Source organism: Eubacterium sp. AM46-8 (genome assembly GCF_003466705.1).
Lineage (GTDB): Bacteria > Bacillota > Clostridia > Lachnospirales > Lachnospiraceae > Lachnospira.
In genome coordinates, this window is the sequence record NZ_QSEU01000016.1 from 1 (window position 1) to 80,834 (window position 80,834).

Consider the following 80,834-nt stretch of genomic DNA (forward strand, 5'->3'; position numbering starts at 1 on the left):
CAAACTTTAAAAGATAATAAAACAAACTTTAAAAGATAATAAAATATGGTTTTCATTTTATAAAACTTTGAATGATGAAACAGAATTTAGTATTGATTATAAGATGAAAAAAGTCGTAGATAGAACAGGATATAGCAAACAGCATATAGAATTTCTTATTAATTATCTTACGGAAATGTATGATGTGTTTTCACTAACATACGCATATGAAGATTATATGTGGGATGAATATGCATCAAATGGGAATGGTGTATGTATAGAATATAATATTGGTAATTATGATTTTTTGTATCCAGTTGAATATTGCGATAAAGATACAATTGATTTCACAGAGATGGTTATTAATTCTTTAAAAAATGGTGGTGCTGAATTATCTATAATTCCATGGGTTATTAAAAATCAGTATAATAAGACATCGAATCTAGACTCCACAAAAGAAAAGGAAATAAGAATGTTATATTGTCCATATGATTTAGCTGAATTTAATAATGGCATACTTGAATATGATATAAAAGAGCGAATGAGATATAAGGGAATAGCAAAATTGTATACAGATTTTAATATGGCTATTTCGCAAATAATGATTGGAAGCAAATGTAGTGAAAAGATTAAAAGAGAGTTGATCTGCTATTGTGAAACCAATAAAATAAAGATTGAATATGTTTAAATAAATTATTAATGGAGGAAAAATATGAAACCTATATCTATTTCTGAAAGAATGATGTTTAATACAGTTCGTTTAGTTGCAAGTGATAGATCTTCAGGGACAGGCTATTTTTATAATTTTGTAATTGATAATAAAATTGTTCCAGTTATTATTACAAATAAGCATGTTGTTAATTATAATTCAAATGAAACTATGACATTTTATTTGCATTTGCGTAATGGTGAAAATGAAAGTAATGAGAGTTATCAAGTAACATTGACATCAAATTGGATATTTCATTCAAAAAAAGATTTGTGTTTTTGCTTTGTTAATCCGGTGTTTGAGTTTGTAAAAAAACAAACAGGTAAGGACGTATTTTATATTGCCATAGATGAAACTATACTACCATCTCAAAAAATGCTGGAAGAATTATCAGCTTTAGAAGAATTAGTTATGGTGGGGTATCCGATTGGACTGTGGGATAAAAACAATAATTTTCCTATATTTAGAAAAGGGTATACTGCATCTCATCCGGCAATAGATTTTAATGAGTCGGGTATTGGATTAGTAGATATGGCTTGTTTCCCAGGGTCATCGGGTTCTCCTATATATATATTAAATGAAGGTGGATATAAAGACAAAGTAGGAAATCTTAACTGGGGACAAAGTAGAATTATTTTCATTGGAACTTTATTCTCAGGACCAATATATGATGCTACAGGGAAATTGGTAGTAACAGATATACCAACATCAAATCAAGTTGTGGAATCACATACTGGCATTATGGTGAATTTAGGGTATTATATAAAATCTAGTGAAATATTAGAATTTAAGAATATTATTAAAGAGATACTTGAACAAGGAGAACAAATTTCTTAGTAGTAAGCATACCTCGTTTTACTACCAACTTTACTACTAACAGTTCGCAATAACTTGCTCCATCTTGCTCTATTTTGCCAGGAGTTCAGCAAAAATACACATTTTACAAATCCCTAGAATCCCTTGCAAAACGGGGCATTCCGGGACAAATCAAGGAGAAACAAAACTATGATAAAAGTACTTTTCATCTGCCACGGCAATATCTGCCGAAGCACTATGGCAGAAAGCGTTATGACATATTTAGTTGAAAAAGAGGGACTTGCTGATAGGTTCTATATTAATTCTGCGGCGACAAGCCGCGAGGAGATTGGTAATGGGGTGCATCATGCACTGTTGCCAAGTTGAAGAAAGAAGGGATTCCGGTAATTCCTCACAGGGCAGTGCAGATGACTCTGAATGATTATGAGGAATATGATTACCTTATTGGAATGGATACTGAGAATATCCGCAATATGCAGAGGATATCGGGCGGAGATCCGGATGAGAAGATATATAAGCTGCTTACTTTTGCGGGAAGTGGGCTTGATGTGGCAGACCCATGGTATACGGGAGATTTTGAGGCAACTTACAGGGATGTTCTGGCAGGATGCAAAGGGCTGCTTGAGTGCCTTAAGGAAGAATTATAGCCCACTACCTACCTACCACGGCAGAATATACATATTCCTCTGGTAAGAACCGAATACAGTGGCAGTTGCCTTAAGTTCTGCGCCGAGACGGCGGAAAGATGAATTGCTGGCGATGTTGTCAGGGTGGGCTACGGCGATGATTGTGTCAATGCCGCGGTTGCGGGCAATTGTGCAGAGGCGCTTGTTAAGCTCACACATGAGGTTGTGACCGCGGAAGTCCGGGTGAACCATGCATCGTCCGACTTCAGCTACATTTGTAGAACGAATGTCGAGACCCAGCTTTTCAGCTTCTTCAGCAAATTCATGTTCATTAAAGAAAAGGGCGCTGGCGGCAACAAGTTCGTTATTGTCATTGAATGCACCTAAGAAGCATGTCCAGTCAGCATCAAAGAAATGCGAGCGTTCAATGTCATCAATAGGAATCCACCATTCCTGAACAGGAAGAGCGTTTTCTATAGTAAATATAAGCTGTTCGAGAGCAGCTTTATCATTTTTATCTAATACACGGATATTCATAGCAATCTCCTATACACTTAAATTCAGAAATAACTTTAATATTACTTTAATATAGAATTTAATATAAATAAGTTATAATCATAATCCACCACATTATAATATGTATGTATCTTAAAATCAAAATATTTTTAAATTCGCGGGCAGAATATTAAGCAGGCACAAATTAATGCCGATATACATTTACAGGATGTATTGCTTCTTGATTATTTATAAAAATATATATTTAGATAGATTTTTTTTATTTAGGGCTTTTAAATTTCCTTTTTTATGTATATAATGGTGATTAGCCATGGGTACACATGGCTTCTATTGACTTTTGATTTTATGTTTTATCTGAATATATCGGACATGCAGAAGGTCCGCATTGTTTTATAAGAAAGGGGAATTATCATGTTATCAACAGATATTGGTATAGATTTAGGTACTGCAAGTATCCTCGTATATATTAAAGGCAAAGGCGTTGTTCTTAAAGAGCCTTCAGTTGTTGCATTTGACAGGGATACTAATAAGATTAAGGCTATCGGCGAGGAAGCAAGACTGATGCTTGGTAGAACACCAGGCAACATCGTTGCTGTAAGACCTCTTCGTCAGGGCGTTATCTCTGATTACACTGTAACTGAGAAGATGCTTAAGTACTTTATCCAGAAGGCTATCGGCAAGAGAATGCTTAAGAAGCCTAGAATCAGTGTATGCGTACCTTCAGGTGTTACTGAGGTTGAGAAGAAGGCGGTTGAGGATGCTACTCTTCAGGCAGGCGCAAGAGAGGTTGCTATTATTGAAGAGCCTATCGCAGCAGCTATCGGTGCAGGTATTGATATTTCAAGACCATGCGGTAATATGATTGTTGATATCGGTGGTGGTACAACTGATATCGCTGTTATCTCTTTAGGAGGAACTGTTGTAAGTACTTCTATTAAGATTGCCGGAGATGATTTTGATGAAGCTATCGTAAGATACATGAGAAAGAAGCATAATCTTCTTATCGGTGAGAGAACCGCAGAAGATATTAAGATTAAGGTTGGTTCTGCTTATCCTAAGGCAGAAGTTACAACTATGAATGTACGAGGAAGAAACCTTGTAACAGGTCTTCCTAAGACTGTAGAGGTAAGCTCAGAGGAGACAGAGGAAGCTTTAAGAGAGGCAACTTCACAGATTGTTGAAGCTGTTCACAGCGTTCTTGAGAAGACTCCACCAGAACTTGCATCTGATATTGCAGACAGAGGAATTGTCCTTACAGGAGGCGGAAGTCTTCTTTCAGGACTTGAGGATTTAATTGAAGCCAAGACAGGAATTAATACTATGACAGCCGAAGATCCAATGACATGTGTTGCTATTGGTACAGGTAAGTTTATTGAGTTCCTTGCAGGCTACAGAGACGAAGTTAAGTAATTTTCTTGAATAATAATAATATTTAACATAAAGGAGATAACAGATTGGATTACGAGTCTGTGAAATATGTAGAGGGCTTTGTGGAGAATATTATCTTCAGGAATGAAGACAATGGATATACGGTTTTTAATATTGTATATGATGATGAAGAAATCACCTGTGTTGGAGTGTTAAGCTATATCAACACAGGTGAATTTATTACTGCACAAGGCGAATTTGTTAAGCATGCAGTTTACTACATGCAATTTAAAGTCACATCTTATGAGTTCAGGGCGCCGGATGATGCTGCATCCGTAAGACGTTATCTAAGCTCCGGGGCAATCAAGGGTATCGGCGAGAAGATGGCTGAACGAATAGTTAAGACATTTGGCGATGATACATTCAGGATTATGGAAGAAGAACCGGAGCGTCTGGCTGAGATTAAAGGGATAAGCATGTCTAAAGCTATGGATATAGCGAACCAGCTTATTGACAAGAAAGACATCAGAAAAGCAATGATGTTTCTTCAGCGTTATGGAATCCAGATGAATCTTGCCAACAAAATATTTAAGCGTTATGGAAACGATATATATAATATTCTTGAACAGAATCCGTACAGGCTTGCTGATGACATAGAGGGGGTCGGTTTTAGGACGGCTGATGAGATTGCTTCGCGTGCCGGAATCAAGATTGATTCTGAATTCAGGATTAAGAGCGGAATATTTTATGTGCTTAACCAGGCGACAATGCAGGGACACACATATCTTCCGTATGATAAGCTTGTGCGTCAGGTCAACGAACTGCTTTTGATTGATGTCCAGGACTATGACAAATACCTTATGGACCTGACAATGGATAAGAAGATAGTTGTCAAGGTTAAGGACAATGTAAAATGTGTCTATGCCCGCATGTATTACAACATGGAAGCAAATGTTGCAGCTATGCTTAATAATCTTGATGTCCAGATTGAGGAAGACCAGAAATTCATAGATGACAGGATTGCAAGGATTGAGGATAAAGAAGGAATAACTCTTGATGATATCCAGAAAGAGGCTGTTGCGAAAGCAGTAAGAAACGGGCTTGTTATTGTTACCGGCGGTCCGGGAACCGGTAAGACTACAACTATTAATACAATAATCAAATATTTTGAGCTGGAAGGTCTGGAAATCAGGCTGGCAGCTCCTACGGGACGTGCAGCCAAGAGAATGACTGAGGCGTGCGGTTATGAAGCACAGACTATCCACAGAATGTTAGAGATAAGCGGCGGCGTGCCGGATGGTGACAGAAAGTCGGCAGCAGGTCTGTCTATGTTCTTTGAAAGAAATGAAGATAATCCGCTTGAGGCTGATGTTATTATTGTTGATGAGATGTCGATGGTAGACATTAGTATTATGAATTCACTTCTTAAAGCTGTTTCGATTGGAACGAAACTGATTCTTGTAGGTGACGTGGATCAGCTTCCAAGTGTCGGCCCGGGAAATGTGCTGAAAGATATTATAGAATCCGGATGTTTTCCGGTTGTTAAGCTTGAAAGGATATTCAGACAGGCTGCACAGAGCGAGATTATTATTAACGCCCATAAGATTAACAGGGGTGAGGAGGTAGTACTTAACAAGTACAGCAAGGATTTTCTCTTTGTTCACAGAAACGGTGCTGACAATATTATAAATGCGATGAAAACGCTTATTAAGGACAAGCTTCCGGATTATGTCGGGGCTGATGTGTATGATCTTCAGATTCTTACACCATCAAGAAAATCAAATGTCGGGGTTGAACGTCTTAATAAGATTATGCAGGATTTTCTTAATCCGGCTGATGCTGTCAAGCAGGAAAGACAGGTGGGGGATGTTACTTTCCGTGAAGGTGATAAGGTCATGCAGATTAAGAATGATTATCAGCTTGCATGGGAAAAACGCAGCAGATATGGTATTCCAACAGAACAGGGAACAGGGGCATTTAACGGGGATACCGGAGTTATAGAGAGAATAAGCACATTTGACGAGAATGTAACTGTGAAATTCGAAGATGGCAGATTCGTTACTTATGAATTCTCACAGCTTGATGAACTTGAACTTGCGTATGCGATTACAGTTCACAAATCACAGGGAAGTGAGTACCCGGCGGTTATTATTCCGATGTCGCAGGGACCAAGAATGCTGATGAACAGGAATATTCTGTATACAGCAGTTACAAGAGCAAGGAAATGTGTATGTCTCGTTGGAGAAGAGGAAATATTCAGGCTTATGGCTGGCAATGTATCAGAGTCAAAGCGATATTCTTCACTCACAGACAGGATTGAAGAAATCAGACATATTGAAGATTTCGGACAATGATAATTGATATGTTTATATGTGATAATGATGACAATAATGGGGGATTATGAATTATAAGAAGGTATTAAGAGAGGTGGTTAATGCAGTACTTCCGCCGGCGTGTCCTGTATGTGGCAGACCGGCGCCATTTGCAGCTGGCAGGCGGGTTGATATATGTCCTGAATGTATGCAGAAGGTGAGTTATGTAGATGAACCTTTCTGTTTAAAATGCGGAAAGCCAGTGCAGAGTGATGAAGCAGAATACTGCAATGACTGCAGCAGGCATGTACATGTGTATGACCAGGCATGCTCGGTATATGAGTATTCTAAGGATGTCAAGAATTCAATATACAGATTCAAATATCATAATAAGCAGGAATACGCTGGTGTATATGCAAAGCAGATGGCAGACAGATGTGGCATGATGATACGCAGATGGTCACCAGATGTGATAATACCTGTTCCAATCCACATTTCAAGATTGAAAATGCGTGGATATAATCAGGCGGGACTGATTGCTGAGGCACTTGGCAGGATAATCGGAATCCCCATTGATGATGAGGCTTTAGTCAGAGTAATTAAGACAGCTCCGATGAAGGAACTTAGCAATCGGGAGCGTGTTAAAAATCTTCAAAATGCTTTTCAAGCAGATGAGAAAGTTGTAAGATATAAAAAGGTATTGATTGTTGATGATATATATACTACGGGAGCAACATTTGACGCATGTGCTGCTGTATTAAAGCAGGCAGGTGTGCGTGAAGTGTATGGAATAAGTCTTTGCGTGGGTGATGGCTTTTAGGTTTGTAATACATTTTAAAGATCGGAGAAAATCATGACAGAGAAGAACGCATTTTATAATATGTTAAAAAGCAACGCACAGAACCGTCCAGATGCGGTAGCTATAGTTTATGATACGATGAAAGTAACTTATGCAAAATTTTTTGAGGATGTTACCAAGAAAGCTCTGCATTTTCAGAAATATGACGGAAAGAGAATTGCAATATTCGGACCTGCATCATACAGATGGATTGTCAATATGTTTGGAGTGATAGTTGCAGGAAGAGACCTTGTACTTATTGATTTCTTTCTGCCTCATGATTCGCGTGTAGACCTTCTGAAGAAGACAGAAGTAAGCTATACGCTGACATCAACTAACCAGTATATTCTGTCAGATGAGAATGCTATTATTATATCCAGTGCTGAGAAGGATAATGTCGATGGACTTGTGTATGATGAGAATACACAGGAAGGTGATATTATTATGTTTACAGCAACTGCTGACGAGTGTGATAAGCCGGTTGTGTTGTCCGTAGAGAATGTTCTTAGTGCAGCAAAGGCTATAAGCAGCAGAGTTGAATGTACGCCTGAAGATATAGTGCTTGCACAGATTCCTTTGCATAATGAATTTGGATTAATATATAGCCTGATATGGCCTATCTTTAATGGTGCAATGGTGTGTATCGGACGAGGATTAAGACATATAGATGCAGATACATATTATTATAATCCTACTATTCTTGTGGGAACACCTTCTATGATTGATTATCTGCGTGCAGTAAGCGGATTTAACAATGAACTGAACACCATTATAATAGGAGAGGCGAGCTGCCCATTCAGACTTTTTGAGAGCTTGCGAGGCAGCAATCTCAAGGTATACAGCATATATGGCATGACAGAGACATCTGGGTACATTGGAATTAATGAGCTTTCTGATGGTTCATATACTCTTTTTGATGCAAATGCTGTTTCAATCGCAGAGGATGGTGAAATCCTTGTAGGTGGTCCATGCGTAATGAAGGAATATTATAATGATTCAGAGGCTACAGCAGCAGTATTAAAGGATGGAGTGTACCACACAGGTGATTATGGAAGAATAAACAGTGCAGGAAGACTTGTTCTAATACGCCGCAATGATGATATTATCCTTTTGCCGACTGGTGAGAAGATAAGCCGTGTAAGAACTAATGAACAGATTACGGCAATTAACGGAGTTGCAGAAGGATTTATAACATTTTACAATAACAGACTTACAGCAGTTATTGTGCCAATTGATAAGAGCGCGACGGAAGATATATTCAAACGCCGCATTGACAAGTACAATGAGAAGAAGGGATACCGTTGGGAAATCCAGAAGATTGTATTAAGAAAAGAAGCTTTGCCAAGAAAGGCAGACGGTGTGGTTGATGAGGAAGCTGTGCGTGCATTTTTAGATGATTAATACGGTTCGCATTTTTGTCACTATATTTGCGTCACTATATTTTCTTTAAAAAAGTTGTTGACGAGTACGATTATGCTGTGCTATATTAGAACGGCTATGGAAGCGGTCTTTTTTGCGTGCCTGAATTTCAACAACCCAACATTGATTAGGCGGGCAAAGAAACCAATTGGTGTTTTAACACCTACAAAAATAATAATTGGAGGTGGAAGTTGTGCGAGTAAAGATAACATTGGCATGTACTGAGTGTAAACAGCGCAATTACAACATGACTAAGGAAAAGAAAGCTCATCCAGACAGAATGGAAACAAAGAAGTATTGTAAGTTCTGTAAATCACACACATTACACAAGGAAACAAAGTAATTAGTACAGTGAGGAGTATTTCATGGGTGATACTGTAAAAGCTAAGAAGCAGAAAAAGAACTGGTTCAAAGGTTTAAAAGCTGAATTTTCAAAAATCATTTGGCCAGACCGTCAGTCGCTTACTAAGGAAACTGTAGCTGTATTGGCTGTATCCGTATTATTAGGTGTAATCATTGCAGTTGTGGATTTAATTGTCCGCTTTGGAATTGAGTTCATTGTAAAATAAGGAATAGGTGATTGTATGGATGACGCAAAATGGTATGTAGTTCACACTTACTCAGGTTATGAGAATAAGGTGAAGGCTAACATTGAGAAGACAGTTGAAAACAGAAATCTTCACGATCAGATTCTTGAAGTTATCGTTCCACTTGAAACAGTAGTGGAGATTAAAGATGGTTCAAAGAAAGCTGCTCAGAAGAAAATGTTTCCTGGATACGTTCTTGTAAAGATGGTAATGAACGACGATAGTTGGTATGTTGTCAGAAATACAAGAGGTGTTACAGGATTTGTTGGTCCTGGATCAAAGCCAGTACCACTTACACCAACAGAAATCAGAAATCTCGGCATAAGCCTTGAGGAAGAACAGGAAGTTAAGCCTGTTATCCAGTTTAATGGCAAGGTCGGTGATAAGGTTATGATCCTCTCAGGTGCATGGGAAGATACAGTTGGTGAGATTACCAATATTAATGAAGGCAAGCAGTGCCTTACAATTAATGTTGAGATGTTCGGTCGTGAGACACCGGTCGAAATTGATTTCACAGATGTGAAGTTATTGTAAGAAGCAGTCCCGATCCTGGGACGTGGGAGACCAAAATGAATTAGCTTCGCTAATTCATTTGCAAGAATCACCTAAAGGTGATTCTTGGGAGATGGATAGCGGGTAACATTATTATGGTCGCCAATTACCACATTTATTTTTAGGAGGTGCCAAAATGGCAAAGAAAGTAACAGGATATATTAAATTACAGATTCCTGCCGGCAAGGCTACACCAGCTCCACCAGTTGGTCCAGCACTTGGTCAGCACGGTGTTAACATCGTAGAATTCACAAAGCAGTTCAATGCTAAGACAGCAGATCAGGGAGATCTTATCATACCTGTAGTTATTACAGTTTATGCTGATAGAAGCTTCAGCTTTATTACAAAGACTCCACCTGCAGCAGTACTTCTTAAGAAGGCTTGCAACATTAAGTCAGGATCAGGCGTACCTAACAAGACTAAGGTTGCTACTATTAAGAGAGCAGAAGTTCAGAAGATCGCTGAGCTTAAGATGCCAGATCTTAACGCTGCATCTATCGAAGCAGCTACTTCTATGATCGAAGGAACAGCTAAGAGTATGGGTATCGTTGTAGAAGACTAATCTACATTTGATTCATGATTATTGTGGGAGGAAAGATAGAATCCTTCCGATATTACCACTAGGAGGTTTATAATGAAAAGAGGAAAGAAATACGTTGAGGCAGCCAAGAATATTGACCGCCAGACATTATATGAAGCAGCAGACGCTATCTCATTAGTAAAGAAGAACGCTACTGCTAAATTCGACGAGACAATCGAAGCACATATCAGAACAGGTTGTGATGGACGTCACGCTGAGCAGCAGATCAGAGGAGCTGTTGTTCTTCCACACGGAACAGGTAAGACTGTACGTGTATTAGTATTTGCTAAGGGTGCTAAGGCTGATGAGGCTCTTGCAGCTGGAGCAGATTTCGTTGGTGGCGAGGAACTTATTCCTAAGATCCAGAACGATAACTGGTTCGAGTTCGACGTTGTTGTTGCAACTCCAGATATGATGGGTGTTGTTGGTCGTCTTGGTCGTGTACTTGGTCCTAAGGGATTAATGCCAAACCCTAAGGCTGGTACAGTTACTATGGATGTAACAAAAGCTGTTAATGATATCAAGGCTGGTAAGATCGAGTACAGACTTGACAAGACTAATATCATTCACGTGCCAATTGGTAAGGCTTCATTTACAGAGGAGCAGTTATCAGACAACTTCCAGGCTATTATGGATGCAATCGTTAAGGCTAAGCCATCTTCACTTAAGGGAGCTTATCTTAGAAGTGTAGTTCTTACTTCTACTATGGGACCTGGTGTTAAGTTAAGCACAGCCAAGTATGTGGGTTAATCAGATTTTTGATTAAAAACGGTTGACATTAATATATTTTGATAGTATACTATCAGATTGTGAGCAGCATTTTGCTGTTAACATAATATTTTGCCGTAGACAGCAGGTCCGGATTCAGTATTACTGATGATGGTTAAAGGTAACACGCCTACCGAGGATTTAAGGATTTGATTAATGATTCCCTCTCTGTCTTTGGCAGAGAGGGTTTTTGTTTGTAGGGAAACTATAGACGAATAATCTTCACTTAGGCAAAATCGCTTCTATTATGAAGCAAGAATCTAACAGGAGGTAATTATTCATGGCTATTTTAAAGAATGTAGGCCTTAAGACATCTACTATCGATGAGATCACAGCTAATTTTGATGGCGCCCAGGGCGTTGTTGTAGTTAACTACAGCGGTCTTACAGTAGAACAGGATACACAGCTTCGTAAGCAGTTAAGAGAAGCTGGCGTAGTTTACAAGGTTTATAAGAACACTTTAGTAAAGAGAGTTGTTGCTGGAACAGAGTTCGAGTCAATTGCTGATACTCTTGAAGGAACTAACGCTATTGCATTCAGCAAGACTGATGCTACAGCACCTGCAAGAATCTTAGCTAATTTCGCTAAGACAGCTAATGCTCTTGAGTTAAAGTGTGGCGTTGTTGAAGGAACATTCTACGATGAGGCAGGTATCGCTACAATCGCTACTATCCCTTCAAGAGAGGAGCTTCTTTCAAAGTTACTTGGAAGTATACAGTCACCTATTACAAACTTTGCTCGTGTTATTAAGCAGATTGCTGAGAAGAACGAGGAAGTTGCTTAATCAGTTTAACACTGAATTAACTATGAAAGCAGCATAGATGCTCTTTCAATTTTAGAATAATATTAAAAAGGAGATTATAATAATGACAACACAGGAAATCATTGAAGTTATTAAAGGTTTATCAGTATTAGAGCTTAACGATTTAGTTAAGGCTTGTGAAGAAGAATTCGGCGTATCTGCAGCAGCAGGCGTTGTAGTTGCAGCAGCAGGTGCTGGCGCAGCAGCAGCTGAGGAGAAGACAGAATTTGACGTTGAGCTTACAGAAGCTGGCGATCAGAAGGTTAAGGTTATCAAGGTTGTTCGTGAAATCACAGGTCTTGGCTTAAAGGAAGCTAAGGATGTTGTTGATGGAGCTCCTAAGGTTGTTAAGGAGCAGGCTTCTAAGGAAGAGGCTGAGGAAATCAAGAAGAAGCTTGAAGAAGTTGGAGCTAAGGTTACTCTTAAGTAATTTACTTGATTGTTCTAATGAATATAATAGAAAAGACAGTGGGCTTTCAAAGCTCCTGTCTTTTCTTTTTTCTAAAGTATTAAAATACATTTCTTTATTATATTCTGCCAGATATGGCAGCTATATTATTATCTATATCTTATTCTGAATATTCATGATTTTTTTAGAAAATCCCTTGACATATATATAATATTGATGTACTATGGACAATGCACTATTGTGGTAACTTGTGCTCATTCTCTGCACATTTACCGATAATGTAATATATTAATGTGAAGAAAACTAAGGGGTGAAACGTCAATGGAGAAAAACAGATTACGCCCAATAACGTCGGGCAAGGCAATGCGTATGAGTTTCTCAAGACAGAAAGAGGTTCTTGAGATGCCTAACCTTATTGAGGTGCAGAAGGATTCTTACCAGTGGTTTTTGAATGAAGGCTTGAAAGAGGTCTTTGATGACATATCTCCAATTGCAGACTATAACGGAAGATTGAGTCTGGAATTTGTAGATTTTGCGTTATGTGAAGACGAAGTTAAGTATTCAATTGAAGAGTGTAAAGAAAGAGATGCTACATATGCAGCTCCTCTTAAGGTTACAGTAAGACTTCATAACAAAGAGACAGAAAGCATCAGCGAACATGAAATTTTCATGGGCGACCTGCCTTTAATGACTAAGACAGGTACATTTGTAATTAATGGTGCTGAACGAGTTATTGTCAGCCAGTTGGTACGTTCACCTGGTATTTATTATGATATACAGAAGGATAAATATGGTAAGATTTTCTTATACAGCTGTCAGGTAATTCCTAACAGAGGTGCCTGGTTAGAGTACGAAACAGATGCTAACGATGTATTCTATGTTAAGGTTGACCGTAATAAGAAGGTGCCTATTACAGTTCTTATCAGAGCTTTAGGATTTGGTACTAATGCCGAGATTCTTGATATATTTGGTGAGGAGCCTAAGCTTCTTGCAACTATGGAGAAGGATACTTCTACTAATTATCAGGAAGGTATTCTTGAACTTTATAAGAAGTTAAGACCAGGTGAACCATTATCTGTTGAAAGTGCAGAAGCACTTATTTCAGGTATGTTCTTTGACCCTAGAAGATATGACCTGGCTCATGTTGGAAGATATAAGTTTAATAAGAAGCTTTCTTTCAAGAGCAGACTTACAGGACAGGTTCTTGCTGAGGATGTTGTTGATGAGAATGGAACTGTTATTGCAACAGCAGGTGAGAAGCTTACAAGAGAGTCAGCACAGGCTATTCAGGATGCAGCTGTTCCTTCAGTATTTATTACTGTAGAAGTTAAGGCTGCTGATGGTACAGTATCTGACAGAGTTGTTAAGATTCTTTCTAACCGTGCGGTTGATATTACTAAATGGGTTGATATCAGCGAGGAAGAAGCTAAGGAACTTGGTGTAACAGAGTATGTATACTATCCTGTTCTTGCCCAGATTCTTGCTGAGAATGAATCTTTAGAAGATATTAAGGAAGCTATTACTAAGAATATTGCTGACCTTATTCCTAAGCATATTACAGTAGAAGATATTCTTGCTTCTATCAATTATAATATGCACCTTGAATATGGCGTTGGTACTAAGGATGATATTGATCACCTTGGAAACAGACGTATCAGAGCTGTAGGAGAACTTCTTCAGAACCAGTTCAGAATTGGTATCTCAAGAATGGAAAGAGTTGTTCGTGAGAGAATGTCTACACAGGATCTTAGCGGAATATCTCCACAGTCACTTATTAATATTAAGCCTGTAACAGCTGCTATTAAGGAATTCTTCGGAAGTTCACAGTTGTCACAGTTCATGGATCAGAATAATCCTCTTAGTGAGATTACTCATAAGAGACGTCTTTCAGCACTTGGTCCTGGTGGCCTTTCAAGAGATCGTGCAGGTTTCGAGGTTCGAGATGTACACTATACTCATTATGGTAGAATGTGTCCTATCGAGACTCCTGAAGGACCTAACATTGGTCTTATTAACTCTCTTGCATCTTATGCAAGAATTAATGAATATGGATTCGTTGAAGCTCCTTATCGTATTGTAGATAAGTCTGATCCTAAGAATCCAAGAGTTACTGATGAAGTTCGTTACTTCACAGCTGATGAGGAAGATGATTTCCATGTAGCTCAGGCTAATGCTGAGATTGATGAGAATGGTTATTTCGTAAGAAATACTGTATCTGGACGTTACAGAGAAGAGACTTCTCAGTTTGATAAGAGCCAGATTGATCTTATGGACGTATCTCCTAAGATGGTATTCTCAGTTGCTACATCAATGATTCCATTCCTTCAGAACGATGACTGTACCCGTGCCCTCATGGGATCTAACATGCAGCGTCAGGCCGTACCTCTTCTTATGACAGAAGCTCCTGTTATCGGAACTGGTATTGAGAATAAGACTGCAGTTGACTCAGGCGTGTGTGTAGTTGCAGAAGCCGATGGTGTTGTTCTTTCTTCTGAATCTAACAAGATTGTTATCAGAGAGAAAGATGGTAAGGCACGCGAATATAAGCTTACTAAGTTCTCAAGAAGTAACCAGAGTAACTGCTATAACCAGAGACCTATTGTATTCAAGGGAGATGAGGTTAAGGCAGGAGATGTTATTGCTGATGGTCCATCTACATCTAATGGTGAGATTGCCCTTGGTAAGAACCCACTTATTGGTTTCATGACTTGGGAAGGTTATAACTACGAGGATGCTGTACTTCTTAGTGAGCGTCTCGTTAGAGATGATGTTTATACATCTATTCATATTGAAGAATATGAGACAGAAGCAAGAGATACTAAGTTAGGACCTGAAGAGATTACAAGAGATCTTCCATCAACAGGTTCTGAGGCAGTTAAGGATCTTGATGAGAATGGTATCATCCGTGTTGGTGCTGAAGTAAGAGCTGGTGATATCCTTGTTGGTAAGGTTACTCCTAAGGGAGAGACAGAGCTTACTGCTGAAGAGAGACTTCTTAGAGCTATCTTTGGTGAGAAGGCAAGAGAAGTAAGAGATACTTCACTTAAGGTTCCTCATGGTGCATACGGTATCGTTGTTGCTGTTAAGACATTTACAAGACAGAACGGAGATGAACTCTCACCAGGAGTTAACAAGTCTGTTCGTATATATATTGCACAGAAGAGAAAGATCGGCGTTGGTGATAAGATGGCTGGTCGTCATGGTAACAAGGGTGTCGTATCAAGAGTACTTCCTGTTGAAGATATGCCATTCCTTCCTAATGGTCGTCCGCTTGATATCGTACTTAACCCATTGGGCGTTCCTTCACGAATGAACATTGGACAGGTCCTTGAGATTCATTTAAGTCTTGCTGCCAAGGTACTTGGATTTAACATTGCAACACCAGTATTTGATGGTGCAGATGAGAACGATATTATGGATACTCTTGATATGGCAAATGCATATGCTAACCATCCATTTGATGATGAAGAGCTTGCGGCCCAGAAGGCTGAGGCTGAAAAGAATGGAGAAGAATATCCAGAGGATATGGTTACATTTACAGCAGAATATAAGGATGTCCTTAATAAAGAGGTGTTTGATTACCTTTCAGAACATAGAGATCACAGAGCTGAGTGGAAGGGTGTTCCAATCGGTCGTGATGGTAAGGTAAGACTTAGAGATGGTAGAACTGGTGAGTATTTCGACAGTCCTGTAACTATCGGATTCATGCATTACTTAAAGCTTCATCACCTTGTTGATGATAAGATTCATGCTCGTTCAACTGGTCCATACTCACTTGTAACACAGCAGCCACTTGGTGGTAAAGCACAGTTCGGTGGACAGAGATTTGGAGAGATGGAAGTTTGGGCACTTGAGGCTTATGGTGCTGCTTATACTCTTCAGGAAATCCTTACTGTTAAGTCTGATGATGTTGTAGGACGAGTTAAGACTTACGAAGCTATTATTAAGGGTGAGAATATTCCTGAACCAGGAGTTCCAGAATCATTCAAGGTTCTTCTTAAGGAACTTCAGTCACTCGCACTTGATGTAAGAGTTCTTGATCAGGACAACAATGAAGTCAGACTTCTTGAGAGTTCTGAGTATGAAGTTACTGATTTCAAGAAGGTTCTTGATGAAGGTAACGGATATAGAAGAAACAGCAGAGAGGAAGAGGCAGAGTACAAGGCTGGCGGAATGTCAACAGTTACTCTCAATGAAGATGGAACAGAAGATGCTGTAGATTCAGATGATGAAGCTGATTTTGATATGGCCGATGATTTTGATGATGATTACGGCGATGGCAATTCAGATGAATATTAATTAGAAGGGAGCACTATAATGGCAGAAGAAATTAAATCAAATAAGTCAATGAAATTTGATAAAATTCAGATCAAGCTTGCTTCTCCTGAGAATATTTTGGAGTGGTCTCATGGTGAGGTTACCAAACCTGAAACAATTAACTATAGAACACTTAAGCCAGAAAAGGATGGACTTTTCTGCGAAAGAATATTTGGTCCTAGCAAGGACTGGGAGTGCCACTGCGGTAAGTACAAGAAGATCAAAGACAAGGGTATTGTCTGCGACAAATGTGGTGTTGAGGTTACTAAGGCCAGCGTAAGAAGAGACCGTATGGGTCATATTCACCTTGCTGCACCTGTATCACATATCTGGTACTTCAAGGGTATTCCTAGCCGTATGGATCTCATTCTTGATATTGGTCCTAAGAACCTTGAAAAGGTATTATATTTTGCTTCATATATCGTAATTGATCCAGGTGAAACAGATATTCCTTTCAAGAAGATTCTTTCAGAGACTGAATACAGAGAACTCTGCGAGCAGTACGGAAGCAAGGCTTTCCGTGTTGGTATGGGAGCTGAGGCAATCCTTGAGCTCCTCCAGATGGTTAACCTTGAAGAAGAAGAAGTAAGACTTAAGGAAGAGCTTGCTAACACTACTTCTCAGAAGGCTGCCAGACTTATAAAGAGAATTGAAGTTGTTGAAGCATTTAAGAATGCAGGAACTAAGCCTGAGTGGATGATTCTTACAGAAATCCCTGTAATCCCACCAGATTTAAGACCTATGGTCCAGCTTGATGGTGGACGTTTTGCAACTTCAGATCTTAATGATCTTTACAGAAGAATTATTAACAGAAATAACAGACTTGCAAGACTTCTTGAGCTTGGCGCTCCTGAAATCATTGTCCGTAACGAGAAGAGAATGCTTCAGGAAGCTGTTGATGCTCTTATTGATAATGGACGTAGAAATGGCCGTCCTGTAACAGGCCCTGGTAACAGAGCTCTTAAGTCTTTATCAGATTTATTAAAGGGTAAGCAGGGACGTTTCAGACAGAACCTTCTTGGTAAGCGAGTTGACTACTCAGGACGTTCAGTTATCGTAGTAGGACCAGAACTTAAGATTTACCAGTGTGGTCTTCCTAAAGAGATGGCTATTGAGTTATTCAAGCCATTCGTTATGAGAGAGCTTGTAAGACGTAATCTTGCAGATAATATTAAGAAAGCTAAGAAGAGCGTAGAACATCTTGAGCCAGAAGTATGGGATGTACTTGAAGATGTTATCAAAGAGCATCCAGTTATGCTTAACCGTGCTCCTACACTTCACAGACTTGGTATTCAGGCTTTCGAGCCAATCCTTGTAGAAGGTAAGGCTATTAAGCTTCATCCACTTGTTTGTACAGCGTTCAATGCCGATTTCGATGGTGACCAGATGGCTGTCCATCTCCCACTTTCTGTTGAGGCTCAGGCTGAGTGTAGATTTATGCTTCTTTCACCTAACAACCTTCTTAAGCCATCTGATGGTGGTCCTGTTGCCGTTCCTTCACAGGATATGGTACTTGGTATTTACTACCTTACACAGGAAAGACCAGGTGCAAAGGGAGAGGGCAAGATTTTCAAGAGTATCAATGAAGCAGTTCTTGCTTATGAGAATGGTATAATTACATTACATGCTAAGATTATGGTTCATGTAACTAAGAATATTAACGGAGAAGAGCTTTCAGGTAATATTGAGTCTACACTTGGAAGACTTATATTTAATGAGATTCTTCCTCAGGATTTAGGATATGTTGACAGAAGCAAGGAAGAGAATTTATTACTTCCAGAAGTTGATTTCCATGTAGGAAAGAAACAGCTTAAGGATATCTTACAGCATGTTATCAATACTCATGGTACTACAACAACTGCAGAAGTTCTTGATGATATCAAGGCTATGGGTTATAAGTACTCTACCAGAGCTGCCATGACTGTTTCTATTTCTGAGATGACAGTGCCACCAGTTAAGAAGCAGCTTCTTGCTGAGGCAGAAAAGAAAGTTGAACAGATTACTGTTAAATATAACAGAGGTCAGGCTACTGACGAGGAAAGACATAAGAATGTTATCCGCGTATGGCAGGAAACTGATGATAAGATTAAGGACGCCCTTCTTCAGGGTCTTGATAAATATAACAACATCTTCATGATGGCTGACTCAGGTGCCCGTGGTTCTAACCAGCAGATTAAGCAGTTAGCAGGTATGCGTGGTTTGATGGCCGATACATCAGGTAACACTATCGAACTTCCTATCAAGTCTAACTTCCGTGAAGGTCTTGACGTTCTGGAATACTTTATTTCAGCTCACGGTGCCCGTAAAGGACTTTCAGATACAGCCCTTCGTACAGCCGATTCAGGATACCTTACAAGAAGACTTGTTGATGTTTCTCAGGATCTTATTATCAGAGAGACAGATTGTAGCGCAGGTAAGCAGATACCTGGTATGTATGTTTACTCATTTGTTAATAACAGAGCTACTAACTCAAGTGATGCCAAGGAAGATATTCTTGAACCATTACAGGAGCGTATTACAGGAAGATACTTAGCTGAGGATATTGTTGATCCAGCTACTGGTGAGGTTATTGTTGAAGCTAACCACCTTGTAACTCCTAAGAGAGCAGAAGCTATTATTAAGACCGGTGTTGATAAGGTTAAGATCAGAACAATTCTTACTTGCCGTTCACATATTGGTGTATGTGCTAAATGTTATGGAACTAACATGGCTACTGGTCAGACAGTACAGGTTGGTGAAGCTGTTGGTATTATTGCAGCCCAGTCAATCGGTGAGCCTGGTACACAGCTTACTATGAGAACTTTCCATACTGGTGGTGTTGCCGGTGATAACATTACTCAGGGTCTTCCTAGAGTAGAAGAGCTTTTCGAGGCAAGAAAGCCTAAGATGCTGGCTGTACTTGCTGAGTTTGGCGGAACTGTAAGCATTGTTAAGACTGAGAAGAAGACTGAAATTGTTATAACTGACGATGAAGGTAATTCAAAGGCTTATCCATTATCTAAGGATACAAGAGAAAAGGTTGTTGAAGGACAGGTTGTTGCTAAGGGTGAAGAAATCACAGAGGGTTCTGAGAATCCACATGATATCGTAAGAATTCTTGGTGTAAGAGCTGTTCAGGATTATCTCCTTCGTGAAGTTCAGAAGGTTTACCGTATCCAGGGTGTTGATATCAATGATAAGCATATTGAGCTTATCGTTCGTCAGATGCTTAAGAAGATAGTTGTTGATGAAGCTGGAGATTCTAAGTTCCTTCCAGGATCACAGGTTGACACAATTGAATTCCAGGAAGTTAATGAGAAGCTTGAAGAGGAAGGAAAGAAGCTTGCTACAGGCACTCCAATCATTCTTGGTATTACTAAGGCTTCACTTGCTTCTACATCATTTATGTCAGCTGCCTCATTCCAGGAGACAACAAAGGTCCTTACAGATGCAGCTATTAATGGAAAGATTGATCCACTTATCGGACTTAAAGAGAACGTTATTATTGGTAAGCTTATCCCTGCTGGTACAGGTATGAAGCGTTATCAGGATATCAAGATTAGTTCTACAGATAACTACATTGAAGAAGATGAAGATGAGTCTGGTGAAGACGAGCTTGTTTTCACACAGGAAGATTAATTCTTTATAGAAACTTATGGCGTGTCAGATTGATAAAATCTGGCACGCTTTTGTCTTTTTTTGAAAAAATGCTTGACACTGAATTTGCAAATATATATACTAATAAAGCGTGCGAATAGGCAAGTACTATTTTTGCGCTGTTTTGGTGACAAAACATTTTCTTAGTTGATACTAAGATGCAACCATTCATTATTCTAATTTCGGGAGGTGAAAACGGAATGCCAACATTTAACCAGTTAGTAAAACAGGGAAGAAAGACTGCAGTAAAGAAGTCTACAGCACCAGCTCTTCAGAAGGGTTACAACTCACTTCAGAAGAAGGCAACAGATATCTCTTCTCCACAGAAGAGAGGTGTTTGTACAGCTGTTAAGACTGCTACACCTAAGAAGCCTAACTCAGCTCTTAGAAAGATCGCCAGAGTACGTCTTTCTAATGGTATCGAGGTAACATCTTACATCCCAGGTGAGGGACACAATCTTCAGGAACACAGTGTTGTTCTTATAAGAGGTGGAAGAGTAAAGGATTTACCAGGTACAAGATACCACATCATCAGAGGAACACTTGATACAGCAGGTGTTGCAAAGAGAAGACAGGCTCGTTCTAAGTACGGTGCTAAGAGACCTAAGGACGCTAAGTAATTAAGCCTGAATTAAGACACGCATTTATATGAATGCATGCAAGTTTTACAATTTGCAAGAGTCGGATTCGTAAGAATCTGATTTTTACGAACAAATTAAATTTTGAATTGTGCCGGAATTAGATTAATCAAGAGGTTGCAGGTTAATATATACGGCGCGAACACATTTTTTATTTGTGAGTACCTATGATTTAATAAATTTATTAAGGAGGGAAGAACCGTGCCACGTAAAGGACATACACAGAAAAGAGATGTATTAGCAGATCCTATTTACAACAATAAGGTAGTTACTAAGCTTATCAACAACATTATGCTTGATGGTAAGAGAGGAGTAGCTCAGAAGATTGTTTACGGTGCTTTTGATAGAGTTGCAGCTAAGACTGAGAGACCAGCTATCGAAGTATTTGAAGAAGCTATGAATAATATTATGCCAGTTCTTGAAGTTAAGGCTAGACGTATCGGTGGAGCTACTTACCAGGTACCTATCGAAGTTAAGCCAGACAGAAGACAGGCTTTAGCTCTTCGTTGGATGACTACATTCTCTAGAGCAAGAGGCGAGAAGACTATGGAAGAAAGACTCGCTAACGAAATTCTTGATGCAGCTAACAACACAGGTGCATCAGTAAAGAGAAAAGAAGATATGCACAAGATGGCAGAAGCAAACAAGGCTTTTGCTCATTACAGATTCTAATTATAATTATAGGAGGTTTTATCCATGGCTGGAAGAGAATATCCATTGGAGAGAACCAGAAATATCGGAATTATGGCTCATATTGATGCTGGTAAGACAACATTAACAGAGCGTATCCTTTATTATACTGGTGTTAATCACAAGATTGGTGATACTCATGAAGGTACTGCTACTATGGACTGGATGGCCCAGGAGCAGGAGAGAGGTATCACAATCACTTCAGCTGCTACAACATGTCACTGGACACCTGAGAAAGAGGGTAAGCCAGATAAGACACAGCCAGAATACCGTATTAACATTATCGATACTCCAGGACACGTTGACTTCACAGTAGAGGTTGAGCGTTCACTTAGAGTACTTGATGGTGCCGTAGGTGTATTCGATGCACAGAACGGTGTTGAGCCACAGTCAGAGAATGTATGGCGTCAGGCTGATAAGTACAATGTACCTCGTATGGCTTTCATGAACAAGATGGATAAGATGGGTGCTGATTTCTTCGGATCATGCAACCAGCTTATTACAAAGCTTGGAAAGAATCCTGTACTTGTACAGATTCCTATCGGTAAGGAAGATGACTTCAAGGGAATTATCGACTTATTCGAGATGAAGGCTTATGTCTTCAACGGAGATAAGGGTGATGATATCGTTGTTGGCGATATTCCTGCTGATTTAGCTGATCAGGCTCAGGAATACCATGACAAGCTTGTTGAGCAGTGTGCTGAACTTGATGAAGACCTTATGGAGAAGTTCTTTAACGATGAGGAAATTTCAGTTCCAGAGTTAAAGGCTGCTTTAAGAAAGGGTACTATTGAAGGTACAGCTATTCCTTGTCTTTGCGGTACAGCTTATAAGAACAAGGGCGTTCAGAAGCTTCTTGATGCTGTTATCGAGTACATGCCAGCTCCTACAGATATCCCAGATATCACAGGTGTTGACGAAGACGGTAACGAAGTAACAAGAAAGTCATCTGATGAAGAGCCATTTGCAGCTCTTGCATTCAAGATTATGACGGATCCATTCGTTGGTAAGTTAGCATTCTTCAGAGTTTACTCAGGTACATTAAACGGTGGTTCATATGTACTTAACTCTAATAAGAATAAGAAAGAAAGAGTTGGCCGTATCCTTCAGATGCACGCTAACCAGAGAAAAGAAATTGATAAGGTTTACTCAGGAGATATCGCTGCTGCAGTAGGTCTTAAGGTTACAGTAACAGGTGATACTATCTGTGATGAGGCACATCCAGTTATCTTAGAGTCTATGGAATTCCCAGAGCCAGTTATCGAGCTTGCTATCGAGCCAAAGACTAAGAATGACCAGGGTAAGATGGGTGAAGCTTTAGCAAAGCTTGCTGAAGAAGATCCTACATTCCGTGCTCATACAGATCAGGAAACAGGTCAGACAATCATCGCTGGTATGGGTGAGCTTCACCTTGATATCATCGTTGACAGACTTCTTCGTGAGTTCAAGGTAGAGGCTAACGTTGGTGCACCTCAGGTTGCTTACAGAGAGTGCTTTACTAAGGCAGTTGATGTTGATAGTAAGTATGCTAAGCAGTCAGGTGGACGTGGTCAGTATGGTCACTGTAAAGTACGTTTCTCACCACTTGAAGCTAACGTTGATAAGTTTGATGTTGAGACAAAGAACACAGTATTAATTAACGAACCTCCAGTACTCTTCTGTGAGTCTTCAGTAGTTGGTGGTGCTATTCCTAAGGAATATATCCCTTCAGTTGCTGACGGTATCAGAGAAGCTGCTAATTCAGGTATCTTAGCTGGATTCCCAGTTCTCGGACTTAGAGCAGATATTTACGATGGTTCATACCATGAAGTCGATTCTTCAGAAATGGCATTCCACATTGCTGGTTCTATGGCATTCAAGGATGCTATGGCTAAGGCAGCACCTGCCCTTCTTGAGCCTATCATGAAGGTTGAGGTTACTATGCCAGAAGAATACATGGGTGATGTAATCGGTGATATCAACTCACGTAGAGGACGTATTGAGGGTATGGAAGATATCTCAGGTGGTAAGATGATTAAAGCATTCGTTCCACTTGCTGAGATGTTCGGATATGCTACTGACCTTCGTTCTAAGACACAGGGTCGTGGTAACTACTCTATGTTCTTCGATAAGTATGAGCAGGCTCCAAAGTCTGTTCAGGATAAGGTTATTTCTGATAGAAATAAGTAATAACTATAAAAATATAGTTGAAATATTTCACTAAATGAAATATAATAAATATCAGCTATGACAAAGCCCGAGGGGGATACCCCTCAGGGCAATCTAAATATTTTTAGGAGGATTTTAAACAATGGCAAAGGCTAAATTTGAGAGAACAAAACCACATTGTAACATTGGTACAATCGGACACGTAGATCACGGTAAGACTACATTAACAGCTGCTATCACAAAGACTCTTCATGAGAGACTTGGTACAGGTGAGGCTGTTGCATTCGAGAATATTGATAAGGCACCAGAGGAAAGAGAAAGAGGTATCACTATCTCTACAGCTCACGTTGAGTATGAGACAGAGAAGAGACACTATGCACACGTTGACTGTCCAGGACATGCTGATTATGTAAAGAACATGATCACAGGTGCTGCTCAGATGGATGCAGGTATCCTTGTTGTTGCTGCTACTGATGGTGTTATGGCTCAGACAAGAGAGCATATCCTTCTTGCTCGTCAGGTTGGTGTTCCTTACATCGTTGTATTCATGAACAAGTGTGATATGGTTGATGATCCAGAACTTCTTGAATTAGTAGATATGGAAATCAGAGAACTTCTTAACGAGTACGGATTCCCAGGAGATGATACTCCAATCATCCAGGGTTCAGCTCTTAAGGCTCTTGAAGATCCTAACAGCGAATGGGGAGATAAGATCCTTGAGCTTATGCATACTATTGATGAGTATGTTCCAGATCCAGAAAGAGATACAGATAAGCCATTCCTTATGCCTGTAGAGGACGTATTCTCTATCACAGGACGTGGTACTGTTGCTACTGGTAGAGTAGAGAGAGGTGTTCTCCACGTTAATGAGGAAGTTGAAATCGTTGGTATCCATGAAGATATCCGTAAGGTAGTTGTAACTGGTATCGAGATGTTCAGAAAGCTTCTTGATGAGGCTCAGCCAGGTGATAACATTGGTGCACTTCTTAGAGGTGTTCAGAGAGACGAGATCCAGAGAGGACAGGTTCTCTGCAAGCCAGGTTCAATCACACCACACCACAAGTTTACAGCTCAGGTTTACGTATTAACAAAGGACGAGGGTGGACGTCATACTCCATTCTTCAACAACTACAGACCACAGTTCTACTTCAGAACAACTGATGTAACTGGTGTTTGTGAGCTTCCAGCTGGTACAGAAATGTGCATGCCTGGTGATAACGTAGAGATGACAGTTGAACTTATCCATAACGTAGCTATGGAGCAGGGTCTTCGTTTCGCTATCCGTGAGGGTGGTAGAACAGTTGGTTCTGGTGCTGTTGCATCTATCATCGAGTAATTGTTATTAATACAGTTCTTTCAAGGGTTTCCGGGTTTCTCGGGGACCCTTTTTTGCGCTCGCTAAGTAATGAACCAGAGTATGATAAAAAGAGGAGTACAACATGTTATATATAATGCGACATGGAAAAACGGACTGGAATGCATGTCATAAATTACAGGGAAGAACAGATATACCACTTAATGATGAAGGCAGAATGATGGCGGCAGAGGCTGGGAAAAAGTATGCAGATATACATTTTGACATATGTTATTCATCTCCTTTAGTAAGAGCAAAAGAGACAGCCGAGATTTTTCTCAAAGGAAGGGGAGTACCTGTATATACAGATGACAGGCTTGTTGAGATGGGATTTGGAATATATGAGGGAATAGAGAATTCATTTGCTATAGATGACTGTCCGATTAATACTCTTTTTAAGAAACCGGAGGATTATGTGACGGTTGAAGGCGGGGAAAGTTTTGAACAGCTTTTCGCAAGAACAGGAGAGTTTATAGACAATGTGGTTATGCCACAGGTTAATAGTGGCAAAGATATACTGATTGTTGGTCATGGTGCGATGAACTGCAGTATTATAGCAAAATTCAGAGGAACACCACTGGGTAAATTCTGGGATGGTATGACTGATAATTGTCAGGTAGTAAAGCTTATATAATATTATAAAACACAATTTTACGATTTATTCAGACCAAATTATGCTAGGTTTCGTATATAAGTATAGAAGTTAATAAATGAGACTTTGACTTACAACGGAAGGTTAGGATGGTGATTGGGATGAGTAGGAGAGATAGCAGGAGAAAATACAAAAAAAGAGGAAAAAGGAAGAATCAAATATTCCTTGTAATGATGACTATACTGGCATGTACGGTAGCAATTGTATTAACAGTCAAGATGAATAATAAGAATGTCAGCAAAGGTGTAGCAGTAGGTGCAGAATATACAGCAATTAAGAGCGATGGTAATGTGACGGAGGAACAGCTTTCTGTAAGTGAAGAGACTGTAAATGATTTACCAGATGTATACAGAATAGAATGCTATGAATCGCTTAATCAGAATCCAGAGCTGCCAACAGGATGCGAGATTACATCGTTAACATCCGTACTAAATTATTACGGCTGTAATGTTGATAAAACAACTATGTCAGATGAATATCTTAAGAAAGGCAATGGCAGCTTCTACGAAATGTTTCTTGGTAATCCAAGGGATAACACAAGTTATGGATGCATGTCACAGCCAATTGTTAATGCAGCTAATAAATATTTCAAAGTTAATAATATGTCAGCAGTTGCAAAGAATATCAGCGGAACAGATTTTAAAGAGATTCTAGGTATGGTTGCTCAGGGTGACCCGATAGTAATATGGAATACAATAGATATGAGACAGCCATATGAATCTAAGACATTTGTATTTAATGGGAAAGAATATACATGGATGTCTCCAGAACATTGTGTTGTAATTACAGGATATGATTTTAATAAGAATATTGTTTATATAATGGATCCTATGGAAGGTAATATAACAAGGAATCTTGAGACATTTCAATCCAGATATGAAGCGATGCACAGCCAGGCTGTCTATATTATAGAATAATTAAGGGAGGGCAATATTGTCCTCCCTTTAGTCATGTTATTAGTTTGATTTAATATTATGCCTTGCATTAAGCTTCTTGGCACAATGTATGAATGCAGGGAATAAAAATGCGTCAGCAGCAATCCATGCGATTGGTGAGGCGAGGCATGCACCCATGAATCCAATATTTGGAATAAGTATGATGGCTGCAAACGCACGGCCAATCATCTCTAAGATACCAGCTGATATTGCAATACGGAGAAGCCCATACCCTGTATGCAGAATCGGACTACGTTAACACCTGTAAGCGGAATGTAGAAGCATGCAGATGCAAGAATGAACTGTCTTGTAAGAGCAATAATTGTTGTCTCAGATGCATTAACGAATAATAATGCAATATAATCTGTAGTGAAATACAGTGCAATAAGTGAAAGAACACTGTATACTGAACCAATTATCATAGCAGAGCGTACGCCCTGACCAAGTCTTTTGATTTTGGCAGCTCCAACATTCTGTCCGGCATAGGTTGCCATGGTAGAGCCGAGTGCATCAAATGGACAACAGGTAAAGTTGAACATCTTAGAACCGGCAGTCATTGCAGCTACATATGTTGAACCAAGTGTATTGACAGCAGCCTGAAGGATTGTACTTCCGATGGCTGTTATTGAATACTGGAGTCCCATTGGAACACCGTTCATGCACAGGTTAGTGATAAATCTTCTATCAAGTACCCTTTCTGATTTGTCACCTTTTAAGATGTCATATTTCTTATACATATATATAAGGCAGGTAAGTCCTGAAATTAACTGTGATGTTACGGTCGCCCAGCCGGCTCCGGCAACACCCATCTTACATACAAGAATAAGAAAGAAATCAAGTACTACATTTATTATTGAAGAAAGCACCAGGAAAACTACAGGTGTCTTACTGTCGCCGAGCGAGCGGATAACACCGGATACCATGTTGTATAGGAACACTGTTGGGATTCCTATGAATATAACTACTATGTAATTGTAGGCATGGTCAATAATATCTATCGGCGTATTCATGATAATAAGTATCCTGCGGCAGAATATTACGGATGCAAGTGTAAGCACTATGGCAAACACAATACTGCAGATATATCCGTTAAATACATATTTTCTAAGGTCAGCAGGCTTCTTTGCACCAAAGCATTGGGCAACCGGAATCACGAATCCGTTACAGACTCCCATACAGAAACCGATTATCATGAAGTTGATAGAACCTGTTGCTCCAACTCCGGCAAGAGCTTCAACACCGAGAGTTTTACCAACGATTATTGTGTCAACAAGGTTGTAGAACTGCTGAAACAGCATTCCGAACAGCATTGGAACTGCAAATCCAAGAATATGCTTGGAAGGCGAACCATTTGTCATGTCTTTTACCATAGGATTTCCTCACTTTCGTATATTTATAAAGCCAAATGATTATACTATATTTTTACAAACTGTCAAACTCATTTTGCACGAATTTGAATTAATTTAACGAATTATTGTCTTAATATGAAATGTCTGTTAAAATGCATAGGTAATATTTATGCGGAGGCAGATATGAAGAAAACTTTTGATGTTAAGAGACTTACAACGCTGGCATTACTTACAACAATTGCACTGACAATATTTGTTGTGGAATCAGCGATACCTACGCTTGTTCCAATACCGGGAGTTAAGTTAGGGCTTGCCAATATAGTCACACTTTTTGTATTAAAAAGGTATAAATTCAGTGATGCAGCTATTGTGCTGGCTATGAGAATTATACTGGCTACAATATTTACAGGGCAGGCAGTATCATTTATATATAGTGTAAGTGGTGGATTTTTATGTCTTATTGTGATGGCAGCTGTTAATAAATTGCTTAGGGGACAGTATATATTCCTTACAGGTATACTTGGCGCGGTGTCGCACAATGCAGGCCAGATTCTTGCTGCATTTTTCATACTCAGATTGTCAGGTATATTTGCGTACATGCCGTTCCTTGTGATAAGCGGTGTTATAACAGGTCTGTTTACGGGCCTTGTGTGCTTCTTTGCAGACAGATATATTCCTAAAAAATATACTATGTAGCAGATGGAGGAGATTGTGAAAAAAAGAGTTATTGCAGTGGTGGCTGTGATTGTCCTGCTTGTCGGGGCAAGTGTGGCTTCTATTATATATATGAAATCAGGAAAGAATGACGGTAGAAAGACTGCTTATATATACAGAGATAACGAATTGTTAAGAACTGTTTCGTTAGATGATGTTAAGAATCCGTACACGTTCAGGATTGAATACGGGGATGGAGAGTATAATGATATTCTTGTCGAGAATGGAAAGATTAAGATTGCTGATGCAAGCTGTCCGGATAAGCTGTGTGTGAACATGGGCTATATATCTGAGCCTTTAATGCCAATCACATGTCTGCCTAATCATCTTGTTATTAGAATTGTGAATGACGGCGAAGAATCGCCGTCACTCGATGGTGTTGTGTATTAATTATTTCATCCAGCGGCCAGAAGCTCCACATGGAAGAACAAGTCCGTTGCTTGAAACAGGAAGACCTACTTCCTGTGAATCACAGTGTCCGCCAAAGCTCTTAAGTTCTGTGCTTAACATATAAGTAAGAACGGCTGGCTGAAGACCTGTAGTGTATGAATTAATAAGGAAAAATAATGGTTTATCAGAAAGAAGCTGTGCACAAAGCTTAACAAGCGGGTGTATGGCTTCTTCTATTTTCCAAATTTCTCCTTTAGGACCACGACCATATGAAGGTGGATCCATGATGATTGCGTCGTAATGGTTACCTCTTCTTATCTCTCTTTCTACAAACTTTACACAGTCATCAACTATCCATCGGATAGGCTTGTCGATAAGTCCTGAAGATTGTGCATTTTCTTTAGCCCATGCGACTATACCCTTAGAAGCATCTACATGCGTAACATTAGCACCTGCGGCTGCACATGCAAGTGTTGCTCCACCAGTATAAGCAAACAGGTTAAGAACCTTTACAGGTTCACTGCCACGCTTTTTCCTGGCATCAGAGATTATCTTTCCAAACCAGTCCCAGTTAGCAGCCTGCTCAGGGAATATTCCTGTGTGCTTGAAGCTGAATGGCTTTAAGTTGAATGTCAGCTCCTGTTCAAATGAAGGACTGTTGTAGTGAATCTGCCACTGCTGTGGAAGGTCAAAGAACTCCCATTCTCCGCCGCCCTTAGAACTTCTGTGGTAATGACCGTTCATATTCTTCCAGCCACGCTCTTTCTTAGGGGTGTCCCATATTACCTGTGGGTCCGGGCGTACAAGAATATACTTACCCCAGCGTTCAAGTTTTTCGCCCTTAGAGGTATCTATTACTTCATAATCTTTCCAGTTGTCAGCTATAAACATAATTAAGTATCCTTTTCTATATAAAAATGTGTTGCAGTTTGGTACCGCATTTGTTATTAAATAATTATATACGAAAATATTAATAACTGCAATCGTGCAAAAATGTTTTGAACAGGCTTATTTTATGTTAATATATTCTATCGAAATCTGATTAAGGGGCGATGCATATTGAAAAATGTTAGTTTAAAGAATATACAGAAGGATATTATTTCAGGAATAATTGTTGCACTTGTGTCAATTCCTATATCAATGGGATATGCACAGATTGCGGGACTGCCTGCGGTGTATGGTCTGTACTGCTCTATTCTGCCAGTGCTTATATATGGACTTGTGACATCTTCGCCGCAGTTCGTGTTCGGAGTGGATGCAACTCCGGCGGCACTTGTTGGTGGAACACTTGCAACGCTCGGGATAGTGTCAGGCTCTGAGGAGGCGAAGGCAGTAGTTCCGGCGATAACTTTAGTTGCAGCATTGTGGCTGCTGCTTTTCTTTTTTATTAAAGCAGGCCGTATTGTCAATTACATATCAACACCTGTAATGGGTGGATTTATAAGCGGTATTGGTGTGACAATAATTCTTATGCAGGCAGCAAAGCTGTTTGGTGGTAATGCGGGAACAGGAGAGGCAATAAGCTTCTTATACATATAGCTGGTGAGATGAAGTCGTTCAATCTGTTGTCGGCAGTGCTTGGAGTCGGAACAGTTGTGATTATTCTTGTTGCGAAGAAGTTCATTCCAAAGTTTCCGATGTCAGTACTTCTTATGGTACTTGGTGCACTTGCAACTGCAATTTTTCATATTGACAGATTCGGTGTTAAGCTTCTTCCACATGTTGATAAGGGGCTGCCGGGATTCTCACTTCCTGATATGTCGGTTGTGTTTAAGAATCCGTCAGATATAATACTTCTTGGACTTTCAGTGGCAGGTGTTGTCATGGCGCAGACATTGCTTGCAACTAATAATTATGCCAACAAATATGGCTATAAAGTAAGCAATAACAGAGAAATTCTGTCTTATGCTGCTGCAAATGCGGCTTCTGCTGTAATTGGCGGATGTCCTTTGAATGGAAGTGTGTCAAGAACAGGAATTGCAGATCAGTTTGGTTGTAAATCACAGATTATGTCAATAACAGCTTCTCTGACAATGCTTCTTATAGTGCTTTTTGGTACGCCGGTGCTTGAGTATCTTCCTGTACCAATACTTACAGGAATTGTTGTTGCTGCATTGATTGGAATTACTGAATTCAGGCTTGCAGTTAAATTATGGAAAACAGACCATAAGGAGTTTGCAATATTTGTAGGAGCATTTTTAGGCGTTCTGTTATTCGGAACGATATACGGAGTTGTAATCGGTGTAATTCTTTCATTCATTGCTGTTATTGTCAAAGCGGTTGAACCGCCAAGAGCATTTCTCGGAGTTATACCGGGACAGGATGGGTTCTACAGCCTTAACAGATACCGTAATGTAAAGAGGATAAAAGGTGCGGTTATATACAGATTTAATGGTGCACTTTTCTTTGCAAATATTAATACATTTGTTGATGATATAGAAAAGAATCTTGATGATAATACTAAAATGGTAATTGTAGACGCCGGAGGTGTGGGTTCTATTGATGTGACGGCAGTTGACAGGCTTATGTCTTTATATAAGACACTTGAAAAGAAAGGCATCAGGTTCTATATTACAGAGCATGAACACACGCTTAATGACCAGTTAAGGGAACTTGGCGCAGGCATGCTTGTTGAAAAAGGTGTTGTAAGAAGAACTATTCCGCTTGCCTTAAGAGATGCAGGGTTTGACAGACCTTATCCTGTTGAGGAGGGGGAAGGAGAGCAGGCTGTTTCTGGTGAGGTACATGAGGACAACGAAAGGCTTGCTGAGATCGAGTGGGCTTTTGGTGCAGATGCAGACGAATGGCTTGAGAAGATGGCAACAGAGATGGCTGATGAGATTGGCAGTGTCAAGAAAGATGAGAAGAATGTTATTGTTGATGCTGAAAAGCATGCAGCATGGGGAAGAATCGGACTCTTTGATGAGAATGAGCTGCTTGAGCGACTTGAGATGCATTTGTTTGATGATAAAAAATATTCGAATCTTGATATTGATGATATTGAGAAAAGAATTGATGAACGCCGTGTGGTTGTCGAGAAGAAGCTGGCACAGATTAATCCTGACGCAATCCAGATGCTTAAAGAACACAGAAAGGAAATGCTTGACAGAGTAAAACTTCACAATCCGTATGCATATGAGCATATGATGGAGCAGAAGAGGAAGCATTATGAACATCTGAAGAAGAAAGACCCGGAGCTTGCACAGAAGCTTAAGAATTTCTATAATCTTTCAGATGATGACCAATAATTTATATAACGGAGATAATAGTGAATATATTAAATATTGAAAAGGTCAGCAAGACCTACGGAGAAAAGGAACTTTTTAATAATATAAGTCTGGGAATTAACAGTGGTGATAAGATTGGGCTTATAGGTGTGAATGGAACGGGTAAGTCTACTCTTTTAAAGATTATTGCGGGTGTTGAAGAACCAGATGAGGGACAGGTTGTAAAGGGCAAGGGAATTGAGCTTGCGTATCTTGCGCAGACACCTCTGTATTATGATAATGAAAATGTACTGGAATATGTTATGCGTGGAAAGCATGCAGACAGCCAGCCGAAAGCAAAAGAGATTCTTAACAAGCTTGGAATAACAAATCACGCTGCAATGATGAATATTTTATCAGGCGGTCAGAAAAAGAGAGCAGCACTTGCAAGAACTTTAGTTGAGCCGGCAAGGCTTCTTATTCTTGACGAACCTACGAACCATCTTGATAATGACATGGTGCTCTGGCTGGAGCAGTTTATTAAGAGTTTTAGGGTGAACTTATCATGGTTACTCATGACAGGTATTTCCTTGATAATGTAACTAACAGGATTGTTGAGCTTGATAAAGCTTCCCTGTACAGCTACGATACGAATTATTCAGGCTTTCTTGAGCTGAAGACCCAGCGTGAGGAGATGGAGAGGGCGACTGAAGCCAAGAGGCAGAATATATTAAGGAAAGAACTCGCGTGGATAAGAAGGGGATGTCAGGCTCGTTCTACCAAGCAGCAGGCCCGGATTGACAGATTTGAGGATATGAAGGAAGCTTCAAAGCAGGCGAGAGCCAGATTTGACAAGCAGCTTATGGATATGAATTCAGTCAGCAGCAGACTTGGAAGAAAGACTGTTGAACTTCACAACATTTGTAAAAGCTTTGGAGAGAGGACAATAATAGATGATTTTACCTACATTTTTCTAAGAGATGACAGAATCGGTATTGTTGGTGATAACGGATGCGGCAAGTCTACGCTTATGAAGATTATAGCAGGACAGCTTGAACCGGACAGCGGTAGTGTTGAGGTTGGAGAGACTGTAAGAATTGGATATTTCATGCAGGAGAATGAACCACTTGACGACAGTCTTACTGTGCTTGAGTTCGTAAGAAGCATAGGTGAATATGTTACGACGGCAGATGGAAAGGCAACAGCGTCACAGATGTGTGAGAAGTTTTTGTTTACACCGAAGCAGCAGTGGACACCGATAAGCAAGCTGTCAGGTGGTGAGAAGAGAAGACTTTATCTGTTAAGTGTTCTTATGAGTGCGCCAAATGTGCTTATTCTCGATGAGCCTACCAATGATCTTGACATTGAAACTCTTGAGATTCTTGAGGAGTATCTTGATGGATTTGCAGGTATTGTAATTACAGTTTCACATGACAGATATTTTCTTGACAGAGTCGTTGACAGGATATTTGCATTTGAGGCAGGAGGCCACCTTACACAGTATGAAGGTGGTTATACGGACTACAGGGATAAATGTGTTTCTTCTATATATAATGTGGCATCAAATGGAACAGCTGATGCGCCCAAATCAAAGGCAGCAGGGCAAGTGAAGAAAGCATATAACAGTCATGAGGATAAGATTAAGTTCACATACATGGAACAGAAGGAATATGAGACTATAGATGATGATATAGAGAAGCTTGAAACTAAAGTTTCAGAACTTGATAACGAGATTGCAAAGAATGCAACTTCTTATTCTAAGCTTGCAGAACTTACTAAGGAAAAGGAAGATGTGGAAAGGCAGCTTGAAGAAAAGATGGAGCGATGGGAATATCTTAATGATCTTGCAGAAAAAATAGAGAAACAGAAACAGCAGTAAATATTAACAAAACAAGTGAAGTTAGAACAGATTATTTGGTTGAGTAAATCATATATTCATGGTATGATGATATATGATTTACTATATTAATCATATGAGGGAGGAGAAATTATGTTTTGCCCAAATTGCGGAACAAAGAATGAAGATGAGGCACTATTCTGTGGGAACTGTGGGACACGTCTAGTGATAGATGTGCCTCAGGAGACACCGGTGCAGGAAAGTGTGGAAGAAGAGCCAGAGGTAACACCGGTACAGGAGAATGTGCCAGCAGAGCCGGAGGAAACACCGGTACAGGGGAGTGTGCCAGTTCAGCCACAGCAGGTTTTTGGTCAGCAGCCTGTACAGCAGGCACAGTTTACAGGCCAGGTTTCTGGTCAGCAGCCTGCCAATAAAAAGCCTGCCAGATTTCCTAAGGGTATAATTGCAATTGTAGCTGCGGGAGTTGCTGTGATAGCTGCCATAATTATATTTGTATGTGTGGGAAAGAATGTGACAGACTATAAGAAAACTGCCAAGCAGTATGTTAAGGCGGTTGCAGAGTGTGAATGGAATGATGCGTATAGTCTTATTAATCTGCCTGATGGAGAGTTCCTGACTAAAGAAGCATTTATTAATGTTCATGCAGATGCGACTGGTGAGAAAGTTGAAAAGATGGCAGCAGATGACATTGTCTCAACATATAGCAAGATGCCTGGTAACAAGGCTGTTAAGGTCGGATATATAACAGATTCTGGAATGCAGTATAATGATGTGTATCTTACAGTAGCCAATAAGCACTATATGCTTTTTTTTAAGAAGTATAAAGTCAGTGCTGAGAATCTTGTGGTAAAGGATGTTACAATAAAGGTTCCAAAGGGACTTACGTTATATATTAATGATGTTATTGTCGGTGATGGATATAAGTCTGATGCATCTAAGAATGGAAACAGCTCTTCTGATGAATACGTTATACCATATCTTTTTAATGGAAAGAATAATATTAAGGTAACTGGAGAATTTATAGAGGACTATACAACACAGCTTTATGCAGCATATGATGAAGATACATTTACAGTTGGAGCATACAATGCAAAATATGTTAATTCGAAGCTTGAAGAACTTAAGACACAGGCAAGAACAGATGTGGATACAATTATTAACGCTGTACAGGCAAAGAAAGATTATTCAGCTATAACCGACAGGGTGTGCAAAGAAGAAAAGAAGAACATAGAGTCAGTTTATAAGAATATTTACGACAGCTACAATGACAAATACAAAACTGTATCTGATTTGAAGATTTCCAAATTCACAGCTTCTATCGCGGATACATCTTTCAGAGTGGATTCAGATGACGGATGCCCAATGATTAAAGTTTCAATTAAACTAGGATATACATACAAGATACAGTATTCAGGAAGCGATAAGGCTAACGAAAAGAATAATAGTAATAATTCTGCTTACATATATTATAAATATGAAGATGGTAAGTGGAACATTAATTCTATGTATCTTGGATTTGGATTTTATTAAAATAATGTTTCGACCGTACAATTGTACCGGTCGAATTTGTTTTATATTGTACTAAAAAAAATACAATATTTTCTGTTGATTTTGTATAGGGATTAGTGTATATTAATACTTGCTGTGACATTGATAGCTGTGAAGCGTGAGGTTGCTGCTTTAATAAAGCAGGTTTTCCGTGGAGCGAATGTCAATGCTGGAGATAATCTCCGGCGAAGAAACTGGCGACAAGTCACTGTACCAAAATCATCTGCAATCCGCAGAAATGACGCGCGTGGGTCGAATTATGAATGAGACTATATGATACGCGTGGGAGTGTGTACAGTCACCGCTTGTCGTACTTAAACAATAAAGTGCGAAGGAGGCGACTTTTTTTATGGCAAATCAGGTAATCAGAATTACTCTGAAGGCTTACGATCATCAGTTGATTGATCAGTCAGCTAAGAAAATCATCGAAACTGCTAAGAAGACAGGAGCACAGGTGAGTGGTCCGGTACCTCTTCCAACAAAGAAGGAAGTTGTTACTATTCTTAGAGCTGTTCATAAGTACAAGGATTCAAGAGAGCAGTTCGAGCAGAGAACTCATAAGAGACTTATCGATGTATTATCACCATCTCAGAAGACTGTAGATGCATTATCTAAGTTAGAGATGCCAGCTGGTGTATTCATCAACCTTAAGGTAATGAACTAATCATTATCTGGAATTTTTCATTATTAAAGCAATAATCCTAAGGGTTTAATATAGAAGTAACAAGCAGTGGTGCGGGTTCCACTTATATTAGCTGTTCTAGGATGACAGGATGCGCTGTGTATCACACATCATCTTGTCCGCTGTAGATTAAACAGGAGGAAAATCAATGAAGAAGGCAATTTTAGCTACAAAAGTCGGAATGACTCAAATCTTCAACGAAGACGGTGTTTTAACACCTGTAACTGTTCTTCAGGCTGGTCCTTGTGTTGTTACACAAGTTAAGACAGTAGAAAACGACGGTTACGATGCAGTTCAGGTTGGTTTTGCTGACATTAGAGAAAAGTTAGTAAACAAGCCTGTTAAAGGACATTTTGATAAGGCAGAGGTTCCTTATAAGAGATTCTTAAGAGAGTTCAAGTTTGAGAACGCTTCAGAGTATTCTGTAAAGGACGAAATCAAGGCTGATATCTTCGCTGCAGGCGATAAGGTTGATGCAACTGCTATTTCAAAGGGTAAAGGTTTCCAGGGCGCAATCAAGAGATTAGGCCAGTCAAGAGGACCTATGGCTCATGGTTCTAAGTTCCACAGACATCAGGGTTCAAACGGATCAGCAACAACACCTGGTAGAGTATTCAAGGGAAAAGGAATGCCTGGACATATGGGTTCTAAGAGAATCACAATCCAGAATCTTGAAGTAGTAAGAGTTGATGTTGAAAACAACGTAATCTTAGTTAAGGGTGCAGTACCTGGACCTAAGAAATCATTAGTAACACTGAAAGAAACAGTAAAAGCTGCTAAGTAGTTTTTGCTAAGGAAGGAGGACCACACAGATGGCAAACGTATCTGTTTACAATATTGAAGGCAAAGAAGTTGGTTCAATCGAATTAAATGATGCTGTATTTGGTGTTGAAGTTAACGAACATCTCGTACACATGGCAGTAGTTAACCAGCTTGCAAATAATCGTCAGGGAACACAGAGCGCAAAGACACGTTCAGAAGTTTCTGGTGGCGGAAGAAAACCTTGGAGACAGAAAGGAACTGGTCATGCAAGACAGGGTTCTACAAGATCTCCACAGTGGACAGGCGGTGGTGTTGTATTTGCACCAAAGCCAAGAGATTATTCATTCAAGATGAATAAGAAGGAAAAGAGAATTGCTCTTCTTTCTGCATTATCATCAAAGGTTGCTGACAACAAGATCGTAGTTCTTGATGCATTTAACCTTGACGAAGTTAAGACAAAGAAGTTCGCAGAAGTTATGAGCAACTTAAAGGTTGATAAGGCTTTAGTAGTTATTGAAGGTGAGAACAAGAACGTAGTTCTTTCAGGAAGAAACATTCCTACAGTTAAGGTTTCAGCTACTAACGAAATCAACACATACGATGTATTAAAGTATGAAACATTAGTAGTTACTAAGGCTGCTGTTGAAAAATTAGAGGAGGTGTATGCATAATGGCAAACGTACAGTATTATGATGTAATCCTCAAGCCTGTAATCACAGAAAAGTCTATGGCTGATATGGCAGATAAGAAGTATACATTCTTAGTTCATACAGATGCTAACAAGACAATGATTAAGGATGCTGTTGAGAAGATGTTCGAAGGAACTAAGGTTGCTTCAGTTAACACAATGAATCTTGATGGCAAGAAGAAGAGAAGAGGCAGAACAGCTGGTACAACTTCTAAGACTAAGAAGGCAATTGTACAGTTAACAGCTGACAGCAAGGAAATCGAAATCTTTGAAGGCCTTTAATTAGTAGCTTTAAAGTGTAGAAAACAATATTACACAGACTCGAAAGGAGAGAAATAATGGGAATTAAGACATATAACCCATATACACCTTCCAGAAGAAATATGACTGGATCTGATTTCTCAGAGATTACAAAGAGTACTCCAGAGAAGTCATTACTTGCTAAGAAGAGCAAGAATGCTGGTCGTAACAACCAGGGTAAGATTACTGTAAGACACCACGGTGGTGGAAACAGACAGAAATATAGAATAATTGATTTCAAGAGAAACAAGGAAGGCGTTCCAGCACAGGTTATCGGAATTGAGTACGATCCAAACAGAACAGCTAACATCGCTCTTATCTGCTACGCAGATGGCGAGAAGGCATATATCCTTGCTCCTCAGGGATTAACAGATGGCATGACAGTACAGAATGGTGCTGGTGCAGAAGTAAGAGTAGGTAACTGCTTACCACTTTCAGAGATTCCAGTTGGTACTCAGGTACACAACATTGAATTATATCCAGGTAAGGGTGGACAGCTTGTTCGTTCTGCTGGAAACTCAGCTCAGCTTATGGCTAAGGAAGGCAAGTATGCAACACTTAGATTACCATCAGGCGAGATGAGAATGGTTCCAATTATCTGCCGCGCAACAATCGGTGTTGTAGGTAATGGAGATCACAACCTTATTAATCTTGGTAAGGCTGGACGTAAGAGACATATGGGTATCAGACCTACAGTTCGTGGTTCTGTTATGAACCCTAATGACCATCCACATGGTGGTGGTGAAGGTAGAGCACCAGTTGGTCGTCCAAGCCCAATGACACCTTGGGGCAAGCCAGCTATGGGTCTTAAGACTCGTAAGGCTAAGAAGGCTTCAAACAAGCTTATCGTAAGAAGAAGAAACGGAAAGGCTATTAAGTAATTAGCCTACAATCGTAACTATTATTATTCACGAAGATTATAAGGAGGTTTCAACCTATGGCTCGATCACTTAAAAAGGGAGCATTTGCAGACGAGAGCTTACTTAAGAAAGTTGATGCTTTAAATGCTGCAAACGACAAACAGGTTATTAAGACTTGGTCTCGTCGTTCAACAATTTATCCTCAGTTTGTAGGTCATACAATCGCTGTTCATGATGGTAGAAAGCATGTGCCTGTATATGTTACAGAGGATATGGTTGGTCATAAGCTCGGTGAGTTCGTTGCAACAAGAACTTACAGAGGACACGGCAAAGACGAAAAGAAGAGTAGATAATTTGAATTTTTGAAAGGAGGTTTAATCCATGGCTAACGGACATAGATCCCAGATTAAACGTGAAAGAAACGCTGTTAAGGATACAAGACCAAGCGCAAAGTTATCTTACGCTAGAGTATCTGTTCAGAAGGCTTGTTTCGTATTAGATGCTATCAGAGGCAAGAGCTTGATGAAGCACTTGCAATTGTTATGTACAATCCAAGATATGCATCATCTATTATAGAGAAGTTATTAAAGTCAGCAGCAGCTAATGCTGAGAACAATAACGGTATGGACCCAAGTAAGTTATATGTAGAAGAATGCTACGCTAACAAGGGACCAACAATGAAGAGAGTACATCCAAGAGCACAGGGTAGAGCTTACAGAATCGAAAAGAGAATGAGCCATATCACTGTTGTTTTAAATGAAAGATAATTATTTTCTAAGAGATAGAAAGGAGTCTTTATGGGACAGAAAGTTAATCCTCATGGTTTAAGAGTTGGCGTAATCAAAGACTGGGATGCAAAGTGGTATGCAGAAGACGATTTCGCTGATAACCTTGTAGAAGATTATAACATTAGAAAATTCCTCAAGAATAAGTTATATGCTGCAGGAATTTCAAAGATTGAAACAGAGAGAGCTTCAGACAGATTAAAGATCGTTATTCATACAGCTAAGCCTGGTATCGTAATCGGTAAGGGCGGTGCTGAAATCGAGAGCTTAAAGAAGCAGGTAGAGAAGTTAACATCTGCTAAGAAGTTAAGCATTGATATCAAGGAAGTTAAGAGACCAGATAAGGATGCTCAGCTTGTTGCAGAGAACATCGCTCAGCAGTTAGAGAATCGTATCTCTTTCAGAAGAGCTATGAAGTCTTGCATGGGCAGAACAATGAAGCAGGGAGCTAAGGGTATCAAGACATCTTGTTCAGGACGTCTCGGTGGAGCTGATATGGCTCGTACAGAGTTCTATAGCGAGGGTACAATTCCTCTTCAGACACTTCGTGCAGATATCGACTATGGATTTGCAGAAGCAGATACAACTTATGGCAAGGTTGGTGTTAAGGTTTGGATCTACGAAGGTGAGGTTCTTCCTACAAAGAATAATGCCAACGCTAACGTAGAAAAGGAAGGGAGCGATAAGTAATGTTACTACCTAAGAGAGTTAAACATCGTAGACAGTTCCGTGGTTCTATGGCTGGTAAGGCTACAAGAGGCAATAAGATCACTAATGGTGAATTCGGTATTGTTGCAACAGAACCTTGTTGGATCAAATCAAATCAGATAGAAGCTGCCCGTGTCGCTATGACAAGATATATTAAGCGTGGTGGTAAAGTATTTATAAAGATTTTCCCAGATAAGCCGGTAACAGGTAAGCCTATCGGTGTTCGTATGGGTAAAGGTAAAGGTAACTTGGAGTGCTGGGTAGCAGTAGTTAAACCTGGACGTGTAATGTTCGAGATTTCAGGCGTTGCTGAAGAAACAGCAAGAGAAGCTTTACGTCTCGCAACACATAAGCTTCCTTGCAAGTGCAAGATTGTTTCACGTGCAGACTTAGAAGGCGGTGATAACAGTGAAAATTAATAAGTATGTAGAAGATTTAAAGGCAAAATCAGCTGCAGAGTTAAATGAAGAATTAGTAGCTGCTAAGAAGGAACTTTTCAATTTAAGATTCCAGAACGCAACAAATCAGCTGGACAACACAAGCAGAATTAAGGAAGTTCGTAAGAACATCGCTAGAATCCAGACTGTAATTGCACAGAAGAATGCTTAATTAAGGCATGTAGACTTAGATATCCTAAGAAAGGAGAATAACTGTGGAAGAGAGAAATTTGAGAAAAACTCGTACAGGTAAGGTTATAAGCAATAAGATGGATAAGACAATCGTTGTTGCAGTACAGGACAACGTTAAGCATCCACTTTACAATAAGATCGTTAAAAGAACTTACAAGTTAAAGGCACACGATGAGAACAATGAATGTTTAATCGGAGATGTTGTTAAGGTAATGGAGACTAGACCTTTATCTAAGGATAAGAGATGGAGATTAGTTGAGATTATCAGTAGAGCAAAATAATAAGAATTTATTTGTGATATTACTGAAAGGAGTAGTATTATGGTACAACAGGAAACCAGACTTAAGGTTGCTGATAATACTGGTGCTAAGGAAATTCTTTGTATCAGAGTTATGGGCGGATCTACAAGAAGATATGCAAATATCGGTGATGTAATTGTCGCTACTGTTAAAGAAGCAACACCAGGCGGCGTTGTTAAAAAGGGTGACGTTGTTAAGGCCGTTGTCGTACGTTCAGTAAAGGGCGCACGTCGTAAGGACGGTTCATATATTAAATTTGATGAGAATGCTGCTGTTATAATTAAAGATGATCAGACTCCTAAGGGAACTCGTATCTTTGGTCCAGTAGCCAGAGAGTTAAGAGATAAGAAGTTCATGAAAATCGTATCTCTTGCTCCAGAAGTATTATAGGAGGTACCACAATGTCAGCTGTTAGAATTAAAAAAGGCGATACTGTTAAGGTTATCGCAGGAAAAGACAAGGGCAAAGAGGGCAAGGTATTGTCTGTAAATGCTAAGAATCATACAGCATTAGTTGAGGGTGTTAACATGGTTACAAAGCATGCTAAGCCAAGCGCAGCTAATCAGCAGGGTGGAATTCTCCACCAGGAAGCACCAATCGATATCTCAAATATCGCTTACTCATTAAAGGGTAAGGAAACAAAGATTGGTTATGACTTCAAGGACGGTAAGAAAGTTCGTGTTGCTAAGGCAACTGGCGAAGTTATCGATTAATAAAGGAAGGAGGCAATAATTTTGAGTAGACTTAGAGAATTATACGATAATGAAATTACTAAGAAAATGACTGAGAAATTCGGTTACAAGAACCCAATGATGGTTCCAAAGATTGATAAGATCGTAATTAACATGGGCGTTGGCGAAGCTAAGGAAAATTCAAAGCTTCTTGACACAGCTGTTAAGGAAATGGAAACAATTGCTGGTCAGAAGGCAGTTCTTACAAGAGCTAAGAATTCAATTGCTAACTTCAAGTTAAGAGAGGGTCAGGCAATTGGTTGTAAGGTTACATTAAGAGGAGAGAAGATGTATGAGTTCCTTGACAGATTAGTAAACCTTGCATTACCACGTGTACGTGACTTCCGTGGCGTTAGCGCTGATTCATTCGATGGAAGAGGTAACTATGCTTTAGGTATCAAAGAGCAGATTATCTTCCCAGAAATCGAATATGACAAGATTGATAAGGTTAGAGGTATGGATGTAATCATTACAACTACAGCTAAGACTGATGAGGAAGCTCGTGAGTTATTAAGATTATTCAACATGCCATTTAAGAAATAATTAAGGAGGGAAATTCAATGGCTAAGACTTCTATGAAGGTTAAGCAGCAGAGAGCACCTAAGTTCTCTACAAGAGCGTATACACGTTGTACAATATGTGGTCGTCCACATTCTGTTTTAAGAAAATACGGAATCTGCAGAATTTGCTTCCGTGAATTAGCTTACAAGGGACAGATTCCTGGAGTTAAGAAAGCATCTTGGTAAAATCAATTAACGTAGTCCTGGTAACAGGAAACCAGTTAAAATAAGGAGGAAAATTTCAATGACAGATCCAATTGCAGATATGCTTACAAGAATTCGTAATGCAAATACAGCAAAGCACGACACAGTTGATGTTCCATCATCTAAGATGAAGCTTGCAATCGCTAAGATTCTTTTAGACGAGGGTTATATTAAGTCTTATGAGCTCGTTGAGAATGGTAAGTTCAACGATATCCGTATTACATTAAAGTACGGTGCTTCTAAGAATGAGAAGATCATTTCAGGTCTCAGAGAATCTCTAAGCCAGGTCTTAGAGTATATGCAAACAAGGAAGAACTTCCAAAGGTTCTCGGTGGTCTTGGTGTAGCTATTATATCTACAAACAAGGGCGTTATCACTGACAAGGAAGCTAGAAAGCTCGGCGTTGGTGGAGAAGTTCTTTGCTTCGTTTGGTAATTATTGAACACTTACACACAGGGAAACGGGAATCCTATCCCATCGTAGTTCAGCGTATATGAATGTTTCCCTCATTATAATTAGGAGGTGCACGGCATGTCACGTATAGGAAGAATGCCTATCGCTATCCCAGCAGGAGTTACTGTTGAGATTGCAGAAAATAATAAAGTGACTGTAAAGGGTCCAAAGGGAACTCTTGAGAGAGTTTTACCAGCAGAGATGGACATTAAGCAGGAAGGTTCTGAAATCGTTGTTTCAAGACCAAATGACTTAAAGAAGATGAAGTCATTACATGGACTTACAAGAACACTTATTCATAACATGATTATTGGTGTTACAGAAGGCTATGAGAAGAAGCTTGAAGTTAACGGTGTTGGTTATAGAGCACAGAAGCAGGGTAAGAAGTTAGTTCTTTCATTAGGCTACTCTCATCCAGTTGAGATGGAAGATCCAGAAGGAATTGAAACAGTTCTTGATGGAACAAACATCATCATTGTTAAAGGTATCAGTAAAGAAGCAGTTGGCCAGTACGCAGCTGAAATCAGAGCAAAGAGAGCTCCAGAGCCATATAAGGGCAAGGGTATCAAGTATGCTGATGAAGTTATCAGACGTAAAGTTGGTAAGACTGGTAAGAAATAATTAAAGGAGAAAACATAATGGTTAGTAAGAAATCAAGAACAGTAGTTCGCGAACAGAAGCATAGAAGATTACGTAATCGTTTCAGTGGTACTGCAGAAAGACCACGTTTAGCTGTGTTCAGAAGCAATAATCATATGTATGCTCAGATTATTGACGACACAGTTGGAAAGACACTTGTATCAGCATCAACTCTTGATAAGGAAGTTAAGGCAGAGCTTGAGAAGACAAATAATGTTGAAGCAGCAGCTGCTGTTGGTACAGTCGTAGCAAAGAGAGCATTAGAAAAGGGAATCAAGACTGTTGTTTATGACAGAGGCGGTTTCATTTATGCAGGTAAAATTAAGGCATTAGCAGAGGCAGCTCGTGAAGCTGGCCTTGAATTCTAAGCGGAAGGGAGATTACAGTATGAAACGTACAATAATTGATGCTAGTCAGTTAGAATTAAATGATAATGTAGTATCAATCAAGCGTGTAACAAAGGTTGTAAAGGGCGGACGTAACATGCGTTTTGCAGCATTAGTAGTTGTTGGTGACGGCAACGGACACGTAGGTGCAGGTGTTGGTAAGGCAGCTGAAATTCCAGAAGCTATCCGCAAGGGAAAAGAAGATGCTATCAAACATTTAGTAGAAGTTCCAATCGATGAGAACGGTTCAGTTCCACATGATTTTCTTGGAAAGTTCGGAGGAGCTACAGTATTATTAAAGAGAGCTCCAGAAGGTACTGGTATCATCGCTGGTGGTCCAGCACGTTCAATCCTTGAGCTTGCAGGTATCAAGAATATCCGTACAAAGTCACTTGGATCAAACAACAAGCAGAATGTTGTATTAGCAACAATCGAAGGACTTAAGTCTATGAAGACTCCAGAAGAAGTTGCAAGACTTCGTGGAAAGTCAGTTAGCGAGATCCTTGGTTAATTAAATTGTGATTCCTGCTAAGCAGGAGATGGAGGTTAAAATGGCTGAGAAGTTAAGAATAACTTTAGTTAAGTCTCCAATCGGCGCTGTTCCTAAGCATAGAAAAACTGTTGAAGCTATGGGTCTTACAAAGATGCATAAGACAGTTGAACTTCCAGATAATGCTGCTACAAGAGGACAGATTCAGCAGATTGGTTATATGTTAAAGGTAGAAGAAATCTAATTACAGATAAGGAGGTGCAATGATGGATTTATCTAATTTGAGACCTGCAGAAGGTTCAGTATTAAGCGATAATTTCAGAAGAGGTCGTGGACATGGCTCAGGTAACGGCAAGACAGCTGGTAAGGGTCATAAAGGACAGAAAGCTCGTTCAGGAGCACCAAGACCAGGTTTTGAAGGTGGCCAGATGCCATTATATAGAAGAATTCCTAAGAGAGGATTCACTAACAGAAACCGTAAGGAATTCGTTGCTATTAATGTTAATGTATTAGATCGTTTTGATAACGGTGCAGAGGTTACTGTTGATACATTAATCGAGTCAGGAATCGTTAAAGATCCTAAGGACGGAATCAAGATTCTTGCAAACGGCGAGCTTACAAAGAAGCTTACTGTTAAGGCTAACGCATTCAGTGCTGCAGCTAAGGAGAAGATCGAGGCTCTCGGCGGAACCTGCGAGGTGATCTAATATGTTTAAAACACTTGTAGGCGCTTTTAAGAACAAAGATATAAGAAAAAAGATAATATATACATTATTAATTCTTGTTGTTGTCAGAGTTGGAAGTTTACTTCCAATCCCTGGTGTAGATACCAATTATTTTAGTAGCTTACTTAGTGGAATTAATACTGGTGATTTAAGTTATCTCAGTGCTTTTACAGGAGGTTCATTCGAAAGAATGTCCCTCTTTGCGCTGAGCATAACACCATATATCACATCTTCAATCATTATGCAGCTTCTCACAATTGCAATTCCTAAATTAGAGGAAATGCAGAAAGAGGGAGAAGATGGTAGAAAGAAGATTGCATCGATTACAAGATACGTAACAATTGGTCTTTCTTTAATAGAAAGTATCGCTATGGCGGTTGGATTTGGTAAATCAGGTCTTATCAAAAATTCAGCACAGCTTAGCACATTGCATTATGTAGTATGTATAATCGTAGTTATAGCTGCACTTACAGCTGGTTCAGCAGTATTAATGTGGCTTGGTGAGCGAATCACTGAAAAGGGTGTTGGAAATGGTATTTCAATTGTACTTTTAATTAATATCATATCAGGTATGCCTAGTGATTTTGCTACATTATATAGCACATTTGTTGCACCAAAGACACCTGCAAAGGGTGTTTTAGCAGCAGTAATAATATTAGCAATTCTTATTGTTATGGTAGTTCTTGTATGCTTCCTTCAGGATGGAGAGAGAAGAATTCCTGTTCAGTACTCTCAGAAGGTCAGCGGTAGAAGAACAGTTGGCGGACAGTCAACAAACATTCCATTAAAGGTTAATACTGCAGGTGTTATGCCAATTATTTTCGCATCATCACTTATGCAGTTCCCAGTTATAATCGCCCAGTTATTTGGTAAATCATATGAGTGGACCAGATATCTCAGCTCATCATACTGGTGCAGAGTTGAAGCTCCAAAGTATTCAATTGGTTTATTAGTATACATAGTACTGCTTATAATATTCGCATACTTCTATACATCAATAACATTTAACCCAATTGAGGTAGCTGATAACTTAAAGAAGGCTGGTGGAGTTATCCCAGGAATAACACCTGGTAAGTCTACAAGCGAATATCTTAACAAAATACTTAATTATATCGTATTTATTGGAGCTGTCGGACTTTTAATAATTGCCCTCATTCCAATAATGTGTACAGGATTTTTCAATGCTTCTGTTTCATTCGGTGGAACATCAATTATCATTATTGTTGGTGTTGTACTTGAGACATTAAAGCAGATTGAGTCTCAGATGTGCAATCGTTACTATAAGGGATTCCTCAGTGAGTAATTCTTTATATCACGGATGATATTAGTATAAAATATTGACTTGCCCGGTTTATGCCGGGTAAGTCCTTTGTGTATTATGATTTATTACGAATATTTATGATTTTGGAATGGAGAAAATATTATGAAGATAATTATGTTAGGTGCTCCAGGAGCAGGTAAAGGTACACAGGCTAAGAAGATAGCAGCAAAATATGCTATACCACATATCTCTACAGGAGATATTTTCAGAGCTAATATTAAGAACAATACAGAGCTTGGACAGAAGGCAAAGACATACATGGATAAGGGAGAGCTCGTACCTGATGAATTAGTAGTAGATCTTATCATGGACAGATTCAAGGAAGCAGATTGTGCTAACGGATATGTACTTGATGGATTCCCAAGAACAATTCCTCAGGCAGAGGCACTTGATAAGGCTCTTAGTGCTAATGGAGAGTCAGTTGACTATGCAATCAATGTCGAAGTTCCTGATGAAAATATAATAAACAGAATGTCTGGAAGAAGAGCATGTGTAGGTTGTGGAGCAACATATCATATCCAGTTCAATCCAACAAAGGTTGAAGGAATATGTGATGCATGCGGCGAGAAGCTTATCTTAAGAGATGACGATAAGCCAGAGACAGTAAAGAACAGACTTTCAGTATATCATGAGCAGACACAGCCATTGATTGAATACTATTCAGGAAAGGGTGTACTTAAGGAAGTTGATGGTACACAGCCTATGGATGATGTATTTGCTGCAATAGTTAAGATCTTAGGTTAATCATCTATGAGTGATATAAAGGGATATTTTGCAAGTTCTAAAGCAGGCCATGACAAAGGTACTGTGTATATGATTCTCGAATCTGATGATGTATATGTTTATCTGTCGGACGGTAAATTAAGACCGACAGATAAACTTAAAAAGAAAAAGCTGAAACATGTTCAGCTCATAAAACAAAAAGATAGTGATCTTGCAGAAAAGATAGAGAAAAACCTGTTTATAAGTAATGAAGAAATAAAATATGCGATTAAGCAGATTAAAACCAGTGCCAAATAATAGGAGGTAAACTTATATGTCAAAGGCAGATGTAATTGAAATTGAAGGAAAGGTAGTTGAGAAATTACCTAATGCATTTTTTAAAGTAGAACTTGAGAATGGACATCAGATACTTGCTACAATCAGTGGTAAGTTAAGAATGAACTTCATCAGAATTCTTCCTGGTGATAAGGTAACAATTGAGTTATCACCATACGATTTAACAAAGGGAAGAATCATTTGGAGAGATAAATAAAAACAATAGGAATATATGTACAAAATATTCTTTATAAATTTTGTAAAATTTTCCTTGCGTTGATAGAAAAGGTTGTGCTATAATAGCAACCGAACTTGTCTGAAAGGAGGCTTTTGCAGTGAAGGTTAGATCATCAGTTAAACCAATTTGTGAAAAATGCAAAGTCATTAAAAGAAAGGGCAGCATCAGAATTATCTGTGAAAACCCTAAGCACAAGCAGAGACAGGGCTAATTACCCTGAAGCAGAGAAGTAGAAGTACTTCTCATATTTCTGCGTTATAGTATCAATGTCACTAGTTGGTATTATAACTAATTCTGTCTTTAATATAATGGACAGAGAACAGTTTTGCGGCTGCAGCGATGACACATCCGGATAAGTTGACGGTGTTCATTGCTATCAAATATAGTAGACTGAAGGTGACGCACACATTTCAGGCGTTCAAAGTGGGGGATAGAGCTTAGAACGAGCTGCGTAGGAATCGGACTACATTTTTCTATCTTTATTATTAATATTAATTTAATTGATCAAACGGAGGTTAAAGAACACATGGCTCGTATTTCAGGTGTAGACTTACCAAGAGAAAAGCGTATTGAAATAGGACTTACTTATGTTTACGGTATTGGCCGAGTAAGAGCATCTAAGATTCTTGAAGAGGCTGGCGTTAATCCAGATACACGTGTTAAGGATCTTACAGATGAAGAAGTTGCAAAGATTGCTAAGGTTATCGATGCTGATCCAGAACATTTAGTAGAAGGTGACTTAAGAAGAGAAGTTGCCATGAACATTAAGAGATTAAAGGAAATCGGATGCTACAGAGGAATCCGTCATAGAAAGGGACTTCCATGCAGAGGCCAGAAGACAAAGACTAATGCAAGAACATGTAAGGGTCCTAAGAAGACTGTAGCTAATAAGAAGAAATAATTGAATTGTTAAACTCACAGGAGGTTAGTTATCATGGCTCAGAAAGTTACAAAAAAAGTGACAAAGAAGCGTGTTAAGAAGAACGTTGAAAGAGGACAGGCACATATTCAGTCATCTTTCAATAATACAATAGTTACATTAACAGATGCAGAAGGAAATGCTTTATCATGGGCATCTGCAGGTGGACTCGGATTCAGAGGATCTAAGAAGTCTACTCCTTATGCAGCACAGATGGCAGCTGAGACAGCAACAAAGGCTGCATTAATCCATGGATTAAAGTCTGTAGACGTTATGGTTAAGGGACCAGGTTCAGGTAGAGAAGCAGCTATCAGAGCACTTTCAGCAGCTGGTCTTGAAGTTACAAGTATCAAGGATGTTACTCCAGTTCCACATAATGGATGCCGTCCACCAAAGCGTAGAAGAGTTTAATTTAGGGAGGTAAGATTACAATGGCAGTTAATAGAACACCTGTCCTCAAGAGATGTAGATCTCTTGAAATGGATCCTGTATATTTAGGAATAGATAAGAAATCTAGAAGAAAGGCAAAGAACGCTGGTAGAAAGGTTAGCGAGTATGGAATGCAGCTTCGTGAGAAGCAGAAGGCTAAGTTCATCTACGGTGTATTAGAGAAGCCTTTCAGAAATTACTATAAGAAGGCTGAGAGACAGAAGGGTATGACTGGTGAGAACCTTATGATCATGCTCGAGCTCAGACTTGACAATGTTCTTTTCAGATTAGGATTCGCTAGAACAAGAAAAGAAGCAAGACAGATCGTTGATCATAAGCATGTATTAGTTAATGGTAAGTGCGTAAACATCCCTTCATACCTTGTAAAGGCTGGAGATGTTATCGAAATCAGAGAGAAGTCTAAGTCATCAGCAAGATACAAGGAAATCCTTGAGTCTACTAACGGAAGACTTGTTCCAGAGTGGTTAGAGGCAGATGCAGACGCTCTTAAGGGATCAGTTAAGTCAATCCCTACAAGAGAAGTTATTGACGTTCCTGTAAACGAGATGCTTATCGTCGAGTTATATTCTAAGTAATCCGTACCGGAAATATAGAATAAAACTTATAAAACCCATAAAAAGGAGGGACTATACATGGTTGATGCAGATTTTAATTTCAAGATGCCAAAGATTGAGATGACAGAAAAATCAGAAGATGGCAAGTATGGAAAATTTGTTGTTGAGCCACTCGAAAGAGGATATGGTTTAACATTAGGTAATTCTTTAAGAAGAATTATGCTCTCTTCATTAGTTGGTACAGCTGTAAGCAGTATCAAGATTGAAGGTGTACTTCATGAATTCAGCTCAATTCCAGGTGTTAAGGAAGATGTTACTGAGATCGTCATGAACATCAAGCAGTTATCAATCAAGAACAACGGAAATTCTGTTGAGCCTAAAGAAGCACATATTGACTTCGTAGGCGAAGGTGTAGTTAGAGCATCAGATATTCAGGTTGATCCTGATATTGAAATAATCAATCCGGATCTTGTTATTGCACATCTTAATGGTGCAGACAGCAAGCTCACAATGGAACTTACAATCACTAATGGTCGTGGTTATGTAAGCTCTGAGAAGAATAAGAGAGATGATCAGCCAGCAGGCGTTATCGCTATTGATTCAATCTACACACCAGTAGAGAGAGTTAATATGGCAGTTCAGAATACTCGTGTAGGTCAGGATACAGATTTTGATAAGCTTACACTTGATATTTTCACTAATGGAACAATAGAACCAGATGAGGCTTTAAGTCTCGCAGCTAAGGTTTTAAGTGAACATTTAAAGGGATTCATCAATCTTTCAGAGAACGCTCAGAAAGTGGAAATCATGGTTGAGCAGGAAGAGGATGAGACTACTAAGGTCCTTTCAATGAGCATTGAAGATCTTGAATTATCTGTTCGTTCATCTAATTGTCTTAGAAGAGCTGGTATCAACACAGTTGAAGAGCTTTGCAACAAGACATCAGATGATATGATGAAGGTAAGAAACTTAGGTAAGAAGTCTTTAGATGAAGTTCTCCTTAAGCTTAAGGAAATGGGCTTACATCTTAGACCTAACGAAGATTAATTTGTAGATACGGCGGCTATACAGTAAGTCCATAAGCGCATGTGTAGCTGTTACAAATGGAGGTAAATCATGGCAAAATATAGAAAGCTCGGCAGAACATCTAGCCAGAGAAAGGCTTTATTAAGAAGTCAGGTAACAGCATTAATCGAGAATGGCAAGATTGTTACTACAGAGGCAAGAGCCAAGGAAGTAAAGAAGATGGCTGAAAAGCTCATCACACTTGCAGTTAAAGAGAAAGACAACTACGAGACAGTTAAGGTTTCAGCAAAGGTTCCTAAGAAGGATGCTGAAGGCAAGAGAGTTAAGGAAGTTGTTGATGGCAAGAAGGTTACTGTATATGAGACAGTAGAGAAGGAAATCAAGAAGGATCTCCCTTCAAGACTTCATGCTAGAAAGCAGATGGATAAGGTTCTTTACACAGTTACAGAAGTTCCTACAGCAGCTGCTGGAAAGAAGAAGAATACAAAGACTGTTGATCTTACAAACAAGTTATTTGATGAGATCGCACCTAAGTATGCTGGTCGTCAGGGCGGTTATACAAGAATCGTTAAGATCGGTTTAAGAAAAGGTGATGCAGCAATGGAAGTTCTTCTTGAATTAGTTTAATTTCAATTGCAATTTAAGCGGGTAAGGAAACTTATCCGCTTTTTTTGGAATCTGCGGTAAGACTTAAAAGGGCAGGAGGTCATATGGGAATAGTTAAAGCAAAAAACCTCACATTTGAATATATAAGACGAGATGAAGATGGTAATGTTGAGGGAATAACTAAGGCTGTTGATAATGTGAGTATTGACATTAAGCAGGGCGATTTTGTTGCCGTGTTAGGTCATAATGGCTCCGGTAAATCAACATTTGCAAAACATCTGAATGCGCTCGTTATGCCGACAGAGGGAACTGTGTGGGTTGATGGTATGGACACAAGGGAAGAGGAGAATACTTTAAAGGTAAGACAGACTGCCGGAATGGTATTTCAGAACCCTGATAACCAGATAGTTGGAACTCTTGTTGATGAAGAGGTTGGATTTGGACCAGAGAATATTGGTGTTCCAACGGAAGAAATATGGGAACGAGTTGAAAAAAGCCTGAAAGCAGTAGGAATGTATGCTTTCAGAAACCAGTCGCCAAACAAGCTATCTGGAGGACAGAAGCAGAGGGTAGCGATTGCGGGAATTGTAGCAATGAAGCCAAAATGTATTGTCTTAGATGAACCAACAGCAATGCTTGATCCGTTGGGACGAAAGGATGTACTTAATGTGCTTCATGAATTGAACAGGCAGGAAAATGTAACGGTTATACTTATCACTCATTACATGGAAGAAGTAATTGATATAGACAAGCTTTATGTAATGGATGATGGAAAGCTGGTAATGTCAGGAACACCAAGAGAAATATTCTCTCAGGTAGAGAAATTAAAGGAATTGAGACTTGATGTGCCGCATGTTACAGAATTAGCCTATGAACTTCAGAAGGAAGGCGTTCCATTAAAGAATGGAATATTGACTTCAGAAGAATTTACAGAGGAACTCATTAGAGTTAGAAATGAGGGTTTCAATGTCAATAAAAGTAGATAATATCAGCTACATTTATGAAAAAGGCACTGGCTTTGAGAGGCAGGCTTTAAAAAATGTTAGCTGTGCAATAGAGGATGGTGAATTTATCGGGCTTATTGGTCATACAGGTTCGGGTAAATCCACATTTATACAGCATCTTAATGGTCTTGTTAAACCGACTGAAGGCCATATATATTACAATGGCAGAGATATATATGAGCAGGGCTTTAATATGAAAGAATTAAGAAGCAGGGTAGGACTGGTTTTTCAGTATCCGGAACACCAACTTTTTGAGACTGAGATATTCAAAGATGTATGTTTTGGTCCTAAGAACCTTGGCCTTTCACATAAGGAGGTTGAAATCAGAGCATTTGAGTCGTTAAGACTGGTTGGAATAGATGATAATATGTTTTATCAGTCGCCATTTGATTTGTCAGGTGGACAGAAGAGAAGGGTTGCTATTGCGGGTGTACTTGCGATGAAACCAGATGTTCTTATTCTGGATGAACCTACGGCTGGTCTTGACCCTAAGGGAAGAGATGATATTCTTAATTGTCTTAGGTATTTAAGGGAAGAGACAGGAATGACTATTATTCTTGTGTCACACAGCATGGATGATGTTGCTAACTATGTGAGCAGAATTATGGTAATGAATGATGGTGTGCTGACATATGATGACACTCCAAGAAATGTATTCAGGCATTATAAGGAGCTGGAGGCAATAGGACTTGCAGCACCACAGGTAACTTATTTGATGAATGATTTAAAGCAGGCAGGCTTTGATGTTAATACAGATGCTATCACAATTAATGAAGCGAAGGAAAGCATTTTGTCAGCACTGGGATAAAGGAAGTAATATGATTCGAGATATAACAATAGGACAGTATTATCAGGCAGATTCGGTAATACACAGACTGGACCCGAGAGTTAAGCTTATGGGTACCTTAATATTCGTAATATCCCTGTTTCTGGGAAGTAATATATGGCTGTATCTGGTTGTAGCAGCATTTTTGGCGATAGTAATTGCACTGTCAAAGATACCTCTTAAATTCATTCTTAAAGGTCTTAAGGCAATTGTAATATTAATTGTAATCAGTGCGGCATTTAATCTGTTTCTGACGCCAGGAACGCCTCTTATTAAGATATGGAAGCTGACGATAACACATGAAGGTCTTAATACGGCCGTATTCATGGTTATAAGGCTTATTTTTCTTATTATGGGTTCATCCCTTATGACGCTCACAACAACGCCTAATAACCTTACAGACGGGCTTGAGAAGGGACTTGGTTTTCTTAAATATATTAAAGTTCCGGTTCATGAAATTGCAATGATGATGTCAATTGCATTGAGGTTCATCCCGATTCTTATTGAGGAAACAGATAAGATAATGAAGGCACAGATGGCGCGAGGTGCAGACTTTGAGTCAGGTAATATTATTAAGAAGGCAAAAGCATGATACCTATTCTTGTGCCTTTATTCATATCAGCGTTCAGAAGGGCAAATGAACTTGCAATGGCTATGGAGGCGAGATGTTATCACGGTTCTGAAGGAAGAACCAAGATGAAGCCGCTGAAATACTCTAGAAGAGATATTAATGCATATCTTATTATCGCATTGTATCTTGCATGCATTATTGTGGTTAAGGTTACGCTTAAGTTAATATAATCAGAGAGCATGCAGATATCACATTTATAATAGTTTGATTCTGGCTTTTAAGGAGGAACGCCATGCGAAGAATAAAGCTTATCGTAGCTTATGATGGAACAGAATATTCTGGCTGGCAGATTCAGCCGGAAGCACCAACTATAGAAATGTGTCTTGACAAGGCAATTCACGAGCTTACCGGTGAAAATGTGCATGTGACCGGAGCAAGCCGTACAGACGCAGGTGTACATGCATATGGAAATGTAGCTGTATTTGATACGGAATCGACAATACCTGGAGACAGATTCACATTTGCACTAAACAGATTCCTGCCGGATTCGATAGTTATTCAGGATTCATGGGAAGTGTCTGTAGATTTTCACCCAAGGCACTGTAACACAAGAAAGACTTATGAATACCGCATACTTAATACTGCTGTTCCGTTGCCTCAGAAGCGCAATTTCACATGGCATGTTGCAGGCAGTATTGATATTGAAAAAATGAAAGAAGCTGCAGCATATATTGTTGGTGAACATGACTTCAAAAGCTTCTGCTGTGTGAGAACTCAGGCAGAATCGACTGTCAGGACTATATATTCACTTGAGGTTTTGCAGGAAGGCAGTGAGATAATTATCCGTATTAAAGGAAATGGATTCTTATACAACATGGTAAGAATTATTACAGGAACACTTATTCAGGTGGGAAAAGGAAGGTTCATGCCGGAATATGTGAAGCAGATGTTAGAGGCAAAGGACAGGACTGTTGCAGGGCAGACTGCTCCTCCACAGGGACTTACACTTGTTGGCATTGAATATGTGGATAATGATGATGCAAGGGTTGTCTGATGTGGATAACATTTTTGGATAAAACATTTGCAAAAGTATATTGACACACGTGGTTATGTGTTATATAATTCAGAAATGTGGCGTGATAAGTGCGCCCATAATTAAGGTTTTAAGTGTTTCACCAATGCCCCGGAGAGACATTTATATACATTAATAATTAAGCATTATAGCAATATTTCAGGAGGAAAACTAATGAAAACTTATATGGCTAGTGCATCTACAATCGAAAGAAAATGGTATGTAGTAGATGCTGCAGATTATACATTAGGTCGTTTAGCATCACAGGTTGCTGCTGTGTTAAGAGGAAAGAATAAGCCAACTTACACACCATTCCTTGACTGTGGTGACAATGTTATCGTAATTAACGCTGATAAGGTTAAGTTCACAGGAAAGAAGCTTGACCAGAAAGTTTACTACAGCCACTCAGACTATGTTGGTGGTTTAAAGGAAACAACACTTAAGGAAATGATGGAAAAGAAGCCTGAGAAGGTTATCGAGCTTGCTGTTAAGGGAATGCTTCCAAAGGGACCTTTAGGACGTCAGATGTTCACAAAGCTTCATGTTTATGCTGGTCCAGATCATGAGCAGGCAGCTCAGAAGCCAGAAGTATTAAAGTTTTAATATAAGGACACATATAAGGAGGAATTAACAGTGGCTAAGAAAGCAAACGGAAAGTTCTACGGAACAGGTAGAAGAAAAAGCAGTATTGCTAGAGTATATTTAGTACCAGGTACAGGTAATATCACAATAAATAAGAGATCACTTGATGAGTATTTCGGTCTTGAGACACTTAAGGTTGTTGTAAAGCAGCCATTAGCTCTCACAGAGACAGCTGACAAGTTCGATGTAATCGTTAACGTACACGGTGGCGGATACACAGGTCAGGCTGGTGCTATCAGACATGGTATCTCAAGAGCACTTCTTCAGGTTGATTCAGACGAGTACCGTCCATCACTTAAGAAGGCTGGTTTCTTAACAAGAGATCCAAGAATGAAGGAGAGAAAGAAGTACGGTCTCAAGGCAGCTCGTCGTGCTCCACAGTTCTCAAAGAGATAATTTTTACAATCCAAAGCGTCTTATTGCGCTTCAGAAAAGTATGTTACACCCCAGAATTTCGGTTCTGGGGTGTTTTTTTAGTTTGTGAACTATGGTATTATTATGATATAATGATTTTTTAAAAGGTAAAGCGAGAAATATGAGATTTGATAAGAGAACGTTTTAATAACGTATTATATCATACAGTATAGGAGAGCTATATATGATTAAAATAGCATTTTTTGATATAGATGGAACATTATTGAAAATGGGAAATAAAGAACCGACAGATAAAACAGTTAAAGCGTTAAATTCTCTTCACCAGAATGGAATATTGCTTTGTATGGCAACTGGCAGAGGCTATCTTTCAATCCCTAAATTCAAAGATATTACATTTGATGTGCTGCTTACATTTAATGGTTCATATGTAATGGCTGGAGAAAAGATTATTTTCAGAAATCCCCTGAATAATAATGATAAACATCAAATAATTCAAAATCTTAATAAAATGAACAGAGCAGCTGCAATCAGCAATGAGCATTTTATTGTTACTAATGGCACAGATGAGCATCTGGAAGAGTACTTTAAATTTGGAAATGAAACATTGACAATTGCAGATAATTTTGATGAGTTATGTAAAGAAGATATTTATCAGATTATGTGTGCGTGCAGAAAAGAAGAATATGCCCAGATACTGCAAGGAACTGAAAATACTCAGATAACTGCATGGTGGGATAAAGCAGCAGATATAATTCCATTGAATTGTGGTAAGGGAAATGCTGTAAATGCAGTGCTTAATTATTATGGATTATCGAAAGATGAGGCGATTGCTTTTGGTGATGGTAGAAATGATATTGAAATGCTAGAAGCTGTTGGTACAGGAGTAGCCATGGGGAATGCCATTGATGAAGTCAAAGCAAGAGCGGATGTTATATGTAAATCCGTTGAAGAAGACGGAGTGTATCATTACTGTCTGGAGAAAAAACTCATTAAATGCTGATGAGCTTATTATACAGCAGGGTTGCAGAGTGTTATATACTCTGCAACCCTGTTAGTCATTTATAGTCTTAATTTTACCACCACTTCTCACGGTAAGAATATTCACCGCGGTAATTAGAAGCATTATAATCAGGATACTTGAAAGGTGCATATACATCATCCTTAGGTGCATCATCCTGTGTATATATGTACATTGAATCATAATCCCATGTGACAATCTCATCACGGGCATCGCCGTAGAGGTTTACAGCTTCAGCACACATGGTAGGATGACCATCATCAGGGAATTTAACGACCTGGATACCATTGCCATCAATCATTCCACCGCGTTCTATATCAGCATTAAGAAGGATGAAGTCCTGACCGTCACCAGTCCAGTTTACAGGAGTTAAGAGATTACCATTAAGCTCGTTCTCCATTTCCCATAACTGATTACCCTCACTGTCATAGAAATATATAATTCCCTGGTGGCCCCAGAAATTAACAACAACCATTTCATAGCCCGGGCGGTTAGGAAGATAATTAGCAAGACTGACACGCTGGGCATGACCTATGCCATCCTTCTTAAGAAGCTTTCCGTTAAAATCAGATATCAGGAAGCCTTCCTTTCCTGCAACACAGGCAAAGAATTTAGTGCCTTTGTGTGGTCCTGATTCGAATCTGCCGGGAACAATCTCATCAATATGGTCTTCATTAACAGGCATAGTCCACATTTTATTACCGTGGCAGTCAAGCATGTTATAACCAACTAAAAGTTCATCATGTCCATCTCCGTTAATATCAATTGCAAAAGGGAAATGTCCGGTATTCTTATCACTCTGGAAATGCCACATAACCTCAAGGTCATCGTTAAGTGCATACACCCTGCAATAACGATCTTTAATGAGAATATCGCGTGGCTTTTCAAGACCACGGAAATTACATATACGCATACCATCAGGGTTAATTCTGTCAAATGCGTAGATTTTATCAGGAACACCGATAATAGTTCCGTCCTCTTCTGGTGTAGAGAAAGGTGTTTTGGCACGTTTCTTCACTTCACCTGTTCTGCCATCAAGAATCAGCACTTCAAAATTCTTGGCTGTTATAACCTCATCAAAGCCATCACCATCAATATCATATATCTGCATAGGCATATCTGCCGATATAGTTCCAATGTCGTGATTGTCAGTAGGTTCACCATGCTGCCATAATATATTGCCATCAAGGTCAAATGCGGTGAGACAGCTGATTGTTCCATAAGCATCACGGCTTACTCTTTTCTGGCACTGAGCCATAACCATCTGATATTCGCCGTTGCCAAGCAGATGACCAAAACGAAGCTGTCTTCCGGTGCCGCAGCCTTTAAGGTCAATTTTCTTAAGAAGCTTCATCTTAGGATAATGTGCCTGTGCATCTTCACATTCAGCTTTATAAGCATTTCGTGCAGCATCAATAGAAGCAGCAGTACTTTCAGAAGTAGTAACATTTACAAAACCAAACTGTGCAGGGATAGTTGCAGTAATGGCAACCTTGCCACCCTGTCTGGCATATTCAGTGTCAAGGTCAAAATAAACCTTATCATCAACGCTGCATATAACATGGCTGCCTTTAATCTCTGCTTTAAGTATATAAGTATCATCACAGTTATAATCAAAAGGTACAGCATCAAGTACAGTAACATCTTCCTTGTGACGGTATTCAACTCTCAGTTCATGCTCTTCAAAAACAAGGACAAGAAGATTAGCAGAGTTCTGACAACAAAAACCAATGCCGGCATTGCCCCATTTGGTAGTAAACATACGCACACTTGCAGTTATAGTATAATCACGCCAGAATCTGTCACCGCTTGTGAGCATAGGAAATGTGCGGTGTGGCTTGTCATTGCGGATACGCATCTGCTCCATGAAATGTTTTCCATTATATTCAGAAATAATCCATGAAGCCCCCTGACCGTTATAAACATGGTTGCATACCGGATCATACCATTTACCATAATATCCAGGATAATGGATAAAATGATACTCACCCATTGCCGAATGATTCTTATCATAAGGAAATTCACCAATAGGAAAATCAGAGAAATCTTCATTAAGTAAAATAAAATCTGCCATAATAACCTCCGTTCTAAAAAAAATATAATTAATGGTTCTTTCTGTAGCTTCCGGGCGCTTCGCCCATGATTTTTTTAAATGTACCGCCCATAGTATTACTGTCGGCGAAACCACATTTGTCAGCAATCTCAGTAATAGAGAGGCTGGTGTTGACTAAAAGGTCTGCTGCTGCGTGCGTTCTTACATTAATAAGATACTCTCTGAACCTGAAGCCTGTAAAAGCCTTAAATTTCTTGGATAGGCTTGATTCACTCATATTAAAGAGTTCGGCAGTAGCAGCCATAGTTACGTCATTATGATAATTCTCGATAATATATTCAATAACCTTCTGGATAAGTTCATTACCTGTATCCATTTTCGTAATAACATTATCTTCGTACATCTGACAACGCAGAATAAAAAGTATAAGTTCATGAAAATAAGAATGTATGAAAGATAAAGACAGACTATCTACACCATTGTGTTCATAAGAAATCTTCTGGATAATTGATGATATATAATCAAGTCGTCTTTCTGGTATATGGATAACAGGATGTTTATGAAAAATGCTTTCTATATCCAGAGAAGAATCATCAGCAATCCACTTTAAATCATCATTATTAAAATATAGCACATATCTTGTATGGTCACTTCCTGCAAGGTAAGTAGTCATATGGCTGTATCTGGTGAAATAAGAGCAAGTCCGCCAGGATTTAACATATATATTTCATCACCTACATAAAGTGTGCAGGAACCAGAATATATAAACATCAGCTCCCATCTGTTATGTTCATGAAAATGTTTCATCTTATAAGATGGTGGCACAGTAGCAATATCCGTGTTGAAATTGTCATCAATAAAATGGTACATTGCCGTCTCCTAGGTATATAAATAATATCTTACGAAGCAAAATCACATGTTGATTATAGGTCGTTTATAGAGAAAATGTTACTGATTTTTTACATATTTTTTTGATTTTGAAAGATTTCGTGCTGTTTTTTTGTATCTATAAAAATACAATGTGAATATAATGGAAGCATCTTAAGAAGCAGAAACAATTTAATATAAGGAGGAATAATATGATACGAAGAAACAAAATTATTGCTTCTGTTGCTGTCAGTGTCATGACTGGTGTTCTTGTTGCAGGTAACTTAGTTCCATTACAGGGATATTATGCATTTGCACAGGAAACAGGAGTAACAGCTATGAGATATTCAGCAGTAAAAGACATTAACAAAACATTAGAAGGTTACACACCAATCGACAGTTCTGATCCGGTTGAATTCGGTGGAACTTACATTAAGTATCAGGGTGAGACAATCCAGTTGTCAGAGACAGCCATATATCTTGATGGTTCGTTATCAGACGAGCTTGCTGCCCAGTACCCATATGTATATAACGACATTACTAAGGCATTGTCAGCAGACGCATTAAAGAATGGAACAGCAGATAATCCAATGACAGTATATGTTGCACCATATGTATACTGGATAGATGATCCGGCAGCAACAGATACAGTACAGAAGACAGAAGGATATTCAGTACCTTATGGAATGGTTGTTAATTCAGATTATCTTACTATCAAAGGTCTTACAGGAAATCCTGATAATGTTGTATTAGCTGGAAACAGAGGACAGTCACATGCCTCTAATGGTAACTACACAATGTTCAGATTCAACTGCAGCGGCGCACTTACAGTTAAGAACATAACAATAGGTAACTATTGCAGCGTTGACCTTGATTATCCGCTTATGAGTGAGCTTAATCAGGCAAAGAGAACAGAGACAATCACACAGGCACAGCTTGCTGATGTTTCTGGAGAAAAGATGTTTGCAGATAATTGTAACTTTATAAGTAGACTTAATCTTGACCCAATAAATGGAGCATCAAGAAGTCTTTATAACAACTGTCATTTTGAAAGTACAGATGATGCTCTCAATGGAAATGCTGTATATGTAGGATGCGATTTTGATTTCTACGGAAACAGACCATTATATTCATCATATGGTACAGGTTCAACATTTTTAGGTTGTACATTTAATTGTAAGATATTAAATGTTGAAGCTGAACCTACACAGTTCTTTACTAAGGAAGGCGGCACAATTACCGCAGTAGACTGTGTATATAAAAGTAATTTAAGTGTACCTATATCAATTGGATGGACTAAAACACCATCAACTTCATTAAAGTGTTATCAGAGCAACATAATTCATAATGGACAGAGCATCACAATCGGTGGCGAGGGTGCTAAAGAAACCGTTGATATGACAGGTAAGTCGGTACTTGATGCCTACAAGGTTGTGTCAGGTGGTAAGACATATTACAACACATACAATCTTTTAAAGGGCAGTGACGACTGGGATCCATTAGGAGTTAAGGATGTAATTAAAGCAGCCGGACAGGACACAGTTGCAACACAGCTTTCAATAACATCAGATGTCACAGAGATTGAATCTGGAAAGGAAACAGCTTCAATAGGAGGAACAGTTAACTATTTCTATGGAACTAATGATACAACACAGAAGATAACATACAGCGTATCAGACGAAGATAAGGCATATGTGAAGTTAACAGATAATGGTGACGGAACATGCAAAGTAGAAGGTACTAATAATGATGATGCAGCTAAGAAGGTCATTATAAATGCATCTACAGAGTCAGGCCTTGAAGCAGCAGTTGGAATTACTGTAAAGCCAAGCAAGCTTGAAGCACCAGCATTTACAAAGGCACCAGTTATTACTAATGACGGACAGGGCAGTCTTAAAGTAGATTACTCACTTGATTTAGGAAGCAGAGAAGACATGTCTGCAATCTCATGGTACAGATGTACAGATGCAGAGGGCAGCAATCCTATACTTGTAGCAGTAACAAGAAATGATTCACCAGAGTATACATATAAGTTAACAGCAGGTGATGTAGGATATTACATCATGGCTAAGGTAGAATCTAAGAACATCAGAAGTGATTATGGAACACCGGTAAATACAGTATATGACAAGGCAATCGGAGTGAAAGATATAAGAAGCAAGAACTTTGCTACAGATTTCTCTAACTTCCCTAATGTAAAGCAGTCTGAAATCAAAGCTGGCTTCTGGACAGTAGATTATAACCGTCCGGCAGATACAGAAAGTTTTGGAAGCTGGCAGGGAGCTGATACAGAAGAACCTTGGAAATATGGAACAACAGGTAACGGCTGTGTAGGCGCTGGATTATATGAAGGTACACAGGGCGCAAGACTTATGTATACACCAGTAGAAGGAACATATGGTGATATGTCACTTAAGCTTGTAGTTGACCCAGCCAAGACAGCAGGTCAGGGATTTGGTAGTGCAGGACAGTATATGGATGTACTTCTTAAGTTCGATACATCTACACTTACAGGATACGGATTAAGAATAGTAAGAACAAAGGCTTCATCTAATGCCGTAACATTTGTACTTGTAAAATACGACAACGGAACAGTAACAGAGATTTCTGATGAAGTTATCGCAAGCTGCTATGCAACAGGCTGTACAATCAGCTTAAAGGCTGAAGGCAATAAGCTCACAGCACATGTTGAGACACCAACAGAACAGCTTGCAGACCAGGCAGCTAAGGGATATCCACATGTGGTTGACCTTACAGCAGAGATTGAAGCTAACAGCTTTGGTGGAGTTGCAATCCAGCATACAGGAACACTTGGCGCACGCGGATGGCAGAATACAACAATGCTTCATAACTTAAATGTTACATGGGAAGGTGAGAATAACCAGAACCCAGAATATGTTGAAGGAAATCCATCAGATAACGAGAATCCTGCCGAGACACCTGATGATTCAACAGGAACATCAACAGGAGCAGACACAACAGTCAAGACTGGTGATATGAGTCATACAGGAATGTATGCAGCATTAATGTCAGCAGGACTTTGTGGCTTACTTGGAATGGCAGCAGTATACATGAGAAGAAGAAAAGATATCTAATTTCATAAATAACTTCTTTCTAAGAGGGCATCTGCATTAAGCAGGTGCCCTTTTTCGCGCGAACAATTGACATTTTCCACAATATAGTTTAAAGTTTCAAAGAACTAACTTATGTAAGGTGGAGATAATTATGAAGTTAAGAAAATACATTTTAACAGTTATGATAGGAATCACTGCTATGACAGTGCTCTCATCATGCGGTAATAAAGAAAAGGCTGCGAAGGAACAGCCGGCCCAGAGCACACAGGAAATATTTGCAATGGATACATATATGTCACTAACAGCATATGGAAATAATTCAGAGGAGGCAGTAAACAAGGCGGTGCAGGAGATTAACCGGCTTGATGCAATGTTTTCGGTAGGAAATGCGGACAGTGATGTTACTAAGATAAATGAAAATGGAAGCGGAGAAGTATCGGAAGAAACGGCATTTATAATGAACAGGGCAATGCAGGTGTCAGAAAAGACCAATGGGGCTTTCGATATTACGATATATCCTCTTATGGAGCTGTGGGGATTTACGACGAAGAATTACAGAGTGCCTGAAAGCAACGAGATTGCAGAGGCACTTAAGGGTGTTTCTTATACAAATGTATCAGTAAACGGGCAGCAGGTGGCACTGACAGGTGGTTCCAGCATTGACCTTGGCGGTATAGCCAAAGGCTACACATCTTCGCGGGTTATCCAGATTATGAAGGATTGCGGCATTGAGCATGCGATTGTCAATCTTGGGGGCAATGTGCAGGTGCTTGGAACTAAGACGGACGGTTCAGACTGGAGAGTTGCCATACAGAATCCTGCCAGTGAGAATAGTTATCTTGGAATATTAAGCACGGCGGATAAGGCTGTCATTACATCAGGCGGGTACGAGCGGTATTTTGAGCAGGACGGACAGGTATACCATCATATTATAGACCCACAGACAGGTTATCCTTCAGACAGTGACCTGACTTCTGTTACAATTGTGTGTTCAGATGAAACTACAGCAGATGCATTGTCAACGGCACTTTTTGTAATGGGGCTGGACGGCGCTAAAGAACTTTACAGAAGCGGTGCTATAGATTTTGATATGATACTTTTTGATGGCAGTAAAGTGTATGTGTCAGAAGGAATCAAAGACACATTTTCAACAGATATGGATAAGGAAATAATTACCAGACAGCCTTAATGAGAATTATTATTAACTGTCTGTATTGACAAATGTGGTGAGAAAAATATATTCTATAGGTCGGTTAGTGAAAGCTAATTAAAGATAGGTGGATATACTTTTGTTAAAGATAGCTAACCGAGATATACAGACCCGAAGGAGCAGACATGTTATTAATAATATCACTTATAATCGTAGCTTTATTTATATATTTTCTCAAAGATTCACTTAAGAAATATGCCAATATATTTTATATAGGTGCGGCAGTAATCTCTATTGCGGTATTCCTGCTTGAGTTCCTGCCAATGCCTTTGTTTGTAAAGAACAATATATTAGGAATATTTGCAAAAGGCTCGATTGGAACGGCAATGTTTGTTGTAGTAATGTACACTGGCGCACTGCCAAAGGGCAACAAGCTGATTGCACCACTTATGAAGATAAGAGGCGAATTGTCAATTACAGCGGCAATACTCGTCCTGTGTCATAATTTCACATATGGAATGACATATTTCAGAATGTTATTTACGAAGACAAGCCTTTTATCAGCCACACAGCTTGCAGCTGCGGAAATAAGTCTTGTGCTTATAGCTATAATGCTTGTGCTTACAGTTACATCTTTTCCATCTGTAAGAAAGAAGATGCAGGCTAAGAAGTGGAAGCAGTTACAGCGCACAGCATATGTGTTTTATGGTCTTATGTATGTTCACATTATGCTCATTAACATACCTTATGCGAGACTTGGACTTGGCATGTATATTGCAAATGTAGTTATCTACAGCATAGTTTTCTTAGGCTATGCAGCTATGAGAATAGCAAAGGCTGTATCAGTAAAGGCAGCAAGAGCCGGAAAGACATACGGTAAGAAAACAGAGACGGTTCTGTATGGACTGGCATTGGTTATATGTGCAGTGATGACGGTGGCGTGCTTTGCAGGAAGACAGACAGTGTCGGCATCGGAAGATAATGAGGAATGGGATGATTTCTTTAACGAAGAGACAGTTGCAGCAATGGTCAAAGAGATTGAGAGCAGTCAGACAGGTACTGATTCTGCGTCAGCAGAGGCTGGACAGACGAATCTGTCAGATACACAGTCTGACAATTCTGATGCAGCGAATGCGGGGGATTCCGGTATTAGCAATTCTGATTCTAATAATGCAGGTACGAATAATTCCGGCTCAGATAATTCATCTGGCAGTTCATCAACTGGTATATCAGGAAATGGTGGTCAGACAGATAACGGTTCTGGTGGAAGCAATGATTCACAGGGAGGCGGTTCAGGCAGTGACGCACCGGCTAATACAACATTTAAAGCAGATGGAACTTATACAGGTTCCGCTATGTGTGAGACTTATAACTACAATGTAACGGTTACAATAGTCATATCAGGAGATGTGATTACATCAGTTACAGCAGTTTCGGAAGCAGGCGCACAGGATGTACAGTATTTTAATATGGCAAATGCAAAGGTTCCTGCACAGCTTCTTGCAAACCAGAGTACATCAGGTGTTGATGCAGTATCTGGTGCAACCAAATCAAGCAATGCCATCAAGAAGGCATTTTACTATGCTTATAAATCGGCTAAGAAGTAGGCGGATTTGTAATAGAAAAAAATACAAGGAGGAATTATGAGAAAGAACATTTTTACTAAGATTGCTGCGGTTGCAGCTGCTACTGTTCTTGCTGTAACAGCACTTCCTGCACTTGTGTCAGATACACATGCAGCAGATGATGAGTATTCATATGTATATGCTGGTCTTACATGGCAGGAATACTGGGCTAACGAGGGCGTATATAACGCAGGAGATGTAACAACATCTGATGAGAAGGATACACATGGTGAGTATGATAAGGGCGCTTTTGATACAGTAACAAGAGCTACAACCAATCATGGTCTTCACAGAGGAAGCTACCAGTGCATGGCAACAATTGATACAGAAGATGGTAAGAAGTATGAGCTTGCCGGCTGGACTGGTGATGCAAAGAATCAGATAATGATTCTTACAGATGGTACACAGCTTTCATATAGTAAGGGAGTAATTACTAATACAGATGGTACAACATCTAAGCTTTCTTCTTATGAAGTAACTGGTATTAAGTATGTTCCGGTTAAGGTTAAGACATCTGATCTTGCTGATTTTGAGCAGCATTACAAAGTTGTCAAGAATGGTGAGAAGTTATACGGAGGATTCGGTGAGGTCAAGCTTAGTTCATATGAGTATACAGCTGCAGTTAATGCAGATACTAACGGACTTAAGACAGCAGTTAAGAATGCAGATGGAACATATTCATTCTCTGCAAGACAGACTGGAAGTGGAAAGTCATTTGCAGAGCAGGATATAAGTGTGGCTGCTAACATTACATCTACAGTAAAAGATGCTACAGGTTCATACGGTGAATTCTTAAGAGTTGATATTAATGGTGATGGTTATGGCGCATTAGGTGCTATGATGCAGGCTGTTAAGTGGACATATTATGGAAATGATGCAACAAGAACAAATGCTGTTGCTACATATGGTACTAAATTTGCTGCAGATAACTGGATGCATAAGTCAATGGGAATCCAGCTTGGACTTACTGATTCAGCACGCTGCCAGTTACCAGCAGGTTATGATGGAACAGGTTACTGGTCACTTACAGTATATGCATTAGGATATACTGATACTACAATTGATTTTGAAGCAACTGATGCTAATATCGTTAAGATTAAAGCACCTGTAAGTGATACATCTAAGCTTTCAGCAGCTATTGCAGCAGCAGATGCACTTAATGAAGCTGATTATACAGCAGAATCCTGGGCAGCTATGAAGCTTGAGTATGAGGAAGCAGTCGATGCACTTGCAGTTGCAGAATATCAGGCAGATGTTGATGAGGCAACAGAGCATCTTACAGCAGCAATCAATGCATTAGTAAAGGTTGAGGCAGGCACAGAAGGAACAGGTGATACAAATGGTGCTGGTACATCAGACGCAGGTTCAGCAGATACATCTGTATCAGATGTTAAGACTGGCGATTCTAACAGCATGATGGCTTACATCGTAGCAGCAGTACTTGCTTTAACAGCAGGCGCAACAGTAACAGGCAGGCGTAAGATTAAGAATGTAAGATAACTGATACGCTAAAATCTAATAAAACTATAAACAAGCCAAAGAACCGGGTCGGAGAGAATCCTTTGAGGGATTTTCTTGCGGCCCGGTTCTTTATTACCTGTTAATCTTAATATCACCCATATTAACATCAGCATTTATACTTTTACCGCTGCCGGCATTATTAGTATAGCTGTGAGAATAAGTAGAATCATTAACCTTGATGTCACCTAAGTCTACAGAGAGATTGGCACTGTATTTATCAATATCCATACCGCTTATTTTCAGAGAACCCATATCGACAGAAAGGTTAAGGACATCACTGCCGCAATTGGTAAGCTTAATATCACCCATATTGTTGTCAGCAGTTATATTCTTAATGGATGAATCAGCAATCTTAAGAGAACCCATATCAATGGAGAAATCACCAGAAGAAGCATGTATATTGTTAACATCCATATCACCCATATTAAGGTCAGCCTGAATAGAATTAAGACTGATATTGTCAGGAATAGTAATTGTAAGTGTGCAGTCTGAGTTTTTGATATTAGTCATAAGATGTACTTTTACATGCTGTTCAATATTTAATGAAGTTCCAGAAACAGAAACAGCAGGCTTAAACTTTTCAGCGCCTGTATAGATAACTTCAAGCCTGCTGCCTTTCTTAATCTCAACACTGCCAAGATTCATATCAACAGATATGTCTGACACATTATCATAAACAGAAGAATTTTCAATATATTTGCCACTGGATGCCATAGTCATGCGTGTAAAAGGAGAAATGTTAAATACATTACCAAGAACGCCAATAATTATGCATATAAGTGTAATAAAATATATAATTGACAGATAAATTCGTTTCTTCATAATTACACCTCCATGGAATCGTCTTTAAGTATACTCTTGAATATAGCGTGTATTACAGCTGCAATAGGCCATATAACCCATGTTAAAGCCCATGCAAATGTGATGAAACTGACTGACAGATATATACATGTAACTGTAGGCCAGAAAACAGACATAATAGTTGTTGCAGTATTGTTAATATATCTGACTTCTTTATTCTCCTTCTTAACATAGCTGCCTGCTACATTGTCACCATTAAGAGCAAGTAAAGTCTTACATGAAGTCTCAACCATTGAACCGAAAACAATAAGGAATACGCCGACACTTACTATACAAATCATTGCTGCGCCGCCGATATCGTCAAGTCCTTGTATTGGGATTGCGTCAAAAACGGCAGCAGGGACAAAGCTTATGATACACATAATAATTCCCAGAGTGCGGCACACAATAGAAATGTTGCGAAGTTGTTCCTTCTTATCCTGCACATATCCGACAGTGGCATAATCGATGATACATTCGTGTCTTTTAATATAGTCGTATTTATTCATTAAAGAATTAGTTATTATAAATATGCCGACACCGAAGGCTGCTATAATAAACAGAGCAACAGTGCCCATTGTCTCGATAAAATTATTATGAATTGCACTGCAGGCTGCCACTGGAACTACTGAGAAAATACATAAGAAAACTCCTAATGCAGTCAGAAATGCATGTCGGCTGCCAGCACTTACAAAGCTTCTGGCTTCATCCTGTGTTAAAGTGCGTCTGTTATCAACAGGGGCAGAAGACTGTCTGTTAAGTCCGAGAGTTTCTGCGAGTTCGTCAAGATTGCCGAATTCTGAGATAACAGTACCTACAGCCTCATTCTCGCTTTTACCTTCGCTGATAAGTTCATTATATTTGTCCTCCATCATGCCCCACAATTCGTCTTTAGCCTTTAAAACCTCAGTAGTTGCGGGGAGATTGGCAAACATAGTTTCAAGATAACTTTTAATAGTATCCATACATTAATTCTCCTTCACAATAAATTTTTCAATAACTTCTTTAGTAAGAGCCCACTCTTTACATTTTGACTGATAATACAGCCGTCCTTCGTCAGTAATCTGATAATAGGTACGCTTTTTTCCGCCATTCTCGCCTACACCGGGGAAAGAAGTAATATATCCGTTCTTTTCCATTCGTGTAAATGCTGAGTAAAGAGTAGTTTCTTTAACAATATATTTCTCATTGGTCATGGCCTTAATCTGCTTAGAAATCTCGTAACCATAAGACGGCCTATCAAGCAGAAGATACAGGATAATTGTATCGTTGTAGCCTCGTATAATGTCGCTGCTGATGCCAGCCATGCATACTCCTCCCTTCGGATTAATTGCAGGTGCTGATTCACCTGATAATAAATATTAAATAAATGATAATTACTACGACAGGCGATACTACGACAGCCGTAGTACATCTGTCGTAGTATATATAACATGATATGCATAATATGTCAACAGGAGAATATAAAAATCCCTCAAAAGCAGGTAAACAGTGCTTTTGAGGGATATATTAAATATGTGGATTATTTGAAATATACTTTAGCTGCAGTAGCAGCCATGATATTTTCCTTGTCAGGTGTTGATATTTCATTGCTTAAGACAATGTAATCAATAAGGTGTCTGTAGCTGTCCTTGCACAGATTCATAGGCAGGTCGCTTCCCCACATAAGTCGGTCGCTTCCGACAAGTTCGATGGCGCGTTTAATATAATGGATTGCGTCAGGATAAGGGTATCTGGCGTCTTTACCCTGATTAGAAGGAAGGCTTGCAAGGTCGAATACAACATTGTCAAGCGTGAGTGTCTCCATTCCTTTAAGCCATACATCTTCCTGAATAAGTCCGCGTGGAGCAAGAAGATGGCATACAACAAACTGCGTGTCAGGGTGTCTTTTAATTGCACGGGCGAGGGCTTCTGGCTGCCAGCACTCGGCAGGGTAGCGGCCGATATCGAACACAACAATATTCTGATGCTTTTCAGCAAATGACAGCATTTCCTCAATAACATCACCATCAAGAGGAATAGTAGGATGATAACTCATAAGTCCGCTTCCTGTGCTGACTTCGAACTTTACAATCTTAATTCCGAGGTCTTCAAACAAATGCTTTCTTATAGAATCAACATTTCTGCAGAATGGGTCGTAAGTAGCTGCTGCAGCAAGACGGTCAGGATATTTCTTTGCAGCCTCATAAGTGTAGAGATTCTGCGGTCCTAAGAAATTGCCCTGAAGCATAACAGCCTTGGAAACACCAGCCTCGTCCATAACCTTAAGAACCGCTTCCGGAGTTACATCATATTCACCGAGACACTCTGGTATCATCTGGAATATAGTTCCATCAGCGTAGCTTGCGTAACCTCCGCCTATAGCCTGCATTTCTCCGCTGTTTCCAAATCCATTGATGCAGCGGCATATATGAATGTGTGAGTCAATTATGTTCATAGTTAAGCCTCCTTGTTGCTGGTTGTAGAAAGAATATTGAGATTATGTCCATACAGAAATTCATTAATAATTCCAATGTCATATTCACATTTGTTAATCATAATTATAATTGCAGCATCGCGGCTGACCTTGGAATACAAAGGGCTTAAGCCTGCAGTTTTTAACGCACGGTTGGTATCAGTAAGGTTCATATGGCATGCGATGCAGAGAGCAATTACTCTGTCACGGCTTGGATTGGTACGATTGCCATTAAGTATTCCGTATGCATAATTAGCTGGAATATCACTTTGTCGTATAACATCACTTAATTGAAGTCCGTGGATTCCTATATAATGGTTAAAGAATTCACTGACAGATATCTGAGCGTCAGTATCTTCTTCATTACGGTATCTGTTAAAATGTTCAGGCTCAACTGAACTTAAGATTTTATCAAGTTCATAAGTCGGTTTTTCGTTCATTATTAATTCCGCCTTTCACAATAGAGTACACATTTTCTATTGATATAGTGTATAATAATAAACATTAAATTACAATAAGGATGAAAATATGACATTAGAAGAGGAGAGCAGGCTGTCATTTTACAGGGAACTGACAGTACTTGAAGGAAAACAGAATATAGTGCTTGTTCAGGACATAAGAAACAGCGAGTTTTGTGTTAAGAAGACACTTGATATTTATTCGCGTGATGTATATGAGCAGCTTGCCTCTGTGAGAATTGAGGGAGTTCCTGCGGTAAAGGAATGTATTGCGGATGGTGAAAGGCTTATAGTTGTTGAGGAATATATACAGGGCAGAAGTCTTAAGCAGGTATTAGATGAACAGGGACTGCTTAATGAAGAACAGGCATATGATATTGCTGTACAGCTTGCAGATATACTTGTGTGCTTACAGCAGTTAGAACCGGTAATTGTTCATAGAGATATAAAACCATCTAATATAATTATTGAAAAAAACGGACATGTGCATCTGATAGATTTTAATGCGGCAAGACATGTAAATGCCGACAAGAACGAAGATACTAAGATGCTTGGAACGGTGTATTTTGCCGCACCTGAGCAGTTTGGATTCGGACAGTCAGACGAGCGTACGGATATATATGGACTGGGTGCGACAATTAATTACATCATGACAGGCGACAAGCCGGGAGCAGGGATAGCACAGTGCCGCTTTACAGACATTTTAAGAAAATGTTTAATGGTAGATGCAAGGGACAGATACCAGTCAGCAACAGAGCTGAGAGAAGTATTATATATCATAGGCAGTCAGACTGGTAACAGGAGTGATGATAGTGCATTTGGAACGGACAATACAGAAGCAGCTGCTGCATCATATCGTACAGTAAAAGAAAAGATTACCAATACATACAGAAAATATCAGAATAAGAATTATAATATTAACAGCTCATGGAGGCGTTTTCTGCCACCGGGTTTCAGAGGAACTAACATAATATGCTGTATAGCTGCATTAGGATGGTATGCATTAATAATATTGCTGTCGCTGAGTGTCACATTTACAGACAGTGACACAGGAGTAATAATGACTGGATGGGAACAGGCAGTGTATAAAATAGCAATTTTTATTATGTTGCTTGGAATGACATTATGGTTTGGCAATTACCTTAATATAAGAAGAAAACTGCCGGGAATGAAGAAAGTTAATGCTTTAAGCTTTATTCTTACATGTGTATATGGTTTTGCACTATGCTTTGCATTATTGATGTTTTTTGCAATAGTTGTTGCAATAATAGAGAGTATTTTATAAAGGGGTTGTCACATTAAGAAATTAGTGTGGCAGCCCCTTTTGTGCTGTCAGCACACAGATTTCGATAGAACATATGATAACATTCATATTAAAGATAGCTTTATTAATTTAGTTGAAATATAGGTATGTACATGAAGAAATGTTTTGCATGGGCAAATGTTGTTATTCCAATACTTGCAGGAAGTCTGTTTTATTACATAACTTCGCCGGATGTCATATTTGTAAAGAATATAGACAGGATTATGGGAACAGGCTTGCATGTCGGGGTGGAGAATACATTTGTAAGAATTGTGCGCAGTTATGTACCAGATATGCTGTGGGCGTATGCGCTGGTATTTTCTTTAGTGGCAGTTACTGGTAATAGAACAGCTGATGTGTGGAAAATGTCTGCACTGGCAGGCGTGTTTTCAACAATTATAGAAATCCTTCAATTAACCGGATGTGTAAGGGGAACATTTGATGTGATGGATATTATTGTGGAAATAATTGCAGAATTGATGGCTGTTTTTATTATAAAAAGACATGATAATGATATGAGGAGGAAATCATATGAAGAGAATCAGAAAGTACATAGGGGTGTTGTTATGCCTGATAGTATTTGCAGTAATGGCAATGGGAAGCGGTTCAGACACAAGTGTGGACAACAGTAATGCGGGAGGTACATCAGATAAGAGAGCTGCTTCAAGTGATAATGTTGTTATGGTTGGTGGAAGCTTTGAGAAGAAAGGTCTTAAATGTACAGTAACAGATGCTGATACAGATTACACAGATTACGATAATCCTTATGGATTGTATTCACCAGCAGATGGAATGAAATACATAAGAGCAGATTTCACATTTGAGAACACAGGGAATACAGACATATATGTAAGTACAGGTGATTTTGACTGCTATGCAGACGATGTGAGTTGTGAACAGAAATATATGATGTCAGATTCAGATTTCACGATTGGCAGTATTTCATCAGGCAGACAGATAAGCTTTGATGTTGTATTTGAAGTGCCTGTTAATGCAGAGTCGATAGAACTGGAATATTCAGCTAATATATGGACAAGTGAAAAAGTAATAATAAAACTTCAGTAGGGGGATAAACATAATGAAAGTATGGAAATTAGTATCAGGAATAATATCAATAATATTATTTGCAGTAGTTATGTTCCAGTCATGTGCGGCAGGAGTAGTTAATGCACTTGAGGATAACGGAGGAGTATCAGGAAGTGTCGGTGCTGTAGTTGGAATACTTATGCTGGCAGGCGGAATTGTATCGATAGCTACAAGAAATAAGACTGGCAAGGGACACGATATAGCGCTGATTGTGCTTTTTGGACTTGCTGCTTTATTCGGATTCGCAGGATATGGTAATTACAGTGACTTAGTAATCTGGTCAGTATGGTGTCTAATAAATGCTGTTCTAGCAGTTGTAAGCATGATTAAGAACAGATAAAAATAATCCGTAATATAAAAAATGTCTGGTGTGCCGCAGTAGAGCAGCATGCCAGACATTTTTGCATTAATCATATTAATATGTAATCTCCCTGCCTTCTTTTCTCCACTGTCTGAACTCAGCAGAAGCAGAAAGTAAAAGGTCAGATGATGAGTTAAGTGCAGTTTCAACAGAATCCTGAATAACACCGATGATGAAGCCGATTCCGACAACCTGCATTGCAACATCATTAGGAATACCGAATAATGAGCAAGCCATAGGTATAAGCAGGAGTGAACCACCGGCAACACCAGAAGCACCGCATGCAGAAAGCGCTGCAAGAATACTTAAAAGAATTGCACTTGGGATATCAACAGTAATACCTAAAGTATTGGCTGCGGCAAGTGTCATAACAGTAATCGTAATAGCGGCACCGTCCATGTTAATAGTTGCGCCGAGCGGAATAGTTACAGAGTAAGTATCCCTGTCAAGTCCCATATCCTCACATTCCTTCATATTAATAGGAATATTGGCAGCGGAGCTTCTTGTGAAAAATGCAGTGAGTGCGCTCTTTTTTAAACATCTGAATACAAGTGGGTAGGGATTCTTGTGTGTACACCAGAAAACAAGAATCGGGTTGGTAACGAAATAAATAAAAAGCATAGTACCAACGAGAAGCATAAGAAGCTTTCCATATTCCTTAAATACTGACATACCATTGTTTGACACAGTATCAAATACAAGTCCCATAATACCAAATGGAGCAAAATTAATAATCCAGGTAACAACCTTGGAAAGACCATTAGAGATATCTACAAGCATATCTTTAGTAGATTCTTTGGCATGTCTACATGCAATACCGATAACAACAGCCCATGCAAGAATACCTACATAGTTAGCTTTAGTAAGAGAAGTAATAGGATTCTCAACAATATTCATTAATAAAGAGTTAAATACATCACCAATACTTCCCGGTGATGACATTTCTTCAATGCCTTCTGTCAGAGTGAGCGTAACCGGAAATAATTTGCTTGTAAATACTGCGATTACAGAGGCAAGAATGGTACTGAACATGTACAGAATAATTACGGTTTTAATAACACCGCCATGACTTTTTCCTGAATGGCATAAAGAACTTATGACAAGCACGAAAACGAGAAGTGGCGCAATAGCCTTAAGTGCGCCAACGAAAACACTTCCGAAAAGAGCAATGCCGGAAGCCTTTGGAACGAGCAGACCAAGAATAATACCAAGTGCCAGTCCTCCAATAATTCTTTTAATGAGACTAATACTAATCCATTTGTCTAATAATTTTTTCATAAATAATAGAATCTCCTATGCAAAACTTTTGTTATTATAAACTTGTATATATATTTTGACAACTAATACTGTAAAGGATAAAAAATATATTGTAAAATATAAAGCAATTACTATATTAAGAGAGAAAATGTCATGAAGAGAATCTATAATTATTTAAAGAAAGATGCAGTACTTACAATAAGCTGGGTGCTTGCAATCGTTTCAATGTTTTTTATAAAACCAGACAAAGCATATGCCGGTTACATAGACTGGCGTTCACTTGGAATATTGTGGAGTCTGATGATAATAACGAAAGGCTATATGCAGAACGGCATTTTTGAAAAAATCGGACATGCCCTTCTTACAAGAACACGAAAAATGTGGCAGCTTATTGCAGTTCTTGTAGGACTGAATTTCTTTAGCAGCATGATTATAACAAATGATGTGTCGCTTATAACATTTGTCCCATTTGCAATAATGATGCTTAAGCAGTGTGGCAGGCAGGAGCTTATGATACCAGTAGTTGTATTGCAGACGATAGCTGCGAATCTTGGAAGTATGCTGACACCGATTGGTAATCCGCAGAATCTGTATCTGTATGGACTGGCTGGAAAAGGAATCGGAGAATTCATAATGTGGCTGCTGCCATACACAATAGTTTCAGCCCTGCTTCTGGTTATATCAATCCTTCTTATAAAGAATAAGAACGAAATAATATGTATAGAAGATACAGACAGCGAAGCTGCACATAATACATCAGTGCCACGAGTCATGGCCTACAGCGTATTATTTATTCTTGCACTTTTAGTTGTCTCAAGAGTGCTGACATGGTATATACTTGCAGCAGCCGTTCTCATAACGGTATTACTGCTGGAGAAAAATGTGCTTGCGAAGGCAGATTATGCACTGCTATTAACATTTATCGGATTCTTCATATTCACAGGCAATATGGGAAGGGTTGAACCTGTGGCACATTTTCTTGCAGGAATCGTGAATAGCCGGGAGCTGGAAGTAGGAATAATAACAAGCCAGTGCATAAGCAATGTTCCGGCGGCACTGCTGTTATCAGGATTTACAGACAATATAAAGAACCTCGCAATAGGGGTGAACATTGGAGGTCTTGGTACGCTCATAGCGTCAATGGCAAGCCTCATATCGTACAAGCTGTATGCCAATGAAGTGCCAGAGAAAAAGGGAAAATATTTTGCCGTATTTACAGTTTACAATATAATATTTCTAGTGGTGCTGTATGTGTTTACGAAATTGATATAACATATGGAAAATCTTACATAAAACAGGAGGGGAAGAAATGTATGGATGTCCAGGTTGTGGAGCCGAGTTAAAATACGATATAAAAACAGGTAAATTGCGGTGTTCACGATGCGGTAATAAATATGATGTACAGGCAATAAAAAAGGACAAAGATGCTGAAAGTTCTCTATATGAAATAAATGAATATGTATGTCCGTCCTGTGGCGGAAGAATATATACGGCAGATAATACGATAGCGGGATTTTGCAGCTATTGTGGTGCATCTGCAATTTTACAGCAGAGAACGGAAACAATAGATGCGCCGAAATTAATAGTCCCTTTTAAAGTTGAAAAGCGTGTATGTAAGACAAAATTCAAGAATTTTGCAAAAAAGAATATGTATGTACCTGATGAATATAAGACAGCGGACGGAATCAATGAATTCAGAGGAATATATCTGCCATATCATAGTTATGATGCGGAGGTTGCCGGTGTTTATGATGCATATGGCAGTACAGAGACAACCAAAAAGAAAAAAAAGAAAATATATACAACAAAAAAATACTGGAAAATACACGCGCCAGTTCATGGTTATGTAAAAGGTATTACACATGATGCCTCGGGATTATTCCGGGATGATTTAAGCGAGGCGGTAAATGATGCAACTGATTCAAAGGCAGTAGTGGATTTCAGACTAGGTTATCTGTGCGGATTTTACGCAGATATGTCGGATGTGCCAGCTTCAGAATATGAGAATTATGCATATGTCAATTCGAAAGAATACATAAATAATCAGATTAAATGTAAAGTCGGAAGCAACATGCACATAAATAAGACAGAACAGGAGCCACAGATTAAGATATTCTGTAAAGAGGACATTTTAAAACCGGTATGGTTTATGTCTTATCAGAACAGAAACAGGGTAGCATATGCTGTTATTAATGGACATACAGGGAAAATGAATTGCGATCTGCCAGTAGACTTTAAGAAGTTTTTTGGTGTGTCAGCAATCATATCAGCCATTTTATTTATAATTCTTATGTGCTTTCAGAGTGTCATGTTTACAGCAAAGACAATGATAGGAATAGCAGCAGTATTTAATCTTATAGCAGGTTTATTTTACGATGCTAACATAAGAAAAATGTATGACAGGGAAATAAAAAGAACTTATAAATTGAAAAAATCGGACATATCAAAATTAGTTGCAATTACAGTTGGAGCATTTATGCTCATGTACTTTATTATAAGTTTTGTCATAACAGTTAATTCCGAATACAGGGAAAGCAGCAAATGGGTTAAAGCTGTAATATGTGCAGTAACATTTGTAATGCAGGTGATTATGATTATTAAGAACTATCATAAATATGAGGCACTTAAAAAGAATAATACAGTGCCATCACCGGTTTTTGTGCTTTCAGTTATAATTAACATAATCATTATGGCAGTCGCAGTTATTAATCCTGTGCATGATATATGGTATTATGTCGCGACAGCCATGGCATTGGCATCAGAAGTAATTGTGGTGATTGGAATTATAAGAGATTATAATTACAGCTGTACAAGACCATTGCCGCAGTTTAAAGAATACAAAGGAGGACAGGAAAACATTGAGATATCTTAAAAAATTTCTGACGGTAATTATAATTTTCTGTTCCTTTATTATATGCGGCATATCTGGCACACAGCAGGTAAGCGCCAGTGAAAGTGGTAAAACTGACACCAGTTATACAATAATATATGATGATAGTGCTTATCTGATAAAAGATACTGATAAGCCGCAGTTGTATGATGTTATGGAAAGCATATCCAGGAATACAAATGTTATATTTTATACAACAGATTCAACAGAATATGGAAGGAACACAGCTGATATCTGTCAGAATTATTGTGCAGAACATTTTGGCAGTTCAAAGACTGCACCAGTAATAATGTTTACAATAGACATGTATAACAGAGAAATATATATGTACTGTACAGGTAGTACGCGTAAAATAATCCGGAATGCAGAAGCTAATTCAATAACAGATAATGTCTATAAAAGTGCTACAGCAGGAGATTATGGCAAATGCGCAATAAATGCATTTACACAGGCAGAAAATTGCCTTGCAGGTGGTAAAGTCAAAAGACCAATGCAGATTATTAATAATGTGTTACTGGCTATGCTGCTCGGAGTAACTGCTAATTTTACAGTTCTTAAAATATCAAGAGCAAGTAGAAAATCAGCAGATAGATGTGGAGAAATGGTTGGAATAGCGAACAATTCATTTGTTAGTGTAAAGGTCAGCAAGGAACTGATAAAGGAACATACTACGGTAAGGAGGGAGTCATCTGATTACAGTGGTGGCTCTGGCGATTATTCGGGTTCTGGAGGGGGTTCGTCTGACGGAGGTGGAAGTTCCGGCGGAGGACATAGCTTTTAAATGACTCTATAAAAATAATGGGGAGATAAATATGGATTCAATTAATATGTGCTACGAAATGTGTGATTATATAGAGCAGAATGGCATTGTGAAGCTGGCAGGAAATACAAGGCTCCGCGACAATCTTAAGAAGGAGTTTCTGCATTTCCTAATATATATATCAATGATAGATGAAAGGTACGGTGAGCAGGAAAAAGCATTTATAAAGAAGAAGCTGGGGTTTGAGGTCAGTGCCTTAATGGCGGCTGATATTAAGAACCGCAACATGCTTGGAGCAGGCTATATTACAAAAATGCCAGAGACATTTAAGTATTTTATACTTGCCAATGCAGGACACAAGATTAAGAACGACAGATACGACAACAAAGAGGCGCGGACGCTGGCAGAAAGCTACAGGAAGCTCGGACAGGAATATCTGGCTGCGAATACTGAAAGCACCGAGGTCGAGATAAATGTTTTATCATCATACTGTGTGATGCTGGACGAGAATCTTAAATCATACGGTCTGCTGCGTCCTGATTACAAGAGTGTGACAATACAGGCAGAGACAGAAGATGACGAAAAGCCGGACGCTGATGAACTAATTGCAGAACTTAATTCACTGACGGGACTTACTGCAGTTAAAGAAGATGTCAATGCACTTATTAATCTTCTTAAAGTTCAGAAAATGCGTGAGCAGATGGGAATGAAGCAGACAAGCGTCAACAAACACCTTGTATTCATGGGAAATCCAGGAACAGGAAAGACGACAGTTGCAAGACTGCTTGCCAGAATATATAAGGCAATAGGGGCAATCTCAAAAGGACATCTTGTGGAAGTAGACCGTTCAGGACTTGTGTGTGGTTACATAGGTCAGACAGCGACGAAGACTGCAGAGGTAATAGAATCAGCACTTGGAGGAGTCCTGTTCATAGACGAAGCATATACACTTACTAATGGAAAAGGTCAGGGCGATTTCGGACAGGAAGCTGTAGACACATTATTAAAAGGAATGGAAGACCACAGAGATGATTTAGTTGTAATAGTGGCAGGTTATACAGAACTGATGGAGGAATTCTTAGATTCCAATCCGGGACTGCGTTCAAGATTTAATAAATTCATTAACTTCGAGGATTACACAGCCGAGGAAGAGGTTGAGATACTTATAAACAACTGCAAGAAACAGGAATACATGCTTTCCCGTGATGCACTTGAGGAAGCAAGAAGATTCTTTACAGACCGGGTAGCCAATAAGCCGGAAGGCTATGCTAATGCAAGAGATGTAAGGAACTATCTTGAAAAAGCCATATCCAATCAGGCAACAAGGATAGTCGGACTTAAGGATGTGGATAAGAATATACTGGCGATGCTGGAGAAAGAGGATCTGGTGGGGATTGGGTTGTGACATACGGGAGGTTGTGGCAGACGAACGCTGTGGGCGGGGGATAGTGTCATTTTCAGACACGCTCTCGCTCGGTGGAAAACGCAACTGTACTAAATTCGCTGGTTAGCCGCATAAAATGCGGCTCCCAGCTCATTAAGTGCAGGCGTTTTCCAACGGTCTGAAACTAACACTATCCACCCGCCCGCCGCTCACTCCGCCAGCGCCTCCAGATGTCGCCCGCCGCACCAGATGTCGTAGGCTCATCTGGAGGGGGAGTGGACTTTAGCGTGTAGGGAAGGCACAAGGAAGTCCAAAAGGTAAGCTGAAGCGTGGCGGATTGGACGTTGAAGCGGGGAGAAGGTGAGATGAAGTCCAAAAGGGAAGCCGAAGCGTGGCGGATTGGACGTTGAAGCGAGGAGAAGGTAAGATGAAGTCCAAAAGGGAGTCGAAGCGTGGCAGATTGGACGTTGAAG

General features: G+C 39.3%; 85 protein-coding genes, 6 pseudogenes and 1 other annotated feature. Of the genes and pseudogenes, 78 read left to right on the forward strand and 13 right to left on the reverse strand.

The genetic code is table 11. The annotated features are described in order from the left end of the window. Nucleotides 1-103: 103 nt before the first annotated feature. The 3 genes and pseudogenes from DW963_RS10600 to DW963_RS10610 all read left to right on the forward strand — a co-directional run bounded on the left by DW963_RS10600 (nt 104) and on the right by DW963_RS10610 (nt 2,151). The gene (locus tag DW963_RS10600) at nt 104-667 is read left to right on the forward strand and encodes a DUF2971 domain-containing protein (RefSeq protein WP_147347595.1); all 564 of its coding nucleotides are present in this window, start codon (nt 104-106) and stop codon (nt 665-667) included. A 24-nt stretch (nt 668-691) separates the two neighbouring features. After that, entirely contained in the window at nt 692-1,525 is an 834-nt protein-coding gene (locus tag DW963_RS10605; RefSeq protein WP_117915666.1) for a trypsin-like serine peptidase, read from the forward strand. A gap of 168 nt (nt 1,526-1,693) precedes the next feature. After that, nucleotides 1,694-2,151: pseudogene (locus tag DW963_RS10610) on the forward strand (low molecular weight protein-tyrosine-phosphatase). A 12-nt stretch (nt 2,152-2,163) separates the two neighbouring features. Here the strand turns inward: DW963_RS10610 and DW963_RS10615 are convergent. Continuing rightward, on the reverse strand, nt 2,164-2,667 hold the full coding sequence (locus DW963_RS10615; RefSeq protein ID WP_117915667.1) for a GNAT family N-acetyltransferase: 504 nt from the start codon (nt 2,665-2,667) through the stop codon (nt 2,164-2,166). Nucleotides 2,668-3,057: 390 nt separating this feature from the next. Here DW963_RS10615 and DW963_RS10620 point away from each other — a divergent pair, with 390 nt between their 5' ends. The 19 genes from DW963_RS10620 to DW963_RS10710 all read left to right on the forward strand — a co-directional run bounded on the left by DW963_RS10620 (nt 3,058) and on the right by DW963_RS10710 (nt 26,633). After that, complete coding sequence (locus tag DW963_RS10620; RefSeq protein ID WP_117915669.1) at nt 3,058-4,056, forward strand: rod shape-determining protein; 999 nt, start codon at nt 3,058-3,060, stop codon at nt 4,054-4,056. Nucleotides 4,057-4,100: 44 nt separating this feature from the next. Continuing rightward, a complete protein-coding gene (recD2, locus tag DW963_RS10625; protein WP_353652816.1) occupies nt 4,101-6,368 on the forward strand; it encodes an SF1B family DNA helicase RecD2 in 2,268 nt (755 codons plus the stop codon). A gap of 46 nt (nt 6,369-6,414) precedes the next feature. Beyond that, on the forward strand, nt 6,415-7,146 hold the full coding sequence (locus DW963_RS10630; protein ID WP_117915671.1) for a ComF family protein: 732 nt from the start codon (nt 6,415-6,417) through the stop codon (nt 7,144-7,146). Between the two features lie 33 nt (nt 7,147-7,179). Next, nucleotides 7,180-8,565: a class I adenylate-forming enzyme family protein gene (locus tag DW963_RS10635; protein WP_117915672.1), complete on the forward strand. Its 1,386-nt coding sequence runs from the start codon at nt 7,180-7,182 to the stop codon at nt 8,563-8,565. Between the two features lie 211 nt (nt 8,566-8,776). After that, complete coding sequence (gene rpmG / locus DW963_RS10640; RefSeq protein WP_012738549.1) at nt 8,777-8,926, forward strand: 50S ribosomal protein L33; 150 nt, start codon at nt 8,777-8,779, stop codon at nt 8,924-8,926. A 22-nt stretch (nt 8,927-8,948) separates the two neighbouring features. Beyond that, nucleotides 8,949-9,152 carry a preprotein translocase subunit SecE gene (gene secE, locus DW963_RS10645; RefSeq protein WP_012738550.1) on the forward strand — a complete coding sequence of 68 codons (204 nt, stop codon included), beginning with the start codon at nt 8,949-8,951 and terminating at the stop codon, nt 9,150-9,152. 15 nt (nt 9,153-9,167) lie between these two features. Then, complete coding sequence (nusG, locus tag DW963_RS10650; protein WP_117915674.1) at nt 9,168-9,704, forward strand: transcription termination/antitermination protein NusG; 537 nt, start codon at nt 9,168-9,170, stop codon at nt 9,702-9,704. A gap of 154 nt (nt 9,705-9,858) precedes the next feature. Further along, entirely contained in the window at nt 9,859-10,284 is a 426-nt protein-coding gene (rplK, locus tag DW963_RS10655; protein WP_021865796.1) for a 50S ribosomal protein L11, read from the forward strand. Between the two features lie 72 nt (nt 10,285-10,356). Then, a complete protein-coding gene (gene rplA, locus DW963_RS10660; protein WP_012738553.1) occupies nt 10,357-11,052 on the forward strand; it encodes a 50S ribosomal protein L1 in 696 nt (231 codons plus the stop codon). Nucleotides 11,053-11,127: 75 nt separating this feature from the next. Next, nucleotides 11,128-11,272 (forward strand) — a sequence feature (ribosomal protein L10 leader region). A gap of 78 nt (nt 11,273-11,350) precedes the next feature. Further along, on the forward strand, nt 11,351-11,854 hold the full coding sequence (gene rplJ / locus DW963_RS10665; RefSeq protein WP_117915676.1) for a 50S ribosomal protein L10: 504 nt from the start codon (nt 11,351-11,353) through the stop codon (nt 11,852-11,854). Nucleotides 11,855-11,936: 82 nt separating this feature from the next. Then, complete coding sequence (gene rplL / locus DW963_RS10670; protein ID WP_012738555.1) at nt 11,937-12,302, forward strand: 50S ribosomal protein L7/L12; 366 nt, start codon at nt 11,937-11,939, stop codon at nt 12,300-12,302. A 300-nt stretch (nt 12,303-12,602) separates the two neighbouring features. Then, nucleotides 12,603-16,580 (forward strand): DNA-directed RNA polymerase subunit beta, encoded by a 3,978-nt coding sequence (gene rpoB, locus DW963_RS10675; RefSeq protein ID WP_117915678.1) that lies wholly within the window; start codon nt 12,603-12,605, stop codon nt 16,578-16,580. An 18-nt stretch (nt 16,581-16,598) separates the two neighbouring features. Beyond that, nucleotides 16,599-20,216 (forward strand): DNA-directed RNA polymerase subunit beta', encoded by a 3,618-nt coding sequence (gene rpoC, locus DW963_RS10680; protein WP_117915680.1) that lies wholly within the window; start codon nt 16,599-16,601, stop codon nt 20,214-20,216. A gap of 218 nt (nt 20,217-20,434) precedes the next feature. After that, a complete protein-coding gene (rpsL, locus tag DW963_RS10685) occupies nt 20,435-20,854 on the forward strand; it encodes a 30S ribosomal protein S12 (protein ID WP_041687887.1) in 420 nt (139 codons plus the stop codon). 219 nt (nt 20,855-21,073) lie between these two features. Next, the gene (rpsG, locus tag DW963_RS10690; RefSeq protein ID WP_012738559.1) at nt 21,074-21,544 is read left to right on the forward strand and encodes a 30S ribosomal protein S7; all 471 of its coding nucleotides are present in this window, start codon (nt 21,074-21,076) and stop codon (nt 21,542-21,544) included. A 24-nt stretch (nt 21,545-21,568) separates the two neighbouring features. Next, complete coding sequence (gene fusA / locus DW963_RS10695) at nt 21,569-23,731, forward strand: elongation factor G (protein ID WP_117915683.1); 2,163 nt, start codon at nt 21,569-21,571, stop codon at nt 23,729-23,731. A gap of 121 nt (nt 23,732-23,852) precedes the next feature. Continuing rightward, nucleotides 23,853-25,046 carry an elongation factor Tu gene (gene tuf / locus DW963_RS10700; protein WP_117915685.1) on the forward strand — a complete coding sequence of 398 codons (1,194 nt, stop codon included), beginning with the start codon at nt 23,853-23,855 and terminating at the stop codon, nt 25,044-25,046. 103 nt (nt 25,047-25,149) lie between these two features. Continuing rightward, nucleotides 25,150-25,698 (forward strand): histidine phosphatase family protein, encoded by a 549-nt coding sequence (locus DW963_RS10705; protein ID WP_117915687.1) that lies wholly within the window; start codon nt 25,150-25,152, stop codon nt 25,696-25,698. Nucleotides 25,699-25,817: 119 nt separating this feature from the next. Beyond that, complete coding sequence (locus DW963_RS10710) at nt 25,818-26,633, forward strand: C39 family peptidase (protein WP_158568704.1); 816 nt, start codon at nt 25,818-25,820, stop codon at nt 26,631-26,633. Between the two features lie 39 nt (nt 26,634-26,672). Here the strand turns inward: DW963_RS10710 and DW963_RS14055 are convergent, their stop codons facing one another. Both DW963_RS14055 and DW963_RS10715 read right to left on the reverse strand, forming a co-directional pair. Beyond that, nucleotides 26,673-26,840 (reverse strand): hypothetical protein, encoded by a 168-nt coding sequence (locus tag DW963_RS14055; RefSeq protein ID WP_353652817.1) that lies wholly within the window; start codon nt 26,838-26,840, stop codon nt 26,673-26,675. A gap of 2 nt (nt 26,841-26,842) precedes the next feature. Continuing rightward, nucleotides 26,843-28,021, reverse strand: coding sequence for an MATE family efflux transporter (locus DW963_RS10715; RefSeq protein ID WP_353652818.1), 1,179 nt, complete (start codon nt 28,019-28,021; stop codon nt 26,843-26,845). A 162-nt stretch (nt 28,022-28,183) separates the two neighbouring features. Between DW963_RS10715 and DW963_RS10720 the strand changes: the two genes are divergently transcribed. Both DW963_RS10720 and DW963_RS10725 read left to right on the forward strand, forming a co-directional pair. Further along, nucleotides 28,184-28,696, forward strand: a complete 513-nt coding sequence (locus tag DW963_RS10720; RefSeq protein WP_022097717.1) for a Gx transporter family protein — start codon at nt 28,184-28,186, stop codon at nt 28,694-28,696. Nucleotides 28,697-28,711: 15 nt separating this feature from the next. Beyond that, nucleotides 28,712-29,104, forward strand: a complete 393-nt coding sequence (locus tag DW963_RS10725; protein ID WP_158568706.1) for a NusG domain II-containing protein — start codon at nt 28,712-28,714, stop codon at nt 29,102-29,104. Here the strand turns inward: DW963_RS10725 and DW963_RS10730 are convergent, their stop codons facing one another. After that, the gene (locus DW963_RS10730) at nt 29,105-29,995 is read right to left on the reverse strand and encodes a class I SAM-dependent methyltransferase (protein ID WP_117915693.1); all 891 of its coding nucleotides are present in this window, start codon (nt 29,993-29,995) and stop codon (nt 29,105-29,107) included. A 249-nt stretch (nt 29,996-30,244) separates the two neighbouring features. Between DW963_RS10730 and DW963_RS13795 the strand changes: the two are divergent. The 42 genes and pseudogenes from DW963_RS13795 to DW963_RS10935 form a co-directional block, all read left to right on the forward strand. Then, nucleotides 30,245-31,233: pseudogene (locus DW963_RS13795) on the forward strand (SulP family inorganic anion transporter); the annotation flags it as partial. Further along, nucleotides 31,219-32,352: an STAS domain-containing protein gene (locus tag DW963_RS13800; protein WP_286169335.1), complete on the forward strand. Its 1,134-nt coding sequence runs from the start codon at nt 31,219-31,221 to the stop codon at nt 32,350-32,352. The pseudogene DW963_RS13795 and the gene DW963_RS13800, both read left to right, overlap by 15 nt. Before the next feature lie 20 nt (nt 32,353-32,372). Next, nucleotides 32,373-34,189: pseudogene (locus tag DW963_RS10740) on the forward strand (ABC-F family ATP-binding cassette domain-containing protein). A 111-nt stretch (nt 34,190-34,300) separates the two neighbouring features. After that, nucleotides 34,301-35,698, forward strand: coding sequence for a zinc-ribbon domain-containing protein (locus DW963_RS10745; RefSeq protein WP_117915695.1), 1,398 nt, complete (start codon nt 34,301-34,303; stop codon nt 35,696-35,698). Between the two features lie 367 nt (nt 35,699-36,065). Continuing rightward, a complete protein-coding gene (gene rpsJ, locus DW963_RS10750) occupies nt 36,066-36,380 on the forward strand; it encodes a 30S ribosomal protein S10 (protein ID WP_012738571.1) in 315 nt (104 codons plus the stop codon). 166 nt (nt 36,381-36,546) lie between these two features. Beyond that, nucleotides 36,547-37,182 (forward strand): 50S ribosomal protein L3, encoded by a 636-nt coding sequence (gene rplC, locus DW963_RS10755; RefSeq protein ID WP_012738572.1) that lies wholly within the window; start codon nt 36,547-36,549, stop codon nt 37,180-37,182. A 28-nt stretch (nt 37,183-37,210) separates the two neighbouring features. Then, the gene (rplD, locus tag DW963_RS10760; RefSeq protein ID WP_022097712.1) at nt 37,211-37,831 is read left to right on the forward strand and encodes a 50S ribosomal protein L4; all 621 of its coding nucleotides are present in this window, start codon (nt 37,211-37,213) and stop codon (nt 37,829-37,831) included. After that, complete coding sequence (gene rplW, locus DW963_RS10765) at nt 37,831-38,130, forward strand: 50S ribosomal protein L23 (protein WP_012738574.1); 300 nt, start codon at nt 37,831-37,833, stop codon at nt 38,128-38,130. Before rplD ends, rplW begins: the two co-directional genes overlap by 1 nt. Nucleotides 38,131-38,186: 56 nt before the next feature. Continuing rightward, entirely contained in the window at nt 38,187-39,029 is an 843-nt protein-coding gene (gene rplB, locus DW963_RS10770) for a 50S ribosomal protein L2 (protein WP_117915697.1), read from the forward strand. 56 nt (nt 39,030-39,085) lie between these two features. Then, a complete protein-coding gene (rpsS, locus tag DW963_RS10775) occupies nt 39,086-39,361 on the forward strand; it encodes a 30S ribosomal protein S19 (protein ID WP_012738576.1) in 276 nt (91 codons plus the stop codon). A 28-nt stretch (nt 39,362-39,389) separates the two neighbouring features. Next, nucleotides 39,390-39,775: pseudogene (rplV, locus tag DW963_RS10780) on the forward strand (50S ribosomal protein L22). Nucleotides 39,776-39,805: 30 nt separating this feature from the next. Then, complete coding sequence (rpsC, locus tag DW963_RS10785; protein ID WP_117915700.1) at nt 39,806-40,483, forward strand: 30S ribosomal protein S3; 678 nt, start codon at nt 39,806-39,808, stop codon at nt 40,481-40,483. Beyond that, complete coding sequence (gene rplP, locus DW963_RS10790) at nt 40,483-40,920, forward strand: 50S ribosomal protein L16 (protein WP_012738579.1); 438 nt, start codon at nt 40,483-40,485, stop codon at nt 40,918-40,920. The genes rpsC and rplP overlap by 1 nt, the downstream gene beginning before the upstream one ends. Next, nucleotides 40,910-41,110 carry a 50S ribosomal protein L29 gene (gene rpmC / locus DW963_RS10795; RefSeq protein WP_012738580.1) on the forward strand — a complete coding sequence of 67 codons (201 nt, stop codon included), beginning with the start codon at nt 40,910-40,912 and terminating at the stop codon, nt 41,108-41,110. The genes rplP and rpmC overlap by 11 nt, the downstream gene beginning before the upstream one ends. Before the next feature lie 43 nt (nt 41,111-41,153). Further along, the gene (rpsQ, locus tag DW963_RS10800; protein ID WP_012738581.1) at nt 41,154-41,411 is read left to right on the forward strand and encodes a 30S ribosomal protein S17; all 258 of its coding nucleotides are present in this window, start codon (nt 41,154-41,156) and stop codon (nt 41,409-41,411) included. A gap of 39 nt (nt 41,412-41,450) precedes the next feature. Then, nucleotides 41,451-41,819: a 50S ribosomal protein L14 gene (gene rplN / locus DW963_RS10805; RefSeq protein WP_012738582.1), complete on the forward strand. Its 369-nt coding sequence runs from the start codon at nt 41,451-41,453 to the stop codon at nt 41,817-41,819. Nucleotides 41,820-41,830: 11 nt separating this feature from the next. Then, nucleotides 41,831-42,142, forward strand: a complete 312-nt coding sequence (gene rplX, locus DW963_RS10810; protein WP_012738583.1) for a 50S ribosomal protein L24 — start codon at nt 41,831-41,833, stop codon at nt 42,140-42,142. 21 nt (nt 42,143-42,163) lie between these two features. Continuing rightward, complete coding sequence (gene rplE, locus DW963_RS10815) at nt 42,164-42,703, forward strand: 50S ribosomal protein L5 (protein ID WP_117915702.1); 540 nt, start codon at nt 42,164-42,166, stop codon at nt 42,701-42,703. 17 nt (nt 42,704-42,720) lie between these two features. Beyond that, nucleotides 42,721-42,906, forward strand: coding sequence for a type Z 30S ribosomal protein S14 (locus DW963_RS10820; RefSeq protein ID WP_012738585.1), 186 nt, complete (start codon nt 42,721-42,723; stop codon nt 42,904-42,906). A 52-nt stretch (nt 42,907-42,958) separates the two neighbouring features. After that, nucleotides 42,959-43,359 (forward strand): annotated as a pseudogene (gene rpsH / locus DW963_RS10825) (30S ribosomal protein S8). A gap of 96 nt (nt 43,360-43,455) precedes the next feature. Further along, nucleotides 43,456-43,998, forward strand: coding sequence for a 50S ribosomal protein L6 (gene rplF / locus DW963_RS10830; protein ID WP_022097709.1), 543 nt, complete (start codon nt 43,456-43,458; stop codon nt 43,996-43,998). Nucleotides 43,999-44,015: 17 nt separating this feature from the next. Next, complete coding sequence (gene rplR, locus DW963_RS10835) at nt 44,016-44,384, forward strand: 50S ribosomal protein L18 (protein ID WP_012738588.1); 369 nt, start codon at nt 44,016-44,018, stop codon at nt 44,382-44,384. Nucleotides 44,385-44,403: 19 nt separating this feature from the next. Beyond that, nucleotides 44,404-44,913, forward strand: a complete 510-nt coding sequence (rpsE, locus tag DW963_RS10840; protein ID WP_022097708.1) for a 30S ribosomal protein S5 — start codon at nt 44,404-44,406, stop codon at nt 44,911-44,913. A gap of 40 nt (nt 44,914-44,953) precedes the next feature. Then, the gene (gene rpmD, locus DW963_RS10845) at nt 44,954-45,136 is read left to right on the forward strand and encodes a 50S ribosomal protein L30 (protein WP_022097707.1); all 183 of its coding nucleotides are present in this window, start codon (nt 44,954-44,956) and stop codon (nt 45,134-45,136) included. A 22-nt stretch (nt 45,137-45,158) separates the two neighbouring features. Further along, complete coding sequence (gene rplO, locus DW963_RS10850; protein WP_041687892.1) at nt 45,159-45,599, forward strand: 50S ribosomal protein L15; 441 nt, start codon at nt 45,159-45,161, stop codon at nt 45,597-45,599. Between the two features lies 1 nt (nt 45,600). Further along, nucleotides 45,601-46,920 (forward strand): preprotein translocase subunit SecY, encoded by a 1,320-nt coding sequence (gene secY / locus DW963_RS10855; RefSeq protein ID WP_117915704.1) that lies wholly within the window; start codon nt 45,601-45,603, stop codon nt 46,918-46,920. A 120-nt stretch (nt 46,921-47,040) separates the two neighbouring features. After that, a complete protein-coding gene (locus DW963_RS10860) occupies nt 47,041-47,682 on the forward strand; it encodes an adenylate kinase (RefSeq protein WP_012738593.1) in 642 nt (213 codons plus the stop codon). Between the two features lie 6 nt (nt 47,683-47,688). Further along, on the forward strand, nt 47,689-47,958 hold the full coding sequence (locus DW963_RS10865) for a KOW domain-containing RNA-binding protein (RefSeq protein WP_012738594.1): 270 nt from the start codon (nt 47,689-47,691) through the stop codon (nt 47,956-47,958). Between the two features lie 16 nt (nt 47,959-47,974). Then, entirely contained in the window at nt 47,975-48,193 is a 219-nt protein-coding gene (gene infA / locus DW963_RS10870) for a translation initiation factor IF-1 (RefSeq protein ID WP_012738595.1), read from the forward strand. Nucleotides 48,194-48,311: 118 nt separating this feature from the next. Next, complete coding sequence (gene rpmJ, locus DW963_RS10875) at nt 48,312-48,425, forward strand: 50S ribosomal protein L36 (RefSeq protein WP_003022746.1); 114 nt, start codon at nt 48,312-48,314, stop codon at nt 48,423-48,425. Nucleotides 48,426-48,740: 315 nt separating this feature from the next. After that, on the forward strand, nt 48,741-49,115 hold the full coding sequence (gene rpsM, locus DW963_RS10880) for a 30S ribosomal protein S13 (RefSeq protein ID WP_012738596.1): 375 nt from the start codon (nt 48,741-48,743) through the stop codon (nt 49,113-49,115). Nucleotides 49,116-49,148: 33 nt separating this feature from the next. Beyond that, a complete protein-coding gene (gene rpsK, locus DW963_RS10885; RefSeq protein WP_012738597.1) occupies nt 49,149-49,544 on the forward strand; it encodes a 30S ribosomal protein S11 in 396 nt (131 codons plus the stop codon). A 20-nt stretch (nt 49,545-49,564) separates the two neighbouring features. Continuing rightward, complete coding sequence (rpsD, locus tag DW963_RS10890; protein ID WP_012738598.1) at nt 49,565-50,158, forward strand: 30S ribosomal protein S4; 594 nt, start codon at nt 49,565-49,567, stop codon at nt 50,156-50,158. An 84-nt stretch (nt 50,159-50,242) separates the two neighbouring features. Beyond that, the gene (locus DW963_RS10895) at nt 50,243-51,184 is read left to right on the forward strand and encodes a DNA-directed RNA polymerase subunit alpha (protein ID WP_502694423.1); all 942 of its coding nucleotides are present in this window, start codon (nt 50,243-50,245) and stop codon (nt 51,182-51,184) included. A 69-nt stretch (nt 51,185-51,253) separates the two neighbouring features. Further along, nucleotides 51,254-51,790, forward strand: coding sequence for a 50S ribosomal protein L17 (rplQ, locus tag DW963_RS10900; RefSeq protein WP_117915706.1), 537 nt, complete (start codon nt 51,254-51,256; stop codon nt 51,788-51,790). 83 nt (nt 51,791-51,873) lie between these two features. Further along, the gene (locus DW963_RS10905; RefSeq protein ID WP_117915708.1) at nt 51,874-52,755 is read left to right on the forward strand and encodes an energy-coupling factor transporter ATPase; all 882 of its coding nucleotides are present in this window, start codon (nt 51,874-51,876) and stop codon (nt 52,753-52,755) included. Next, complete coding sequence (locus tag DW963_RS10910; protein ID WP_199669382.1) at nt 52,736-53,581, forward strand: energy-coupling factor transporter ATPase; 846 nt, start codon at nt 52,736-52,738, stop codon at nt 53,579-53,581. Before DW963_RS10905 ends, DW963_RS10910 begins: the two co-directional genes overlap by 20 nt. A 10-nt stretch (nt 53,582-53,591) precedes the next feature. Then, nucleotides 53,592-54,400: pseudogene (locus tag DW963_RS10915) on the forward strand (energy-coupling factor transporter transmembrane component T family protein). A 62-nt stretch (nt 54,401-54,462) separates the two neighbouring features. Next, nucleotides 54,463-55,224, forward strand: coding sequence for a tRNA pseudouridine(38-40) synthase TruA (gene truA, locus DW963_RS10920; protein ID WP_117915712.1), 762 nt, complete (start codon nt 54,463-54,465; stop codon nt 55,222-55,224). A 192-nt stretch (nt 55,225-55,416) separates the two neighbouring features. After that, nucleotides 55,417-55,845, forward strand: a complete 429-nt coding sequence (rplM, locus tag DW963_RS10925; protein ID WP_022097701.1) for a 50S ribosomal protein L13 — start codon at nt 55,417-55,419, stop codon at nt 55,843-55,845. Nucleotides 55,846-55,875: 30 nt separating this feature from the next. After that, nucleotides 55,876-56,280: a 30S ribosomal protein S9 gene (rpsI, locus tag DW963_RS10930; RefSeq protein ID WP_012738606.1), complete on the forward strand. Its 405-nt coding sequence runs from the start codon at nt 55,876-55,878 to the stop codon at nt 56,278-56,280. Nucleotides 56,281-56,482: 202 nt separating this feature from the next. Next, entirely contained in the window at nt 56,483-57,259 is a 777-nt protein-coding gene (locus DW963_RS10935; protein WP_117915714.1) for an HAD family hydrolase, read from the forward strand. Between the two features lie 73 nt (nt 57,260-57,332). Here DW963_RS10935 and DW963_RS10940 read toward each other — a convergent pair whose 3' ends face one another. Genes DW963_RS10940 through DW963_RS10950 form a run of 3 tightly spaced genes read right to left on the reverse strand, consistent with a single transcriptional unit; the run spans nt 57,333 to nt 60,200 of the window. After that, nucleotides 57,333-59,351 carry a hypothetical protein gene (locus tag DW963_RS10940; protein WP_117915716.1) on the reverse strand — a complete coding sequence of 673 codons (2,019 nt, stop codon included), beginning with the start codon at nt 59,349-59,351 and terminating at the stop codon, nt 57,333-57,335. A gap of 28 nt (nt 59,352-59,379) precedes the next feature. Continuing rightward, nucleotides 59,380-60,003 carry a helix-turn-helix domain-containing protein gene (locus DW963_RS10945; protein WP_117915718.1) on the reverse strand — a complete coding sequence of 208 codons (624 nt, stop codon included), beginning with the start codon at nt 60,001-60,003 and terminating at the stop codon, nt 59,380-59,382. Next, nucleotides 60,000-60,200 carry an AraC family ligand binding domain-containing protein gene (locus DW963_RS10950; RefSeq protein WP_117915720.1) on the reverse strand — a complete coding sequence of 67 codons (201 nt, stop codon included), beginning with the start codon at nt 60,198-60,200 and terminating at the stop codon, nt 60,000-60,002. Before DW963_RS10950 ends, DW963_RS10945 begins: the two co-directional genes overlap by 4 nt. A 209-nt stretch (nt 60,201-60,409) precedes the next feature. On the opposite strand from DW963_RS10950, the gene DW963_RS10955 reads away from it, so the two are divergent. The 4 genes from DW963_RS10955 to DW963_RS10970 all read left to right on the forward strand — a co-directional run bounded on the left by DW963_RS10955 (nt 60,410) and on the right by DW963_RS10970 (nt 67,546). Further along, nucleotides 60,410-63,292 carry a hypothetical protein gene (locus DW963_RS10955; RefSeq protein ID WP_117915722.1) on the forward strand — a complete coding sequence of 961 codons (2,883 nt, stop codon included), beginning with the start codon at nt 60,410-60,412 and terminating at the stop codon, nt 63,290-63,292. 130 nt (nt 63,293-63,422) lie between these two features. Further along, complete coding sequence (locus tag DW963_RS10960; protein ID WP_117915724.1) at nt 63,423-64,460, forward strand: FAD:protein FMN transferase; 1,038 nt, start codon at nt 63,423-63,425, stop codon at nt 64,458-64,460. Between the two features lie 146 nt (nt 64,461-64,606). After that, nucleotides 64,607-66,028, forward strand: a complete 1,422-nt coding sequence (locus DW963_RS10965; RefSeq protein WP_117915726.1) for an FMN-binding protein — start codon at nt 64,607-64,609, stop codon at nt 66,026-66,028. A 36-nt stretch (nt 66,029-66,064) separates the two neighbouring features. After that, the gene (locus DW963_RS10970) at nt 66,065-67,546 is read left to right on the forward strand and encodes a penicillin-binding Tp47 domain C-containing protein (RefSeq protein WP_117915728.1); all 1,482 of its coding nucleotides are present in this window, start codon (nt 66,065-66,067) and stop codon (nt 67,544-67,546) included. A 93-nt stretch (nt 67,547-67,639) separates the two neighbouring features. Here the strand turns inward: DW963_RS10970 and DW963_RS10975 are convergent, their stop codons facing one another. From DW963_RS10975 to DW963_RS13805, 5 genes are all read right to left on the reverse strand, one after another. Continuing rightward, a complete protein-coding gene (locus DW963_RS10975) occupies nt 67,640-68,389 on the reverse strand; it encodes a DUF4097 family beta strand repeat-containing protein (protein ID WP_117915730.1) in 750 nt (249 codons plus the stop codon). A gap of 2 nt (nt 68,390-68,391) precedes the next feature. After that, on the reverse strand, nt 68,392-69,372 hold the full coding sequence (locus tag DW963_RS10980) for a permease prefix domain 1-containing protein (protein WP_117915732.1): 981 nt from the start codon (nt 69,370-69,372) through the stop codon (nt 68,392-68,394). 3 nt (nt 69,373-69,375) lie between these two features. Continuing rightward, nucleotides 69,376-69,714 carry a PadR family transcriptional regulator gene (locus tag DW963_RS10985; protein ID WP_117915734.1) on the reverse strand — a complete coding sequence of 113 codons (339 nt, stop codon included), beginning with the start codon at nt 69,712-69,714 and terminating at the stop codon, nt 69,376-69,378. Nucleotides 69,715-69,929: 215 nt separating this feature from the next. Beyond that, nucleotides 69,930-70,844 carry an amidohydrolase family protein gene (locus tag DW963_RS10990; protein ID WP_117915736.1) on the reverse strand — a complete coding sequence of 305 codons (915 nt, stop codon included), beginning with the start codon at nt 70,842-70,844 and terminating at the stop codon, nt 69,930-69,932. Between the two features lie 2 nt (nt 70,845-70,846). Next, complete coding sequence (locus DW963_RS13805) at nt 70,847-71,302, reverse strand: hypothetical protein (protein WP_286169330.1); 456 nt, start codon at nt 71,300-71,302, stop codon at nt 70,847-70,849. A gap of 88 nt (nt 71,303-71,390) precedes the next feature. On the opposite strand from DW963_RS13805, the gene DW963_RS11000 reads away from it, so the two are divergent. From DW963_RS11000 to DW963_RS11015, 4 genes are all read left to right on the forward strand, one after another. Then, on the forward strand, nt 71,391-72,605 hold the full coding sequence (locus DW963_RS11000) for a serine/threonine protein kinase (protein ID WP_117915738.1): 1,215 nt from the start codon (nt 71,391-71,393) through the stop codon (nt 72,603-72,605). A 131-nt stretch (nt 72,606-72,736) separates the two neighbouring features. Next, entirely contained in the window at nt 72,737-73,255 is a 519-nt protein-coding gene (locus tag DW963_RS11005) for a VanZ family protein (protein ID WP_117915740.1), read from the forward strand. Further along, nucleotides 73,155-73,688 (forward strand): DUF4352 domain-containing protein, encoded by a 534-nt coding sequence (locus tag DW963_RS11010; protein ID WP_117915742.1) that lies wholly within the window; start codon nt 73,155-73,157, stop codon nt 73,686-73,688. Before DW963_RS11005 ends, DW963_RS11010 begins: the two co-directional genes overlap by 101 nt. A 13-nt stretch (nt 73,689-73,701) precedes the next feature. After that, nucleotides 73,702-74,049, forward strand: a complete 348-nt coding sequence (locus tag DW963_RS11015; protein ID WP_117915745.1) for a hypothetical protein — start codon at nt 73,702-73,704, stop codon at nt 74,047-74,049. 75 nt (nt 74,050-74,124) lie between these two features. On the opposite strand, the gene sstT is transcribed toward DW963_RS11015, so the two are convergent. After that, entirely contained in the window at nt 74,125-75,348 is a 1,224-nt protein-coding gene (gene sstT / locus DW963_RS11020; protein WP_055216085.1) for a serine/threonine transporter SstT, read from the reverse strand. 132 nt (nt 75,349-75,480) lie between these two features. Between sstT and DW963_RS11025 the strand changes: the two genes are divergently transcribed. The 4 genes from DW963_RS11025 to DW963_RS11040 are packed head-to-tail and all read left to right on the forward strand — an operon-like array spanning nt 75,481 to nt 80,382. Beyond that, a complete protein-coding gene (locus DW963_RS11025) occupies nt 75,481-76,599 on the forward strand; it encodes an SLC13 family permease (protein ID WP_117915746.1) in 1,119 nt (372 codons plus the stop codon). Nucleotides 76,600-76,636: 37 nt separating this feature from the next. Further along, a complete protein-coding gene (locus tag DW963_RS11030) occupies nt 76,637-78,199 on the forward strand; it encodes a TFIIB-type zinc ribbon-containing protein (RefSeq protein ID WP_117915748.1) in 1,563 nt (520 codons plus the stop codon). Further along, complete coding sequence (locus tag DW963_RS11035) at nt 78,186-78,998, forward strand: TPM domain-containing protein (protein ID WP_158568709.1); 813 nt, start codon at nt 78,186-78,188, stop codon at nt 78,996-78,998. Before DW963_RS11030 ends, DW963_RS11035 begins: the two co-directional genes overlap by 14 nt. Before the next feature lie 31 nt (nt 78,999-79,029). Then, the gene (locus tag DW963_RS11040) at nt 79,030-80,382 is read left to right on the forward strand and encodes an AAA family ATPase (RefSeq protein WP_117915752.1); all 1,353 of its coding nucleotides are present in this window, start codon (nt 79,030-79,032) and stop codon (nt 80,380-80,382) included. Nucleotides 80,383-80,834: the final 452 nt, after the last annotated feature.

Coding starts and splice junctions, on each gene's coding strand:
- DW963_RS10600 (WP_147347595.1), top strand. CDS start 104: ATGAAAAAAGTCGTAGATAGAACAGGATATAGCAAACAGCATATAGAA.
- DW963_RS10605 (WP_117915666.1), top strand. CDS start 692: ATGAAACCTATATCTATTTCTGAAAGAATGATGTTTAATACAGTTCGT.
- DW963_RS10615 (WP_117915667.1), bottom strand. CDS start 2,667: ATGAATATCCGTGTATTAGATAAAAATGATAAAGCTGCTCTCGAACAG.
- DW963_RS10620 (WP_117915669.1), top strand. CDS start 3,058: ATGTTATCAACAGATATTGGTATAGATTTAGGTACTGCAAGTATCCTC.
- DW963_RS10630 (WP_117915671.1), top strand. CDS start 6,415: ATGAATTATAAGAAGGTATTAAGAGAGGTGGTTAATGCAGTACTTCCG.
- DW963_RS10635 (WP_117915672.1), top strand. CDS start 7,180: ATGACAGAGAAGAACGCATTTTATAATATGTTAAAAAGCAACGCACAG.
- secE (WP_012738550.1), top strand. CDS start 8,949: ATGGGTGATACTGTAAAAGCTAAGAAGCAGAAAAAGAACTGGTTCAAA.
- nusG (WP_117915674.1), top strand. CDS start 9,168: ATGGATGACGCAAAATGGTATGTAGTTCACACTTACTCAGGTTATGAG.
- rplK (WP_021865796.1), top strand. CDS start 9,859: ATGGCAAAGAAAGTAACAGGATATATTAAATTACAGATTCCTGCCGGC.
- rplA (WP_012738553.1), top strand. CDS start 10,357: ATGAAAAGAGGAAAGAAATACGTTGAGGCAGCCAAGAATATTGACCGC.
- rplJ (WP_117915676.1), top strand. CDS start 11,351: ATGGCTATTTTAAAGAATGTAGGCCTTAAGACATCTACTATCGATGAG.
- rplL (WP_012738555.1), top strand. CDS start 11,937: ATGACAACACAGGAAATCATTGAAGTTATTAAAGGTTTATCAGTATTA.
- rpoB (WP_117915678.1), top strand. CDS start 12,603: ATGGAGAAAAACAGATTACGCCCAATAACGTCGGGCAAGGCAATGCGT.
- rpoC (WP_117915680.1), top strand. CDS start 16,599: ATGGCAGAAGAAATTAAATCAAATAAGTCAATGAAATTTGATAAAATT.
- rpsL (WP_041687887.1), top strand. CDS start 20,435: ATGCCAACATTTAACCAGTTAGTAAAACAGGGAAGAAAGACTGCAGTA.
- fusA (WP_117915683.1), top strand. CDS start 21,569: ATGGCTGGAAGAGAATATCCATTGGAGAGAACCAGAAATATCGGAATT.
- tuf (WP_117915685.1), top strand. CDS start 23,853: ATGGCAAAGGCTAAATTTGAGAGAACAAAACCACATTGTAACATTGGT.
- DW963_RS10705 (WP_117915687.1), top strand. CDS start 25,150: ATGTTATATATAATGCGACATGGAAAAACGGACTGGAATGCATGTCAT.
- DW963_RS10710 (WP_158568704.1), top strand. CDS start 25,818: ATGAGTAGGAGAGATAGCAGGAGAAAATACAAAAAAAGAGGAAAAAGG.
- DW963_RS14055 (WP_353652817.1), bottom strand. CDS start 26,840: ATGATTGGCCGTGCGTTTGCAGCCATCATACTTATTCCAAATATTGGA.
- DW963_RS10715 (WP_353652818.1), bottom strand. CDS start 28,021: ATGGTAAAAGACATGACAAATGGTTCGCCTTCCAAGCATATTCTTGGA.
- DW963_RS10720 (WP_022097717.1), top strand. CDS start 28,184: ATGAAGAAAACTTTTGATGTTAAGAGACTTACAACGCTGGCATTACTT.
- DW963_RS10730 (WP_117915693.1), bottom strand. CDS start 29,995: ATGTTTATAGCTGACAACTGGAAAGATTATGAAGTAATAGATACCTCT.
- DW963_RS10745 (WP_117915695.1), top strand. CDS start 34,301: ATGTTTTGCCCAAATTGCGGAACAAAGAATGAAGATGAGGCACTATTC.
- rpsJ (WP_012738571.1), top strand. CDS start 36,066: ATGGCAAATCAGGTAATCAGAATTACTCTGAAGGCTTACGATCATCAG.
- rplC (WP_012738572.1), top strand. CDS start 36,547: ATGAAGAAGGCAATTTTAGCTACAAAAGTCGGAATGACTCAAATCTTC.
- rplD (WP_022097712.1), top strand. CDS start 37,211: ATGGCAAACGTATCTGTTTACAATATTGAAGGCAAAGAAGTTGGTTCA.
- rplW (WP_012738574.1), top strand. CDS start 37,831: ATGGCAAACGTACAGTATTATGATGTAATCCTCAAGCCTGTAATCACA.
- rplB (WP_117915697.1), top strand. CDS start 38,187: ATGGGAATTAAGACATATAACCCATATACACCTTCCAGAAGAAATATG.
- rpsS (WP_012738576.1), top strand. CDS start 39,086: ATGGCTCGATCACTTAAAAAGGGAGCATTTGCAGACGAGAGCTTACTT.
- rpsC (WP_117915700.1), top strand. CDS start 39,806: ATGGGACAGAAAGTTAATCCTCATGGTTTAAGAGTTGGCGTAATCAAA.
- rplP (WP_012738579.1), top strand. CDS start 40,483: ATGTTACTACCTAAGAGAGTTAAACATCGTAGACAGTTCCGTGGTTCT.
- rplN (WP_012738582.1), top strand. CDS start 41,451: ATGGTACAACAGGAAACCAGACTTAAGGTTGCTGATAATACTGGTGCT.
- rplX (WP_012738583.1), top strand. CDS start 41,831: ATGTCAGCTGTTAGAATTAAAAAAGGCGATACTGTTAAGGTTATCGCA.
- DW963_RS10820 (WP_012738585.1), top strand. CDS start 42,721: ATGGCTAAGACTTCTATGAAGGTTAAGCAGCAGAGAGCACCTAAGTTC.
- rplF (WP_022097709.1), top strand. CDS start 43,456: ATGTCACGTATAGGAAGAATGCCTATCGCTATCCCAGCAGGAGTTACT.
- rplR (WP_012738588.1), top strand. CDS start 44,016: ATGGTTAGTAAGAAATCAAGAACAGTAGTTCGCGAACAGAAGCATAGA.
- rpsE (WP_022097708.1), top strand. CDS start 44,404: ATGAAACGTACAATAATTGATGCTAGTCAGTTAGAATTAAATGATAAT.
- rpmD (WP_022097707.1), top strand. CDS start 44,954: ATGGCTGAGAAGTTAAGAATAACTTTAGTTAAGTCTCCAATCGGCGCT.
- rplO (WP_041687892.1), top strand. CDS start 45,159: ATGGATTTATCTAATTTGAGACCTGCAGAAGGTTCAGTATTAAGCGAT.
- secY (WP_117915704.1), top strand. CDS start 45,601: ATGTTTAAAACACTTGTAGGCGCTTTTAAGAACAAAGATATAAGAAAA.
- DW963_RS10860 (WP_012738593.1), top strand. CDS start 47,041: ATGAAGATAATTATGTTAGGTGCTCCAGGAGCAGGTAAAGGTACACAG.
- DW963_RS10865 (WP_012738594.1), top strand. CDS start 47,689: ATGAGTGATATAAAGGGATATTTTGCAAGTTCTAAAGCAGGCCATGAC.
- infA (WP_012738595.1), top strand. CDS start 47,975: ATGTCAAAGGCAGATGTAATTGAAATTGAAGGAAAGGTAGTTGAGAAA.
- rpsM (WP_012738596.1), top strand. CDS start 48,741: ATGGCTCGTATTTCAGGTGTAGACTTACCAAGAGAAAAGCGTATTGAA.
- rpsK (WP_012738597.1), top strand. CDS start 49,149: ATGGCTCAGAAAGTTACAAAAAAAGTGACAAAGAAGCGTGTTAAGAAG.
- rpsD (WP_012738598.1), top strand. CDS start 49,565: ATGGCAGTTAATAGAACACCTGTCCTCAAGAGATGTAGATCTCTTGAA.
- DW963_RS10895 (WP_502694423.1), top strand. CDS start 50,243: ATGCCAAAGATTGAGATGACAGAAAAATCAGAAGATGGCAAGTATGGA.
- rplQ (WP_117915706.1), top strand. CDS start 51,254: ATGGCAAAATATAGAAAGCTCGGCAGAACATCTAGCCAGAGAAAGGCT.
- DW963_RS10905 (WP_117915708.1), top strand. CDS start 51,874: ATGGGAATAGTTAAAGCAAAAAACCTCACATTTGAATATATAAGACGA.
- DW963_RS10910 (WP_199669382.1), top strand. CDS start 52,736: ATGTCAATAAAAGTAGATAATATCAGCTACATTTATGAAAAAGGCACT.
- truA (WP_117915712.1), top strand. CDS start 54,463: ATGCGAAGAATAAAGCTTATCGTAGCTTATGATGGAACAGAATATTCT.
- rplM (WP_022097701.1), top strand. CDS start 55,417: ATGAAAACTTATATGGCTAGTGCATCTACAATCGAAAGAAAATGGTAT.
- DW963_RS10935 (WP_117915714.1), top strand. CDS start 56,483: ATGATTAAAATAGCATTTTTTGATATAGATGGAACATTATTGAAAATG.
- DW963_RS10940 (WP_117915716.1), bottom strand. CDS start 59,351: ATGGCAGATTTTATTTTACTTAATGAAGATTTCTCTGATTTTCCTATT.
- DW963_RS10945 (WP_117915718.1), bottom strand. CDS start 60,003: ATGACTACTTACCTTGCAGGAAGTGACCATACAAGATATGTGCTATAT.
- DW963_RS10950 (WP_117915720.1), bottom strand. CDS start 60,200: ATGTACCATTTTATTGATGACAATTTCAACACGGATATTGCTACTGTG.
- DW963_RS10955 (WP_117915722.1), top strand. CDS start 60,410: ATGATACGAAGAAACAAAATTATTGCTTCTGTTGCTGTCAGTGTCATG.
- DW963_RS10960 (WP_117915724.1), top strand. CDS start 63,423: ATGAAGTTAAGAAAATACATTTTAACAGTTATGATAGGAATCACTGCT.
- DW963_RS10965 (WP_117915726.1), top strand. CDS start 64,607: ATGTTATTAATAATATCACTTATAATCGTAGCTTTATTTATATATTTT.
- DW963_RS10970 (WP_117915728.1), top strand. CDS start 66,065: ATGAGAAAGAACATTTTTACTAAGATTGCTGCGGTTGCAGCTGCTACT.
- DW963_RS10975 (WP_117915730.1), bottom strand. CDS start 68,389: ATGAAGAAACGAATTTATCTGTCAATTATATATTTTATTACACTTATA.
- DW963_RS10980 (WP_117915732.1), bottom strand. CDS start 69,372: ATGGATACTATTAAAAGTTATCTTGAAACTATGTTTGCCAATCTCCCC.
- DW963_RS10985 (WP_117915734.1), bottom strand. CDS start 69,714: ATGGCTGGCATCAGCAGCGACATTATACGAGGCTACAACGATACAATT.
- DW963_RS10990 (WP_117915736.1), bottom strand. CDS start 70,844: ATGAACATAATTGACTCACACATTCATATATGCCGCTGCATCAATGGA.
- DW963_RS13805 (WP_286169330.1), bottom strand. CDS start 71,302: ATGAACGAAAAACCGACTTATGAACTTGATAAAATCTTAAGTTCAGTT.
- DW963_RS11000 (WP_117915738.1), top strand. CDS start 71,391: ATGACATTAGAAGAGGAGAGCAGGCTGTCATTTTACAGGGAACTGACA.
- DW963_RS11005 (WP_117915740.1), top strand. CDS start 72,737: ATGAAGAAATGTTTTGCATGGGCAAATGTTGTTATTCCAATACTTGCA.
- DW963_RS11010 (WP_117915742.1), top strand. CDS start 73,155: ATGAAGAGAATCAGAAAGTACATAGGGGTGTTGTTATGCCTGATAGTA.
- DW963_RS11015 (WP_117915745.1), top strand. CDS start 73,702: ATGAAAGTATGGAAATTAGTATCAGGAATAATATCAATAATATTATTT.
- sstT (WP_055216085.1), bottom strand. CDS start 75,348: ATGAAAAAATTATTAGACAAATGGATTAGTATTAGTCTCATTAAAAGA.
- DW963_RS11025 (WP_117915746.1), top strand. CDS start 75,481: ATGAAGAGAATCTATAATTATTTAAAGAAAGATGCAGTACTTACAATA.
- DW963_RS11030 (WP_117915748.1), top strand. CDS start 76,637: ATGTATGGATGTCCAGGTTGTGGAGCCGAGTTAAAATACGATATAAAA.
- DW963_RS11040 (WP_117915752.1), top strand. CDS start 79,030: ATGGATTCAATTAATATGTGCTACGAAATGTGTGATTATATAGAGCAG.